This is a genomic window from Rhizobium sp. BK176 (genome assembly GCF_024808055.1).
Map to the genome: position 1 here is coordinate 113516 of NZ_JANUBV010000006.1, position 112998 is coordinate 226513.

Here is a 112998-nt window from a genome sequence, read left to right on the forward strand (position 1 = left end):
TTTCCCGGGTCAGTCTCGTCGCAAGTTCGGAAAGCCGTTCTGCATTGCGGGCGACCAGAATGAGATCATAGCCGCGCTTTGCGAGCCGGTGAGCATAGACAGCACCAATCCCCGACGATGCGCCGGTAACGAGTGCGGTTCCTTTGTGCTGTTCGGTCATTGTCGTTCTCCGTGTTTGGGCAACAGCGCCCGCTGTTGGCTTGCGCAGAGTCTTACGCCCGATTGCCAATGGCTTGAATGTCATATAAGCCACCTTTTAGGACAAACGGAGTTTCGAGCCATGCAACGCATTGCCGTCCTGCTCTTTCCCGGCTTTCAGATGATGAGCCTAGCCGCCATCTCGGCCTTCGAGTTCACCAACATCGAACTCGGCGAGCCGGCCTATGAGGTTTCCTATCTCTCCGAGACCGGGGGACCTGTGCCCAGCTCCTTCGGCGTGAATGTCGAGACCACGCGCTTCGGTGATCCCGCTTTCGATACGCTGCTGGTGTCCGGCGCCGTCGGCATCAAACTGCCGACGGCGGGGGAAGGCGAGTTCATCCGCAAGGCGCTTGCCGCCTCGCGTCGCGTCGCCTCGATCTGTACCGGCGCTTTTCTGCTTGCGGAGGCAGGCGTCCTGGATGGCCGTCGCGCCACGACCCACTGGCTCCTCGCCCGCGAGCTGCAATCGCGCTATCCGAAGGTCAGGCTCGAGGAAGATCGCATCTTCATCATCGATGGCTCCGTCTGGAGCTCGGCGGGCATGACGGCCGGGGTCGACCTGGCGCTTGCGATGATCGAGAAAGACCACGGCGCCGATGTCGCCCGTGCGGTCGCCCGCAAGCTCGTCGTCTATCATCGCCGCGCCGGCGGCCAGTCGCAGTTCTCCGCACTCTTGGAACTGGAACCCAAATCGGACCGTATCCAGAAGGCGCTTGCCCATGCCCGCGGCAATCTGAAGAACACGCTATCAGTCGAGGAGCTGGCGGAAGCGGCGGCGCTCAGCCCCCGACAATTCAGCCGGACGTTTCGCGCAGAGACGGGACAATCGCCAGCCAAGGCGGTGGAGAACCTGCGCCTTGAGGCAGCCCGCCTGATGATGGAACAGGGCCGGCATCCGATCGACGTCGTTGCAACGGAAACAGGTTTCGCGGATCGGGAGAGGATGCGCCGCGCCTTCCTGCGCGCCTTCGGGCAGCCGCCCCAGGCAATCCGCCGAAACGCGCAGCGCGAATATCAGGCATAGGCCCGCGCCGCCGACCTTGCGGTCGATGGGACGGCGTCCGCGACAGCCTCCCGCACCGCTTGCAGCATGATGGACGCGAGCCGCGCGGTTGCCGGCCCAGGGTCGGCTTCGGCACGATGCAGCACGAGACCGAGCGAGGGAAGCTCTGGCAGGCCAGCGGCGTCGGCGACAAGCGGCTTCACCTTTCGCGGCAGGCCGATCGGCGTACGGATGCTGATCCCGAGCCCGGCAGCCGTCGCGGCCCACAATCCGCCGAGGCTTGGACTGACGAAGGCAAGCCGCCAGGGAATGCCCGCCGTATCAAGCGCCTTGGTCGCCGCGGTGCGCAGCAGGCACGGAGCCTCCAGTGAAGCAAGCGGCATCGGCTCGCCGCTGTCGAGGGTCCAGTCGACCGCGCCTTCCGCCGGACCGATCCAGCGCATCGGCACCTCGGCGATCTTCTCGCAATGCGGTGTCAGCGTGCCATCGTTCCAGGCCAGTGCCAGATCGAGCTTACCCGTGGTGACGCGCTCGATCAGCTCGACATTGCGCACCACCCGCGCTTCGATGCGGACCTTCGGATGCGCGCGCGCAAAACGGCCGAGCACGTCGGGCAAAAGGGTCTCGCCGAAGTCCTCCTGCAAACCGAGCCTGACCCAACCCTCGAGTTCGATGCTCTGCATGGCTGCGGCCGCTTCGTCGTTGAGCTCCAGCAGGCGGCGCGCATAGGCCAGCATCGTTTCACCCGCATCGGTGAGCGCAAGCCCGCGTCCGGCCTTGCGGAAGATCGGCGTCCCGGCCTGCTCCTCCAGCTTCTTCAGCTGGGCGCTGACGGCCGAGGTCGAACGGCCGAGACGGTCGGCTGCTCTCGCGAAGTTGCCGAGCTCCATTCCGGTCGCGAAGGTCCGGAGTACATCGAGATCAAAGATCGTCCGCCGCATCGTATAATCCCATTTTTATGGATCATAAGTTCATTTAATTCTGATTTTCTGCATTATCGTGGCGTGCGATGCTCCTCCTGTCAAGAATTCACACAGAGGAGGCATTGATGCCTTTTGTTCGTATCTCTCTCCTGCGCGGCAAGTCGCCGGACTATCTTCGCGCCGTTTCCGACAGCATTCATCAGGCAATGGTCGAGACATTCAATGTACCGCCTGCCGACCGCTTTCAGGTCATCCACCAGCATGAACCGGGTGAACTGATCTTCGACCGGAACTATCTCGCCGGACCGCGTTCCGACGACTTCGTGCTGTTCGCCATCACCGCCGGCAAGCCTCGCTCGACCGAAACGCGACAGGCCTTCTTCAAGCGCGCCGCCGAACTTCTCGGGGTATCCCCGGGCATCCGGCCGGAAGACATCATGATCGTCGTCACCACCACATCCCCGGACGAATGGTCGTTCGGCGATGGCAAGGCGCAGATGATCGAACCTGGCTGGGAAACCCGCGCCTTCGGGAGCGCCGGATGATGGGCAACCCTGAACGCATGACGGTTCGGCGTCCGGGCAACGCCGTCCGCTCACCCGCCGATATTGCCACCGCGCCCTTCTGGGTCGAGATGCTGCTGGAAGGCACGGCAGATGGCGAAAACACCGCGATGCGAGCAAGCCTCGATCCCGGTACGATCACGCGCTGGCACACGCATCCGCGCGGGCAGCTGCTCTATGTTCTATCAGGCAATGGCCTGGCGCGACGCGAAGGCGGCCCAGTGGAGAAATTGCGTGCCGGAGATGCCGTCTGGTTCGCCGCTGGTGAGAAGCACTGGCATGGTGCGACGCCTGACAGCCCCTTCAGCTACATCAGCATCCAGGCAACCGAAACCGACCGCATCGTTGACTGGCTTGAGCCTGTGGAGGTCCTCTCATGATGGCGATGCAATACAGCTTCACCCTGCCCGCCGACTACGACATGTCGATCATCGACCGCCGCATCCGCGACAAGGGACCGATGCTGGACGGGTTCCCCGGCCTCGGTTTCAAGGCCTACCTCAGCGCCCGCAAGGGTGAGTTCGGATCCCGCGAAAACCTCTATGCGCCCTTCTATCTCTGGCAGCAGCCGGAGCGCGCCAGCGACTTCCTCACCGGCCCCGGCTTCGAAGCACTGACGCAATCCTTCGGCTGGCCCCGGGTGAAGACCTGGATTGTCTGGCACGCGGAAACCATGCCTGCGGTGACAGAGGCCAAGTTTGCCACCGAGGAGACGATCGCCATCGAGCCCTACTCCTCGCTTGCTGAAATCAGAGATGAGGAAATCGGACGCGCGCAAAGACAAGCGCGGCAGGCTGACGTCGTCGCCTCGGTCTCGGCCTTCGAGCCGACAAGCTGGACGGCCGTGCGCTTCAGCCTGCATCGCTCGTCCCCGTTGATCGCGGGCGCCGGCCAGATCTATCGCGTCGGGCACATATCTCTGCCCTAGGGCGTCAGGTCGTTGCCCGGCGGTACAGCGCAAGCGACCCCGCCAGCGCCAGCATCGCCCCGCCGCAGGCGCGCTCCAGCCAGATTGCGCCCGCCGTCTTCAGCAGCCGGACGGCCTGCGAACCAAAGACCGCGTAACCGAGCATGATCAGAAAATCCAGCGACGCAAAGACCACCGCCAGAACGGCGTACTGGGTCGCCTGGGGCAGCGCCGGATTGATGAATTGCGGCAGGAACGCCGAGAAGAAAAGGTAGCCCTTGGGGTTGGTGACAGCGACCATGAAACTCTTGAGGCCGATCGAAAAGGCGGTTCCGCCGGCCATCTCGTTCTCCGGCTTCAGCGCCGCGTTGAAGCCGCCCTTGGTGCGCAGCATCATGATCCCGAGAAAGGCGAGATAGGCAGCGCCAACATATTTCAGCATCGAGAACCAGAACTCCGACGCCGCGAGAAGCGCGCCCAGACCGATCGCCACGGCACCGAGAAGCACGAAGTCGGAAAGCACCGCGCCGATCATGCCCGGGATCGCCCGGCGAACGCCGTAGCGCGAGCCGTTGGTCATCGCCAGAAGCACCGTCGGCCCAGGCGTCGCAATCGCCACAAAGGAAACGGCCACGAATGCGAGAAGTGTAACAATGTGCATGATGCCCTCCCGAACATGGAGGCCGACCCTTGCATGTGAGCCCGCCAGCCGCAAGACACCCATGGTTCAGGACAGCGAAAAGCCCGCCGCCTGTTAAGGCAGCGGGCTCTGTGAATAGTGGCTAGTTCGCTTAGATGCCGCTCTGGCCGTCGGAGCCGATATAGGCGATGCGCAGCATGTTGGTGGCGCCGGGCGTTCCGAGCGGCACGCCGGCCGAGATGATGATGCGGTCGCCCGGCTTGCCGAAGCCTTCGTCGGCAACGATGCGGCAGGCGCGGTTGACCATGTCATCGAGGTCGGTTGCGTCGTGGGTGACAACGCAATGCAGGCCCCAGACGATCGCAAGGCGACGCGCGGTCTGGATGACCGGCGACAGCGCCAGGATCGGCACCTGCGGACGTTCACGCGAGGCGCGCAGACCTGTGGTGCCCGACGAGGTGTAACAGACGATAGCAGACAGGCGGAGCGTTTCGGCGATCTGGCGTGCGGCGAGCGAAATCGCATCGGCGCCGGTTGCTTCCGGCTGCGCGCGCTGCGCGTAGATGATGCCCGGATAGTGCGGCTCGCGTTCGATGGTGCTGGCGATCGAGGCCATCGTCGAGACGGCTTCAACCGGATAGTCGCCGGATGCGGATTCGGCCGACAGCATGACGGCGTCGGCGCCTTCGAAGACGGCGGTCGCGACGTCGGAGACTTCGGCACGCGTCGGAACCGGCGCGGTAATCATCGATTCCAGCATCTGCGTGGCGACGATCACCGGCTTGCCCGAACGGCGGCAAGCGCGGATCAGCTGCTTCTGGATACCCGGAACGGATTCGAGCGGCATTTCGACGCCGAGGTCACCACGGGCAACCATGAGCGCGTCGGAAAGCTCGATAATCTCCTCGATGCGCTCGATCGCCTGCGGCTTTTCGATCTTCGACATGATGCCGACGCGGCCGCGCGCGATCTTGCGCACCTCGGCCAGATCTTCCGGGCGCTGCACGAACGACAGCGCAACCCAGTCGACGTCGTCAGTCGCCAGAACGGCGTCGAGGTCGGTGCGGTCCTTGTCGGTCAGAACGCCGACGGTCAGCAGCGTGTCGGGAAGGCTGACACCCTTGCGGTCGGAAATTTTCGTTCCAGAGATAACGGTGGTGACGATGCTCTTGCCGTCGCACTTTTCAGCGCGCAGGGCGAGCTTGCCGTCGTCGATCAGCAGGCGGTGGCCGGGCTGTACCGATTCCAGGATTTCCGGATGCGGCAGGAATACGCGGGTCGCGTCGCCGGGAATATCCTTGTTGTCGAGCGTAAAAGTGTCGCCCGGCTTCAGATCGACCTTGCCTTCAGCAAACTTTCCGACGCGCAGCTTCGGGCCCTGCAGGTCGGCGAGAATGCCGATCGGGCGGCCGGAGCGGGCTTCGACGGCGCGGATACGCTTGATCAGCATGCGCATCACGTCATGGCTGGCGTGGCTCATGTTGATACGGAAGACATCGGCACCTGCCTGGTGCAGCTTCTCGATCATCGATTCCTCGGACGAGGCGGGTCCAAGGGTGGCGAGGATTTTAACTTTGCGGTTGCGCTTCATCAATTCGGGCTTTCTTGCGTGCCGGGGGTATCGGAAAGTTGAACCATCCAGCTGCCCTGGCGGCCCGTGTCATATTCCTTGAACCCCATCTTCTGATAGCCACGGGCGTAGCAATCATTGACACCCGTGATCTTGAACTCGTTTTCCGCCACGCACATCTGCACGTCACCCGTCCATCGGCCTCCCCGGGCAGCGTCTTCGGCGTAGAGATAATAGTATCGGGACTGCAGCTCTCCCTCGATCAGCGTCGCGCAGGTCGTTGCCGGCACTTGCCACCAGCCTTCCGTCATCCAGCCATCCTTGGCTCGATACCCAATCGCCACGCCCACCAGATTCTGCGTTCCGTTGCACACGCGGAAATCGGCACGAGCCACATCAGCAATAAAAAACGGCGAGAAAGCCGCAAGAACAAACAGTGCAAAACGGGCAAGCGGCCCGAAACGCATAAGGAAACTTGGCGCGGTCTGAATCAACACGACTTCCAATGGGCTCCCGACTATTTTGTTTTAGGTGTGCCTTCTTGCGCTGCCTCCCGGCGAATGTCAACGCAATGCTAATCGATTATATTCTGGATGGCCGACTGTACTTGGACCACGCCGTCGCCTTTGCTCACCAGCGCGCTTGAACGCGCCCGCGGCCCGTGCGATCAGAGGCTGCCCCGTAACCACGATCGGCCATTTCCCTCATGAGCTCTTTCAAATCATTTGAACTACTAGCCGGCGATCATGACAAAGGCTTGGTGCTGCTCGGCGATCATGCAATGAACCGGCTGCCGGAGCGCTACGGCAGGCTGGGCCTGCCGGACAGCGCGTTCGAGCGACACATCGCCTATGATATCGGCATCGAGGGGTTGGTCCGCAAACTCGCCGCGATGCTCGACGTACCGGCTGTCCTGGGCGGCTTTTCACGATTGCTGATCGACCCGAATCGGGGTGAGGACGACCCCACGCTGATCATGAAGATTTCGGACGGCGCGGTCGTTCCCGGCAATCATCCGATTACCGCCGAAGAGTGGAATTATCGGATCGAGACGTTCCACAGGCCCTATCACAACGCCGTCAGCGAAACGATCGACAAGGTCGCGAACGAGAGCGGCAAAGCGCCGCTCGTCCTATCCCTCCACTCCTACACGCCGTTCTGGAAAGCCTTCCCCCGCCCTTGGCATGCAGCGGTTTTGTGGGACAACGACCATCGTGCCGTCGCGCCTCTGCTTGACATGCTGCGCAGCGATCCCGATCTCGTGGTCGGAGACAATGAGCCGTATGATGGCGCGCTGAAGGGCGACACGATGTATCGGCATTGTATGCTGACCGGCATCCCGCACGTTTTGCTCGAGGTGCGCCAGGATCTGATCGGCGACGAAGCGGGTATTACGGCATGGGCCCGGCGTCTGGCGCCGATCTTTGAGACAATGAACGCCGATCCGGTATTGCACGAGTATAATGTGCATGTGTCGCGCACCGGACCGTACGAATGAAGGAGACCGAGATGGCCGCGCTGAGCAAACAAAAGCAGACCGAATTCGAGGCTGCGGCTTTTCGTCGCCTCGTCGAGCATTTGCGTGAACGTGGCGACGTCCAGAACATCGAGCTGATGAATCTCGCCGGCTTCTGCCGCAACTGCCTTTCGAACTGGTATCGCGAGGCGGCTGAGGCGGACGGGGTTCCGCTCTCGAAGGAGGAATCGCGCGAAATCGTCTACGGCATGCCGTACGAGGATTGGAAAAACCTCCACCAGAACGATGCCTCGGCGGAGCAAAAAACCGCATTCGAGCTGAACAAGCCGCACAAATAATTCCCTCGCGTCTCGAATCGACTTGACCCCGGGCACGCTTCGCGGCAGTCAACGCCATCCGAATTTCACACCCCCAATCAGGAGAACACGATGTCTGATGCTCATGGCGTCGCCCGCGATCAGCTTCGCGCCTTTGTGGAGCGCATTGAACGCCTGGAAGAAGAAAAGAAGACCATCGCCGACGACATCAAGGACGTCTACGGCGAAGCCAAGGGCATGGGCTTCGATACCAAGATCCTCAAAAAGGTCGTTGCGCTACGCAAGAAGGACGAGCAGGAGCGTATGGAAGAAGACGCGATCCTCGACACCTACCTGCATGCGCTCGGCATGATCGAGGCCCCGCCGGAAGGCTGATTTTTCAGAGCAGTGCCTTTAGAGCCGCCGACCCGATCGGCGGCTTTTTTGTGCGGACTCACGCTCGAACAGAGCTTATTTTCCGGCTTCCTCGGCGGCCTTCTCGATCACGTCGGCGACCTTCTTCGGCTGTGACGCGAAGACGGCATGACTGGCCTTGATCTCGGTCACCGCGCTTCCGGCGCGCTTTGCCATTGTCCGCTCGAGTTCGGGGTTGATGGCACGGTCCTCGGTCGCCACGACTGACCAGCTCTTCTTTGACCGCCAGGCTGGATCGTCGACTTTAGCGCCAAAGACCTCTTTGGCCGCAAAGACCTGCGACTTGGCGAGAAAGGCAGCGTCGGCCTTTGGCACATCGGCGGCGAAATCGGCGTGAAACGCGCTTGGGTCCAAATAGAGGTACTTGGCGTCCTTGGTTTCCCTGATGCTGTTTGAAGCCGGCGGCTTGGAGCCGGCAAGCGTGGCTACATTTTCGCCCTTGTCAGGCTGGAAGGCCGCTACGTAAACAAGTCCCTCGACGTGCGGATCATTCCCCGCTTCCGTGATGACCATGCCGCCGTAGCTGTGACCGACCAGCAGTGTAGGTCCGTCCTGCAGGTCCAGAACGCGTTTCGTTGCCGCAACATCGTCGGCGAGCGATGATAGAGGCTCTTGCACGACAGTCACATGAAAGCCGCGCCGCTCCAGGATTTCCGTTGCCTTGCGCCAACTGGACCCGTCGGCGAAAGCGCCGTGAACGATGACGATATTCTTGATCTCGGCGGATTGGGCGGCGAAAGCGATGACACTGGTGGCGAAGGCAAGTGCGAAAGTGGAAATGATACGGCGGTTCATGCGGTCGCTCCTTTTGGGTTTATGACGCACCCGGCCGGAAAACATTGGGAGGCATCGACCGAGGGCGTACGCAATCTGGTCGTGGGACGTATTGTCGATATTTCAGATTTCGGACCAAATGTATGACAAAGTAGCGAGAGGTATTTGCGGCTCGGCCCAATCCTCGTTCGGACGATACGGTGCGCCAGCGCTGGCGCACATCCGCTCGCTGATTACCAATCGGAGATCTGCAGGCTCTCCGGGTATCATTCAGGCCGCGATGCGCGGCTTCTGTTCCGGCAGCATATGGGCCATGGCGCTGAGCAAGTCCGTTTGCGAGATCAACCCGAGAACGTAACCGCCGGCATCCACGATGACGACGGCGTGGGTGCGCCCATCGGTCAAGTCAGGCAGCAAGCTGATAGCCGGTGCATCCGGGGAAGCGGTCGCGGCTGTCGCAATGTGATCGGAAAGCCGCTCGGCCTGCACCAGTTCCCGCAGCCCGACCGTGCCGATCAAACGCCCGCTTCCATCCTTCACGGGCAATGTGCGAACGTTGTGCTTCAGAAGCAGTGCGCGCGCTTTCTCCGCCGTGGCGTTCTCATCGACCGCGATCACATCGCGCGACATGATGTCGGCGCAGCTGACGGTGCCGTGCGAACGAACGGCCGCCTCAACCTCAACCTGCCGCAGCAGGCGGCTGAGGTCACCGCGGTCGATATCGAAGGTTTCCTCGAACTTCGCCAATGCCGCATCGACGTCCTCTTCGCGGAAACCGATCCGCACAGCGGACGGCGGATCGATCGTCTGATGCGTATTGACCGGCGCCGGGGTGGCGAGGTGCGGATAGTTTCGCCGCCCGAGCTTGTGAAAGAGAATGCCGAGCGCGACCAGGATGCAGGAATTCAGTGCCACCGGCACGAAGGGAAAAAGCAGGCCCCAGCTTGCCACCGCAGGACCACCGAGCACAGCAGTCAGCGCCGCGGCGCCGCCGGGTGGATGCAGACAGCGGGTAAACGACATGGCGGCGATGGCCAGCGATACGCCAACGCCGATCGCAATGATCGGCTCATGGATGAAGTGCGCGGCGAGGATGCCCATCATCGCGGAGATCGTGTTGCCGCCGATGATCGACCACGGCTGCGCGAGCGGACTCGCAGGTACGGCGAAAAGCAGCACTGCCGAAGCACCCATCGGCGCAACGATCATCGGCAAGTGCGCACCTTGCCCGAAAAAGTAGCCGCAAACCATACCCGTCAGTGCGATCGCGATCAGCGCGCCAAGGCTGGCAAGCATGCGCTCGCGCAATGTTGCGCCGGCCAGGATCGGCGAGAACAGACGGCGACTGAAGCGATGGGCTGGGTCGACCTTGGGATTGCTGGAATTTGACATGACGAACCGACAGTTTGTGAAACGAAGTGTCTTGGGGAGAAGCAGCGCGTCCGGGTCAGGCGCTTGAAAGTGAATGGCCGCCTTTGCCTCGCGAGGCAATCAGGACATCGTAAAAGGCTTCGAACGAGTCCGACCGGTCGCCTTTGCGGCGGACGAGAAAGGTCTCGACCGTGCCGATCTCGCGGGTGACGATATCACCGGGCCATCGCAGGAGATCGAACACGGAGCGCGGCATCACCCCAAAGGCATTGCCGGCGACAATGCTCGCCAGGATCGCATGATAGGAGCCGAGTTCGAGGGTGTGCAGCGAGGCAGCACCTTCAGCCCACTCCTCGGCCATCCGCCGATAGGTACAGCCTGGCTCCATGACGGCAAGTGTGTCGAGGCGAAGGTTCCTTGCATCCTTGACGTCAGGATGCTTCGGCGGCAGGACGAGGATCAGCTCCTCGACATAGATCCGTCGCGCATCGAACCCGCCGAGGTCGAGATCGGCATAGCGCGCCCCGTCGAGCGCAGCCTCGGGCGGTCTTGCGACCAATGCGCAATCCAGTTCTTGGGCTAGCACGCTCTGCATGAGCTCCCGTGTCGCCCCCATCGTCAATTGCAATGAGACGTCCGGCCACAGCGATCCGAAACGCCTGATGACATCAGGGAGCCTGCTCGCGGCCGTGCTTTCCATCGTTCCGATACGCAGCGCGCCCGAGGCAGCGAGCGGCCGCACGGCCTGCTTTGCTTCTTCGGCCAAGTCAGCAAGACGCGTCGCGTAGGAGAGAAAGATCGTGCCTTCACGCGTCAGCGACATCTTCTTGCCATCGCGCGAGAACAGCGCCACCCCGAGATCCTCTTCGAGCTGCTGGATGCGCGTCGTGACATTCGACGGTACCCGGCCTATCGCCGCCGCGGCCTTCGTGACGCTGCAGGTCGATGCGACCGCCTGAAAGATTTCGATTGAGGACAGATCCATATTTTCACTTACAGCGAATATCGGAGGGGCTTTATTCTCGATCTGGAAATGAAAATCAACCCGAGCTCTTGTTTGAACCGCGCCTCGCCGCGCGACTTTCCGTCACATCCAAGAAACGAAAGAGCCGCCGGATCGCTCCGGCGGCTCTTTCGAAATTCCTTGTGGAACCATCAGTTCGATACGAACTTCCGCACTTCCATGAAGTTGACTGCACTACCGCTGAAGCGGCCAGGATCAATGGACGCCGTCTTGGTAAAGCCTTCAGCATAGACTGCAGTCGGCTGGGCGCGAAGTGTCTGGCTGACGAAACGCGGCGCCTTCACCGGCTTGGTGACCATCTCCATCCGGGAGTTGGTGAGCGCCCACTGCGAGATGATCTTCTGCGTCAGCTTCGGTTCGGTCCGAACGGTAGCCCGGCTGGCGTCGGCCTCCGCGGCCTCATGCTTTGTCGGGCGGCCACCCTTGGTCGGCAGACCCTGAGCTACACCGCTAGCATCGGATGACTTCGGCGCATCGAAGCCATCGCCAAAGCTTGCTGATTTCGTAGCCGGCGCGAGTGCAGCGAGCTGCAACGGAGCCTTTTCGCTTGGAACCTTTTGCGGTATCGCCGCGTTAATAGCCTGCTCGACGCTCGTGACCGGCGGCTGGTTGGACGCGACCTGACGGTCGCCATCACCATTCTGCTGGTCAAGGGCATCGGCAACGGCCGGAGAAAGCGTATCTTCCTGGTCTGCCACATCGTCGTCGGCTTCAGCATCGGCATCCGCCGCAGCCAGAAGTTTTTCGGCAAGCGCCGGTCGTTCACCCGGCGTTGGAACCGCTGCGAGATTCCCCGTCATCGCAGACGGATCGGCCGAAGCGACTTCCGCATCGCCTGGAGAGCGGCGCGGTCCGAGCAGAGATGGAACCGGTACGCTGTAGGCGCTCAGATCCGCAAACTGCTGCTGACCTTGCTCGGTCACAGCAGAAAGCGCTTGTTGCGCTGCATTTCCGGACTGTGGAGCAACGAGGGCGCTGGCGACTTCGCTGCCGCCCGGCTGATTGGCGAACGCCGGACGCACCTGCGGAACCGGCGCATTGACACTTGCGACCTCAGTAGCCTGCGCGGGCGCCTGCTCGCCGGGATTGGCGGCGTTCGGCATATTGGCCGCCGGCGGCGACGCCTTCGCAACCGCCACCGCTGCGCTGCTATCATCATCGGAACTGTCTTCGGCTTCGTCCGCGCCGCCGCCAAACAGGGCGGCAAACAGTGTCTTATGCTTCGGCTGATCGCCCGACGACGAGCCCGCATAGGCGCCGGAGCTGGCCATCTGCACCTGCGTCGAGCTCACGCGACGCTTGTAGTCAGCCACCGCCTGCTCGTAACCCGGCAGCGGACGGCCATCCGCGGGGATGTGCATCGTGTTGCCATTCGGGAAGAGCCGGACCAGTTCCTCGCGGCTCATGCGTGGCCAGGCGCGAACGCCGCCGACATCCATGTGCACGAAGGGAGAACCGGATTTCGGATAGAATCCAACGCCGCCGACCTGCATTTTCATGCCGATTCCGCGCAAAGTCGCCAGTTTGACGTCAGGAATGAAGAAATCCATCGCCTTGCCGAGCATGTGCTGGCTCTTCTCGGCGACGCCGGAATTGCGGGAGCGACCCTTCAGCATGGCATTGGTGGCAGGCGAGCGGAAGCCGCAGACGACGTTGATGTAGTCGCGCGAGCCGCTCTGCCGGTAGACTTCCCAGATGAGATCGAAAAGGCGCGGGTCCATCCTCGTCGGCTGGTTCTTGCGCCAATCGCGAAGGAAGCGGTTCAGCTGCTCGAGACCCTTCGGGTCGTACCGGCCGTTGCGCTTGTAAGTGATGACGGCCTTTTCGCCGGTGTGAATGAAATAGAGTTTGAGGCTACGCGTTTCGCCGGCCGCTTCGGAAGGCGAGCTGACCAGAACCGGCGACGAAACAGCGAGTGCGAGAAGGGCGGCCATAGCCGTCCTAAACACCTTTCCGCAAAGGTCCGTGTACCTATTGCGCCAGCTCAAGCGCGAAGGTCTCGTATTCCCATTCAGATCCGGCAAACTCAATCCCCGTCAGACAGCCGATAGTCCCTCTTTGACACCGTTGGCTGTTAAATGCGGTCACACGATGGCAAAAATGCCACACGTGATCAACCTTTTCCTTACATAATGAACAGGCCACTAACAAGTGGTTTATGATTGGTAACAAAAGATGATTGCCGGAGAGTTAATTTAGGCGATTATGCGGCGTCCTTCTGCGGATTGTCCGGATCTATGCCGTAATCCTTGAGTTTTCGGTACAATGTGGATCGTCCGATGCCCAATTTTCGAGCCACTTGACTCATCTGCCCTCGGTAGAATTTAAGGGCGAATCGGATCAATTCCTCTTCCACATCCGCAAGCTTTCGCACTTCCCCGGCTGGGTTTGTGCTGGCAATCGCGTTATCGGGCGCCTCCGTGATTCGTGCGACGGCCTCTTCGACGCTGGCCTGATGGGCCGGATAGGTGGCGGCCGAGGCGTCACTTTGGCGGTCGAGGCGCGTGTTATCGGCGACGAGCGCCAGATGATCGACGACATCGTATTCCGGTAGCTGGGCGGCAATCTGCGGGAAGTCCGCTTCGCTCAGTTCGCCGCCCTCGGCAAGGACGACCGCGCGGAAAATCGCATTCTCGAGCTGACGAATGTTACCCGGCCAGTCATAGGCAGTGAGCAGGGCCAGCGCGCCGGCGCTCACCGACATGCGGTGACCGCCCTTCTGCTCGCTCGAGAAGCGCTCGGTGAAGACCCGCACGAGATGCGGAATATCTTCCTTGCGCTTGCGAAGTGCTGGAATGGTGATCGGGAAAACGTTAAGTCGATAGTAGAGATCTTCACGGAAATGCCCGTTCTTGACCTCTTCGATCAGATCCTTGTTGGTCGCCGAGATCAGCCGGACATTGACCTTGTGCGCCGTGCGCGCACCAACGGTCTCGATCTCTCCCTGCTGCACGGCGCGTAGCAGCTTGACCTGCACATCGAGCGGCAGGTCGCCGATTTCGTCGAGGAAGATGGTGCCGCCATCGGCTTCCATGAACTTGCCGATGTGCTTTTCGGTGGCACCGGTGAAGGCACCCTTCTCGTGGCCGAAGAGAATGCTTTCGACCAGATTGTGCGGAATGGCGCCGCAATTGACCGTGACGAACGGCTTGCCGGAGCGGTCGCTGCCGGACTGGATCGCACGAGCAACCAGCTCCTTGCCTACACCGGACTCGCCTTCAAGCACGACCGGAATGTTCGATTGCGCTGCGCGCTGCGCCAGATCGATGACGCGGAGCATCGCCGGGCTTGCCGAAACGATGTCGTCGAAGCCGACCGCGCCGGACCGGGAGCGCCGGCCGGCCCGTGCCTTGACCTCGCGCTGATCGAGCTTCAGGGCGTTGGAGATCGAATTGGCAATCCGCTCCGGAGAGACCGGCTTGACGACGAAATCGAAGGCGCCGGCACGCATCGCCTGCACCACGGTCTCGATGCCGCCCTGCCCTGTCTGGACAATGACAGGAACATGCGTGCCGAATTCGTGCAGTGCTTCCAGGAATTCGAGGCCCGTCATCTCGGGCATCATCAGGTCGAGAACGATGACGTTGTAGAGGCCACTGCCTCTCTTCACCATCTCCAGCCCGATCCGGCCGTTTTCCGCCTGATGGACGACGTGGCCGTGACGCTCTATCGCGTTCTTGAGCAGTCGACGCTGGATCGGGTCGTCCTCGACGACGAGTATCTGCGCTGCACCCTTGAGCTCATGGTAACCGGTCATTGCTGCCTCACTTCATGCGAAACCTGGAGGCACTCTCGCAGAAAGGCTTGAACATCCAGTTTTGAGAAACAATTGCATTTTAACGTTTGTGACGAGGCCGAATCCGACCCGAAACGGAGCTTGTGGGCAGCCGAAAGCCCCTTGATGCCAAGCCTTTAGCGGCATAGACAGTCAAGCCTGTCGCAAACGAGGAAGAGGACCCCGATGATGAAAAACATGCTCTCCGGCACCACCATTAAGTTTTCGGCAAGTTCTGCTGCCTCTGCGACCGATGCCGCTCTCGGCGAGCTGCCGACCTGGAAACTGCAGGATCTCTACCCCTCTGCCACGTCCACCGCCTTCACTGGCGACATGGAAAAAGCCGGAAAGCAGGCAATCGCTTTCGAAGAGAAGTGGAAGGGCAAGCTCGCCGACGCCGCGAGCAAGAAGGGCGCGGAGGGAATCGGCCAGGCACTGAAGGAATATGAGGCGCTGGACGACATCATCGGACGCCTCGGCTCCTTCGCCGGGCTTACCTATTTCTCCGACACGTCGAACCCGGTGAACGGCAAGCTCTATGGCGACGCCCAGGCGAAGATCACCGAATTCTCCAGCCACCTCCTGTTTTTCGCGCTCGAGCTCAACCGCATCGACGACGCCGTGATCGATGCCTGCATGGCAAACGACCCCGATGCAGGCCACTATCGCCCCTGGCTCGTCGATCTGCGCAAGGACAAGCCCTACCAGCTGGAAGACAAGCTGGAACAGCTGTTCCTGGAAAAGTCGATGACCTCGGCCGCAGCCTTCAACCGCCTGTTCGACGAGACAATGGCCGAACTGCGTTTCGACGTCGACGGCGAGAAGCTGCCGCTCGAAGTCACGCTTAACATGCTGCAGGAAAAGGATCCGGAGATCCGCCGCAAGGGCGCGATGGCGCTGGCGCAGACCTTCAAGGAAAACCTGCGCACCTTCACGCTGATCACCAACACGCTCGCCAAGGATAAAGACATCTCCGACCGCTGGCGCGGCTTCGAGGACATTGCCGATTCCAGGCACCTTGCCAACCGCGTCGAGCGCGACGTCGTCGATGCGCTGGCGGCTGCCGTCAAGGAAGCCTATCCCCGCCTCTCGCACCGTTACTACAAGATGAAGGCGAAATGGCTCGGCATGGACCAGATGAATTTCTGGGACCGCAACGCGCCGCTGCCGGAAACCTCCAGTGCCGTCATCCCCTGGAACGAGGCGAAGGACACGGTTCTATCCGCCTATGGCGACTTCGCGCCCGAGATGGCTGCGATCGCCAAGCGCTTCTTCGACGAGCAGTGGATCGACGCTCCTGTTCGTCCCGGCAAGGCACCGGGTGCGTTCGCCCATCCGACCGTTCCGTCAGCGCATCCCTATGTACTCGTCAACTATCTCGGCAAGCCGCGCGACGTGATGACGCTCGCCCATGAACTTGGCCACGGCGTCCATCAGGTTCTCGCCGGCGCGCAGGGCGCGCTGATGTGCCAGACGCCGTTGACGCTCGCCGAAACCGCATCCGTCTTCGGCGAAATGCTGACCTTCCGCGCCCTCCTCGACAAAACAAAGGACAAGCGTGAGCGCAAGGCGATGCTTGCCCAGAAGGTCGAGGACATGATCAACACGGTCGTGCGCCAGATCGCCTTCTATGAATTCGAGCGCAAGGTCCACACCGCCCGCAAGGCCGGCGAGCTGACGTCGGAGGATATCGGCGAACTCTGGCTCTCCGTGCAGTCGGAAAGCCTCGGGCCGGCGATCAAGATCTCGGAGGGCTATGAGACCTACTGGGCCTATATCCCGCACTTCATCCACTCGCCCTTTTACGTCTACGCCTACGCCTTCGGCGATTGCCTGGTGAACTCGCTCTACGCCGTCTACCAGAAGGCCGACAAGGGCTTCCAGGAGAAGTATTTCGAGCTTCTGAAGGCCGGCGGCACCAAGCATCATTCCGAACTTTTGAAGCCGTTCGGCCTCGATGCCACGGATCCGTCGTTCTGGAGCAAGGGGTTGTCGATGATCGAAGGGCTGATCGACGAATTGGAAGCGCTTGATAAGAGCGCATAGCTCTCGATCCAAAGGCAGGCATGACCAAGGCTGAACGCTACGTTCTGTTCCGGGATGACACGACCGGGCAAGTGATGCTCTTTTCCGATCCGTCGGAGATCATCATCGCCCGGACGCGCGCCGAGTTCCTTGCCGGCCTTGCCCGAATGGAAGAAGCAAAAGCTGCCGGCAAATGGCTGGCTGGCTACATGGCGTATGAAGGGGGCTACCTCTTCGAGGCGAAGCTGGCGGCATTTCTTCCGGAAGGCCGGGAAACGCCACTGCTCGCCTTCGGCATCTTCGATGCACCCGAAGCCGATACCCATCCGCTCGCCGAGCCGACACGGCGCACCGAGAACGGTGAGTTCCTGAGCGACCCCAGGGCCGGCTGGGATTTTGCTACATATAAAGAGCGCTTCGACCGCCTGCATTGGCACCTGCGCCAGGGCGATTGCTACCAGGCAAACCTCACCATGCCGATCACCGCTCGCTGGGACGGCGATCCGCGCGCCGCCTTCTGGTCGCTGATTTCAAGGCAGCCGGTGAAATACGGCGCGCTCGTCGATCTTGGCGGCCCTATCCTGCTTTCGCGCTCCCCCGAACTCTTCTTCCGTACCGACGAGGACGGCTGGATCGAAACGCACCCGATGAAGGGAACGGCCAAACGTGGCGCCGATGACGCCGAGGACGCGGCGATCATCGCCGCGATGCGCGAGGACATCAAAACGCAGGCCGAAAACCGCATGATCGTCGACCTGCTGCGCAACGACATCTCGCGCATCACGGAGGTCGGCACCCTTGATGTACCGAAACTCTTCGACATCGAGACTTACCCGACCGTGCACCAGATGGTCAGCCACGTGCAGGCGAAACTCCTCTCGGATCTGACCATTCGCGATATCTTCTCCGCCCTCTTTCCCTGCGGATCGATCACCGGTGCGCCAAAACTCAGCGCCATGCAGATCCTGCACGCGCTGGAAGACACGCCGCGCGACGCCTATTGCGGCGCGATCGGCATGATTGCTCCATCAGGCGCCATGCGCTTTTCCGTCGCGATCCGCACCGTCAGCCTGTTTTCCGGCGGCAAGGCGATCTTCAACGTCGGCGGCGGCATCGTCTTCGATTCCACCGCCGAAGCCGAGTACGAGGAATGCCTGCTGAAGGCGCGGTTTGCGATCGGTGATCAGGAGATCGCGCGGTGAACGACTTCTCGCTGATCGAAACACTGCGCTGGGAGCCGGAAATTGGTTTCGTCAGGCTGCGTCTGCATCTTGCCCGCCTCTCCCGCTCCGCCCGCCGCATCGGCTTTCCCGACCCAACAGACGCAGCCGCGAAACTGGAAGCGGCGGTTGCCGGGGCCACGACACCCCTGCGAATGCGGTTGACGCTTGATCGACTGGGGCAAATCGAGGTCACCGCTGCGCCTTTCGCACCGATACCCGAGGGCATCATATGGAAGGTCCGGATTGCCAAAACCCGTCTCGATTCCGCCGATAAACTGCTGCGGATGAAGACGACACGGCGCGGCGTTTACGAGACTGCGCGCGCAGAATGTCCGGTGTCCGAAGCCGACGAAGTGCTGCTTCTGAACGAGCGCGGCGAGGTCTGCGAAGGTACGATCACCTCGGTCTTCCTCGACGACGGCTCGGGCACGCTGCGCACGCCGCCGATCTCCTGCGGCCTGCTATCAGGCGTCTTGCGCACGGAACTGATTTGCCAACGCAAGGCCCGCGTTGGACGGATCTCCGTAGACGATCTGACGGCCGGAAAGCTCTACATGGGCAATTCGCTGCGCGGGCTGATCCCGGCCCGGATCGTCGGCTAGGCCACGATCTTCAGCCGGTCCCTGCCGCTTTGCTTGGCGATATACAAGGCTTCGTCCGCACGGGCATAGACCTCACGTGCCGTCTCGCCGGATCGCAACTCGGCCAATCCCGCCGAGCAGGTATAAGAGAAGGACGGTGCGGCCGGGATCGGACGGGCTAAGCGTACCATTGCGATGATGCGCTCGATGATCAACTCGGCCTGCGCCAGGGTCGTATCCGGCAGGATCAGCATGAACTCCTCGCCACCGATCCGCCCGAAACTGTCGCGCCGGCGGATGACCGGCTGCACGCGGCGCGAGAAATCGATCAGCACATCATCACCGACCTGATGGCCGTAGACGTCATTGATGCGCTTGAAGAAGTCGAGATCGATGATGCAGATGCAGCCGGCAATACCGGGATTGGCGGAGTCTTGCTGCGCGCTCAGGCTTTCCAGCGCCGCCATCATGAAGCGGCGGTTGGAGATGCTGGTGAGTTCATCCGTCTGCGAGGCCCGCAGCGCAAAGTCACGATCCTGTCGCACATCGCGCTCGCTCTGCTTCAGATGCGTGATGTCGCTGGCGATGCAAAGCATCCAGCCATCTTTCTGCACTGTCTCCGTCATCCAGAACCAGCGCCCATCGACGACATCGGTTTCGAAAGCCCTGAACGGCAACTTGCCCCGGCGCGATTGCGCGGAAACGAGCCACACCTCGAAATCAGCGGTGCGAATGATTGTCCCCTTGCCGGCGCGCGTATTGCGCCGCATCAGCTCTGACCACAAGGGTGTTTCGTCGGGTTCGATGGCGAAGGTCGAACGAAAGGCCGGATTTGCATAGCGCAGCCGGTCTTCCTGATCGTAAAGCGCGATCAGGACGGCGCTGTCTTCCTGCAACTCGGCAAGCCGCTCCGATATCTGGTTCATCCGATTGTTCCGGGCGTGCTGACTTCAACGGTTCGCACCTTGGAGCAGAATTCTAAAAAGAATATGGATGGCTCCTCAGCAATTGAATATTCACATACGTCGGAACGCAACGCCCTGAAAGGAAATTCTGCGATGTTCATCCTCGCCCTGACTTACGTGAAGCCGAACGAGGAAGCCGACAAGCAGATGGAGCCGCATATGGCCTGGGTCAGGGAAGGCTATGCACGGGGCTGGTTTCTCGCCTCCGGCCGCAAGGTGCCGCGCACCGGCGGCGTGGTCCTTGCCGTCGGCCAGCGCGCCGAAGTCGAGGCCTATGTCGCCGAGGACCCGTTCACGGTGCATGGCATCGCCGAATACGAAATCACTGAGGTAGCCATCACGACCACGGCTGAAGGGCTGGATCTCCTGAAGAGCTGAACGATCACGACAGGAACGACATGAGCGACCTCACCGAACATCTTCAATCTCTGGAACAGCGGCTATTCGAGCCGGAGATCCGCGCCTCCGTGACAGCGCTTGAGTCTCTTCTCTCGCCTGAGTTCAGGGAAATCGGTGCATCCGGTCGCCTCTATGGATACGGGGACATCGTCGCCGGCCTGCTAGCGGAGCCCCCCGATGGGACGACACGCACATTGACGGATTTCGAGCTGCTATTGCTCGCTTCCGACCTGGCGCTCGTCACCTACCGGGCGATGCGGACCGTCCCGGCTGGCCCGCCGGTCAGCTCGCTGCGCAGCTCCATCTGGCGGCATGACGCCGATCGCCAGTGGCGCATGGTCTTCCATCAGGGGACGTTGACCGGATAGAGTGCGGTCATGACGCTTCCGATCTACACGCCCTATGACGGTTCCGCCCGCCCGTTCACCATCGGCTTGATGCCGCTCGATCTCGCTCGCTGGATCGAACCGGACGGCGATTGGGGGCGCTATGTCGGCGAAAAGCGAAGACTGCTCGAAGCGCATCGCGATGAGGTCTTCGTGGCCGAGGACGGAACCGAAGCGGCACAACAAGAGGCATACGATCTCCTCCAGGCTCACCTTGCCGCGCGCCATCCCGGGCTTTCGGACGACGCGGCCGACTGCAACACCCCACCCCTGCTGCGCGCCGGGCTGCTGGTGCAAGACGATCTCGTCATCATGCGCCGCAAGGAAAATGGCTGGCATCTCGTCACCGGCTTCGTCGCCTTTCCCTCCTCCTGGTCGCTGCAGGAGAAGTTCGGTCGCCCGATGCAGGCGATCCACGCCGACGTACCCGGTTTTGGCGAAGGCACCCGCAATGCGGCGCTCATCACCCGCATCTTCGATAACCTGCAGGTCTCGCAGCCGGTAGAAAGGCTGAACTGGTCGGTCAATATCACGGACGATCTCTTTCTGCCGGTTTCGAAGCACCGCCGCCCGCCCTCTGCCGACGGCTTTACCCTCGCCGAGCGTTTTGCCCGAGTTGAGCGCCAGACGCTGCGCAAGCTGCCGAAGTCCGGCGACATCCTCTTCACCATCCGTGTCTACGTCGATCCGATCGCCGCAATCGCCCATCACCCCAACGCCGGCAGGCTCGCTGCAAGCTTCGCCGAGCAACTGGAAGCGCTCGATGAGCAGCAAGCCGCCTACAAGGGCCTCACCCTGCAAAAAGCGGAACTCGCGGCCAAGCTTCGGGCGCTAGCCGATGCCCTCTCGCCCGTCTGATATTTGCGTTCCGGGACCAACACTCTTTATTGTGACGCGGTTTTATGGTTAGAGCCGATAATCTCGCATTATCTGCGCATTTTCAGATAAATTCTTAGAGGCTATCGCCTTCGTCGCCTTCCACAGGAGAAAAGAAAGAATGACGGAACACAACCACCCGGTATATGCCGAAATTACCGGCCCGATCGTCATGATCGGCTTTGGCTCCATCGGCCGTGGCACCCTGCCGCTGATCGAGCGCCACTTCAAATTCGACAAGAGCCGGATGGTTGTCATCGACCCGCGCGACGACGCAGATCACACCGAAATCATGGCAAAGCACGGCGTGAAGCACATCAAGGCGCATGTCACGAAGGACAACTACAAGGAGTTGCTGAAGCCGCTTCTGACTGAAGGTGGCGGCCAGGGCTTCTGTGTCAATCTTTCCGTCGACACCGGGTCGGTCGACCTGATGAAGCTCTGCCGCAAGCTCGGCGCCCTCTACATCGACACCGTCATCGAGCCGTGGCTGGGCTTCTATTTCGACAAGAGCATGAAGAATGCCGACCGCACCAACTATGCTCTGCGCGAAACCCTTCGCAAGGAAAAAGCCAAAAATCCGGGCGGCCCGACGGCCGTCTCCACCTGCGGTGCAAACCCGGGCATGGTCTCGTGGTTCGTCAAGCAGGCGCTCGTCAACCTCGCCAACGACATCGGCCTGAATTTCGAAGAGCCGGATCAGCATGACCGCGAAGGCTGGGCGAAGCTGATGAAGAAGGTCGGCGTCAAGGGCATCCACATCGCCGAGCGCGACACCCAGCGCACCAAACATCCGAAGCCGCTCAACGTCTTCTGGAACACCTGGTCCGTCGAAGGCTTCATCTCCGAAGGTCTGCAGCCGGCCGAACTCGGCTGGGGCACCCACGAAAACTGGATGCCGAAGAATGGCAAGAAGCACAAGAAGGGCTGCAAGGCTGCGATATACCTCGAGCAGCCCGGCGCCAACACCCGCGTCCGCACCTGGTGCCCGACGCCAGGCCCGCAGTACGGCTTCCTCGTCACCCACAACGAGGCGATCTCGATCGCCGACTTCTTCACCGTTCGCGACAAGGACGGCGAAGTCACCTTCCGCCCGACCTGCCACTACGCCTATCATCCGGCGAACGACGCGGTTCTCTCGATGCATGAGATGTTCGGCAACGGCGGCAACCCGCAGCCGGTTCACCACGTTCTCGACGAAGACGAACTGGAGGACGGCGTCGACGAACTCGGCGTCCTGCTCTATGGCCACGAAAAGAACGCCTACTGGTACGGTTCGCGCCTGTCGCTGGAAGAAACCCGCCGCATCGCGCCTTACCAGAACGCGACGGGCATGCAGGTGACCTCCGCCGTTCTCGCCGGGATGGTCTGGGCACTCGAAAACCCCGGTGCCGGCATCGTCGAAGCCGACGAAGTCGATTACAAGCGCTGCCTCGAGGTGCAGAGCCAGTACCTCGGCCCGGTCGAAGGTCACTACACCGACTGGACTCCGCTCGATGGTCGTCCGGGTCTCTTCCCGGAAGATATCGACACCAAGGATCCGTGGCAGTTCAAGAACATCCTCGTTCGCTGATCTCAGTCGAACCGCATTCGAAGATGCCCGTCGCAAGGCGGGCATTTTTGTAACGCCTGCTGTATAAATGCCGTCTGGAGAGCGTGGAGCCTTGCCTTCCCCGGCGGCCCGCGCCATGTGTCTCACAACCACACGGATAGTTCTCGTTCCGAATCCCCGGGAGAAGCTCATGAAAATCAGACCCCTCCTTGTCCTTCTCGGCGCCGCCGCAGCCCTGACTGCTTGCAATACGTCGTCGCCACGCCCGGTGCCGGTCGCAGCAACCCCGGCTCAAACAGGCGTTGAGGGTTCATGGTCGGATCCGAACGGCATCATCTCCACATTCCAGGCCGGAACCTTCACCACTCGCACGACCGACAGCAACCAGCTTCTCGCGTCGGGCACTTATGTGAACACCTCGCCGTCGCTGGTCGAGATCAACATGACCTCGCTGGTGCGCAAGACACAATCCAAGGTCAATTGTGCGCTGGTGAGCCAGAACCAGCTCAACTGCACGTCGGATGCCGGCTCCCAATTCACGCTCGCGCGCCGCATGTAGAGCTGTAAAGTTCGATTTGCGTTGGACTAAATGGTTCTGGTCTGCCAAAAGGCCCGAGGACGCGACCGCCGTTATTTATAGAACGGGGTCGGGCGACCGATTGACGTCACGTTGCTGCCGCGAGATCACGCTGGCCGTCCTCAAATTCTCAACAAGCCGGTTTCAGAGGATGACTGCTTTCGCAGCCTGAGCAGATTTTCGTCGTTCCAAAAAGGAAAGCAGCTCTAGGGTTTGTTGAAAGCAGCCTCTCGCGAGGTTTTTCGTTTACCGCCCTTGGAATGCGCTGCTTCTGTTACAGCTTTTTCTCTTGCCGCCGCTAAGGGCTTGATGGAAACATCGATCGTGCAGGGACGGCGGAGCGCAGGGGTCAAAGGCTTCGCCCCAAAAATCAGGAGAGCAGGATGACGAAATCATTTCAATTCGGTCTGCTGACCGCGTCGATGCTGGCGCTGTCGAGCGGTGCCGCCTTTGCCGATTATGAACTCAATATTCTTCACATCAACGATTTCCATTCGCGCATCGAGTCGATCAACAAGTTCGATTCCACCTGCTCTGCCGAGGAGGAAGGCAAGAAGGAATGCTTCGGTGGCGCCGCCCGCCTGAAGACCGCGATCGACCAGCGCCGCAACGCCCTTGATGGCAAGAACGTGCTGCTGCTCAATGCTGGCGACAATTTCCAGGGCTCGCTTTTCTACACGACCTACAAGGGCGCCGCCGAAGCCGAAGTGCTGAACGACATGAAGTTCGACGTCATGACCGTCGGCAACCATGAGTTCGACGACAGCGAGGATGGTTTGGCAACCTTCCTCGACAAGGTGAAATTCCCTGTCATTTCAGCCAACGTGCTGGCCGGTGACGGCTCCAAGCTCGGCGACCGCATCAAGCCCTCGCTGGTGCTCGATGTCGGCGGCCAGAAGATCGGCATCGTCGGCGCAGTGACCAACGACACCGAAGAACTCTCCTCGCCCGGCCCGAAGGTGATGATCGCCGACGACGTGCAGACCATCACGGCAGCCGTCGAAGACCTGAAGAAGCAGGGTGTCAACAAGATCATCGCGTTGACCCATGTCGGCTATCCGCGCGACCTCGCGGCCATCGCCAAGATTCCCGATGTCGATGTTGTCGTCGGTGGCCATTCGCACAGCCTGCTGTCCAATACCGATCCGAAGGCGGAAGGCCCCTACCCGACGATGGTCGACAATCCCGGCGGTTACAAGGTGCCGGTGGTCCAGGCTGCGTCCTACAGCAAGTATCTCGGCGATCTCGTGGTCACCTTCGATGACAATGGCGTGGTCAAGGACGCCAAGGGCGATCCGATCCTGATCGATTCCTCGTTCACCCCTGATCCGACGCTCACCGCCCGGATCGCGGAACTCGCCAAGCCGATCGAGGAGCTGCGCAAGAAGGTCATCGGCTCCGCCGAAGCCCCGATCCAGGGCGACCGCACTGTCTGCCGTGTCGAGGAATGCTCGATGGGTAACCTCGTGGCCGATGCCATGCTCGACCGCGGCAAGAGCCAGGGCATGACCATCGCCATCCAGAATGGCGGCGGCCTGCGCGCATCGATCGATGCGGGCGACGTCACTCAGGGCGAAGTCATCACCGTTCTGCCGTTCCAGAATACGTTGGCGACCTTCCAGCTGACGGGCGCCGATATTCGCAAGGCATTGGAAAACGGCCTCGGCAAGATCGAAGAGGGCGCCGGCCGCTTCCCGCAGGTATCGGGCCTGAAATACACCTTCGACAAAACGAAGCCCGCCGGCAGCCGCCTCGTTTCGGTTGAGGTCAAGGACGGCGACGCCTTCGTACCGCTCGACGATCAGAAGACCTACGGCGTTGTCACCAACAACTTCATGCGCGCTGGTGGCGACGGCTACTCGATCTTCGAGACGGCAGGCAAGAACGCCTACGACTTCGGACCCGACCTTGCCGACGTGACGGCCGAATACCTGGCAGCGCACTCGCCCTACAAGCCCTACACCGACGGGCGTGTAACCGAAGTCGCAGCCTCCGGCACGCAAGCGCCGTCCGCAACGGAACCCGCGCCCGCCTCTCCGGCAGCCCCGGCAGCGCCCACCGCCGAAGCTCCAGCTGCACTTGCTCCCAACACGCCGACCAATCACGTGATCGCGGCCGGCGACACGCTCTGGGAACTCGCCAAGCAGTTCTACGGCGAGGGCGCGCTCTGGCAGAAGATCTCAGAAGCCAACGGCAAGCCGGCGCCGCGGCATCTGACGATCGGCAAGGAACTGCAGATTCCGTCGAAGTAAGACGATTTGTCTCGATCCGACGAGCCGGTCCGGGGGTTTCCCGAGCCGGCTTTTGTTCTATAGGGTGAACCATCGTGACCCGGCTGCGTATGAGCCGGGCAGACAAGATACCGGGGCTCACATGACGACTGTTGATACTGCACGCCGCCCGGCGGATCACCCGCCCGTGAAATCAGGCAAGGTGGGCGTCCTGCTCGTCAATCTCGGCACGCCCGATGGCACCGACTACACCTCGATGCGCCGTTACCTCCGGGAGTTCCTGACCGACAAGCGCGTCATCGAATGGTCGCCCTGGAAATGGTACCCGATCCTGTTCGGCATCGTCCTCAACACGCGCCCGCAGAAGGTGGGCAAGGCCTATGAGACGATCTGGAACAAGGACAGGAACGAAAGCTACCTGCGCACCTACACGCGCAACCAGTCCGACCTCATGGTCGAGCGCCTGCAGGACCTGCCTGACGTCAAGGTCGATTGGGCGATGCGCTACGGCACGCCCTCGATTCCCTCACGCATCCAGGCGCTGAAGGATGAAGGCTGCGACCGCATCGTGCTCTTCCCGCTCTATCCGCAATACGCCGCCGCAACGACGGCGACCGTCAACGACAAGGCCTTCCAGCATCTGCTCAAGATGCGCTGGCAGCCGGCGCTGCGCACCGTCCCCGACTATCATGACGACGAGACCTACATCGACGCGCTTGCCAATTCGGTGACGAACCACCTGGCGACGCTCGACTGGCAGCCGGACATGGTGGTCGCTTCCTTTCACGGCATTCCGATGTCCTACTTCAAGCTTGGCGATCCCTACTATTGCCAGTGCCAGAAGACCGGTCGCCTGTTGCGCGAACGGCTGGGACTTCCCGAAGACAAGTTCATGGTGACTTTCCAGTCCCGCTTCGGGCCGGAAGAGTGGCTGCAGCCCTACACCGACAAGACCGTCGAGAAGCTCGCACAGGACGGCGTCAAGAAGATCGCCGTCCTCAACCCCGGCTTCGTTTCCGACTGTCTGGAAACCTTGGAAGAAATCGCCGAGCAGGCCGCCCATTCCTTCCACGAGAACGGCGGCGAGAAGTTCGCGCACATCCCCTGCCTCAACGACAGCGAGGACGGCATGCGGGTGCTGGAAAAGGTCGTCCGCCGCGAACTGCTCGGCTGGGTCTGATCAGACGCCGCGCTTGTTGCCCCACAGCAGCACATGCAGCTGGGGCAGCACGCGGGCCTCGAACCACCGGTCCTCGGCCACCTTGTCGACCAGCCACAGCATCCTGTCCATGATGCCGTCGATATCGACGCGCGCGTCGTCGTCATCCGGCGGCGGTGGCGTATGGTTCCCTGGCTGCAAATAGACGGAGAGATCTGGATAACGCGCCGCCGCTTCTCGCGCATAGGCATAGTCGCGATCGTCGAAAACGACGATCTTCAGCGCGATCGCCGGCCCATTGCCAGCCAAGCGAAGACAGTCGTCGAACGCATCCCAATCCGTCGCCATACCGCTCGACGGCGGCTTCGGGCTCAGCACCAGCACATCGAGGTCGGCAAACCATTCCTTGGCGACGCTGCCCTGCGTCTCCAGCGCGAACTTGTAGCCTTGCGCGTGCCCATGCGCGATAAGACCGCCAAGCGGCTGGATCGCCGGGTTGCCACCCGAAAGCGAGACCATCAGCGGCTTGCCGCCGGAGAGCCGTGTCACATCAGCCCATATGCCATCAACAGTCATCGGCAGCCATTGATCGCGATACTCGCTATCGACAGCATGCAGGCTGTCGCACCACGAACAGCGGTAATCGCAGCCACCGGTTCGAACGAAGATGGTCGGCAGGCCGATCAGCACGCCCTCTCCCTGGATCGTCGGCCCGAAGATCTCGCTGACGCGGATCGGCGCCTCGCGAGCCCCACTCATGGCCGGTATTCCGCCCAGGTCTTCGGCGTCTCGCTGACACGCACGGCCGAGGTCTCCGGCAGCCGCTCCTTGCACCAGTTGTAGAAGTGCTTGGCAAGATATTCCGAGGTTACGCGATCATGGCCAAACACCTCGTTCAGGTGCCGATGGTCGAACCGTTCGTCGATGTAGCGCTTCAGCGGCGAAAGCTCATGATAGTCGCGCACGAAGCCGTTTTCATCGAGCTCGGCGGACGCAAGCTCGACCACGACGATGTAATTGTGCCCATGCAGCCGCGCACACTGGTGATCGGCAGGCAGATGCGTCAGCTGGTGAGAAGCGGAGAAGTGAAATTCCTTGGTGATGCGAAACATCACTTCACCTCCCTGGCCGAATAGCCAGACGTTGCGGCTTCCCAAAAATCCGGATCCTCGTATTCCGTCGGATCGGCGATGCCGGCCAGATGGAAAGCCTCGCGCCGCTCGACGCAGGTGCCGCAGCGTCCGCAATGGCGCGTGCCGCCCTTGTAGCAGGACCACGTCTCGGCAAACGGCGTCCCATGTTTCGCACCGTCGGTGACGATATCGGCCTTCGATATGTTAACGTAGGGAGCGAACAGCGAAACGCTGGCATAGCCGTCGAGCGCCTGGTTCTGCATCTCCTGGAAGGCATCGATGAAGCCTGGGCGACAATCGGGATAGATGAAATGGTCGCCGCCATGCACCGCGACAGCAACGGCATCCACCTTCTGGGCCGCCGCGAGGCCGAAAGCGATCGCCAGCATGATGGCGTTGCGGTTCGGCACCACGGTCGTCTTCATCGTCTCCTCGGCATAGTGCCCGTCTGGCACGTCAACGTCGTCGGTCAACGCCGATCCCGTCAGGTGCCGACCGATGGTCCGGATATCGATGATCTGATGGGGCACGCCGAGCCGCTTGGCACAGCCCGTGGCGAAGTCCAGTTCCTTGCGGTGGCGCTGTCCGTAGTCGAACGAAAGCAGGCTGATAAGCTGATGCTCCGCTGCGACCCTATGGGCAAGCGAAATGGAGTCCAATCCGCCGGAGCAGATGACGATAGTCTTCATGATGAGGATCCCTTGTTTTGACCGGGTGGGCTGCGACCGGTATTTCCTGCGGGTCTTCTAGGCCAAAGCGGCCCCGTTGTGAATAGCCAGCAGACTCCCCATATCGAATCCGTCAGTAAATGCCGTTGCCGGCCCAAGGATACTGGCGTTTGAGGTCGGCTCGTTTAAGGTTGCGTCAGTCGATTCTATCGCGGGGGAGTTTTATGGTTCTGGGCGGCTTCGATATCGTCGTCATTGCACTGGTAGTCTTTGTCATTCTCGTGCTGTTTGCCGGGATCAAGACAGTACCGCAGGGCTACCGCTACACGATCGAGCGCTTCGGTCGTTACACCCGAACCCTCGAGCCGGGCCTCAATCTGATCACCCCATTCATCGAGCGCGTGGGCGCCCGCATGAACGTCATGGAGCAGGTTCTCAATGTGCCGACGCAGGAGGTCATCACCAAGGACAACGCCTCCATCTCAACCGACGCTGTCGCCTTCTTCCAGGTTCTCAACGCTGCCGAGGCGGCCTATCAGGTCGCGCACCTCGAGAATGCCATTCTGAACCTGACGATGACCAACATCCGCACGGTCATGGGTTCCATGGATCTCGACGAGTTGCTGTCGAACCGTGACGCAATCAACGACCGGCTGTTGCGCGTCGTCGACGATGCGGTGCAGCCGTGGGGCATCAAGGTGACGCGCGTCGAGATCAAGGACATCCAGCCGCCGCGCGACCTCGTCGACGCCATGGCGCGGCAGATGAAGGCCGAACGCGAGAAACGTGCTCAGGTGCTCGAAGCGGAAGGTTCCCGCAACTCCCAGATCCTGCGGGCCGAGGGCGCCAAGCAGTCCGCCATTTTGCAGGCCGAGGGCCAGCGCGAAGCAGCCTTCCGCAACGCCGAGGCGCGAGAGCGTCTGGCCGAGGCTGAAGCCAAGGCAACGAAGATGGTGTCCGAAGCGATTGCCTCGGGCAACGTTCAGGCAATCAACTACTTCGTAGCTCAGAAATACACCGAAGCGCTGGCGTCGATCGGCACCGCCGGCAATTCCAAGGTGGTGCTGATGCCGATGGAGGCGTCTTCCCTCATCGGATCGCTTGGCGGTATCGGCGCGATTGCCAAGGAGGTCTTCGGCGATAACCCGACCCCGTCTGCGCCGCGCCCGCAGTCAACGCCGCGTACTGCTCCGGCCGTCAACCCTTTCAACCCGCCAACGGAGCGTTGAGCCATGATCGCCGCCCTTGTCGCGGAACTCGGACCCTGGAGTTGGTGGATCGCCGGCCTGATCCTGTTGGCCGCAGAATTGGTCGCGCCGGGCTTCTTCCTCATCTGGATCGGCCTTGCCGCCTTAATCGTCGGCATTCTGTCGCTGCTGTTCTGGGATAACAGCTTCTGGTTCTGGCAGGTGCAGGCCATCCTGTTTGCGCTGCTTGCCGTCGCGACAACCTTCATCGGCCGAAAGCTGACCCTGCAGCATGGCGAGACCGACCAGCCTTTCCTCAATCAGCGGGCAGAAAGCCTCGTCGGGCGCACGGCGACCTTGGCAGAGCCAATTCGCGAGGGGCGCGGACGCATTCGCCTTGACGATACGGTCTGGCGCGTCAGCGGCCCCGATCTGCCAGTGGGCACCAGGGTAAAGGTCGTGGCAAGCAGCGGCCGCGATCTGACCGTGGAGCCGGCCTGATCAGGCCACGCCGATCCGCAGCAGATCGTGGAAGTGCACGAGCCCGATCGGGCGATTGTCATCATCGACGACGATCAGCGCACCGATGCTGTGCTGGTTCAGCATTGCAAGAGCAGCCGTCGCCAGCACGGTCGCCTTCACTGTCTTCGGCGTCCGCGTCATGATGTCGTCGACCACCAGTTCGGAGAGGTTGCGCGTTAGATTACGCGCCAGATCGCCTTCCGTGATGATCCCGCAAAGGCGCTCGTTTTCGTCGAGAATGCCGACGCAGCCGAAATGCTTGCGAGACAACGTCGAGATCGCCACCGGCACCGGCGTTCCCCTCGCCACCAGCGGGACACGATCGCCCGTATGCATGATATCAGCGACATGGCTGAGGCTCGCGCCGAGCTTTCCGCCCGGATGGAACACATGGAAATCGCGCGCCGTGAAGCCCCGTGCCTCGAGCAATGCAATGGCAAGCGCATCACCCATGGCAAGCTGCATCAGCGTCGACGTCGTCGGCGCAAGTCCATGCGGGCAGGCTTCCTCTTCGTTCGGCATCAAAAGAATGATGTCCGAGGCGGCGGCGAGCGACGATTTCTCAGAGCAAGTGACGGCAATCAGCGGAATCGAAAACCGGCGCGTATAGGCGATGATGCTGCGAAGCTCAGCGCTCTCTCCGCCCTTGGAGAGGGCAAGCACGACATCAGTCGTGCCGATCATGCCGAGATCGCCGTGATTGGCCTCTGCAGCGTGGACGAAGAACGCGGGCGTGCCTGTTGACGCCAGCGTCGCAGCGATCTTCACACCGATATGGCCGCTTTTGCCGACGCCGGTAACGATGACGCGACCGGAGATCCCGGTGATCGTCTCGACTGCGCGCATGAAGGAGACCGCAAGGGCATCGTCAAATGCGCGCTCCAATGCTTCAAGCGCCCGCCTCTCGGTATCGATCGTCCGTCTGGCGGACTCCAGGACACCGTTTTCGATGACATTTATCGCTCTTTTGGTCATGGCACTGCGTTAGCGGTTTTCACCGGCTGAGTCCATTGGCTGATCCGCAGGGCATACCGGCGCAACGAATGGTTAACCACAAGCCTTTACGTTCGGGTAACGCTTCGAAGCATGCCAGGATAGACATGGGCCATTGGAAGGATACGAGCAGTCTCACGCCGCTCCGCGCGGCGGGCTTTGCCGTATCCATAGCTCTGACTGTTGGCGCCGTCTTCGCGTCTCAACCCGCAGTTGCTCAGTCGATGCCGGTCTCCAACAGCGCGATACGCTCGTCCAATGCACCGGTTACCGCGGCGGCGGAAGATGAAAGCGATATCCCTGAAGGACCGACCGCCATCCCGACGATAACCGAAAGTCCGACGTCAGGAGCAAACGCCGCCCCCATTGCAGCTGGCGATCAGAAGCCGAGCGATGAAACCACCGGCGCAATTCTCGACGAGGACATGATACGCCTGAACACGCGCGAGGCGCCGCTCGACGAGCGGCTGCCAAGCCGCAAACCGGAACCCAACCCGGCAACCGAGGAAACGCCCGGCATCCACATCGGCACCTTCGTGCTGCGTCCGACCGTTACCCAGAGCATCAACACCGAGACCCAGAAAGACGCCGGCACCAAGCAGACGCGTGCGTTTCTCGAAACAGACATGCACGCGACGCTGACTTCGGACTGGGCGTTGCATCAGCTTTTGGTGACCACCGACGGCGCTTGGCAAAAGAACGTCAGCGGCGAAGGCGAGGAGCAGCCGGATTTCAGGATCAACGGTGATCTGCGCCTCGACCTTCCGCAGGACACGACAGCCCACATAATCGGTGGCTACCATTTCTACCGCGAAGACACAGATGATCCGAATGCCCTGCAGAACGCCGACAAGCAATCCGATGTCCAGGAATTCAGCACCGGCGCCTCGATCGAGCGCGACTTCGGCATCCTGCGTGGCAGCACCGGCATCGATCTGGTCCGCACGATTTACTCCGACGCCACCTTGGCGGACGGCACCACGGTTTCCCTGAGCGATCGCAACGAGACCAACGGCACGATCCGCGGCCGTATCGGCTATGAGCTGTCCCCGGCCTTGATCCCGTTTGTCGAGGCCAATGTCGGCAAGACGGTCTATGACCAGAGTGTTGACTCCGCCGGCTTCCGCCGTTCGGGGGACAGCTATGGCGCCAAGGTCGGTGTCGAACTCGACATGGGCGAAAAACTTCGCGGCGAGGTTGGAATCGGCTATGAGACTGCGACCTTCGACGACGACCGCCTCTCGGACATCGATACAGCCGTCGTGGACGCACAACTGCTGTGGTCGCCGCTGAGGGGTACCGACATTAACATCGGCCTGCTGACCAGCATCAACCCGTCGACGACCGCCGGAGAATCCGGCTACGTATCCCATGCCTTGACGACGGGCGTCACGCATCAGTTGCGAGACAATCTGACGGGCACCGTGCTTGGCGGCATTACCTATCGCGACTATCCTTCGGACAGCCCGACAAGTGATGAAACGGTCTACACCACGAGTGCCGGTCTGACCTGGAACATCAACCGATATCTCGATCTGACCAGCACCATCGGCTACGAGCTGACGTCACGCAAGACGAGCAGCGACTCCGAGCAGTGGCGGGCCGGCGTCGGCCTCAAACTCAAGCGCTGAAACGAGATCCGCCTCCAAGTGGGAGGCTTGGAGGCGGATCCAGTTCGTTCAGTCGGCGGCCTGCTTCAGAGGCCCTTCAGCAGTTCCTTGAAGCCGCTTTCGACCGTCGGGCGAATATCCGCGCGTTCCAGCGCGAAGGCCACGTTGGCGAGGATGAAGCCGTCCTTGGCGCCGCAGTCGTAAGTCGTGCCGCGGAAGTGATAGCCCGCGAAGGTCTGATCCTTGAGCAACTTCAGCATGCCGTCGGTCAGCTGGATTTCGTTGCCGGCGCCGCGTTCCTGGGTTTCCAGGATCTTGAACACCTCAGGCTGCAGGATGTAGCGACCGTTGATGAAGTAGTTCGACGGAGCGGTGCCCTTGGCCGGCTTCTCGACCATGCTGGTGATGCGGAAGCCCTCGCCGACCGCGTCGCCGACACCGACGATACCGTACTTGTGAGCCTGATCGGGGGCGCACTCCTCGACGGCGATGATGTTGCCGCCGCTCTGGGCATAAAGATCGATCATGCCCTTCATGCAGCCCTTGCCTTCGCTCTTCATGATCATGTCGGGCAATAGCAGCGCGAACGGCTCGTTGCCGACGATCTCGCGGGCGCACCAGACGGCGTGGCCGAGACCAAGCGGCTCCTGCTGGCGGGTGAAGCTGACCGTACCAGCCTTGGGAAGCTGGCCGGCAAGCAGCGTCATTTCCGCCTGCTTGCTGCGCTCGCGCAGGGTCTGCTCGAGCTCGAAGTGGATATCGAAGTAATCTTCGATGATGTGCTTGTTACGGCCGGTGACGAAAACGAAATGCTCGATGCCCGCTTCCAGTGCTTCGTCGACCACATACTGAATGATCGGTTTGTCGACGACAGTCAGCATTTCCTTCGGCACGGCTTTCGTGGCCGGGAGAAAGCGAGTCCCGAGACCCGCAACCGGAAATACAGCTTTGCGAACTTTTTTATGCTCTGCCACACAATCCTCCTGCGATGATTTCATCGCTTGAAATAAAAGGCAATTTTGATTGGACTAGATGAGATTTGCTACGGTTTTGCAAATGGTGACTGCGTTCCTAGGTCATGGTAAAGAATTTGTTGACTTCGTTCAGGTAGTCTCAGGCCTGAGCGGAACCTCGCGCTCTGCTGTGCCTGAAACGAAAGGACGGATGACCGCCGATGACTCAAAATCACAGAAACTCCCTTCGTGGTCTTGCTCTAGCACTCATCGTGACCGCGTCCGCCGGTCTGGCTCCGCTCAACGCGAAAGCCGATCAGCGGTTCCAGAAGTGGATCGCGGACTTCTATCAAACAGCCGCTCAAAATGGCATCAGCAAGGCAACCTATCGCAAAGCCTTCGCAGGCGTCAGCGATCCGGACCCGACGGTCCTTGAAAAGGCGGCCTATCAGCCTGAATTCACGACGAAAATCTGGGACTATGTTGATTCCCGTGTAAATCCGTACACGGTTCAGATCGGTCGTCAGATGGCGGTCAAATACGCCTCGACACTGAATTCAGTTCAGCGCCAGTTCGGCGTCGACAAGACGATTCTCCTCGCAATTTGGTCGATGGAGTCCAACTATGGTGCGGTTCTCGACAAGGATGACCGCCTGCACTACGTGCCGCGGGCGCTCGCGACGCTCGCCTACGCCGACGAACGGCGGGCGAAATTCGCCAAGAAGCAGCTGATTGCAGCGCTGAAGATTCTGCAGAATGGCGATATCTCGCCGGATGGCATGACCGGTTCCTGGGCGGGCGCGATGGGCCACACCCAGTTCATTCCGACGAGCTACCTGCTATACGCGGTCGATGCCGACGGTAACGGTCACCGCGATATCTGGAACTCCGTGCCGGATGCCCTGGCGACATCTGCCAACCTGCTGAGGAAGAACGGCTGGGACGCGGGCAAGACCTGGGGATATGAGGTCGTAGTACCCCCCGCTGCACGCAAGCAGGCTGGGAAGACCCATACGCTGGCACAGTGGGCCTCCCTTGGCCTGACCCGCCCGAACGGCAAGAGCTTCCGTGACGGCGGCAGCAACGCCGTGCTAAAAATGCCTGCCGGACCAAACGGCCCAGGCTTCCTGATGACAGCCAACTTCTTCACCATCAAGAACTATAACGCCTCGGACAGCTACGCCATCGCGGTTGGACTGCTGGCTGATGAGATAGCCGGCTACGGTGGCATGAAACAGCCCTGGCCGCGACCGGACGGTACGCTTGATATGAAGCAAAAGTTCGAATTGCAGACGCGCCTGAAGACGCTCGGCTATTACGACGGCGAGGTCGACGGGAACTTCGGCAGCGGATCCAAGGCCGCAATCGCGGCGGTCCAGGCACGCATGGGAATGCAGCAGGATGGCGAGCCATCGCTGCCGCTGCTCAACGCGCTTCGCAAGTAGACGGAATAATCAGCAACATGCATTTTGGGGTGTGGACGCGAGTTCCCGCTCCATGCCAGAATACCGGCAGATGCGAGGCTGCTGATTATGCGTAAACGAGTAAACCGGGTAACGCTCCGCTGGGGTGCGATCGGCACCGCGACGCTGGTGGTTTTCTTCAGCGCTCTCCCGGTGCAGGTCGCCGACGCCCAGGAGCGCTATTACTATCGCCGCTCGATTCTCGATTTCTTCCTCGGTCGCCGCTACATCCAGGAGTATCCGCCGCAGCAGGCGCCGTCTCAGAACGCGCCACAGCGACAGCCTGCGCCGAGGAAGAAGGCCGCAGCGCCGAAAGCGGCTGCATCTCCCCGTCCTACCGCTCCCGCCGTCGTTGAGGAAAAGGTCGTCGAGAAGCTTGCCAATGCCCAGAAGATTCTCGTCGTCGGCGATTTTCTCGCTGGCGGTCTCGGCGTCGGCATGGACGCCGCGTTCAGGGATTCTCCCGGCGTCGTCGTCGAGACGCACAGCAACGTCGCCTCCGGTCTGGTCCGAGACGACTACTATGACTGGCCACAGCAACTGACAAAGCTCATGGACGAGACAAAGCCCGCCATGGTCATCGTCATGCTCGGCGCGAATGACCGTCAGCAGATGGTGACGGATATCGGCAAGGAGAAGTTCAGGACCGATGGTTGGTATGCCGAATATCAGCGGCGCGTCGTAGCCTTCGGCCAGCAGGTCACCAGCCGCAAGATCCCGTTGCTCTGGGTCGGCCTGCCGGCCTTCGATTCGCCGGCGATGACCGCCGATGCCGTGCAGCTGAACCAACTGTTCCGCAAGCAGATGGAGGGGGTCGGCGGCGAGTTTGTCGATATCTGGGACGGTTTCGTCAGCGAAGGCGGCGAGTTTATCGTCACCGGGTCCGACATCAATGGCCAGCAGGTGCGACTGCGCACTTCGGACGGTATCAACCTCACCGAGGCCGGCCGGCGCAAGCTTGCCTTCTATGTCGAGAAGCCTGTGCGCCGCATTCTCGGGGTGCAGGCAAGCCCGGACCTCGTTCGCCTCGACACAGGCAACGCACCGGCGATCGACGCCGTGGCAATGCCCGGCCGCACCGAACCGATCAGCCTCTCCGACCCCAACCTGGACGGCGGCGCGGAACTTCTTGGCGGCAGAGCCTTCCCGGTCAGCGCCACCAAGTCACCACGCGATCTACTGGTTCAGGACGGCGAGATGGCGGCTCCCCCCGCGGGTCGCGTTGATGACTACCGCATGGCACCAATGAAGCCCACGGCTCAGGTCACCATTAAATAGTCCGGCCGCTTGATGCAGCTCAAGTGCAGCGGAAGCGCCGGCTGAATCCGGTCCGGATGCGACGAAAAAGGGCCGCTCAAAGCGGCCCTAAATCCAACCATCAACTATGTAGCTTACCGCGGCAGAACCGTCGAACCCATCAGCGCTTCGTCGATGGAGCGCGCGGCCTGGCGGCCCTCGCGGATCGCCCAGACCACCAGCGACTGGCCGCGGCGCACGTCGCCCGCCGTCCAGAACTTGTCAACCGAGGTCTTGTAGTCCTTATCGTTGGCAACGACGTTGGTCGAGCCGCGGCGGTCGGTGTTGAGCGTGAGCTTGCCGTCGAGCTCCTTCAGCACGCTGTCCTTGAATGGGCCGCTGAAACCGATCGCGATGAAGGCGAGATCGGCCTTGATGATGAACTCCGTGCCGGCAATCGGCTTGCGGCGCTCATCAACTTCGCAGCACTTGACGCCGGTCAGGACGCCGTCTTCGCCGACGAATTCGAGCGTCGCGACCTGGAACTCCCGGATCGCGCCTTCGGCCTGCGAGGACGAGGTGCGCATCTTGGTCGCCCAGAACGGCCAGACAGCGAGCTTGTCTTCCTTCTCCGGCGGCTGCGGGCGGATGTCGAGCTGCGTGACCTTCACTGCGCCCTGACGGAACGCCGTGCCGACGCAGTCCGACGCGGTATCGCCGCCGCCGACGACGACGACATGCTTGGCGCCTGCCAGGATCGGATCGGACGCCCAGCCGACGCTGTCGATGTTTTCGCGGCCGACGCGCTTGTTCTGCTGTACGAGGTACGGCATCGCATCGTGGACACCGGAAAACTCGATGCCGGGAATGCCCGCTTCGCGCGGCGTTTCCGAACCACCGCAATAGAGCACCGCGTCGTAGTCGGCGAGCAGCTGCTCGACCTTCACGTCGACGCCGACATTGACGCCACAGTGGAAGGTGACGCCCTCGCCCTTCATCTGCTCGACACGGCGATCGATGAAGTTCTTCTCCATCTTGAAGTCGGGGATACCGTAGCGCAGCAGGCCGCCGGGCTTCGATTCGCGCTCGTAGAGGTGAACCTCGTGACCTGCACGACCGAGCTGCTGGGCAGCCGCCATGCCGGCCGGGCCGGAACCAATGATCGCAACCTTCTTGCCGGTGTGAATCGTGGCCGGCTGCGGCCGGATGAAGCCGAGCTCGTAGGCCTTGTCAGCGATCGCCTGTTCGACGGTCTTGATCGCAACCGGCGTGTCTTCGAGGTTCAGCGTGCAGGCTTCCTCACAAGGCGCCGGGCAGACGCGGCCGGTGAACTCCGGGAAGTTGTTCGTGGAATGCAGGTTCTGGATCGCCGCTTCCCAGTTGTTGTTGTAGACGAGGTCGTTCCAATCAGGAATCTGGTTATGAACAGGACAACCGGTCGGACCGTGGCAATACGGGATGCCACAGTCCATGCAGCGGGCGGCCTGTTTCTGTACTTCCTGGTCTGACATCGGGATCGTGAATTCGCGGAAATGCCGAATGCGATCCGATGCAGGCTGATACTTCGCCACCTGCCGGTCGATTTCCAGAAACCCTGTGACCTTACCCATATTTTCGTCCCTCATCATCTCAAAGCCCAAGACCCAGAGGTCCCCAGTACCAGTAGGCGAGTCCCATGACCGCACCCAGGGCTATAAATTCCGTTTTCAGGTCACCGCTGAGATATGAAGTCCCGGCGAAAACTGCGACGGCGAGGCACAGAGATATAAAGAGGTGGAATAGTGACCATCGATTTTTCATCAGCGTCCTTTCCGGTATCTCTGTGCCCCTCGTCTGAGCAGCTGTAGACCTAGCGATTCAAGAGCATTACTCCGCCGCAATTCCCATACGGGCGCGTTCCATCTCTTCCAGGGCACGGCGGTATTCGACCGGCATGACCTTGCGGAACTTCGGACGGTAGTCGGCCCAGTTGTCCAGGATCTGCATGGCGCGGGTGGAGCCCGTGTAGTGCAGATGGTTGGAGATCAGCTGGTAGAGACGCTCCTCGTCGTGGCGCGTCATGTCACCGGAGACGTCGACGCGTCCCTTGTGCATGAGGTCGCCGCCGTGATGATGCAGCTTCTCGAGCATGTCGTCTTCCTCCGGCACCGGCTCGAGCTCGACCATCGCCATGTTGCAGCGCTTGGCGAAATCGCCGGCCTCATCGAGCACGTAGGCAACGCCACCGGACATGCCGGCCGCGAAATTACGACCCGTTTGGCCGAGAACGACAACGACACCGCCCGTCATGTATTCGCAGCCGTGGTCGCCCACGCCTTCGACGATGGCGATCGCACCCGAGTTGCGGACCGCGAAGCGCTCGCCCGCGACACCGCGGAAGTAGCACTCACCCTCGGTCGCACCGTAGAGAACGGTGTTGCCGACGATGATCGACTCTTCCGCGACGATCTTCGAATTCTCCGGCGGCCGGACGATGATCTTGCCGCCCGAAAGGCCCTTGCCGACATAGTCGTTGCCATCACCGATCAGGTTGAAGGTGATGCCGCGTGCCAGGAAGGCGCCGAACGACTGGCCGGCCGTGCCTTTGAGCGTCACGTTGATCGTATCGTCCTTGAGGCCACGGTGGTTATAGCGCTTGGCAACTTCACCCGACAGCATCGCGCCCGCCGAACGGTCGACGTTCTTGATATCGGCCTCGAAGGATACAGGCGTCTTCGAAGCAAGTGCCGGCTCGGCTTCCGCGATCAGCTTGCGATCGAGAATGTCGTCGATCGGGTGCTTCTGGCGCGTCGTCCAGTAGGTGGCTTCCTTCGGCGCTTCGACCTTGTGGAAGATGCGGCTGAAGTCAAGACCCTTGGACTTCCAGTGCGCCAGCATCTCGTCCTTCTCGAGCAGCTCCGAAGCACCGATGATGTCATCGAGCCTGGTGAAGCCGAGCGAGGCGAGGATCTCGCGCACTTCGTTGGCGACGAAGAAGAAGTAGTTGACGACGTGCTCCGGCGTGCCCTTGAAGCGCTTGCGCAGAACCGGATCCTGCGTGGCAACGCCGACAGGACAGGTGTTCAGGTGGCACTTGCGCATCATGATGCAGCCGGCGGCGATCAGTGGCGCGGTCGCGAAGCCGAACTCGTCGGCACCGAGAAGCGCACCGATGATGACGTCGCGGCCGGTCTTCAGGCCACCATCGACCTGTAGCGCGATGCGCGAACGCAGGCCATTAAGCACCAGCGTCTGCTGCGTCTCGGCAAGGCCGATTTCCCACGGAGAACCCGCGTGCTTCAGCGAGGTCAGCGGCGATGCGCCGGTGCCGCCGTCGAAGCCGGAGACCGTGATGTGGTCGGCGCGCGCCTTGGCAACGCCGGCGGCAACCGTACCGACGCCGACTTCCGAGACGAGCTTGACCGACACGTCGGACGTCGGGTTGACGTTCTTCAGGTCGTAGATCAGCTGCGCCAGATCTTCGATCGAGTAGATGTCGTGGTGCGGCGGCGGCGAGATCAGGCCGACACCCGGCGTCGAGTGACGGGTCTTGGCAACGGTCGCGTCGACCTTGTGGCCGGGCAGCTGGCCGCCTTCGCCGGGCTTGGCGCCCTGCGCGACCTTGATCTGCAGCATGTCGGCGTTGACGAGATACTCGGTCGTGACACCGAAGCGTCCCGATGCGATCTGCTTGATCGCCGAGCGTTCCGGGTTGGACGAACCGTCCGGCAGCGGCATGTAGCGGTCGGACTCTTCGCCGCCCTCGCCGGTGTTGGACTTGCCGCCGATCTTGTTCATCGCGATCGCCAGCGTCGTATGCGCCTCGCGGCTGATCGAGCCGAAGGACATGGCGCCGGTCGAGAAGCGCTTGACGATCTCGGCGGCAGGCTCCACGTCGTCGACCGAAACCGGCTTGCGGCCCAGCTGATCGGCGCTCTTGATGTTGAAGAGGCCACGGATCGTGTTCATGCGCAGCGCCGAGGTGTTCACCATCTCGGCGAACTCGCGGTAGCGGTCCTCAGCATTGCCGCGAACGGCGTGCTGCAGCGTGGCCACCGCATCCGGCGTCCAGGCATGGCTTTCGCCGCGCATGCGGTAGGCATACTCACCACCGATATCGAGCGTGGTCGCCAGCAGCGGGTCCTTGCCGAAGGCGGAGTTGTGACGGGCAACGGTCTCTTCGGCGATATCAGTGAGATCGACGCCTTCGATCATCGTCGCAGTGCCGAAGAAATACTTGTCGACCAGTTCCTGCTGCAGGCCGATCGCATCGAAGATCTGACCGCCGCAATAGGATTGATAGGTCGAGATGCCCATCTTCGACATGACCTTGAGGATGCCCTTACCGACCGCCTTGATGTAGCGGTAGACGACTTCAGACGCGTCCACTTCCTTCGGGAACTCGCCCTTGGCATGCATGTCGAGCAGCGTGTCGAAGGCAAGGTAAGGGTTGATCGCTTCGGCGCCATAGCCCGCGAGCAGGCAGAAGTGATGCACTTCGCGCGGCTCGCCGGTCTCGACGACGAGGCCGACCGAGGTGCGCAGGCCCTTGCGGATCAGGTGATGGTGGACGGCTGCGGTCGCGAGCAGCGCCGGGATCGCGATACGGTCCGGTCCGATCTGGCGGTCTGACAGCACGATGATGTTGTAGCCGCCCTTGACCGCCGCTTCCGCGCGCTCACAAAGACGGTCGAGCATCTCCGGCATGCCTTCGGCGCCACGCTCGACGTCGTAGGTGAAGTCGAGCGTCTTGGTGTCGAAGCGGTCTTCCGTGTGACCGATCGAGCGGATCTTCTCGAGATCGCCGTTGGTCAGGATCGGCTGACGCACTTCCAGGCGCTTGGCGTTCGCCATGCCGGTGTGGTCGAGAATGTTCGGACGCGGCCCGATGAACGAAACGAGGCTCATCACGAGCTCTTCGCGGATCGGGTCGATCGGCGGGTTGGTGACCTGCGCGAAGTTCTGCTTGAAGTAGGTGTAGAGCAGCTTCGACTTTTCAGACATCGCCGAGATCGGCGTGTCTGTACCCATCGAGCCGACAGCTTCCTGACCCGTCGTCGCCATCGGCGACATCAGGATCTTGGTGTCTTCGGTGGTGTAGCCGAAAGCCTGCTGGCGGTTAAGCAGCGACACGTCGCGGCGCAGCGCGCGTGGCTCCACCGGCTTCAGCTCTTCCAGAATTAACTGCGTGCGATCGAGCCACTGTCCATACGGATGCTTGGTCGCAAGCTCGGTCTTCAACTCCTCGTCGGAGATGATCTTGCCCTTTTCCATGTCGATCAGCAGCATCTTGCCCGGCTGCAGGCGCCACTTCTTGACGATGTCCTCTTCGGCCACCGGCAGCGTGCCGGCTTCCGACGCGAGGATGACGCGATCATCAGATGTGACGAGATAGCGGGCCGGACGCAGGCCGTTGCGGTCGAGCGTCGCGCCGATCTGCTTGCCGTCGGTGAATGCGACAGCCGCCGGGCCGTCCCACGGCTCCATCAGGGCAGCGTGATATTCGTAGAACGCCTTGCGCTCCTTCGACATCGACTGGTTGCCGGCCCAGGCCTCCGGGATCAGCATCATCACGGCATGGGCCATGGAATAGCCGCCGCGCACAAGGAACTCGAGCGCGTTGTCGAAGCAGGCCGTGTCCGACTGGCCTTCATAGGAGATCGGCCAAAGCTTGGAGATGTCGTCGCCGAAGAGCGGCGAGGAAACCGATGCCTGGCGCGCCGCCATCCAGTTGACGTTGGAGCGCAGCGTGTTGATTTCGCCGTTGTGGGCGACCATGCGATAAGGATGCGCCAACTTCCAAGACGGGAAGGTGTTGGTCGAGAAGCGCTGATGCACGAGGGCGACAGCGCTTTCGAACCGCGGGTCCGACAGATCCTTATAATAAGCGCCCACCTGGTAGGCCAGGAACATGCCCTTGTAGACGATCGTCGCCGACGAGAGCGACACGGGGTAGAAGTGGCTCTCCTCACCGTCGAATTCGTCGTAGATGCGGTTGGAAATCACCTTGCGCAGCGTAAACAGGCGGCGTTCGAATTCATCGGTGGTCGCGGCATCGTCGCCGGCGCCGATGAATATCTGACAGTGATGCGGTTCGGTAGCGGCGATATCGGGCGCCTTCGACAGCGACGTGTTGTCGACGGGCACGTCGCGGAAGCCGATGAGAACCTGGCCCTCTTCGGAGATGACGTCCTGCATCACCTTCTTGAAATGCGCGATCTGCTTTTCGTCGCGCGGCATGAAGATATGACCGACGCCATACTCACCCGCCTTTGGAAGGGTAATGCCCTGCTTGGCCATTTCCTCGCGGAAGAAGCGGTCTGGGATCTGGACGAGAATACCGGCGCCATCGCCCATCAGCGGATCGGCGCCGACGGCACCACGGTGCGTCAGGTTCTCGAGAATGAAGAGACCGTCCTTGACGATCTGGTGCGACTTCTGACCCTTCATGTGGGCGACAAAGCCGACGCCGCAGGCATCATGCTCGTTGCGCGGATCGTAGAGGCCCTGTTTTCGCGGCAAACCGGAGGCGAATTTACGCGCATTGGCCGTCGCGCGCGTCGTTGCTGCTGCGAACTGGTCAAAACCCGTGGATGGCGTCTTCGTCATCTTTCCCTCCTGTCAGAGCCCGCGGGGACTGCGGCGGCTCTTTGCCCCGCACCGTCCCTGATCCTAGGTTCGGCGCGTGACAGCGCTGTTGCATTAATCGAAGATCCGGTCGCCGGCGGCAGGCTCTCCAGGGAAAGCAGCCGTTGCGCTCCTGCGCCTGCCATTCCGCCTCCGCACACGGGCATTCGCCCGTATTTTGGAGAACTATAGCGTGAAACCCTACAAGTGTAAGGTTTTTTGGCATCTCCTCGGCCATCGCGGCCAAATAGGACAGCAACCCTGTCCTAATTCACTCGATCTATGCCAGAAACATATGGTCCATGCAAGACGGTAAAATCAAAAAATCGGCGCCTCGCGACCGAATATTGCCAATAGAATCGTTTCTGGCGACAGAAAATTACGCAGCTTCGCATCATTTTGTTTATTGATTGCTGAAGTCAATTTTTGTGATGGATTCCGCGCCGGCCCTTTGACCAGCCGAAATGTTGGCGTAATGTCGCCCCCCGAACCTGATCTCCCACCACATCCCAAGCGGTCCCCATCCATGTATTTTGCATCCGACAACTGGGCAGGCGCCCATCGATCCATCGCCGAACGTCTGCTCAGGGAGTCCGACGGCTTTGCCGCAGCCTATGGCGCAAGTGATCTCGACCGCCGTGTCGAGCGCCGCTTTGCGGAAGTCTTCGAACGCGACGTTGCAGTGCTTTTCGTTGGCACCGGCACGGCAGCGAACTCGCTTTCGCTCGCGAGCGTTCAACGGCCAGGCGGCATCACCTTCTGTCATTCCGAGGCGCATGTGATTGCCGACGAATGCGGCGCCCCCGACTTCTTCAGCGGCGCCCGTCTGCTTGGCGTTCCAGGCGCCGAGGGAAAGATCGACCCGGAAAAGCTCAAGGAGAAGATCGCAGCCTTCCCGCAGACCGCCGTGCAGCACGGCCGGGCAACGGCGGTCACGATCACACAGGCAACCGAGGCCGGTACCGTCTATTCCCTCGCCGAAATCGATGAGATCGCCGAGATCGCCCAGAAAGACAAACTGCCTCTCCATATGGACGGCGCACGCTTTGCCAATGCCCTCGTCTCCCTCGGCGTCAGCGCGGCCGAGATGACCTGGAAGCGCGGCATCGACATGCTGTCCTTCGGCGCCACGAAGAATGGATGCTGGTGCGCGGAAGCGATCGTGTTCTTCAATCCGGAGAAAGCGAGGGAAATGCCGTTCATCCGCAAGCGCGCCGCCCAGCTGTTCTCGAAGTCCCGCTTCATCGCGGCCCAGTTCGACGCCTATTTCGAGAACGATCTCTGGCTCGATCTCGCTCGCCATGCAAACGGCATGTCCGATCGCCTGCGCGCCGGCATCACGGCAAGCAACGGGTCACGGCTTGCCTGGCCGACCTCCGCCAACGAAGTCTTCGCCATCATTCCGAAAAGCGCTGCGAAACAGGCAGAGGAAAAAGGCGCCAAGTTCTATGCATGGCCGGTCCCGCCGGCGACACCCCAGCTAGTCGGCCCGGATCAAACCCTGATCCGGCTCGTCACCAGCTTCGCGACTGAAGAGGCGGACGTCGACGGCTTCCTTGCCTGCCTTGCAGGCTGAATTCCCGGACTCAATTCTGATGGCCCGTCACGGCGGATTGCGGCTTGCCGCTATCCGTCGTTTTCGCGTCGTGTCCCGCCACGACAATCAGCATCACACAGGCAACCAGCCCGGATACGAAGAGTACGCCATACGTCATCGGTCCGTTCTCCTTGCCCCGAAGATCGACCATGGGAGATGGGAGACTAGGCGCCGAACCTGACCAGATGACTAAGCTACAGGGTTGAGAGCGCCTTAAAATGGTAAGCAGCCCATTAACTTTTACGCGGGAGTACGATCGAAACTTGCGCCCTTCAGATCGCCCTGACGTGTGCGGTACTGAATATCGGCCCACTGGCTGCCACGCCAAAACCGCGCTATCTCGGACTGCGCCCTGATACCGAAAAGCGAGAAATACTGATGAAGATCCGTCCTGAACAGCCTAGCGACATTGTGGCGATCCGCCAGCTGACCAAAGCGGCCTTCGCGCAGATGGAGTACAGCAGTCAAACCGAAGCCGAGATCGTTGACGCACTCCGCAAAGCGAACGCTTTGACAATCTCGCTCGTCGCTGTCGAAGACGCTGCCGTCATCGGACATGTCGCCTTCTCGCCCGTTACGATCGACGATGAAGACATGGACTGGTATGGACTTGGGCCGGTTTCGGTGATGCCCGACCGCCAGGGCGAGGGCATTGGCGGAAAGCTCATTCGCGACGGCCTGGCGCGGCTCACAGATATCGGCGCCAAGGGTTGCGTCGTTCTCGGCGATCCCGGCTACTACACCCGCTTCGGCTTTCAGAATGACGCCAACCTGATCTTTGAGGCGGCTCCGCCCGAATATTTCATGCGCTTAGTGTTCGACGGCCCCACGCCCGCAGGTAAAGTCAGCTACCACGACGGTTTCAACGCCACGTGACGGGGACGCTGATCTCGCTAGACAGGTCGTGAAACCGGCTTCCAACGTTTGTTCGGCAGCCAACCGGCTTCTTTCTGTCATGCGTTGGTGCGAAGACTACGCACCTTGCCGAGAATATCGTCCGATAGCGCTGACACCAGTGCCTGGTCCGCTCCCTTGCGCGGCACCAGCACGAACTCTACATCCTCAAGCACGGGCAGCCTGCCTTTGCCGATTTCCTTCAACCCGGACGGCGCCATGCTTCGCGGCTGTACCAGCACCCCCATGCCCGCCCGCGCCGCCGCAGTCAGGCCGCTCAGGCTGCCGCAGGTGCAGACGATGCGCCAGGCGGTTCGGGTGCGGCCCAGCGCCTCGAGCGCAATGCTGCGCGTCACGCTCGGCGGAGGGAAGGCGATCAATGGCAGCGGCCCGGCGCCCAACACGTGCTCCGGATCACGCGCCAGCCAGACGAGCGGCTCGCGGTAGACCAGACGCCCGCGGGCGTCCCCCAGCCGGCGCTTCGCCAACACCAGGTCGATCTCGCCATTGTCCTGCATCTCGTAGAGCGTACCGGAGAGCGCCACCGTCAACTCCAGATCGACTGAGGGGTGCGAACGCACGAAATCCTCGAGTACGGCCGGAAGCTGGCTGGTCACGAAATCTTCCGACACACCGAGCCGAAGATTCCCGCGCAGCTTCTGCCCTCTGAATTGTGAGTGGACCTGTGCCTCGATCGCCAGCATCGCCCGGGCATGGCTAAGCAGCGCCTCGCCGTCGGTGGTCAACAGCACCTTATGGGTGTCACGCGCCAGCAGACGCCGGCCCACTGCGCTTTCGAGCCGCTGGATATGCTGGCTGACCGTCGACTGTCCGAGGCCAAGCCGCTCCGCGGCAAGCGTGAAGCTTCCCATCTGTTCGACGGCAACAAAACTGCGCAGTTGCGTAAGATCCAGCATGTTAATCCAGAAACACAATAACTGTTATTCGTTGCATCCTGTATCATAATGGAAGAAAGACAGATGATCCACTGCTCACGAAGAGTATTCGTCATGCGCCGTTTTCTGCCCGATAGCTTCACAACCCTATTGGTTTGCACGGTCGTCCTTGCCTCGCTGTTACCGGCGAGAGGGGCCTTCGCCGGCTACTTCGGGATCGCGACGAACCTAGCCATCGCCCTGCTCTTCTTCCTGCATGGTGCCCGCCTCTCCCGCGATGTGGTGATCGCCGGTCTTCTGCACTGGCGGCTCCACCTCGTTATCCTGCTGACGACGTTCGGCCTCTTCCCGATCCTTGGCCTCGGTCTCGGTTTCGTGCCTGATTGGATCTTGCCGAAGCCGCTCTACCTCGGGCTCCTGTACCTCAGCGTCCTGCCATCGACGGTGCAATCCTCGATCGCCTTCACCTCTATGGCTGGCGGCAATGTCCCGGCCGCTATTTGCTCGGCCTCGGCATCGAACATCTTTGGCATGTTCCTGACGCCGCTGCTGGTCGGCCTGCTGTTTTCCGTCGGCGGCCATGGCGGCTTCTCCTGGGATGCGCTGCAGCAGATCCTCTTGCAGCTGTTGCTGCCCTTCGTCGTCGGCCAGGTGCTGGAGCCTTGGATCGGCGGCTGGATCCGCGCAAAGAAGAAGCTGTTGATGCCTGTCGACCGGGGCTCGATCTTGATGGTCGTCTATCTCGCCTTCAGCACGGCCGTCGTCGAGGGATTGTGGCACACCTTCTCGATCGGCGATATCGCGGCGGTCATCGTCGCCGACACCGCTCTGCTCGCCTTCGTGCTCTGTTTCACCATGTACGGGAGCCGTTTGCTGGGCTTCAACAAGGCCGACGAGATCACCATCACCTTCTGCGGCTCGAAAAAGAGCCTCGCCAGCGGCGCGCCGATGGCGAGCGTGATCTTCGCCGGTCAATCGATCGGCGCGATCGTGCTGCCGCTGATGCTGTTCCACCAGATACAGCTGATGGTCTGCGCCGTGATCGCGCAGAAATATGCGGCAAAGGCCGCGCACCGGATCACCGAAGAAGAAGCCGAAGAAGCAGCAAGCCCCGCCTGACGTTGGCCAATAAGAAAGCGGCGCTCGGATGAGCGCCGCCTGCAGGATTGGTCTTGGGAGGACCGATTATTTGGCGACCTGTGCCTCGATGGCCTTCGGCGCGCTCACTGGCTCAGCCGCAATCGCGATCTTGCGCGGCTTCATGGCTTCCGGAATGCTGCGAAGCAGGTCGATGTGGAGCAGACCGTTCTTCAGCGAAGCGGCAGTGACCTCGACGTGGTCGGCAAGCTGGAAGCGGCGCTCGAAGGCGCGCTTGGCGATGCCACGATAAAGGAACTCGCTACCTTCAGCCTTTTCTTCGCTCTTCTCGCCCTTGACTGTCAGAGCGTGGGCCTGCGACTCGATGGAAATTTCGGTCTCGTCGAAACCGGCAACGGCCATGGTGATGCGGTAGGTGTTTTCGCCGGTACGCTCGATGTTGTAGGGCGGATAGGTCTGGCCCTGGTCAGGCTGACCGAGGCTGTCGAGCATGGTGAAGAGGCGGTCGAAACCGACGGTGGAACGATAAAGGGGAGAGAAGTCTACGTGACGCATGATGTCCTCCTGAGGAAGCGACGTGTTTGCGATAATTGCCCCTGAAACCCCTTGTTCGGCAGCTCCGGGACGGTTTAGCAGGCCCGTTTGGCGCCTGCAGAAATGATGTGGGGATGGTTTTTGTGGAGTTCAAGCCCCTCGCCTGAAGAGGGAACTTACCTTGCGTGAACGGCATATGAACATGCAGTTCGGAAGCCGTTCATGACAGGAGGCATAGCAATAGTGCCATCGGGTGACACTGGCCCGATGGCTGGAGTGTATCGTCCCTTCGTCTTCAGCCCGATCTCCGGCCGGCATCGCGGAACCCTCAAGTTTCGCATGCCGGTCTTTTTTATGGTGTAACTCGAAGACGAGGAAGCTTGCAGCCTGTCAGACCGACAGCTCTTTGGCTCGCGTATTGATCGCCTCGCAGGCGTCCCCGAACGGATCGTACATCGGCACTAGAGGCGAAGCGCCAAGCTGAAGAAGCGCCTTCAGGTGCTTCCAACCACCTTCCTCGCCCACCACCGGCGCGTAGGATGTCATCACGGTGCGCTCCTCGGCATAGAGGCGCTTGTACTCCGCAAAATTGGAGAAGTTCTCGTAATTGCTCTCCGACGGATGGAAGGTCTCGGCCGCAGCACCTTCGGCAAGAATGACCTCGTGGGTACTGAGCAGGACAGCATAATACTCGATCGAGGTATCATCGGCAGGAACGACCGGCGCGATTGTCGTGCCGTTGACGAGATCCCTCACGCGGATCAGCACTCCGTTCAGAAACAGCGCATGGCCTGGCGACAGGTAGAGATCGGAATGTGGTGTGCGGCTATCCAGCGCGTGGCGGGAAACGCGGATCGGCACGACACCTTCATGCCAGCGCGCACCGCTCTTCTTGAAAACCTGCCGGCCCACCCATTTGACTGGACGGGCGCTCCCGTCCGGAAGGGCAACGTTATCGCCGACGCGCAGATCCTCGACAGGCTTTTCGCCGCAATCGGTGAGGATCGCCGTCCCACGCAGGAAGCACTGTGCTCCGCCGCCACCGCCGCCTCCACCGGAGCCTCCCTGTCCGCCGGAGCCATTCCCGCCTCCACCAGAGTGACCACGCCCCCAGCGCCGCCCCATTGCACTCGCGGGAGACTTGGAAGCTGCCGTCGCCAAGGCCGCAACACCAGCGAGCCGCGCACCGGCGGCAGCGGCAACACCTAGAAAATGTCTGCGCGCGGTATTGCGTGGCAGCTTCGGATCTTCCGTGGATGACATGCTGGCGTCCTTTTGAAAAGAGTAATACCCGCCTATGTTACAATAAGTTGCATTGCATTGAACTTCGCAGAATAGAGCTAGGCCCTACCGAAAAGGGAGTAGGCAAGGCATAATGGCAGCGAAGGACGTTGCAAAAACTGAATCGTTCAGCCTGGAAAAGGCCCGAGGTATAGGTGCATTTTTCTTTGATTTGACAGGGCAATCGCCTATCCGCTTTACTCGACAGGCAAATCCGCGAAGGACACGATTGGTCGACCATGGAACAGGTCCTTTTTTCGACCCCCGAAAACCCGGCACCCGAAAACCGCACCGAAGGCTACTTCGAAACCCATGACGGCCTTCGGCTGCGCTATGCCGTTTTTCGCTCCAATGCAGCAGTGGCGAAAGGCACCGTCGTCCTTCTCCAGGGCCGAAACGAATTTATCGAGAAGTATTTCGAGACCATCCGCGACCTGACAGCCCAGGGCCTTTGGGTTGCAACCTTCGATCTGCGCGGTCAGGGCGGCTCCGACCGGGTGCTGAAGAAGGGTCCGTACGGCCATGTCCGCCGCTTCATCGACTACGAACACGACCTCGATACGTTCCTCGAGAAGATCGTCCTGCCGGATACTCGTCTGCCGTTCTTCATCCTGGCGCATTCGACCGGAGCGCTGATTGCGCTATCCGCCGCGCCCTACCTCTCGACGCGCATCGAACGGATGGTGCTGACTGCACCCTTCATCGGCCTCTCCGGCCAAGCAGCATCGGAAGGTACCATCCGCGCGCTTTCCGGGTTTGCCTGTTCGCTCGGGCTCGGCAACTTTCCGCTTGCACGCAAGCTCAGGGAACTGCCGTTCCGCGACAATCCCCTCACCTCGGATGAAGCTCGCTTCGAGCGCAACGTTGCCGTGGCTACAGCTCATCCGGAATTGATGCTGGGGCCGCCGACTGCGCGCTGGCTGCACGACTCCTTCCGGACGATTGACCGCGTCACGTCTCCGAGCCATCTGTTCTCGATCACCATTCCGACGGTGGTCATCGCGCCGACGCGCGATGCCATCGTTCCCTACATCGCGCAGGAGCGCATCTCACGCTATTTTCGCGCTGCGCAGTTCGTGCCGATCAACGGTGCGCGGCATGAGGTGCTGCAGGAGCGCGATGTCTACCGCCAGGCCGCTCTTGCGGCTTTCCACGCTTTCATTCCCGGCAGCGACGCGGAAGCCGTCGAGGAAGTCGAAGGGTTCGGTACGTAGCCCGGTCTCAATCCGCGAGACTGCCTACAAATGCCGATCGACCTACCGTCCGAGGATTGCCCTGGCCTCGTCGTAGACGGCGCGGCTGCCGGCGGCGATAATCGAGCCGCCATTTTCCGGACGCCCGCCATCCCAGGTAGTGATGATCCCGCCGGCGTTTTCGATGACCGGAATGATGCCGCCGACATCGTAAGGCTTCAGGCTGTTTTCAATCACCAGATCGACGTGACCCGCGGCAAGCAGCGCATAGGCATAGCAATCTGTACCATATCGGAAGAGCCTCACCTGGCTCTCGATCTCCCGATATTTCTCCATCTCTGCGCCTGCGAAGAGATGCGGCGAGGTGGTGAAAAGAATGGCGTTCCCCAAAGTGCCGCAATCACGAACCTGCAGTCGGCGCTCTCCCTCAGGACCGTTGTAGATAGAACCGTTCGCATCGGCGAAGTAGCGCTCGCCGGTAAACGGCTGCTCGATCATGCCCATGACCGCACGACCGTTTCTCTGCAATCCGATCAGCGTGCCCCAGACGGGCACGCCTGATATAAAGGCGCGCGTGCCATCGATCGGATCGATAACCCAGACATACTCACGGTCGAGACCGACATTGCCGTGCTCCTCGCCGAGAATGCCGTGATCGGGAAAGTGCTCCTCGATCAGCGCGCGAATGGCGACTTCCGCCGCCCTGTCGCCCTCGGTGACCGGATCGAAGCCGCTCGACAGCTTGTTGGTGACGTCGAGGCCAGAACGGAAACGCGGCAGCGTTTCTGCCTTGGCGGCTTCGGCCAGACGATTGAAGAACGAACGGTCAGGCAACATGGCGAAATCCATCTGTGGCGCGCGAATGGCGCTTTTCATAGCGGAATTGCAGCGAGTTGCAAACGAGAGCGGCAGCCTTTAGCCGGCTGCACAATAATTTTGCACTGCAAAATTTTGATTGACAATTGTGCAACGCAATAGTAGCGTTTGCTCACAGTCTTCTGACTGTAAATGCCCTCCTTGGGTGTTTCCTCCCTAGACTTGGACCGCCGCGAGGCGGTCTTTTTTTGGCAATCCGGGAGGCTTACTCGGCAGCGAGCGCGGAGTCGGTCGCGAACTGTGCCACGTAGACTGCCATCTGCCGCATGAAGGCGGTGATTGCGCCCGCAACCAGGGCAAAATCGGAACGCTTCTCCAGCGTGATTTCGTCGACATAGATCGACCGGTTCACTTCGATCTGCAGCGCATGCAGCCCACGCGACGGGCGACCGTAATGTTCGGTGATGAAGCCGCCGGCATAAGGCTTGTTGCGGATCGCGGTGAAGCCCATTTCTTCGAATATCGCGACAGCGGCACGCGACAGGTCCGCGGAAGCGCTGGTGCCGTAGCGATCGCCGATGATGAAATCCGGCCGCGCATTGCTGCCGGCAACACGGACATTGCCCGGCATCGAGTGGCAATCAATCAGCACGCCGAACCCGAACTGAACATGCGTACGGGCGATCAGTCGTCGCAGCGCCGCATGATAAGGCTTGTAAACGGCCTCGATGCGGTCTAGCCCCTCCTGCACAGACAGCCGGCGAGTATAGATTTCCATGTTCTCGGCAACGATACGCGGAATGGTGCCGAGCCCGCCCGCAACCCGCAGCGAATTGATGTTCGCATAGGGCGGCAACAGCCCGTCGAACATGCGCGGATCGAGCTCGTAGGGCTCGCGGTTCACGTCGAGATAGGCGCGCGGAAAATTGGCAAGCAGAAGCGGCGCACCGAGGGCGCTCGCATCCGCGAACAACTCGTCGACGTAATGATCCTCGGAGCGGCGTATGGAAACGCCCTCGAGCCGCGACTGAGCGATGAATTCCGGAGGATAGATGCGGCCGCTATGCGGCGAGTTGTAGACGAATGGAATGGTGTGCGACAAAGGCTCCCGGACCTCGAAAAGTGCGTATTCGGGGATTTCGTGCACCCTTTTTCCCTCTTTACCATGCCTGCCGATCGCTGCTCTGCTTATGTTGCCAGTTGCCGCACGGCAAGTCCATACTATCTCATGGGGATGACGGCCCGGACAGCCTCTTCACTGGTTGTTTACTGGCCGAATTCTAGTGTAATTGGCTGGAGCCCCACGCATAAATTACTGATTAGCGGTCTGGATAATGACTCAAAAGATACTTCTTGCAGAAGACGACAACGACATGCGCCGCTTCCTTGTGAAGGCGCTTGAAAAGGCAGGCTACAAGGTCCTCTCATACGACAACGGCGCCAGCGCCTATGACAGGCTTCGCGAAGAACCCTTCTCGCTGCTCCTGACCGATATCGTCATGCCTGAGATGGACGGAATCGAGCTGGCGCGCCGCGCGACCGAACTCGATCCCGACCTGAAGGTGATGTTCATCACTGGATTCGCGGCCGTGGCATTGAACCCTGATTCGAAGGCACCGAAGGATGCGAAGGTCCTTTCCAAGCCTTTCCACCTCCGCGACCTCGTCGAGGAAGTGAACAAAATGCTTGCCGCCTAAGGCTTCCGGCAGCGCGTGTCACAAAACCGAAAAAAGTCTATTGACGACAAAAACGGTTTGTGGTCTATGCGCCGCCATCGGATGGGCGTGTAGCTCAGCGGGAGAGCACTACGTTGACATCGTAGGGGTCACAGGTTCAATCCCTGTCACGCCCACCATTCGAATTCAAAGGCTTAGCGAGAAATCGCTAGGCCTTTTTAGTGAGCAGCTAGCAAGCAAAGCACGGGGAAGAGGCGCGAACTGATCAGCCCACCTTGGAGCGCGATCTAAGCATCCCATGCTTTATCCCAAGCATGTCTTCCCCACGATCTTGTTTGACAACTCCCCATTCCGCGAAGAATCCGTAGCAGTGCCGTCGACGACGTTTGCCTCGTCAAAGGACCCGGCTGCTACCAATCACAGTTTCGATGAGTTGGCTTGCGAGGTGAGAGTGTACGTCAAACGGCGGACCGGGGTCGTTATATCCCCGACCCGTCGAGTTCCTGGTCGTCGTCGCCTTCCCATGGAGTAGGCGTGGAGGCTCGGCTCACCGATGGCATCGGCATCCAGCACTTCAACTCCGGCTCGGCATATTCAACGACGCGACCGGGGGAGGAATCGGAGGCACGCCAGCCGTCAGCACCGAACTGATCGCCACGCGACCAGTAGACGAGGTCAACCTCCGCCGGCCCCTGTTCGGATGGGCGGACCGTGACGAGGATCCGACTGCCGTCTTTCGGCGCGCTTGCCATGTGGCGCCACCGGTCTGGCTCGTCCATCGTTTTTCCTCCCGCCTTGCCGTTGTCGAAGTGTCTCCTCGCCGTCGAAAGCGGTCAACCCAAACTTTGCACAACCCAACGACTTTCGATTGCTTGCCCGATCCAGCATTCCCAGTCGAAGGCATAGTCCACGTCGTCGCCATGTACCCTACTCTTGCTGCTCTCGCCGGGGCCAAGCTCGACCATACGCAACCACTCGACACCTATGGCCGACAACCAGCGAGGGCCGACCGATGGTGGGTGCAGTGCGTGACGGCGATTGGAAACTGGTGCGGAAGGCATCGCTGCCTCCAAGCGTCGAGTTGTTTGATCTTTCCAAGGATAAATCCGAAACCACCAATCTTGCCGATGGCAATGCTGACCTGCAGGGCCGGGTAACGGCGCTTGCTGCTGAATGAGACGCGCCCTTCTCGTCATGGAAGCGGTGCGCCTGACGTTCTTCGTGTCACCCGTCACACCGGATCCATCCGTTCTGTTCAATCTTGGGGACTGATGACCGACCATTCCATCCGATGGAATGCGGTAAACCGTTGGAGATGCTTGGCGGGCCTATTGGGTCAGAAAGGGCGGTGGCTTGTTGGCGTAGTATTTGGCCGCCTGCTCGATCTCTTCCGCGCTCATTGCGCGAGCGACGTTGCGCATCTGCTTGCTGATGTCGTTCTGCCTGGATCCGGACACGAACGCCTCAAGCTGCGTTTTGAGATACAGATCGGACTGCCCCTCCAGCCATGGGCTGCCAAGTTTGTTCTCGATATTGCCGTGGCATGATCCGCACGGAGCAATGCCACGCAGCGGAGCGCCGCTTTCGACAATTCTCGGCACCTCCATGCTTTCCGGTGGATGGAACCCCGGTAGTCTCGGCAGGTAGGCGTAGTAGGCGGCCAGATCCTGCATGTCCTGTTCCGACAATTTCAGGGCGAAAGGAGTCATTACGGCGTTGACGCGCACGCCATCCTTGAAATCGCGGAGCTGTTTATAGACCACACTTGCGTACTGCCCGGCGAGATTGGGCGAGTCGGCGCGGCTGACACCCGTCGGTCCATGACAAATGGCACATTGTTGCGCCAAGGTTGCGCCTCGACCGATCGCCTCCTCGTCGCGCTTGTGAGACACCGCAGTCGCAAGCTTTACCAATGATGTCTTATAGTCTGCGGTTACAACGTCGCCCGGATCCTGTTGCCGCGGCAGGCCTGCAGCCCGGCAAATCGAGTCCCAAATACCGGCGACCTGGGCCCCGGCCTCCCATCGGGGCAGCAACACAAAGCCAAGGACTGCGGACACTAGGAAGATTGCGGCCGTGATGGCAACACTGGTGGTTGTCCAGCGGTCCCGCGACGTCGTGACCTTGCGGCTATCTCCCATCAGCGTTCTCCAACGTAGACTGCCGGAACCGATGTGTCGTTGCGAACGGCCAGTTGGAGGATCGGATAGCCGTAATTCGTAACGGTCAGTCCGACCATTAATGCAATCCAGATCCCATGGCTGTTCAGGGCCGCTAGCACACGGACCGGCGGATGGACGGCTACGGCGAAGCGGTATTCCTCGATTTTGTCAGGTGCCCCCAGATGCGACCTCACCAGGACGACGATGAACAGGATACCCGACGCCACGAGGATGAAGCCACCGAGTGCCGACAGCACGACAGAAATGGCGTCGATAGCGAGCGCTGGATCGGAGTAATCGAAATACGACATTCTGCGGGGCATGCCGAGGATTCCGACCCAATGCCAAGGAAAGGTCGTGATGATCATTCCGATGAACCAAAGCCAAAGCTGCAGGCGGACAAGGTGCAGGCTCGCGAGAGGCCGGCCCGTGAGGTGGGGCCAGAAATCATAAGCGATCGCAAAATACATGATCACGATCGCGCCGCCGAAGATGAGGTGAAAATGCCCGGTGATCCACTGCGTGTTGTGTATCGAGGTGTTGAGCTGGTAGCTCATGTTGATGAGACCACCTGCTCCGCCGAACCCGAGCATGATGAACGAAAAGGCCATCGCGAGCATGATAGGATTTCGCCACGGCAGCGCCTTGATCCAGCCGAACGCCCCCTTCCCTCCTCGCAGCCTTGCGGCGATCTCGATCGATGCGCAAATCGTAAAGACCGTGAGAAGCGTCGGAAGCGCGACAAGCGCCGTGAACGCCGAATGGATGAACTTGAAGCCGGCGCCGACCTGCGGATCCTCGAACGCATGATGGATGCCGATCGGCATCGCCACGATAAGAAACAGAATGAAGGAGACCCTCGCCATCGTATCGCTGTAGATGCGTCCGCCAATGGAGCGCGGCACGATCGTGTAGTAGGCGATGTAGGTGGGCATCAGCCAGAAATAGACGATCGCATGCAGCGTCCAGGAGAAGAAGACACGTGCGAGCCCTGCGTCTATCGTGGATCTGAGGCCAAGCGCGACAGGAATGATCTGCAGCAGAAGTTCAAGCGCCGCGCCGACGGCGGTCCAGGCCCAGAGATACGATCCCGCGACGTTCGCAAACATGGCCAGCGGCACCGGCTTTGCCGGATTCGCCCGCTTCCATATCCTGAGGTTGACGGACATCAGGGCAACCCAGAACCAGGAACCCACCACGACCATCACCACGCCGATATAATAAAACGGGTTGCCGATTAGCGGAGGATAGAAGGTATAGAGGACCGAAGCCTGACCGAGTGCCACCGGGATCATCGCAACGACAGCACCGACGGCGATCAGCCAAAAACCTGCCCAAGCCCACCGCCCTCCGACGAGTTGCTGCTGGAGCGCGGCTTCACTGATCGCATATCCGAAGCCCATGGCAACGAGCGTCGGAAAGACATAACCCATGACGGTGCCATGCGCAGTCAACGACCGGTAGTACCATTCCGGATTGCTGATCCACGGGGAAAGTGGGCTGCGGATATACATCTGCCATGCGCCGAGCACCAGCGCGAGCGCGAATACCGCGAATGCCAGCCAGAAATGTGCGAGGATCAATTTCCGGTTATGGAGCACAGGAAAGCCTCCTCTTGTCCCCCATCTGTGAAAGGAACTGCTCTTTCGTGACAACCTGGACCTTGCCCCACATGCCCTCATGGCCAACGCTGCAGAATTCCTGGCAAGGCATCAGATGCTCGCCGGGCGCGTCAAACGTCGCCTTCTGAACGGACACGTAGCCCGGGACCAGCATCGTGTTGATGTTGGTGCCTTGGACGAGGAAGCCATGGACGACATCGGCGCTTGTCGCGCGGAAGGTAATCGGCGTTTCCGCGGGAACGAGAATGCAGGGCGGCGAGAAAGAATACTGCTGCCCGATCGCTCGCACCGTCACCGTGCCATCGCCCTCGACGGCGCTCCCGAGGTTGGATTCGATAAATTCTCCGGCCAAGTGAATGCTGGTCGGGTCGATCGTTTCAACGGTTGCCTGCGGCATCGTCGCCTGATGGATGCCCGCAAACGCGGCCATCCCGGCCAAAAAGACGATGATGAGGACCGAGACCGATGCCCATCTGCGCTCGACCCGTTCGGCGACGCCGGCGGAGGGATTGTGACCGTTGGCCATCAGCCGCTCCTCGGTATGAAAACAAGCAGATAGAAGAGCACCCAGATCAGCACCACGATAGCGGTCGCGATACCCGCAAGTGCAATGGCTCCGCTCGGTCCCTCTGACACGATGCGCTCGACCGTGGCATCATCTGGACCAGCGTTTGGTTCTTCCGAATTGATCATCGCGTCCTCACTGAAGTGGAGCCGATCGAAGCTTGTTTGCCTCTGCCGCATTGACGGGCGTGCCCCGGTTGCCCCAGGCGGTCCGGATGTAGGAAACGACCGCGGCGACTTCGTCGTCCGACAGACTGACCGCAAACGGCGGCATTCCATGCGGCATCGGATTCTTGTAGGTCGCGGGTGGGTACCCACCGTTCAACACCATCCGCACAGCGTTTACGGAGGATTCCATCTGGATCGACTGGTTCCCGGCGAGCGGCGGATAATGCGGCGGCCTGCCCTCGCCTTCCGCGCCGTGGCAGCTGGCGCACTGTTTGTCGTAGACGGTCTTCCCCAGGCTTCGAAGCAGACTAGCTTCCTGCGATCCGACGGAGGCGCGCGCCGGCTTCGGTTCGTCTTGCGCTATGCTCTTAAGATAGACGGCCATCGCGCGTGTATCTTCGTCGGTCATGTATTGAAGGCTGTTGTAGACCACCTCGGCCATAGGGCCGTAAACCGCACCGCGCGCGGAAATGCCCTTCTGCAGCAGGTCGGAGATTTCCTCGATGGACCAATCGCCCAAACCCGCCTCCTTGTTGGAGGTCAGAGAGGGGGCGTACCAGTCCTGCATGGGTATCAGTCCACCCTGAAAGGCTTTGGATTCCGAGCTACCGCCCAAGGCGTTGATCGGTGTGTGACACATTCCGCAGTGTCCTAGCCCTTCGACCAGATAGGCGCCACGGTTCCATTCATCCGACTGCTTCGGGTCGGGCTGGAACTCCCCTTCCGTGAAGAACAGCGTCCTCCAGCCAAGGATCAGCGATCGGTTGTTGTAAGGGAACTGCAACTCGTGGGGGTGGTCCGGCTGCCGCACGGCGGGGACGGTCTTCAAGTAGGCAAAGATGGCGTCGCTGTCTTCGCGCGTCACTTTCGTGTAGGACCCGAACGGCATCGCCGGGTAGAGCAGTCCTCCATCCGGGAAGCGACCGTCGTGCATGGTCTTGTAGAAGTCGTCTGCCGTCCATTTGCCGATTCCGGTTTCCGGATCCGGAGTAATGTTGGAGGTGTACAGCGTCCCGAACGGGGTTGGCATGCCACGGCCGCCGGCAAACAGTTTGCCCTCTGGTGCGGTATGACAGGCGATGCAATCCCCTGCACGCGCGAGATACTCACCTTTCTTGACGATGGCCTCAGGCGGTTGCTGTGCTTCCGAGTTCTGTGCGCCGGCGGGAACTAGCGTTCCGACAACAATCGCTGAAATCGTGGTGAGCAACAGTTGGCAACGTCGATTTTGCCTGCTCATGGCTTGTGTCCCCCATCTGGCTGGCTGCCACAAGCAAAGGGCAAGGCGAACGAACCGGCAGGTGCTGGCACCGGGTCCGTCGGAAGAGGCTGCCCGGCGAGATAGGCGGCAACAGCCCTGACATCGTCCTCGGTAAGCCTCCCGGCCACGAGTTGCATACAGTCGGGCGCGTTCGCCGTTCTGGTCCCATAACGCCAGCCACCCAATTGGGCGCTGATATAGCTCGCGCGCAGGCCGAGAAGACCGGGAATTCCCGGAGACTGACCTGTTAGTGGCCCACCGTGACAGCTGACGCAGGCTGGAATGGCCCTGTCCAGATCCCCTTGGGTGACTAGCGCTTGCCCATGTTCGAGGACGCTTTTGCTCGCGTCGGTGGCGGGGGGGCCGGGCAGCGCGGGGTGTTGATCGGCGAAGTAGTCGGCGAATTGTCGGAGATAGTCGTCAGTCAGAAAGGCCAACAGGTAGTTCATCGGCGGGTATTTCCGCCTGCCGCTCTTGAACGCTTCCAGCTGGTTGTAGAGGTATCCGGCGGGCTTCCCGGCCAGACGTGGAAAGTACGGGTCGTTCGTCCCCCTGCCTTCCTGCCCGTGGCACGGGGTGCAGGCCTGCACCCGATCCGCCATGTCGGCAGGATAGCTCTTGCCTTCCTGGGCAAGTCCTACGTCAAGACCCAGGAAGCTGAGACAGCACGTTAGAAGCAACGTCTTCACGAACACCGCATACCCTCCGTAGCAGTATCACATGAAATTTTCAGGCTTGAGCCGTAACAATATTCCCTTCCGGTAAAGCTGCAAGAGGCAATCGCCGGCACGAAGTAGCCCAAACGCCAAAGTGGTGGCACGCCTCGTCGGCGCGCTACGGGTTGTTGTAAAACGACCCGCTGTCGTAGGTGCAGGCGTAATCTAGGACGCACTGTTTACCGGTCGCATCCCGGAAGCTGGCGGTGGTGCGCGCATAGCCCAAGCCGCATTTCGCGGGCGGATAGCGGAAGCTGCTGCCGCCGAAACCGGACCGGACGAACACCTTCTTGTTCTGGCGGATGATCTGCGAGATCTGGCTACAGGTGTACGAGCGCGCATCGACGTTCAGCGCCGCGGCCGAAAAGGCTGTCGACGGCATCAATAACACAGTGGTTAGTATCGCGGCATTGATAGTGCGGGATGCGGCGCCCATTTCACCCTCCGAGAATGAGCATGGCGGGAAGACTATACTCGTTTTTGGCGAGCCGATAAATCGGCTGAAGGATCCCCGAAGTCGCGACAAGGCTCGAGGCTCGCCGGCGATGCCGGGCGATCGCAGAAAGCAGAACGCCCGCCAATGCGCGGGCGCTTCGTTCGATTTCATACGCAATGCGAGCCGCACTACATGCAGGCGGATGCGGTCTTCATGGCCGCCTCGGCAAGCGCCTTCGTCTTGTACGCACTTCCGACCGCCATCGCGTTCTTGCCGTCAGGACGTTTCGACACGACGCTACATTTGTTGCTGTTTGCAGCGTGCTCCACATAGTAGTGGCTACTTGCGGCCAGCGCCGGAGCGACGCCAAAGGCAAGGATGGCAACACTCAGAGCAATCTTCCTGATCATCGCATTCCTCCATCTTAGCTAGACCGGCGGTCTTGCTGCCGGTCCAACCGGTAGCTATCGCGCATGCTGGCTTTGACCAAGCGTCATTTCACCGCATGCCCAGGCTACCGAGATCTAGAGTCGTGCCTGTCGACCAATTTCGAACACAGAAGAGTGGCAAGTCGCTGCCGATACAACAGCACTGCTGAGACATGCATTACGAGGTAAACACATGAGACTGGCAACTTTGGCCGCTGCTTCGCTGCTCGCCGCAACACTGACCACGACGGCGGGCGCGGCGCCGCAGAATTTCCCTGGCGCCCCGGGGGCGCTGACGCTTGCCGGCAAGTGCGCCAAGCTCGTCGTCGGCAAGCTCGATGCGACGAAGGGCTGCGAAGGCGAACTCGCAAGTGTTACGCTGGTAAACGGCCAGGTCACCTTCATCTTCACTTCAGGCGGCAAGATGCTCGGCTTCCAGGGCGATGGTACTGCCATCAAGCCAGCCTCCAACGGCAACGCCCGCATGCCGCTCAACCTCGTGGTGACGGGCGTCGGCCAGAAGATGACAGGTCAGGTAAAGGTCGCCGGAACCTGCACGATGGGCAACCCGTACGGCGGCAAGCCGGTCGCGATCGAATGCACCGCCGAAAGCAAGGATACCGCCTTTACCGGCAGCTTCCGCACCAACGGTAAAGCGCCGAAGCAAAAATAGGCCAACGTTCGCAATTGCTGGCTGCGCTCAGGCGCACCAGCTGTTGCTCGCTCCGGGTTTGCGGGCCAATCCCTCGTTGATCATCTGCACGCCGATCGACCGACCCTCGCGCGACACGACATGCGGCGCGCCTGCTTTGCCGGGCTGCCCGGCGGGATTCATCGAGAAGGATCCGGAGTTCAGAATGTTGAGGAGCCGCAGTTTGGCGGCGAACCCCAACCGCTTCTCGTTGTCGCAACGGGCTGTCTCGATGGCGGGGCTGACGACGTCGGCGATCGCGACCTTCTCGCCCTTGTACCAGAACGTGCTTCCATCGGCGACGCAGTTGATGTGCTCGCCCTGCCCACAATAGCCGAAGGCCGCGCGGCCGGTCTGTGCCTGTGCCGGCGAGATGGAGACCGGGATTGCCTTTTCAGGCACGACGGGTGCCTTCGCGGGAATGGGGACCGCAGCAGGCGGCACCATTCGCGTCGCCGTGGTGATCGAAGCCGTCTGCCGTGGGCTGGGATCGCTCGCAGGCTCGCTTCGCGCGTTCGAGACCGGGCGGGAGACAATCGAGGCCGGCGCATGCGCAGCCAGCATCGGCTTCACGCTCTTCCAATTGTCATAGGTTGCAATGCCGCCCACGGCGATCGCCCCGATGACGACCCAGGGGAGCGCGCTGCCGCCGCCTCCCCTTCCCTTTGATCGTGCCGATGATTTGCGGCGGCGTGTCGCAGTCTTTGCCATCTGTCCGATTCCCGTGAACGCACGGGATTATCGCCGGGCAATCCTTTCCGAAAGGTTGGCAGCCGCTTCATTTCCAGCACTGATGTGACGATCCCGATGCTGCAGAGTGCTGCGACGACACGGCTGCACGGTCGCCACGGCTTTAAAGCCGCACCACCGCAGATGCCGTGTCCGCCTTCAAACGTATTGCCGGTTCCCAACGCGAACCCAGCGAATTAGTGATCTCGATTCTTTCCAGATCGATCTGAATATCTGCGGCTGCGCGAAGCGCCTGCATTCGATTTCATGCTTCATGTAAATGTCGTGCGGCACCAAAGTCGTTTTCATCTTTTCTCACCGGTTGTCGCGAATGGAAGCGTCGAAGTTGGGAACACCGAGACCTCAACGGGTCGGCTTAGCGATCGTGGAATCGCCATCCGTGACCGGCTTTGGGCCGCCCTTCGAAAGGTCGCCACCGGTGACGTGGGCGGGAACGTGGACGTCATCGAAAACGCCATGTGGCAGTGTCAGGTCGACGTGATGCGGCGGCAATACCTGCGCCTTCTGCATGCGGTTCGGGCGCGCCCGCTTCATTCGGTCGGACTTTTCCGTGCGCTTGTCGGGGGTATGGGTCGAGGGATGCATCATCGGCCTCCTTGTTATTGCGCGTGACACTGGGGAACCTAGGACTAACGACCGCGCCGTCGGATGGTTCCAAAGAAAAGAACAAAGCCCATGGCGTCGATCTTGACTGGCGTGGCAAGATCACTACCTTCGCCTTATCCCGCGGCCTCGGACATCGGCCGATGGGTCAACCTGGTGCCGGGCCCCTCTGGCGAGAGTTTTTACGGCGCTCTCGTGATGTCGGTACCGCCTGCAGCTTAAGCCGGCGGATTTTTCATCGATGAAAAAGCTCACCATGCCTTACGCGCATGCCCTTTGTGGTATGTCGCGTTTTTCACGTACACATTCTCTGTTCGACATCGTTCTTGGTTGCGAGGTGCGGCCATGACCAACGGTATCCCGCAAAAATCGGCGCTCAGCTATTTCACCTGGGCCTTCATTGTCACCGGCCTCGGCCTTGTCCTCGGAGCGGCCCTTGGCTGGCAGACGACAGGCACCATCGGCGGCATGGCGACCGTCTTCTTCATCTGCACGGTGCTCGCCGTGCTGGAGATTTCGCTCTCCTTCGACAATGCCATCGTCAATGCCAACAAGCTCAAGGAGATGACGCCGGTCTGGCAGCATCGCTTCCTCACCTGGGGCATCGTCATTGCCGTCTTCGGCATGCGTATCGTCTTCCCGTTGGCGATCGTCGCGATCGCAGCACAGATCGGTCCATGGGAAGCCCTGGTGCTCGCAGCCCGGGAGCCCGCGGAATACGCCCGCATCATGAACGATGCGCACCTGCCGATCGCAGCCTTCGGGGGCACCTTCCTGATGATGGTCGGCCTCAACTACTTCTTCAACCATGAGAAGGATGTCCACTGGATCGCTGGACTTGAAAAGCTGATGGCCCGCTCGGCCACGATCAAGGGTATCGAGATTGCCTTCGTTCTGGCGCTGGTCCTGGTGTTCTCGTCCTTCCTTGGCGAGGAAGAAGCCACGACCTTCGTGCATTGCGCCATCTATGGACTTCTGACCTTCCTGGCGGTCGAGGTGATCGGCGGTCTGCTCGATGCCTCGCAACAGACGATGAGCGCTGCCGCCAAGGGTGGTCTTGGTGCCTTCATCTATCTCGAAGTGCTGGATGCCAGCTTCTCCTTCGACGGCGTCATCGGCGCCTTCGCATTGACGCAAAACCTCTTCGTCATCGCGATCGGCCTCGGCATCGGCGCCATGTACGTGCGTTCGATGACGATCATGCTCGTCGAAAAGGGAACACTTGCCGAATATCGTTATCTCGAGCACGGCGCGTTCTATGCGATCCTGATCCTCTCGGTGATCATGTACGTGCAGACGATGTTCCATATCCCCGAGGTGATCACCGGCCTTGGTGGCGCGGCCCTGATCGGCATCTCGCTCTGGTCGTCGATCCGCTACAACAAGAAGGAGCAGGCGGAAGAACGCGCCGAGACGCACAAGGAACTGCACGCCTAATCCTTGCAAGCCGCATCGGCCGATGCGCCTTCATCACCAAAAAATAAAGCCCGCGACCATCCGGTTGCGGGCTGTTTCGTATCTGGCGATCCCAGATCGCCAAACCGCGCCGAGGCGCGCGGATAAGTTAGTGATTGATTCTGCCGAACATGCTCGGATCGATGCCGAGCTCGCGCAGATCGCGTGCTTTCGGACGGCGGCCAGATTCGACGGAGGCGCTTACAGCATTTGCAGCACCGATCATCGCAAAGGCGCGGCCAAGGAAACCATCGCGAATGGACTTACGGAAGGACATTTTCTTTCTCGCTTTTCTTTATGATTGACTGCTCACATATGGCGAGGCACCGGCTGGCCGACAAGCGGCGGGAATTCACCCCTGCCATGCAAGAATAGGCGATCAGAGTAGGCACGCGACAAGCGCGCTTAGCGGATACGAATCTAGCCAGATGGAATTTATTACTTTAGCATCCCTACAATAAGGGGAGTTAGTCTATGAAGTTGCACTTAGCGGCCGGAGACCCGGCGCCGCGCTTTATTCAGCGTACACTTTCCAACCCGCGTTATGTTTTCGACGTCGCTGCCGGGCGATACATGGTCCTTTACTTCTTTGGCTCCACGGCAAGTCCCAACGTCACCCAAGCGCTGGAAAAGATCCGGTCGAGACCGGCAGTCTTCAACGGAAGCAAGGTTGCCTTCTTCGGCGTAACAGTCGATCCGAAAGACGAAACCCATCAGGGCATTGCCGATCAGAAGCCCGGCATCAAGTTCTTTCTCGACTTCGATTTGAGCGTCAGCAAGCTCTACGGCGCAGTCAGCGCCGATGCGCAGCAAGGCGGCGTCGGCGTGACCTACCGTCAGGTATGCGTGGTTCTGGATCCGACGATGCGAGTGCGGGCGACCTTCGTGCCCGGCAAGGAAGGAAGCGGCATAGACGAATTGATCGCCTATCTAGAAACGCTACCACCGGTGGAGCGGTCCAGCGGCCTGGAAATGCATGCCCCGGTCATCGTGCTTCCCGATGTCTTTGAGACCGATCTCTGCCACGAACTGATCAACCTTTACGAACGACATGGCGGCCAGGAGTCCGGATTCATGCGCGAGATCAACGGAAAAACCGTGCTCGTCTCGGACCACAATCACAAGCGCCGCAGAGATCACACGATCGAGGACGATGCGCTGATGGCCGAATTGCGTGGGCGGTTCATCCGGCGCATCATTCCCGAAATCAAGAAGGTCCACCAATTCGAAGCCACGCGAATGGAGCGATACATCGTCTCCTGCTACGATGCCGATGAAGAGGCTCACTTCAAGCCGCATCGTGACAACACCACGAAAGGCACCGCGCATCGGCGCTTCGCGGTTTCGGTCAATCTCAACAATGATTTCGACGGCGGCGAGGTCAGTTTTCCTGAGTATGGCAACCGAACCTACAAGGCCCCTCCGGGCGGCGCGGTGGTATTTTCCTGCTCGCTCCTGCATGCCGTATCAAAGGTCACCCGTGGCCGCCGCTATGCGTTCCTGCCCTTCCTCTATGATGAGGCTGCCGCCAAAGTGAGAGAGGAAAACAGCGCAAACATCGAAGATGGCGCCAACGCTACGGCGTGACCCGCGGCGAAGTCCGCCGAACGACAACAAAGGGGAGTGCAAAGCCGTTCGTCTTGACGAGGCGGCAAGTCATTCGGTACCTGCGCTGGTGGATTTATCCAATGCCTGCCATAGCTTATGCGTCAGGAGGCGCCTGATGGCTGAGGTCTTGCTGTTTCATCACGCACAGGGATTGACCGCTGGCCTGCACGCCTTCGCTAAGCAGTTGCGGAACGCCGGGCATATTGTTCATGCGCCGGACTTGTTCGATGGGCAGACCTTCCGAAGCATCGACGAAGGGCTTTCCTACATCAACGAGATCGGGTTCGAGGAAATGCGCGAGCGCGGCGTCCGCCTGGCGGAGGAACTGCCCTCGCGGCTCGTCTACGCCGGCTTTTCCTTTGGCGTGCTGCCGGCACAGAAGCTCGCACAGACGCGATCCGGGGCGCGGGGAGCGTTGCTCTTCTATTCCTGCCTGCCGATCAGCGGCGAGTGGTCGTTCGGACCATGGCCGGAGGGCGTCCCTGTTCAGATCCATGGGATGGACGCCGATCCGATCTTCGTCGGCGAAGGCGATATCGATGCGGCCCGCGAAATCGTCGCAACAGTCAAGGATGCCTCGCTCTTTCTATACCACGGCGACCAGCACTATTTTGCCGACTGCTCGCTACCATCCTACGATGCCGAGGCCACCGCAGTGCTGACCCAGCGGGTGCTTTCGTTCCTGGAGCGCCTGTAACGCGCGTGGACGGCGCATCGGCATAGATCGCATCCATATTCCCCAACATAGAGCGCAAGGATCGATTGGACACCGATTGCTAACGCGAGGCATCAGCGTGCATGTCATCTGATCGTTCGTCTCGATGGACTTTCCTGATCAGCCATGCCACCGGTGCGTAATGGAGGCGAGGAGGCGCTATGTCCGAAGATCCGATAACATGCGAGGTTCGTTATCGCATCGATGCGAGCGCGCTCAGCGAATTCAAAGCCTATGCGCAAACCTGGATCAGGCTTATCGAACGTCACGGCGGGACACACCACGGATACTTCATTTCACGTGAGCCGCCGAACGGGGCCGGGGTGAGCTTCCGGGGCCTAGGAAAGGACGGTGGTAACGACATCGCTATCGCGCTGTTCACTTTTCCAGACGACGCAACCTATCTTCGGTATCGTGATGCAGTCGCCATCGACCCTGACGGTATCGAGGCAAACGCACGGTATGGGAAAAATCCGCCGTTCAGCAGCTATGAGCGTGTTTTCTTTCAACCACTTGAATAAGTGACATTTTTTGCAAATGCGCTCATTTGGCGAAGCCTCGCGAGACAAGAGTTTGGCCCTGTCGACGTAGCTGCCTTCCCCCTGGGGGTCGACCTTGGTCTCAGGTTTGCCGCGACCAAGGTGCCAGACCGCTCACTCCTTAGTCGCAAAGACCGCGGGACCTTGTTCTCTACAAGGATCGCGCGAGCGATGCTGAAATACGGGCAGCGTTTCAAAAAACCTCGTTGCTGAGCGGAGGGCCACCGCCTTCCGAGCGGTTTGCTGCGTCCAAATCCGGAGAGCAGAAATGGCTACGTTCAAGTTCAACGTTCAGGACACGATATTCAGCACAGCACGGACCGACGAAGGTCCGCCATCCCCTCAAGTGGCGAGCATAAGGGCCTATTTCACCCCGCTTCTCCTCGAGGCAACCCTCTGCATTCTCGCGATAGCGACGTTGATGGTGTGGTCAACACCCGCCGAAGCCCATGTCAAATGGTTCACATCATTTGACATCGCTACGCCCGCGAGACCTTTTTCGGAAACGCTGGCAAGCCCCTGGTTCTGGCTTGCCGTCGCCATCGCGGTCCCACTTTTCGCAATGACCGCCGTCGTTGAACGGACCGTCATCGGCACCAGAATTCTGATGCTGATGGACAGCGTGTCGGAACCGCTGTGGAATCGGGCCGACGACTTTGTTCGCGCCATAACGGCAGCCTTTTTTGTCGCCATCTTCGTCATTGGTGGCGTCTACCTCACCCCTGATCTTCCGACCCCTTCGGAGTGGGTTTCATGGAGCCAACTGGCAATTGCAGCCGGTCTCTTCTCCCGCCGAACAATGTGGCTTTCTGCCATCGGTGTACTCGGGCTTTGGATTGCCGCTCTTCATCAGTATCAGATTTTTCATCTTCTCGACTATGTTGTGCTTGGGGTCGGCGTTGCCGGCTATCTGGTGTTGTTTTCGGTCAGCGAGTCCCGGTGGCACAAACAGCGCTTCAACGTTCTACGCTGGGCGATCGCCGTCACGCTGATGCGCTCCAGCTTTGAAAAATTCGCCTATCCTGAATGGTTCCAGCCGCTGGCGCAGCAAAAGCCGTTCCTGACCTTCGGGATGCCGATCGATGTATTTCTGCCGATGGCCGGTGTCGTCGAATTCACCCTTGGCCTTGGATTGCTCTGGACACCACTTATCCGCCGATCTTCAGCCATTGCGTTGATTGTCATCTTCAGCGCGGCGGTGGTGCCGTTCGGAAGGCTGGACTTGGTGGGCCACAGCCTGATCATCATGATGTTGGTGATTGCGACCGTTGACCCGACACGCGATACACAGGTCGCACCCGCATTCAAAAGGGCGATTGTCGGTGTTCCCGCCGGTTTTGTCGCGGCTCTGGCGATCTTGGCGCCCACCTATTGGAGCCTGCACATGGCGCTCTATGGTCACTAAGGCCAAAAGCGGGTCGACACGCTCCGGCATCCCCCTTACCAGATGAAAAGGCCGGCGAAGGTTTCCCATCGCCGGCCACAGTAAGAGAGGTTCGGGCAGTCTTTTTCTTTTAATCCTCGTTTGCCGCAAGCTGCGACAGAACCTCGCCGCGTCCACGCAGGCGCAGGATCAGTGGGATGATGAAGGCGGCAGCTGCGACGATCAGCAGTCCGGCCGCGATCGGGGACATCACCAGCGTCGTCACATCTCCCTGGCTGATCGCGAGCGCGCGACGCAATTGCTGTTCAGCCAGCGGGCCAAGGATCAGGCCAACGACCGCGGGCGCGATTGGATAGCCGAAGAGCCGCATGATGTAGCCGAGGACGCCGAAGCCGAGCAGCATGCCGAGTTCGAACACCGACGGGTTGGCGCCAATCGTGCCGAGCGTTGCAAACAACAGGATGCCGGCATAGAGCCACGGCTTCGGGATCGTCAGCAGCCGCACCCAGAGACCGATCAGCGGCAGGTTGAGCACCAACAGCATCGCATTGGCGATCAGCAGGCTGGCGATCAGGCCCCAGACGATCTGCGGGTTGTTCGCAAACAGCAGCGGGCCGGGCTGCAGCCCGTATTGCTGGAAGCCGGCGAGCATGATCGCCGCCGTCGCCGTCGTCGGCAGGCCGAGCGTCAACAGCGGCACCAGCGTACCAGCGGCCGACGCATTGTTCGCAGCCTCCGGACCGGCAACGCCTTCGATCGCACCGTGGCCGAACTCCTCGGGGTTCTTCGCCAAACGCTTTTCCGTGGCATAGGACAGGAACGTTCCGATCTCGGCGCCGCCCGCCGGCATCGCGCCGATCGGGAAACCGATCAGCGTGCCGCGCAGCCATGCCTTCCACGAACGACCCCAGTCGGCCGCTGTCATCCACAGCGAGCCTTTGACCGCCTCGACCTTCTCCTCGCCACGATTGCCTTGAGCGGCGATATAGAGGGTTTCACCGATCGCAAACATCGCGACCGCAAGCGTCGTCACCTCGACGCCATCGAGCAGATCGGGAACGCCGAACGAAAGGCGCGCTTGCCCGGTCTGCTGGTCGATGCCGACCATCGCAAGGGCAAAGCCGATGAAGAGCGAGGTCAAACCGCGCAGGGCCGAATCCCCGAAGGCCGAGGAGACCGTCACGAAGGCGAGAACCATCAGCGCGAAGTATTCCCGTGGCCCGAAGACCAGTGCGAGCTTGACGATATAGGGGGCGATGAAAGCCAGGCCGAGTGTTGCGATCAGGCCGGCGACGAACGAACCGATCGCCGCTGTCGCGAGCGCCGGTCCGCCGCGGCCGGCCCGGGCCATCTTGTTGCCCTCCAAGGCCGTCACGATCGAGGCGCTTTCGCCGGGCGTATTGAGAAGGATCGACGTCGTCGAGCCGCCATACATGCCGCCGTAGTAAATGCCCGCGAACATGATCAGCGAGCCGGCAGGATCGAGCTTGTAGGTAACGGGAAGAAGAAGGGCGACGGTCAGCGCTGGGCCGATGCCCGGCAGCACGCCGACCGCGGTGCCGAGCGTCACGCCGACGAGCGCATAGAGCAGGTTCATCGGCTGCATGGCGACCAGGATGCCCTGGAAGAGGAATTCGAAGGTGCTCATCGCATCCAATCCTAGAAGAAGATGTGTTCGAACGGCCCGGCAGGCAGGGTCAGCTGCAGGAGCTTCGCGAAGATCACCCAGACCACGAAGCTGAAGGCGATGCCGGCGGGGATCGAAAGCCAGAGCTTGCGACGTCCGAAGCCAGCGGCGGTGAACGCAAACAGAATGCCGGTCGCGATCGAAAAACCTGCGGTTTTCAGGAGCAGCATCTGCGCGGCGAGACCGGCGACCACCCATACGACAGGGGCGACTTCCTGGTGCTCGCGCTCCGGAAACTCGCCGCGCCAGGCCTCGAAGATCGTCCAGATGCCGAGACCGATCAGCCCGAAGGCGACCACCTTAGGCGCCGTTGCCGGGCCGATCCGGGCATATTGCGCGATCGCCTTCATATGGAAGGCATCCCAGAGCATGACGGCAGCGACGGCGAAAAGACAGATGGCAATGACCAGCGCCGCCCAATCAGGGCGGCGCTTCGTTGCCAAGGGTTCATTGACCCTGCTCATTGAACAAGTCCGATCTCTTTGAGAATGCCTTCGGTTGCCGAAACATCCTTGTCGAGCTGCGCCTTGAAGGCGTCGCCGGCAAGGTAGGTGTCAGCCCAGCCCTTGGTCTTCAGGATTTCCTGCCAGCTGGCGGACTTCGAAAGCTTGTCGAAATCGGCCGTAATCGCCGCCGTCTGCTCAGCCGAAAGGCCGGGAGCAGCGGCAACCATGCGCCAGTTCTGCACCGACACGTCGAGGCCGGATTCCTTCAGGGTCGGAGCGTCGACGCCGTCGATACGCTGCTCGCCGGATACGGCCAGAAGCCGCAACTGTCCGGCCTTTACCTGCGATTCGAATTCGCCGTAGCCGGAAATGCCAGCCGTGACCTGACCGCCGAGAATCGCGGCGAGCGCTTCGCCGCCGCCGGAGAAGGCGACATAGTTGATCTTCGTCGGATCAACGCCGGCAGCCTTGGCGATCAGGCCGACCGCGATATGGTCGGTACCGCCCGCCGAACCGCCGCCCCAGGAAACCGAGCCCGGATCCTGCTTCAGCTTGGCAACGAGATCGGCCATGGTCTTGATGTCGGACGCGGCCGGAACGACGATCGCTTCATACTCACCCGTCAGACGGGCGATCGGCGTAACGTCCTTGAGCGTCACCGGCGACTGATTGGTCAGGATCGCTCCGACCATCACGTAGCCGCCGACGATCAGCGCGTTTGCATTGCCGTTATTCTGGCCGGTGAACTGCGCCAGACCAATGGTGCCGCCGGCGCCCGGAACGTTCTGAACCTGAACATTGCCAGAAATGCCTTCCTTCTGCATGACCGTTTGCAGCGAGCGGGCCGTCTGGTCCCAACCGCCGCCGGGAGCGGCGGGCGCCATGATGGTGTAGTCGGCCGCATAAGCCGGCAGCGCGACCGCGGCCGCGAAAATAGTTGCAAGAAGAGTATACTTCACGAGTGTGTCCTCCGTGGGCACGGCTGAGAAACCGCGCATTGTTCTCGATGGAATCGGGAAGGACACCGCAGACGGACTCCGAGGTCCGATACGCTGGCAGTTCCTCCCGAAACTTCATCTCTCCGCCTCCACGGAGCTGAAGTTCTGCAAAGCGGACCACAACAAGCTGTCATTTAGCTGACATAGCTTAGGTATCCACCCCGTACAGACACTTTTTTGCCGCAATCTTGGCCAGACGCAAAAAAGATAAAACTTCAGAGCCGATGGAACCCGAGTGCCATTCCAGCGTTAAGAGCGCTGAGGAGGATTGCGCCATGAGTTCTCACGTCGATACCAATCAAATCGAAAATGAGGGCTTGCGCCAGGTGTGGAGTGTGCGCGATTTCGCACGCCGACACCGGCTGGACAAGGAGGAGGAAAAACGTCTCCTCGCGCTCTTCGGATCCTTCGCGACGAAGCAGGAATTGCTGGCCAACGCTCAGCGGCCCTGCTCTTTCCGATAACTCAATCCGCAGTTCCTATTGGGTACGCAGCACTTCATTCCAGTGCGCGATCAGTCGCGCACGCTTGACCTGATCCAGATACACCATCAGCCCAGGGCTGACGGGCACAGGACGGAGTTGCGCACCAAGAAGTTCCTGCATGGTATTGGCCGTATTCTCGCCGGCGACTTCCGGGCTGACGGCCGGAATCTGCAGCTCGCGCGCCATGATCGTCTGGCCCTCTTTCGACATGAAGAAGGAGAGGTAGCGCCGTCCGAGTTCCGGCTCGCCCGCCGCCTGCGGCACGAGGCCGATGCGCGACATCACGACGGTATAGTCCTTCGGCAGCACGATCCCGACATCCGGGTGACGCTTGGCCCAATCGGCGGCGTAGGAACCAAGAATATTGTAGCCGAGAACGAAGCGGCCATCCGACACGCGCTCCAGAATGGCCGAACTCGTCGAATACAGCTTGACGCCCGCGGCTCCCATGGCGCCGATGACCGACCAGATATCTCCGAACTGCTCCTGGTCGCGGGCCATGAACAGAAAGCCGACACCGGAACGCTCGATGTCATAGGTGCCGATCCGCCCATGGATCGCATCGCCCTTCCGCTTGAGGTAATCAACGAACTCGGCGCGCGAACTCGGCGGCGGCTCGTTCACGAAGCTTGGCTTGTGATAGACGAACACGGCCGGCTCGAAGGTCAGCGCATAGGCGGTATTGCGCCAGTTTGCCCATTTCGGCCAGCGCGCGCTCATCGGCAGGTTGCTCACCTGCGCATAGCCGTCGTTGGAGAGCTTCACCTGCAGGTCCATCGCCGAGGAGAAGGCGAAATCGGCGGTGCGTTTGCCGGCATCCGTCTCGCGCACGATGCGGTCGTAGATTTCGCCGGTCAGCATGTCCTCATACTTGACCGCGACATCCGGATTGGCCTCTTGAAATCCGCGGATCATCGGCTGCGCAAGCGGCTCGTCAAGCGAGGAATAGACGACCAGTGTCGGAGCCGCAGCATTGCCTGACGGCGCGGGATAGAACACCTCATCGGCCAGGGCCAAACCCGGACAAAGCAACAGGCACGCAAGTAAGAACAGTCTCCTCATCCCCCTAAGATGCATGACCGCGAAGGGCGACACAAGGCACCCGCCAATTGCGTAGCCGATCGCTCCTCGTCCGGCGGCGCAAAACACGCTAGAGTTCTGTGGGTTCGACCGGAGAGCACCTTGGAACGACGTTTGACCGCCATTCTTGCCGCCGATGTGGTTGGCTACAGCAGGCTGATGGGCATCGACGAGACCGGGACGCTTGCCGCGGTCAACCGTCACCGAAAGGAACTGATCGAACCTGCTCTCGCCGGGCATGGAGGACGGCTGGTCAAATTGATCGGCGACGGTCTGCTGGCGGAATTCTCCAGCGTCGTCAACGCCGTGGCATGCGCCGTCGACATTCAGCGCGGAATGCAGCAGCGCAATATCGGGGTGGAGCAGGAGCAGCGGATCCAGCTTCGGATCGGCATCAATCTCGGCGACGTCATCGTCGAGGATGGCGACATTTTCGGCGACGGTGTCAATATAGCCGCACGGCTCGAAGGCATAGCCGCGCCGGGCGGAATCGCCGTGTCCGCCTCGGTGAACGACCAGATCGGCTCGAAGCTCGACCTGCGCTTCGAGGACATGGGCCATCAGACGCTGAAGAACATCCGCCAGTCGGTGCGCGTCTATACCGTACTGTTAGACCGGCCAGCGGAGCGACCGGCGCCGGCGACCAGCATCGGCCGATCGAACGAACAATCGATCCTTGTCTTGCCGTTCACCAACATGAGCGACGATCCCGACCAGGAGTATTTCTCGGACGGCCTGACCGAAGACATCATCACCGACCTCTCGAAAATCTCCGACCTCGCCGTCACGCCACGCAACACGACCTTCACCTACAAGGGCCAGCAGGTGAAGCTCGGGCAGATCGCACGGGAATTGTCGGTGCGCTATGTGCTGCAGGGCAGTGTCCGCAAGGCGGGTGCACGCGTCAGGATCAGCGCCCAGATGATTGATGCCGGAAACGAGAACCATCTATGGGCCGATCGCTATGATCGGGACCTCACCGACATTTTTGCGATCCAGGATGAGATCGCTCACGCAATCGTCCACCAGCTGAAAATCAAGCTCCGCCCTGAGGAAAGGCTGGCGATCGAAAGCGATCCGACGACGAGCGCCGAGGCCTATACCTACTATCTGCGAGGTCGCAAATTCGCGCGGACGATGACCATGCCATATCTCAACCTGGCAAGACGCATGTTCGCGAAAGCCGTGGAACTGGACCCTTCTTACGCGCGTGCCTATGCCGGCATTGCCGATTGCGATTCCGCCCTGCACATCTGGTATGCCGCGCAGCTACCGATCAACGACATCCTGGCGATGAGCGCCAAGGCGCTGGCCCTAGATCCCAACCTCGCAGAGGCGCATGCCGCCCGCGCGATGGCGCTCCATCATGACGGGAAGGACGCCGAAGCGCTCGTCTACTTCGAAAGCGCCCTCGCCCTCGATCCCGACCTCTTCGAAGCAAACTTCTACTTCGCCCACAGCCACTTCCGGCGGGGCGCCTTCGAGCAAGCCACCTTCTACTTCGTGCGTGCGGCCGCACTTTACGAAAACGACTACGTTTCCCCCATTCTGCTAACGGCATCCTACCGCTCTCTCGGCCAGCCGGACGCGGAGCGCCAATGGGCGCAAGAAACCATCCGGCGCTGCAACCGAGCGGCGGAGCAGAGCCCGGATAGCTCATCACCGGTGCACCGCGCTGGTCTCGCCTACGCCCATCTCGGCGATCGCCAGCAGGCCCTGTCATGGACGGAACGCGCGCTCGCACTCGATCCGAGCGACGCGATCACGCGCTACAATGCCGCCTGCGTCTACGCCATCCTCGGAGACACCGAACGCGCCATCAATCTCCTGGAGCAGCTGCGCCCGAACAGCTCCTTCTACCAGCTCGAATGGTTCGCCAACGACTCCGACCTCGACAACATCAGGTCCGACCCGCGGTTTCAGAAGCTGCTCGCGGACATCGCGGCACAGCGGTAGATCCTGCGCTCAGCCCGTCGTGACATCGGCCGCGCCACCCTGTATCCTTTTCAAAAATAAAGGGAACATCCGTGCGCATTCTACTGGTGGAGGACAATATCGCGCTGGCTGACGGGCTTTCGGCGATCTTGCGCGGCACCGGCCATGCCGTCGATGTCGTACATGACGGCGCTTCCGCCAATGCCGTGACGGCAGCCGAGAATTTCGATCTCGTCGTGCTCGACCTGAACCTGCCGGAAATGGATGGCCTCGAGGTGCTGCGCGCCATGCGGGCCCGGCAGAACCAGTCGGCGGTGCTGATCCTGACGGCGCGCGGCACGCCGGAGGAGCGCGTCAAGGGCCTCGATCTCGGCGCCGACGATTATCTCATCAAGCCCTTCGATATCGCCGAATTCGAGGCGCGCGTCCGCGTCCTCCTGCGCCGCCAGGCCGGGCTGCATTCGGCAACCGTCAGTTTCGGTGGCCTGTCGCTCGATCTTAACTCGCGCGCCTTTTCTGCCGGCTCGACGCCGCTAGATATCCCCGCCCGCGAACTCGGCCTGCTCGAAATCCTCTTCATGCGCGCCGGCAAGGTCGTCGCCAAGGAAGCGATCATCCAGTCGCTGACTGCCTTCGACGACGACATTTCGGCCAATGCCATCGAGCAGTACGTCAGTCGTCTCAGAAAACGCCTGTTGCCACACGGCCTGACGGTGAAGACCGCGCGCGGTATCGGCTACTATCTCGACAAGCTGCCCGAGGCCTCATGACGACGGCCTATTCGCTCCGACGAAGGCTGCTGTTCTGGCTGCTGATCTCGACCGCCATCATCGGCATGGTCGCGCTCGCGGACACTTATCGCGAGGCCGTGCAGACCTCCAACATCGTCTCGGACCGCGTGCTGGCAGGCTCGGCGCTCGCCATCGCCGAACGCGTCGTCGTTGCCGAAGACGGCACGCTCGAGGTCGATATCCCCTATGTAGCGCTGGAGATGCTGACCTCGGCGGCGCAGGACCGGGTCTTCTACCGCGTCGACGGGCCTCCCGGAAAATTCATCACCGGCTACCAAGCGCTACCCGTGCTTTCCGAGACCGTGGGCGACACCGCCGCGTTTGCCGATGACACCTTCCGCGGCGAGCCAATCCGGGTGGCGACACTGAAGCGGTCGGCCTCGACAGGCATCCGCTCCGTGCCCTTCGCCGTGACCGTCGCGGAGACGACGATTGCCCGCCGCCAGCTCGCCCGCGCCATCCTGTTCCGCTCGGCACTGCGCCTCTCCCTGATGATCGCAGGCGCCGCCGTCATCGTCTGGATTTCGGTCACCGTTGCGCTCCGCCCGCTCTACAAGCTGCGTGACGCGATCGGCGAGCGCAGCCCCGATGACCTGCATCCGATCGAACAGTCCGTCCCGAGCGAGGTGCAGCCGCTCGTCGATACGGTCAACGGCTTCATGGTGCGCCTGCAATCGGCGCTCGACGCGCTCCGCAATTTCACCGGCAATGCCAGCCACCAGCTGCGCACGCCGCTTGCGATCATCCGCACCCAGCTTGCCCTCTCGGCCCGATCAGGCACCTTGGCCGAAGCCCAGGGCTCGGCCTTGAAGGGCGACCAGGCCGTCGCTCGCGCCGAACGAATCCTCGCACAGCTGCTGCTGATGGCGAAGATCGATGCGGCCGTGGCAAAGGAAGCGCTGACCGCCTCTTCGATCGACCTGACGGCAATTGCCCAGGAGATAACCGGCGAATTGATCCCCACGGCCGCCGAGGCCGGCATCGATCTCGGCTTCGAAGGCGACCGCCCTGCCCTTATCCGCGCCGAGCCGCTGCTGATCGGCGAACTGCTGCGCAACCTTGCCGGAAACGCCATCGCCTATGCCGGCACGGGCGCCGAGGTGACCGTCCGGATATCCGAGACCGACGACGCCGTGCGCCTCGAAGTCGAGGACAACGGCCCCGGCATTCCCGCAGAGAAGCTCGCCGCCGTCCGGCAGCGTTTCTCGCGGGGCAGCAACTCCGGAGCACCGGGCGCAGGCCTCGGCCTGCCGATCGTCGAGGAGATCGCCGGCCTCTTCAATGCCGCCCTCGCGCTCGAGGCCGGCTGCAACGGCAGAGGCCTCAAGGCCTCCGTAACCTTTGCAAAGGCGACGTAAAGGCTTAGCCGGCTTGGCCTTTCCGCCTTGCATTCTTTCGCTGCATTGCACACACTGCTTTCGGGAACAGCAATGCCGCGCAACGTCGCGGCGCCGGATAAGGCGAAATATGTCGATCAAGGCCAGCATCTATCACCTGACGCATTACAAATACGACAAGCCGGTCCGCCTCGGACCCCAGATCATCCGCCTCAAGCCCGCGTCGCATTCCAAGACGCGGGTGATGAGCCATTCGCTGAAGGTCTCGCCAGCGAACCATTTCGTAAACCTGCAGCAGGATCCCTACGGCAATTATCTGGCCCGTTACGTCTTCCCCGACCCGGTCACCGAGTTCAAGATCGAAGTCGATCTCGTCGCCGACATGACGGTCTACAATCCCTTCGATTTCTTCGTCGAGGAGAGCGCCGAAATGTGGCCCTTCTCCTATCCCGAGGAGATCAGGGACGACCTGAAGATCTACATGCAGCCGCAGCCGCTGGAGCCGGCGCTGGCGGCCTACCTCGCCGGCATCGACCGCACGCCGATGCGCACCACCGATTTCATCGTCGGCCTCAATGCCAAGCTCAAGGGCGACATCGAATATGTCATCCGCATGGAGCCCGGCGTGCAGTCGCCGGAGGAGACGCTGAAGCTTGCGCTCGGCTCCTGTCGCGACACCAGCTGGCTGCTGGTCGAGATCCTGCGCAATCTCGGCTTCGCCGCCCGCTTCGTGTCCGGCTATCTCATCCAGCTGACGCCGGATCTGAAGGCGCTCGACGGCCCCTCCGGCACCGAGGTCGATTTCACCGACCTGCATGCCTGGGCGGAAGTCTATATTCCCGGCGCCGGCTGGATCGGCCTCGACCCGACCTCGGGCCTCTTGACCGGCGAAAGCCACATCCCGCTCGCCTCCACGCCCCACTATCGCAACGCCGCCCCGATCTCGGGCGCCCTCTACGGCCACGCCAACACCGAATTCGCCTTCGACATGAAGGTCTCGCGCGTCGCCGAGCATCCGCGCATCACCAAGCCCTTTTCCGACGACAGCTGGGACGAGCTTAACGCGCTGGGCCGCAAGGTCGACGACATCCTCAAGGCCGAAGACGTCCGCCTCACCATGGGCGGCGAGCCGACCTTCGTCTCGATCGACGATTTCGAATCCGAGGAATGGAACACCGCCGCCGTCGGCCCGACCAAGCGCGAGAAGGCCGATATCCTGATCCGCAAGCTGCGCGAGCGCTTCGCCCCTGGCGGCTTCCTGCATTACGGCCAAGGCAAGTGGTATCCCGGCGAAAGCCTGCCGCGCTGGACCTTCTCGCTCTACTGGCGCAAGGACGGCAAGCCGATCTGGCGCAATCCTGATCTCATCGCCGGCGAAGGCAAGGACACCGGCGTCGTCGCCGACGATGCCGGCAACCTTCTGAGCGCCATCGCCCGCGAACTGGCTATCGACACCGACATGGTGCTACCGGCCTACGAAGATCCGGCCGAATGGATCATCAAGGAAGGCAGCCTCCCTGATAATGTCGATCCCTCCAATTCCAAGCTCAAGGACCCGGAGGAGCGCAGCCGCATCGCTCGCGTCTTCGAGCGCGGCCTGACGACGCCGACAGGCTACATCCTCCCCGTCCAGGCCTGGAACGCCAAGGCGTCGGGCCAGCGCTGGATGAGCGAGCGCTGGAAGACCCGCCGCGGCAAGATCTTCCTCGTCCCCGGCGACAGCCCCGTCGGCTACCGCCTGCCGCTCGGCACCCTGCCCTACGTGCCGCCCGCCCGCTTCCCCTATATCCACCCGGCCGATCCCTCGATCCCGCGCAAGCCTTTGCCCGAGGTCTTCGTCCCCGCTGGCCGCGCCATGCCGGAGGCCTCGCGCCACAGCGACGACACATCGGCGCAGAGCCGCGTCGAGCAGACCATCAGTGACATCGGCGGCGCCGTGCGCACCGCGATCTCGGTTGAGCCGCGCGACGGCAGGCTCTGCGTCTTCATGCCCCCGGTCGAGCGCATCGAGGATTATCTCGAACTGATCGCGGCCGCCGAAAACGCCGCCGCCGAGCTCGGCCTGCCCGTCCATATCGAGGGCTATTCGCCGCCGCAGGACGAGCGCATCAACGTCATCCGCGTCGCCCCCGATCCCGGCGTCATCGAGGTCAACATCCACCCGGCGTCGAACTGGCAGGACTGCGTCGACATAACCACCGCCGTCTACGAGGAAGCCCGCCAGACGAGGCTCGGCACCGACAAGTTCATGATCGACGGCCGCCACACCGGCACCGGCGGCGGCAACCATGTGGTAGTCGGCGGCGCCAATCCCGGCGACAGCCCCTTCCTGCGCCGACCGGACCTGTTGAAGAGCCTGGTGCTGCACTGGCAGCGCCATCCCTCGCTCTCCTACATGTTTTCAGGTATGTTCATCGGCCCGACCAGCCAGGCGCCACGCATCGACGAGGCCCGCCACGACAGCCTCTACGAACTGGAAACCGCGCTCGCCCAGATCCCCGCGCCGGGCCGTGGACCGACACCCCTGCCCTGGATCACCGACCGCCTGTTCCGCAATCTCCTGATCGACGTGACCGGCAACACTCACCGCGCCGAGATCTGCATCGACAAGCTGTTTTCGCCCGATGGCCCGACGGGCCGCCTCGGCCTCGTCGAGTTCCGCGGCTTCGAGATGCCGCCGAACGCACGCATGTCGCTGGCCCAGCAGCTTCTGGTCCGCGCCCTCATCGCCCGCTTCTGGCAGAACCCCGCGGATGGCCGCTTCGTGCGCTGGGGCACCACGCTGCACGACCGCTTCATGCTGCCGCACTTCGTCTGGCAAGATTTCCAGGACGTGCTGGCCGACCTCAAGCAGAATGGCTTCGATCTCAGCCCGGAATGGTTCAAGGCGCAGCTCGAATTCCGCTTCCCCTTCTGCGGCGAGGTCGAATACGAGGGCGCAAAGCTGGAGCTGCGCCAGGCGCTGGAACCTTGGAACGTCATGGGCGAGGAAGGCGCGATCGGCGGCACCGTGCGCTATGTCGACAGCTCCGTCGAGCGCCTGCAGGTGCGGCTCGAGACCGGCAACGCCGCCCGCTACACCGTCACCTGCAACGGCCGCACCGTGCCGCTGACGCCGACGGGCACCTCAGGCGTCTCGGTCGCCGGCGTCCGCTTCAAGGCTTGGCAGCCGGCGTCGGGATTGCACCCGCTTCTGCCGGTCAACACGCCGCTCACCTTCGACATTTATGATACATGGTCGAAGCGTTCGATTGGCGGCTGCATCTATCATGTTGCCCATCCGGGCGGGCGTAACTATGACACCTTCCCGGTCAATGGTAACGAAGCTGAAGCAAGGCGTCTGGCGCGATTCGAGCCGTGGGGGCATACGGCGGGCGGCTATATTCCGCCGGTCGAGAACGCCTCGCCGGAATTCCCGCTGACGCTGGATCTGAGGCGGCCAGCGGGCATCTAGACTTTAGGGCGACATGGGCAAGAAACCGACGGCAGAACTGAGGGAAGAGCCAGCGATCCGTACCGGAAACGATGCGGTATCAGACTATGCCCCGCTGCCCGGCGTCGCCGACGAAATGGTCGATACCGACGGCGCCATCCGGCCCGTCTGGCAACGCTTCTTCGCGCATTTGAGCGGAATGCCCGAGAAGGATCTGACCGAGCGCTTCGCCCGCGCCGATCGCTATCTCCGCGATGCCGGCGTGTTCTACCGCGCCTACGGCAGCACCGGCAGCGCCGAGCGCTCCTGGCCGCTGTCGCATGTGCCTGTGCTGATCGACGCCCGCGAATGGGAAGCGGTGTCGGCCGGTCTCGTGCAGCGCGCCGATCTGCTCGAGGCGATCGTTGCCGACATCTATGGTGAGAACCGTCTGGTCGCGGATGGCGTCCTGCCGCCGGCGCTGATCGCCGCCAATCCCGAATACCAGCGTCCGCTCGTTGGCGTCACGCCGGCCGGCGGACACTACCTGCATTTCTGCGCTTTCGAGATCGGCCGCGGTCCTGACGGCAACTGGTGGGTGCTCGCCGATCGCACCCAGGCGCCATCGGGTGCCGGCTTTGCGCTCGAGAACCGCGTTGCAACGACCCGTGCCTTCTCCGACATCTATGCCGAGACGCCGGTCCATCGGCTGGCCTCCTTCTTCGGCGCCTTCCGCGATTCCCTACAGAGCATGAAGCACAGCGGCGATGACCGGATCGCCGTGCTGACCCCCGGCCCCGCCAACGAAACCTATTACGAACACGCCTATATCGCCCGTTATCTCGGCTTCATGCTGCTCGAAGGCGAGGATCTGACCGTTGTCAACGGCAAGGTGATGGTGCGCACCGTCTCCGGCCTGAAGCCGATTACCGTGCTGTGGCGCCGCCTGGATTCGGCCTATGCCGATCCGCTCGAACTGAACCAGAACTCGCATATCGGCACGCCCGGCCTCGTCGAGGCGCTTCGTGCCGAAAGCGTGACGATCGTCAACGCGCTCGGCAGCGGCATCATCGAGACGCGCGCGCTGCTTGCCTTCATGCCGACGATCTGTCGCCAGCTTTTCGGCGAGGAACTGAAGCTTCCGTCGATCGCGACCTGGTGGTGCGGCCAGAAGGGCGAGCGTGAGCATGTGGCCGAGAACATCGAGAAGATGGTCATAGGCCCGGCCTATTCGCGCGCGCCCTTCTTCGACGACAGCGGCGAATCCGTGCTTGGCTCGAGCCTGCGCGCCGCCGCCAAGGATTCGATCGGCGACTGGCTGAACTCCGACGGCGCAAAGCTCGTCGGCCAGGAGGTCGTGACGCTGTCGACGACGCCGGCCTGGATCGGCGGCAAGCTGACGCCGCGGCCGATGTCGCTGCGCGTCTTTGCCGCCCGCACCGCCAATGGCTGGCAGATCATGCCCGGCGGTTTTGCCCGCATTGGCGGCAGCGACGATGTATCAGCGATCGCCATGCAATCGGGTGGCGCGGCCGCCGACGTCTGGATCGTCAGCGACAAGCCGGTCGAGCGCCATACGCTGCTGCCGGCCGAAGGCAGCTTCACCCGCAACATGCCGGGCAGCCTGCCAAGCCGCGCCGCCGACAACCTCTTCTGGCTCGGCCGCTATATCGAACGCGCCGAAGGGGCGCTGCGCATCCTGCGCGCCTGGCACGCCCGCTTCGCCGAGGCTGCCGATCCGAACCAGCCACTCCTAGCCGACGTGTCAGCCTATCTGGCGGCCGTCGACATCGACACGGCAGATGCCGTCCCGGAAAATCTCCTGCGCAACATCGACAGCGCCGTCTATTCCGCCAGCAACATCCGCGACCGCTTCTCACCGGACGGCTGGCTGGCGCTGACCGATCTGGCCAAGACCGCGCGGCGCTTCCACGAGACCATCCTGCCCGGCGACGACGCCAGCCATGCCATGACCGTGCTCTTGCGTAAGCTCGCCGGTTTCGCGGGCCTTGTGCACGAAAACATGTATCGCTTCACCGGCTGGCGCTTTCTCTCGCTTGGTCGCCATATCGAACGTGGCCTGCACATGACGCGCCTGCTCGGCCACATGTCGGGCCCGGACGCCCCCGACGGCGCGCTCGACATGCTGCTCGAGATCGGTGACAGCGTCATGACCCATCGCCGCCGATACAACGTTAACACCGCGCGCCTGACGGTCACCGATCTCTTGGCGCTCGATCCGCTCAATCCGCGCTCAATCCTCTTCCAGATGAACGAGATCCACCGCGAGGTGGAGCAACTGCCGAACGCCTTCGTCAACGGCCAGATGTCACCCTTCTATCGCGAGGCAATGCGGCTGCACTCCGGCCTTGCCGTGATGACGCCGGAGACGATGAGCGTCGATGTCTATCGTCGCTTGGAGCGCGAGCTGGAACAGCTGTCCGACCTTCTTGCCCACACATATCTCGGGTGACCCTGGTGCTCTACGATCTCTCGCTGCACATGGGTTACATCTACGATACGCCGGCTTCTGGCGCGCGCCACATCATGCGGCTGATGCCGCTGTCGCTGCCAAACCGCCAGCGGCTGATCGCCGGCTCGATAAAGGTCTCGCCGACACCCGACGAGCAAGCGCATTTCACCGATTTTTTCGAGCATCCGGCAACCTCCTTCCTAGTGAGGGCACCACACGAAAAGCTCGACATTCGCATGCACGCCCGTGTGCAGGTGGAGAGCCACTCGATCACGGCTGATTTTTCTCCCCTGCTTGCGGAGCTTCCGGATGAGATCGCAGGGGTCTGGTCGTTGAAACCCGACGCCCCGCACCACTTCCTCGGCAACAGCCCGCGCCTGTTGGAAACCCGCGCCATCTCGGACTATGCGAAGGCCCGTGCCGAGTCGTCATTGACCGTGCTGCAGATCGCCACCGCGCTCTGCACGCAGATCTATCGCGACTTCACCTACGATGCCGAGGCGACGACGGTAGACAGCACTCCGCTCGAAGCCTTCCAGTTGAAAAGCGGCGTCTGCCAGGACTTCGTGCATGTCATGATCCTTGCGCTGCGCAGCCTCGGCATTCCGGCAGGCTATGTCTCCGGCTTCCTGCGCACCATCCCCCCGCCCGGCAAGGAACGGCTGGAGGGCGCCGACGCCATGCATGCCTGGGTCAGGGTCTGGTGCGGCGAAACGATCGGCTGGGTCGAACTCGACCCGACCAACAACATCCCGGCCGGCACCGACCACATCGTCGTTGCCTATGGCCGCGACTATTCAGACGTGGCCCCGGTCATTGGCGTGCTGAAGAGCTACGGTGGGCAGCGCGCTGTGCAGGCGGTGGATGTCGTTCCGCTGAGTTGACACACGCCATAAGCGCACACATTAACTCGAAAGATCGCTCAGAAAGCGCATTTCACCCAAGCGGCGCGCAAGAAAGCGACATTCCGTTAAAATCTTAACGACTTGATAAAGGTGAACTCAAGAATTGCCAGGCATGAATGAGGCATTATTGGGGCACTAACTCAGGTGAACATGATGAGCACCTTTCAAGGACTGAAGTCGAGCCTGTCTCGGCTACAGAAAGATCGCAGTGGCAACTTCGGAATGGTGACCGCCATCGTCGTCCCGGTTCTGATCGGGACCGCCGGCGTCGCAATCGACTTTTCCAACATGGTCCTGCAGCAGCGCCAGCTTCAGGAGGCTTCCGATGCGGCCGCGCTTGCAGCGGCCACGGCGCTTGCAAAAGGTACGGTCGCTGATGGCACCGCGGCCGAAGCTTTGGCGAAAGATTTCGTCGTCGGTCAGATGGCGAACTATATGAGTAGTACCGATGCGGCCTCCCTGAAAAACTCAACAACGGCTTCTGTCACGACGACCACCACGGCCACCAGCAAGAGCTATAAGGTCAAGGTCGACGCTGCTTATGCGATGAGTTTGACTCCGTTGATGAATGTGCTCGGCAAGAAAACGGTCAACATCGCGACCTCCAGCTCAACGAGCAGCGGCACGAGCGAAGTAAAGAGCGCTTTGTCTATGACCCTTGCTCTCGACGAGTCAGGTTCGATGCTGGCTGACACGACGACCAAGCTGAACAACAACAAGTGCGACCACTACAACACCAGCGGCACCAAGATCGGCAGTTCCAGTCCGTGCTACGTCAAGAAGATTGATGCCTTGAAGACGGCTGCGAATTTGCTTCTGGATCAGTTGGATAAAGCCGATCCAACCTCCAAGTATGCGCGCACGAACGCAATTGGCTGGAGCAGCAAAATTCAAGTATCAAGCAAGTTTGCCTGGGGCACCTCTCAAACGAGAAACAGCGTCATTAACGTCTTGTCGGCGGGTGGCGGCACGGAATCGGCTGCACCTATGAAAGCGGCGCTTGACGGGCTGACAACCACCGGCTCCACGTCAGAAACGCAGATTCAACAGCAAGCCGGAAACGAAAAGCTTACAAAATATATTGTATTAATGACTGACGGTGAAAACAACGCTTCGTCGTCCGATACAAAAACCCTGGAATACTGCACCGACGCGAAGCAAAAGGGCATCAAAATCTACTCGGTGGCTTTCATGGCGCCCACCGCCGGAAAGAACCTCCTCCTCAGTTGCGCGAGCGGTGCCGGCTACTACTTCCAGGCGGAAAGCATGACCGACCTGCTGGGAGCGTTTACGGCGATTGGCTCGGAAGCTGCCTCGGACAAGGTGCTGGTCACCCAATAGACGGCAAGCTATCACCCTCAAACGAAAAGCCGCTCCGGAACAAACCGGAGCGGCTTTTCGTTTGCCTGCGAAATCGCGCGTATGAAAATCGGAAAACCGATTGAAATCAAGTTCTTTCCGCTGCCAGGCGGCGCGCTTGGCCAATTTTTTCGTTTGGGTAATTCCTTTGTTGCAACTGCGTAGTAACGATGCATAAACTGCGTCTTTAGTGCGCGGTAAACCGATTGAAATTGGCATAACGTACTGAAACCGAACCGAAATTGGCGAGGACTAACGATGAATACCGTTTCGAAGCCGACGATCCCCTCCCCCGCGCCCCGCAGTTCCAAACCGGAAATTCTCGCCGAAGAAATCATTGAACGCCTGACCTACCGCATCGGCAAGGACGCGAAGGTCGCCAAGCCGCATGACTGGCTGACCGCCACCATTCTCGTCATCCGCGACCGCATCATCGACAAGTGGATGGAATCGACCCGCAAGGTCTATTCGACCGGCGACAAGCGCGTTTACTATCTATCCCTCGAATTCCTGATCGGCCGCTTGATGCGCGATGCGGTCTCGAACCTCGGCCTGATGGAGCAGGTTCGCGATGCACTGACCTCGCTCGGTGTCGATGTTTCCGTCATTGCCGGCCTCGAGCCCGACGCTGCGCTCGGCAACGGCGGCCTTGGCCGTCTCGCCGCCTGTTTCATGGAAAGCATGGCGACCGTCGATGTGCCGGCCTATGGCTACGGCATCCGTTACGTGCACGGCCTCTTCCGCCAGCAGCTTGCCGACGGCTGGCAGGTAGAGTTGCCGGAAAGCTGGTTGGCGCACGGCAACCCCTGGGAATTCGAGCGCCGGGAAAGCGCCTACGAAATCGGCTTCGGCGGGACGGTCGATGTCGTCAACAACCCCGAGGGCGAGCCGCGGTATGTCTGGAAACCGGCCGAGCGCGTCATCGCCGCCGCCTTTGACACCCCCGTCGTTGGCTGGCGCGGCAAGCGGGTCAACACGCTGCGCCTCTGGTCGGCCCAGCCGATCGACCCGATCTTGCTGGATGCCTTCAACGCCGGTGACCACATCGGCGCGCTGCGCGAAAGCAACAAGGCCGAAAGCCTGACGCGCGTTCTCTACCCGGCTGATGCGACACCCGCCGGCCAGGAGCTGCGTCTGCGCCAGGAGTTCTTCTTCTCCTCCGCATCGCTGCAGGACATTTTGCGCCGTCACCTGCAGCAGTACGATGATTTCACCTCGCTGCCGGACAAGGTGGCGATCCACCTGAACGATACGCATCCCGCCGTCTCGGTTGCCGAACTGATGCGCCTGCTGTGCGATGTTCACGGCCTCGACTTCGACCAGGCCTGGGATATCACTCGGGGCACGATTGGATACACCAACCACACGCTCCTACCAGAAGCCTTGGAAAGCTGGCCGATCCCGCTCTTCGAGCGCCTGCTGCCACGCCACATGCAGATCATCTACGCGATCAACGCGAAGGTCCTCGTCGAAGCGCGCAAGACCAAGACATTTTCGGAGACGGAAATCCGCTCGATTTCCCTAATCGAGGAAAGTGGCGAGCGCCGCGTCCGCATGGGCAATCTCGCCTTCGTCGGCGCCCATTCGATCAATGGCGTTTCGGCTCTCCACACCGATCTGATGAAGGTCACGGTGTTTGCCGATCTGCACAAGCTCTATCCCGACCGCATCAACAACAAGACGAACGGCATCACGCCGCGCCGCTGGCTGCAGCAGTGCAATCCCGGCCTGACCTCCCTGATTCGTGAAACGATCGGCGACGACTTCCTCGACGACGCCGAGAAGCTGAAGCCACTGGACAAGTTCGCGAAGGATGCAAGCTTCCAGGAGAAGTTTGCGGCCGTGAAGCGCGCCAACAAGGTGGCCTTGTCGAACCTCGTCGCCAGCCGCATGGGCATCAAGCTCGATCCGTCGGCGATGTTCGATATCCAGATCAAGCGCATCCACGAATACAAGCGCCAGCTCCTGAACATCATCGAGGCCGTCGCGCTTTACGACCAGATCCGCTCGCACCCCGAGCTGGACTGGGTTCCGCGCGTCAAGCTTTTCGCCGGCAAGGCGGCGCCGAGCTACCACAACGCCAAGCTGATCATCAAACTGATCAATGACGTGGCCCGCACGATCAACAATGACCCGGCCGTCCGCGGCCTGCTGAAAGTGGTCTTCGTCCCGAACTACAACGTCTCGCTCGCCGAGGTGATGGTGCCCGCCGCCGACCTTTCCGAGCAGATCTCGACCGCTGGCATGGAAGCCTCCGGTACCGGCAACATGAAGTTTGGCCTCAACGGCGCTCTGACGATCGGCACGCTCGATGGCGCCAACGTCGAAATGCGCGATCATGTCGGCGAGGACAACATCATCATCTTCGGCCTGCGTGCCGACGAGGTCGCCGCCGCCCGTGCCGATGGCCACAATCCCCGCGCCATCATCGAGGCGTCGCGCGAGCTATCGCAGGCGCTCCAAGCCATCAGCTCCGGCGTGTTCTCGCATGACGATCGAAACCGGTACTCCGCGTTGATCGAAGGCATCTATGCCCATGACTGGTTCATGGTGGCCGCCGATTTCGATGCATACGCCCAAGCCCAGCGCGAAGTCGACCAACTCTGGACCGATCCGTCCACGTGGAGTTCGAAGGCGATCTGCAACACGGCCCGTATGGGCTGGTTCTCGTCCGACCGCACGATCCGTCAATACGCCAAGGAAATCTGGAGAGCCGGATGAAAACGCCGAAAGCCACCCCTGAAGTCAGACTTCCCTGGGAGATTTCGGCAGACGAGATAGCGGCAATCCTCGCAGGGTCGCATTCCAATCCATTCGCGGTTCTGGGCGTCCACAAATCAGGCGACGCCTATGTGGCCCGCTGCTTCATTCCGGGTGCCGAAGAGGTGACGGCGATGACGCTCGACGGCAGCGTCATTGGCGAACTGAAGCTACAACATCCTGACGGCTTTTTTGCCGGTGCGGTCTCGGTGACGAAGCAGCGACCGGTGCGCTATCGGGCACGGCGCGGCGATGCCGAATGGGCGGTCACCGATCCATACAGCTTCGGGCCGGTCCTCGGACCGATGGATGACTATTATGCGCGCGAGGGCTCGGACCTGCGCCTCTTCGACAAGATGGGCGCGCACTGGATCAACCACGAAGGCGCACAGGGTATCCATTTCGCCGTCTGGGCGCCGAACGCCCAACGCGTCTCAGTGGTCGGAGATTTCAACGGCTGGGATGGCCGCCGTCACGTCATGCGGTTCCGTTCCGGCGCCGGCATCTGGGAAATCTTTGCGCCCGATGTCCCCACCGGTGTTGCCTACAAGTTCGAAATCCGCGGCCAGGACGGCGTCCTTCTGCCGCTAAAGGCCGATCCGTTCGCACGACGCAGCGAGTTGCGCCCGAAGACCGCCTCGGTCGCGGCCCCTGAACTGCTGCAGGAATGGGACGACGAGGCGCACCTGAAGCACTGGGGGACGACCGACAAGCGCCGTCAGCCGATCTCGATCTACGAGGTGCATGCGGGCTCCTGGCAGCGGCGCGACGACGGTTCGTTCCTCTCCTGGGACGAACTTGCCTCTCGCCTGATTCCCTACTGCGTCGACATGGGGTTCACCCACATCGAGTTCCTGCCAATCACCGAACATCCCTACGATCCATCCTGGGGATACCAGACGACGGGGCTCTATGCGCCGACCGCCCGCTTCGGCGAGCCCGAGGGTTTCGCCCGCTTCGTCAACGGCTGCCACAAGGTCGGTATCGGCATCATCCTCGATTGGGTACCGGCCCACTTCCCGACCGACGAACACGGCCTCGGCTGGTTCGACGGCACGGCGCTCTACGAACACGAGGACCCGCGCAAGGGCTTTCATCCCGACTGGAACACGGCGATCTACAATTTCGGCCGCACCGAGGTCGTCTCCTATCTCGTCAACAATGCGCTCTACTGGGCGGAGAAGTTCCATCTCGACGGGCTGCGCGTCGATGCCGTGGCCTCGATGCTCTACCTCGATTATTCCCGCAAGCATGGTGAATGGATACCGAACGAGTACGGCGGCAATGAAAATCTGGAGGCGGTGCGCTTCCTGCAGAACATGAATACCCGCATCTACGCTGAACATCCTGGTGTCATGACCATCGCCGAGGAATCGACCTCCTGGCCGAAGGTCTCGCAGCCGGTACACGAAGGCGGCCTCGGCTTCGGCTTCAAGTGGAACATGGGCTTCATGCACGACACGCTGAGCTACATGAGCCGCGAGCCGATCCATCGCAAGCATCACCACAACGAGCTGACCTTCGGCCTGCTTTATGCCTACTCCGAAAACTTCGTGCTGCCGCTCTCGCACGACGAGGTGGTGCACGGAAAAGGCTCGCTGATCGCCAAGATGCCCGGCGACGACTGGCAGAAGTTCGCCAATCTGCGGGCCTACTACGCCTTCATGTGGGGCTATCCGGGCAAGAAGCTGCTGTTCATGGGTCAGGAATTCGCGCAGTGGAGCGAATGGAACGAAGCGACGTCACTCGATTGGAACCTGCTGCAATACCGCATGCACGAAGGCATGCGGCGGCTGGTGCGCGACCTGAACTTCACCTACCGCAGCAAGCCGGCACTGCACGCCCGCGATTGCGAGGGTGACGGTTTCGAGTGGCTGATCGCCGATGACCACGAGAATTCGGTCTTCGCCTGGCTGCGCAAGGCACCGGGGGAGAAGCCGGTTGCCGTCATCTGCAACCTGACGCCGGTTTATCGCGAAAACTATACGGTGCGCCTGCCGATCGAGGGGCGGTGGCGCGAAATCCTGAATACCGATGCCGACATTTACGGCGGCAGCGGCAAGGGCAATGGCGGTCGCGTTCAGGCCGTCAACGCCGGCGGCAGCATTGCCGCGTCGATCACCTTGCCGCCCTTGGCGACGATCATGCTTGAACCTGAGAACTGACGACTGGTGGGAGGATAAAAATGGTAGAAAAACGCGTTCAGCCACTTGCCCGCGACGCAATGGCCTATGTTCTCGCTGGCGGCAGGGGGAGCCGCCTGAAGGAACTCACCGATCGCCGCGCCAAGCCGGCGGTCTATTTCGGCGGCAAGACCCGCATTATCGACTTCGCGCTGTCGAACGCCTTGAACTCGGGTATCCGACGAATCGGCGTCGCCACCCAGTACAAGGCGCACTCACTGATCCGACACATGCAGCGCGGCTGGAACTTCTTCCGCCCCGAGAGAAACGAAAGCTTCGACATTCTGCCGGCCTCCCAGCGCGTCTCCGAGACGCAATGGTATGAAGGTACAGCCGATGCCGTCTACCAGAACATCGACATCATCGAGGACTACGGCGTCGAATACATGGTCATTCTCGCCGGCGACCATGTCTACAAGATGGACTATGAATACATGCTGCAACAGCATGTGGATTCCGGTGCCGATGTGACTATCGGCTGCTTGGAGGTGCCGCGCATGGAAGCCGTCGGCTTCGGCGTCATGCATGTCGACACGACCGACCGGATCATCGACTTCGTCGAAAAGCCCGCGGATCCGCCCGGCATCCCCGGCAATCCGGATTTTGCCCTTGCCTCGATGGGCATCTACGTCTTTCACACCAAGTTCCTGATCGATGCACTGCGCCGCGACGCAGCCGACCCGAACTCCAGCAAGGACTTCGGCAAGGACATCATCCCCCACATCGTCAAGAACGGTAAGGCCGTCGCCCATCGCTTCGCGCAGTCCTGCGTGCGCTCCGATTTTGAGCACGAGCCCTACTGGCGCGACGTCGGCACGATCGACGCCTACTGGCAGGCCAACATCGACCTGACCGCAGTGGTTCCGGAACTGGATATTTACGACAAGTCTTGGCCGATCTGGACCTACGCCGAGATCTCACCGCCGGCCAAGTTTGTCCACGACGACGAAAGCCGCCGTGGCTCGGCGACGTCATCGGTCGTCGCCGGCGACTGCATTATCTCCGGCGCGACCCTTCACAGAAGTCTGCTTTTCACCGGTGTGCGCGCCAACTCCTATTCCAAGCTGGACGGCGCGGTCGTGCTGCCGAGCGTCAAAATCGGACGGCACGCGCAACTCAGCAACGTCGTGATCGATCACGGCGTCATCATACCGGAAGGTCTGATCGTCGGTGAGGATCCGGTCCTCGACGCCAAGCGCTTCCGCCGCAGCGAGGGTGGCATTTGCCTCATTACGCAGCCGATGATCGACAAGCTGGGTATGTGAGACATGAAAGTTCTTTCGGTTTCGTCCGAAGTCTTCCCGCTCATCAAGACAGGGGGCCTCGCCGACGTGGCGGGCGCCCTGCCGATCGCGCTCAAGCGTTTCGGCGTCGAAACCAAGACCCTCATGCCCGGCTATCCGGCTGTGATGAAGGCGATCCGCAATCCGGTTGTCCGGCTTCAGTTCGATGATCTGCTCGGCGAGCCCGCGACAGTCCTCGAAGCGGAGCATGAGGGGATCGATATCCTCGTGCTCAATGCGCCCGCTTATTACGACCGCACGGGAGGCCCCTATCTCGATGCGACCGGTCGGGACTATCCCGACAACTGGCGTCGTTTCGCAGCGTTGTCGCTGGCCGGTGCCGAGATTGCCGCGGGTTTGATGCCGGGCTGGCGACCCGATCTCGTGCACACGCACGATTGGCAGTCGGCGATGACCTCGGTTTACATGCGCTACAACCCGACGCCGGAGTTGCCGAGTGTTCTGACGATCCACAATATCGCGTTCCAGGGACAGTTCGGCGCGGATATCTTTCCGGGTCTACGCCTGCCGCCGCACGCCTTCGCAACCGAAAGCATCGAATATTACGGCAATCTCGGCTTCCTGAAGGGCGGCCTGCAAACCGCCCACGCCATCACGACCGTTAGTCCCTCCTACGCCGGCGAGATCCTGACCCCGGAGTTCGGCATGGGCCTCCAGGGCGTCATCGCAAGCCGAATTGATTCCTTGCATGGCATCGTCAACGGCATCGATACCGACGTCTGGAACCCGTCGACCGATCCCGTTGTCCACACCCACTACAATGGCACGACGCTGAAGAGCCGCGTCGAAAACCGTACCTCGATTGCCGAGTTCTTCGGGCTTCACAACGACAACGCACCGATTTTCTGCATCATCAGCCGCCTCACCTGGCAGAAGGGCATGGACGTCATCGCCGCTACCGCGGATGAGATTGTCGACATGGGCGGAAAGCTTGCGATACTTGGTTCCGGAGATGCAGCAATCGAAGGTTCGCTGCTTGCCGCCGCGGCCCGCCATCCGGGTCGAATCGGCGTCTCCATCGGTTACAACGAGCCGATGTCGCACCTCATGCAGGCCGGCTGCGACGCCATCATCATCCCTTCGCGTTTCGAACCCTGCGGCCTGACACAGCTTTACGGCCTGCGCTACGGCTGCGTGCCGATCGTCGCTCGCACCGGTGGCTTGAACGACACCGTCATCGACGCCAATCATGCTGCTCTTGCAGCGAAAGTGGCAACCGGGATACAATTCTCGCCTGTGACGGCATCGGGCCTGTTGCAGGCCATTCGCCGTGCGTTACATCTCTACGCCGATCAAAAAGTCTGGACCCAATTGCAAAAGCAGGGCATGAAATCGGATGTCTCGTGGGAAAAGAGCGCCGAGCGCTACGCTGCCCTCTATTCAAGCCTCGCCCCCAAAGGCAAGTGAGAGAAAATGATAAAATCCGTATCCACTACGCCCTACCAGGATCAAAAGCCGGGCACGTCCGGCCTCCGAAAGAAGGTTCCGGTATTCCAACAGCCGAACTATGCCGAGAACTTCATCCAGTCGATCTTCGATTCGCTGGAAGGGTTTCAGGGCAAGTGCCTCGTCATCGGTGGCGACGGACGCTACTACAATCGCGAAGTCATCCAGAAGGCGATCAAGATGGCCGCCGCCAATGGCTTCGGCAAGGTGATCGTCGGCAAGGGCGGTATCCTGTCCACCCCGGCAGCCTCGCACATCATCCGCAAATACAAGGCTTTTGGCGGCATCATCCTGTCGGCCAGCCATAACCCCGGCGGCCCGACCGAAGACTTTGGCATCAAATACAACATCAGCAATGGCGGCCCGGCACCGGAGAAGATCACCGACGCGATCTATGCGCGAACGAAGGTGATCGACACCTACAAGATCGCCGATTTCGCAGACGTCAATCTCGACCGCATCGGCAAGGACGAACTGCCGGGCGGCATGATTCTCTCCGTGCTCGATTCGGTGGAAGATTACACGGCACTCATGGAAGAGCTGTTTGACTTCCCCGCGATCCGCAACCTCATCAGCCTTGGTTTCCGCATCGCCTTCGACGCGATGAGCGCCGTCACCGGCCCCTACGCCAAGGAGATCTTCGAAAATCGCCTCGGCGCGCCGTCCGGCTCGGTCCGCAATTTCATGCCGCTGCCCGATTTCGGCGGCCACCATCCGGATCCGAATCCGGTTCATGCCAAGGAACTCTACGACGAGATGATGGGCGACGACGCGCCCGATTTCGGCGCGGCGTCCGATGGTGACGGAGACCGCAATCTCATCATCGGCCGCGGCATCTTCGTCACGCCCTCCGATAGCCTTGCGATTCTCGCCGCCAACGCCAATCTCGCGCCCGGTTATTCGGGCGGCCTCGCCGGCATCGCCCGCTCCATGCCGACATCAGGCGCTGCCGACCGCGTGGCCGAGCGCCGCGGCATCGGCATGTACGAGACCCCGACCGGCTGGAAGTTCTTCGGCAACCTGCTCGACGCCGGCATGGCGACGATCTGCGGCGAGGAAAGCGCCGGCACCGGCTCCAACCACGTGCGCGAGAAGGACGGCCTTTGGGCGGTTCTGCTGTGGCTGAATATTCTCGCGGTGCGTGGTGAAAGCGTGCAAGAGATCGTCACGCAGCACTGGCAGACCTACGGCCGAAACTACTATTCGCGTCACGATTACGAGGGCGTGGACACCGAGGCAGCAAATGGCCTGGTGGCAAATCTGCGCAGCCAGCTCGCTTCGCTGCCCGGCCAGAGCTTCGGTCCGCTGAAGGTCGAGAAGGCGGACGACTTTGCCTATCACGACCCGGTCGACAAGTCGGTCAGCGAGCATCAGGGCATTCGCATCCTGTTCGAGGGCGGCTCGCGTGTCGTCTTCCGCCTTTCCGGAACCGGAACATCTGGCGCCACTCTGCGCGTTTATCTCGAGCGATACGAGGCGGATTCCACCCGTCACAACATCGAGACGCAGCATGCGCTAGCCGACATTATCGCTGCCGCGGAGACCATCGCGGATATCCGCAGCCGCACTGGCCGCGACGCTCCCTCCGTGATTACCTGACCGGAACATGGCGGCGAACAAGACCCGGCAAGGCGGAGCAACCCTCTTCGAGACCGGCGTCGATTTCGCCGTGTGGTCGCATAATTCAGGACAGATCGAACTGTGCCTGTTCGGCGACGACGACAAGGAACTGGCCCGCTTGCCGATGGAGCGAGGCGATGACCACGTGCATCGCCTCTTCGTCGACGGATTGAAGGAAGGCGCGCGCTACGGCTATCGTGCCGACGGTGTCTACGCCCCCGATAGCGGCCTCTGGTTCGATCCATCGAAGCTTCTCGTCGATCCCTATGCCAAGGAACTCGATCGCCCGTTTAGCCACGATCCGCTGCTCGGTAGCTTCGGCGCCGACACGCAGCATCTGGTGCCGAAGGCTATTGTCACCCGCGATGTGCCGGTGAAGCAAACAAAGCCGCTCTTCGAGCCGGGTGGCTTCGTCTACGAGGTCGCTGTTCGCTCCTTTACCAAGCTGCATCCGGATGTACCCGAAGCCCAGCGCGGCACGGTCGCCGCCTTGGCGCATCCCTCGGTGATCGCCCACCTGAAGCGGATCGGCGTCGATGCCGTCGAGCTCATGCCGATCACCGCCTGGATCGATGAGCGCCATTTACCGCCGCTCGGCCTGAGAAACAGCTGGGGCTACAACCCCGTCGCCTTCATGGCGCTCGATCCGCGGCTCGTGCCGGGCGGCATGGCGGAACTTCGCGACACCGTTGCGAAACTCCACGGAGAAGGCATTGCCGTCATTCTTGACCTCGTCTTCAATCATACCGGCGAGAGCGATCGCTTCGGCACGACGCTGTCGCTGCGTGGCCTCGACAATCTCTCCTTCTATCGCCATTTGCCACAGCGCCCCGGCGATCTGGTCAACGATACCGGCACCGGCAACACCGTCGCCTGCGATCACCCCTATATCAGGCAGTTGATCATCGACAGCCTGCGGAATTTCGTGCTCGGCGCCGGGATAGATGGTTTCCGCTTCGACCTTGCCCCCGTCCTAGGCCGCACCGCAAGCGGCTTTGAGGGCACTGGGGAAACGCTGACGGCGATGCTCGCCGACGAGGTTCTAAAAGATCGCGTGATGATCGCCGAGCCTTGGGACATCGGCCCCGGTGGCTATCAGCTCGGCAATTTCCCGGTGCCATTCCTCGAGTGGAACGACCGTGTCCGCGACGATATCAGGTGTTACTGGCGCGGCGACGACTGGAAGACCGGCCCATTGGCGACTGCGCTTGCAGGATCCTCTGACATCTTCGGCCGCAACGGCGGACAGGCGACGCGCAGTGTCAATTTCCTCGCGGCCCATGACGGCTTCACGCTCAACGATCTCGTCTCCTACAGCGGCAAGCACAACGAGGCGAACGGCGAGGAAAACCGCGACGGCCATAATGAAAACCACTCCTGGAATAACGGCATCGAGGGCGAAACTCGCTATCCCGATATCATCCGCCGGCGACGCGACGACCTGAAGGCGCTGCTGTCGACGCTCTTTACCAGCCGCGGCAGCATCATGCTGACGGCGGGCGACGAAGCCGGCCGCACTCAGCGCGGCAACAACAATGCCTACTGCCAGGACAATGAAATCACCTGGATGGATTGGGCAGCGCTCGACGACGAACTCGTTGCCCACACCGCCTTCATCTCCGGCCTGCGCAAGCGCTTCTCCGCCTTCTCTCAAGCAGCCTTCCTCAACGGCAACGGCGATGTCGAATGGATATCGCCTTCAGGCCAGCCGATGACCGTCCAAGAGTGGGAAACCCCGAATTTTTCGACGCTCGGCATGCTACTTGCAACCCGAGACGAGCAAGGCGGCAAGGCCACGCGCTTGGCGGTGCTCTTCAATCGCTCGGGCGGCGAGGAAGTCTTTACGCTCTCTGGCTCCGGCTCTTGGCGGCATCTGGCCCCCGATGCCGCCAAGAAGTCGGTGGCATCGGCCATCGTGCCGCGCCGTTCGGTGGCTTTCTATCTCGAAAGTTGATCAGCCGAGTTCAACCCTGCAATTCCTTGTCGCAATCGTCACAATCCCATTGTAAGGCTTGCGCAGCCGCTTTCTCATGAGGAATCAATGGTCAAGGAAATTTCGCTCGCGGACGTCCGTGGGCTGGTGGGCACTGAAACCGGCCTCTCGGACTGGATCGTCGTCGATCAGACGATGATCGATGCGTTCGCGCATGCGACCAACGACCATCAGTATATCCACGTCGATCCGGAGCGCGCCGCCGCGAGCCCGTTCGGCGGCACAATCGCCCATGGCTTCCTCACGCTCTCCCTGCTCTCGGCCATGAACTACAACGGGTTGCCCAAGGTCCGCGAACAGACGATGGGCATCAACTACGGCTTCGAGAACGTCCGCTTCCTGTCGCCCGTGAAATCAGGCGCGCGCATCCGCGGCCACTTCGTCCTTGCCGAAGCCCGCTTCCGCGGCGCCGGCATGTTGATGACGACCTACGAGGTCTCGATCGAGATCGAGAACGAGAAGAAGCCGGCGTTGACCGCACGCTGGATCACCATCATCCAGTTCGACCCAAAGGACCGGCCTGAGGACGCCTAGCGTCGACCTTAACGAGCGACCATGCGCGGTTCGCGGCTATGGCGCACCGTTGATCTCAACGATGTTGCAATCGGGATCGAGCAGATAGGCTTGCGGAAAACCTGCCGGCCCGTCACGTCTCAGACGCAGCCGCCAGGGATCGCCCTCGGGCGCATCCTCGCGAAAACCCTTGGCGATCAGTCCGCGGATGCAGCCGTCGAAATCATCGGTGCGGAACGCGAAATGTCCGTCGGCCGTGTCTATCGTGGCTGCGCGCCGGAAGGTGCCAGTCGGATGGACGATGAGGTGAACCTGCAGCGCGCCGCAGGCGAACCACGCTCCAACGGTACTGAACGCTGGCCGCTCAATTTGTTCGAGGCCGAACACATCGCGATAGAAGGCGACCGAACGGTCGATGTCCGTGACGACAATGGAAACGTGATGCAGCATCATCGAAGACACCCCGCATTCGTTGCGATGGCGCTCCGATCGGGACCGCGCCCAGCGGATGATGGCACAAATGTCGGCAATCCTGCAACGTGAAGCTGATCGGGGGGCGGCACAAGGGCATTCCCCCGATCAGCAATTGCATCCTGGTTGCACTTCAGTGCCCGGCGTCTTCAGCGCCCTCAGCCAGCAGGCCAAAAACGAAATCCGCGAACGAACGCCAGCACTCGACGCGGAAAGTATCGTCCTCGGTGCGGAAAAGCACGATCTCGGCCTTTCCGAACAGCGTGCGCGAGCAGGCGCCCACGGGGAAGGCCTCGAGCGACAGATCCTGCGGGCAGCCCGCCGAAATTGTCGCTTCCGCCCCGGGACCGGAGACGATGATCGCGACGTTGCGGTGCGAAACGTCGGTTGCCGAATGCAGCACGGCCGACTTGGCGAGCGGCGCCATCAGGTCTGCACCGGCCTCGTCGATGACAAGCCATTCGTCCGGCCCGAGCCAGAGGGCCGCACGGCCACCCTTGCGGCCTGACGTTTTCGGGGACGGCGGGACCGTGACACCGAGCGCGGAGGAAAGAGCCTTGAGCGACTCCGCTGGTGCGCGAAGCGCCACGCGGGTTGCCGCTGGCGCTGCCGTCAACCGTACCGTGGCCGAACCACCGTGACGGCCGGAAAGCACCGACTTGCGAACTGCCGTATCAGCCATTGATGCGGCCTCCTTCCTTGTCAAAGAACACCATATCCGTCACCTCGACGGCAATCGTCTTGTCGGGCATCGGCACGTAGAGCGTCTCGCCCATCCGCTTGCGACCACCGGCGACCAGCGCAAACGCGATCGACTTTCCGAGGTTTTCCGACCAGTAGGACGATGTGACGTGCCCCAGCATCGTCATCGGCTTCGGCTCGTTCGGGTTGGCAACGATCTGCGCGCCCTCCTCGAGCACGATCTTCGGATCCTTGGTGATGAGGCCGACCAGCTGCTTGCGGCCTTCCTTGACCAGATCCGGGCGCTTCAGGCCACGAATGCCGACGAAGTCGGTCTTCTTCTTCGATACCGCCCAGTTGAGGCCGGCATCATCAGGCGTCACGGTACCATCCGTGTCCTGGCCGACGATGATATAGCCCTTCTCGGCGCGCAGCACGTGCATGGTCTCGGTGCCGTAGACGCAGGCGCCGAGCGGCTCGGCATTGGCCCAGACGGCTTCGAGCACCGACTGGCCGTAATCGGCTGGAACGTTGATTTCGAAGCCGGTTTCGCCGGTAAACGACACGCGGAAGAGACGTGCCGGAACGCCCATGACCGTGCACTCGGCAACGCTCATATGCGGGAAGGCCTCGTTGGAGATATCGACGCCCTCGACCAGCGGCGCGATGATCTCGCGCGCCTTCGGACCCTGCACGGCGATAACGGCCCACTGCTCGGTCACCGAGGTCAGCCACACCTTCAGATGCGGGAATTCGGTCTGCAGATAGTCTTCCATGTGATTGAGCACACGCGGCGCGCCGCCCGTCGTCGTCGTCACGTGGAAGCGATCGTCCGCCAGACGCCCGACGACGCCGTCGTCGTAAACGAAGCCATCATCGCGAGTCATGATGCCGTAGCGGCACTTGCCGGGCTTCAGCGTGTCCCAGGCGTTGGTGTACATCAGGTTCATGAACTCGGCGGCGTCAGGCCCGACGACCTCGATCTTGCCGAGCGTTGAGGCATCGAACACGCCAGCCACATCGCGCGCCGTCTTGCATTCGCGCGCGACCGCCTGGTGCATGGTTTCGCCGGCACGCGGATAAAACCACGCGCGCTTCCAGTTGCCGACATCCTCGAACACGGCGCCCTGGGCTTCTTCCCACTGGTGCAGCGGCGTCTTGCGCGTCGGGTCGAACAGATCGCCCCGCGAATGCGCGATCAGCGTACCGTAGGTCACAGGCGTATACGGCGCGCGGAAGGTGGTAAGACCGACCTGCGGGATCTCCTTGCCCAGCATCTCGGCTGCGATCGCCAGGCCGTGCATGTTGGAGAGCTTGCCCTGGTCGGACGCCATGCCGTTCGTGGTGAAGCGCTTGATGTGCTCGATCGAGTGCATGCCTTCGCGCACGGCAAGGCGGATATCCTTGGCGCAGACGTCGTGCTGGAAATCGATGAAGGCCTTGGCGCTGGTCTCGGGACCTGCCCCTTCCGCCGCACCGATCATGCCACCCGTCCACTGATGCGCCTGCTCGGACGAGATGCTGATCTTGCCGCCCGCCTTCTTGCCCGCCGCCTGTGCCATCAGTTCGCCCGCGGCCAGCGATTCCTCGATCGTCTGCTGCAGGTCGTCGGTGCCGTTGCAGGCGCCGACGGAGAGGCAATCCTGCGCATAGGTGCCGGGCAGGAAGCGCTGCGTTTCCGGCTCGAAAGCGACCTTGCCGCGCGACTGCGAGAACAGGTGGACGGAAGGCGTCCAGCCGGCGGAAACCAGCAAGGCATCGACCGCGATCTTGCGTGGCGAGCCGCCGCCGTTGCGGGCAACGGTCATCGACGAGATGCGCAGCTTGCCTGAGGTGTTGACGACCGACTGGCCAGCGAGAACATCGATGCCGAGCGAACGTGCCTCCGCCAGGACCGCCGCGCCCGGCGTCTGCCTGCAATCGACGATCGCCGCGATCTCGACACCTGATCGCTTCAGGTCGAAGGCCGCCTCGTAGGCCGAGTCGTGCGCCGTATAGACGCCGACCTTCTGGCCGACGGCAACGCCGTACTGGTTGAGGTACATGCGCGCGGCCGATGCCAGCATGATGCCCGGACGGTCGTTGTTCGGGAAAACCATGTGGCGCTCGATGGCGCCATTGGCGAGGATGACGCGCTTGGCGCGCAGCTGCCACAGGCGCTCGCGCGGCAGATGGCGGCTCGGGTTTGCGACATGGTCGGTCACGCGCTCGGCGAGACCGATGAAGTTATGATTGTAATAGCCGAAAGCGGTGGTGCGGGTCAAAACCTGCACGTTGCTCATCGCCTTCAGGCTGGCAACCGTCTTCTGTGCCCATTCATAACCATCGAGGCCGTCGATCTTGACGCCGCTGTCAAAACGCAGCGCGCCGCCGACATCGGCCTGCTCGTCGCAGAGGATGACCCTGGCCCCCGATTGCGCTGCCGCGAGCGCTGCCGAAAGACCGGCAACGCCGGCACCGACGACAAGCACGTCACAATGCGCATAGCGGCTGGCATAGTGGTCCGGATCGGCTTCCTTGGGCGCGACGCCGAGACCGGCCGCACGGCGGATCATCGGCTCGTAGACATGCTTCCATGCCGCCTTCGGCCACATGAAGGTCTTGTAGTAGAAGCCGGCCGCGAAGAAGGGGGACATCAGGTTGTTGATGCCGCCGATATCGAAGGAAAGCGACGGGAAACGGTTTTGCGATTCGACGATCATGCCGTCGAACACTTCCTGCACCGTGGCGCGCACGTTCGGCTGCTTGCGGGCGCTGTCGCGCGCCACGTCGATCAGCGCGTTCGGCTCTTCCGCACCGGCCGAGAGAATGCCGCGCGGGCGGTGATACTTGAACGAGCGGCCGACGAGATGGATGTTGTTGGCGATCAGCGCCGAGGCGACGGTATCGCCCTCGAGCGCCGTGTAGCTCTTGCCGTCGAAGGTGAAGCGCGCGGTTCTGGCCGGCGTCAGGCGACCCTTGCCTGCGATACGGTTCGTGCCGCTCATTGTGCCTCTCCTTCGAGTTGTTCGTAGGTCTCGACGGGAGCATGCGGAACGGCGGCCTCGCCGATCGTGGGCTTCGGCTCGCCTGCCTTGTAGGTCATGATGAACTTGTCGCTGATCGTGTCGCGCGCCGCGTTGAAGAAGCGGCCGCAACCGTTGAGGTGGCGCCAGCGTTCGAAGATCAGCCCCTTCGGGTTGTCGCGCAGGAAGAAATATTCCTCGAACGCCTCGTCGGAGATGTCCGCGATATTGGTGGGGCGGGCGATATGCGCATCGCCGGCGCCGCGGAATTCGAGCTCGGAGCGCTCTTCCTGACAGTATGGGCAATAGATAAGAAGCATGGTGTCCTCGTGTCAGTGCGCGACGGCGGCGGCGGCGGCTTCGTCGATCAGACGGCCGGTGCGGAAGCGGTCCAGCGTCAGGCCGGCATTGAACTTGTGCGCCTCGTCGCGGGCAATGAGGTGCGCGAAGAGATTGGCCGAGCCCGGCGTCGCCTTGAAGCCGCCGGTGCCCCAGCCGCAGTTGACGTAGAGCCCCGGAACCGGCGTCTTCGACTGGATGGCCGAACGATCCGGCGTGTTGTCGACGATACCGCCCCACTGGCGCATCATCTTGACGCGGCGGAACATCGGGAAGAGCTCGCAGATGGCATCGAGCGTATGCGTGATGATCTGCAGGCCGCCGGTCTGGCTGTAGGAATTGTACTGGTCGGTGCCGGCGCCGATGACGAGCTCGCCCTTGTCGGACTGCGAGATATAGGCATGCACCGTGTTGGACATGACCACGCAGGGGAAGATCGGCTTCAGCGGTTCGGAGACCAGCGCCTGCAGCGGGCTCGATTGCAGCGGCACGCGCACATCGGCCATCTTCATGACCGTCGTCGTGTGGCCGGCGGCCGAGACACCAACCTTCTTGGCGCCGATGAAGCCGCGATTGGTCTCGACACCGGTAACCCGCCCATCGGGGCCGCGGCGGATACCGGTCACTTCGCAGTTCTGGATGATGTGGACGCCGCGATCGGACGCAGCACGCGCATAGCCCCAGGCCACCGCGTCGTGACGCGCCGTGCCGCCGCGACGCTGGAGTGCTGCACCGTTGATCGGATAGCGGGCGCTGGCGGAGATATCGAGCGGCGGACAATAGGCCTTGGCCTGTTCCGGCGTCAGCCATTCATTGTCGATGCCGTAGAGGCGGTTGGCATGGATATGGCGCTTGAAGGACTGCTGGTCGTGCACATTGTGCGACAGCATCATCACGCCGCGCGGCGAGTACATGACATTGTAGTTGAGATCCTGCGAGAGGTTCTCCCAGAGCTTCATCGAATGCTCGTAGATGTGCATGCTCTCTTCATAGAGATAGTTCGAGCGGATAATGGTCGTGTTGCGGCCGGTATTGCCGCCGCCGAGCCAGCCCTTTTCGAGCACCGCGACATTGGTGATGCCGTGCTCCTTGGCGAGATAGTAGGCCGCACCCAGACCATGCCCGCCGCCACCGATGATGATGACGTCGTATTCAGCGCGCGGCTCCGGCGAGGTCCACTGCTTCTCCCAGCCCTTGTGGCCTCTGAGGGCCTCCCTTGCCACGGCAAAAACCGAGTATCTGCGCATCCGCCTTCATCTCCTTCGGGAAAATGGTCCCTTCTCGTCGGCATACAAATCGCAAATCCAAAAGCGGCACAACGTTTCTTTTGCGACGCGGACCGGCTTTTGTTTTGACACGACGCGAAGAATGAATGAGGTCGCGCGATCTCAGCGCGTCGAAGCAAGCCGAACAGGAATGCTGCAAGTGCCGGCAGTGGCCTCTCGCCCGCCACTCCTGTTATTTTAGACTGTTTGCACTTACAATTTTTGGGCGCATAGTTCACCCGCTGCCAAGCGCTCCTTTTGCGCGTTGAGGGTTTCGAGTCGGCAGCAATGACAACATTCATAGGCCAGACGCCGGCGTCGTATGGGTTGCTGTCCAATCTGGCATAAATGTAACCGGCCGACACGGCACGATGCCCGCTGTCTGGTCTCAGGGAGGATTAGCCATGCAATCGCATTTCATCACCCTTACCGTTAGCCTGCTTTTATCAGGGGCTTGCCTGAGCGGCCCTGTCGTCGCCGCCGAGGACGCCCTGACGAAGGAGGAAGCGGCGTCGATCGGCGTCGACGCCTATCTCTACCTCTACCCGCTGGTCACCATGGATATCACCCGCGCGCAGGCAACCAACGTCGAGGCCGGCAAGACAATGGGCCGAGGCCCGGCCAACATGTTCACCAACGTCCCGCAATTTCCGACTGCCGACTTCAGGGACGTCGTTCGACCCAATTTCGATACTCTCTACTCGATTGCCTGGCTCGATATGACAAAGGAGCCGATGATCGTCTCGGCTCCTGATACGAACGGCCGCTTCTATCTGCTGCCCATGCTGGATATGTGGTCTGATGTATTTGCCTCGCCGGGTTGGCGCACAACAGGAACGGCGAAGGCCGATTTCGCCGTTGTCCCGCCTGGCTGGACAGGCAAAGAGCTGCCCGCCGGAACACAACGGATCGATGCGCCGACGCCGTATGTCTGGGTCATCGGACGCACGAAAACGGATGGGCCACCCGATTACGACGCCGTTCACAAGATCCAGGCTGGCTACACAGTCACGCCGCTGTCGCAGTGGGGCAAGACGGTTGAGCCGGTGAAGGTCACGATCAATCCTGACATCGACATGAAAACCCCGCCAAAGAAGACAGTGGACGGGATGACGGCAGTGGATTTCTTCGCCTATGCAGCGGAGGTGCTGAAGGTCAATCCGCCGCACATCACCGATCAGCCGATCATCAGCCAGATGAAGCGAATCGGGATCGAACCGGGAAAGAGCTTCGATAAAACCAAGATCGCACCCGACATCGCCGCCGCTTTGAAGGATGTACCGGCCGCAGCACAAAAGCTGATGGAATGGAAAGTCCCGTCGCTTGCGCGCGTGGCCAACAACTGGTCGATGAACACCGACACGATGGGCGTCTACGGCAATTATTATCTGAAGCGGGCGATTGTCGCGCAGCTTGGTCTCGGCGCCAACCTGCCGGAGGACGCGATCTATCCCCTCAACCTCGGCGACGAGAAGGGAAACCCGCTAAACGGAACGAACAGCTACAAGCTTCACTTCGACAAGTCGAACCTGCCGCCGGTCAAGGCGTTCTGGTCCGTCACACTTTATGATCCGGAGGGTTTTCAGGTCGCCAACGATCTGAACCGGTTTGCCGTCAGCAGCTGGATGCCGTTCGTCTACAACGCCGACGGGTCGCTTGATCTCTATTTCCAGAACAAGAGCCCAGGCGAGGACAAGGAAGCGAACTGGCTACCAGCACCCGCCGGGTCATTCAACCTGACCATGCGCCTTTACGGACCGGCAAGCGAAGCGCTCACCGGGAAATGGAATCCGCCCCCGATAGAAATGGTGCCTGCGCTCCAACAGGTTACCGCACAGTAGTGCATCCGCACCTACGGCATCTCGCGCTCCGAGCCCAGCTCGGCTCGACCAATGAGAGCCCTCGCGCCCAAAGGCGCGAGGCTGTCTGGGGATTAAGCCGACTTTGACACAGTTCGACGCTTCTTGGCCGGGGCGGCCGCCGGCGGCGCTTCGGCCTCCTGCTGCAGGCGCAAGGCCTTCAGTCGCTCCGTTTTCTTTTCGCGCGCCGCAGCTTCGGCCGTGATGATCGCTTTCGCGGTCGTATCGGTGGCAGCTGCCTTGTCGCGCGGAGAGAGCTTGGCCGGATTGAAGAGTTCGTCTTTTGAAGTCATCTGCTTCCTCTGTCTAGACCTGCCAGACGGCAGGTCAGCGGGCCGGGCGCACTGCCTTCTTCGGAGCCGGAAGAAGACCTTCACGCTGAAGCTTCTTGCGCGCCAGCTTGCGCTGACGGCGAACGGCTTCGGCCTTCTCACGAACACGCTTCTCGGAGGGCTTTTCGTAAGCGCTGCGCGCCTTGAACTCGCGGAAGAGACCTTCGCGCTGCATTTTCTTCTTCAGGACACGGAGCGCCTGGTCGACATTGTTGTCTCGAACGAGAACCTGCAAATTCTTTCCTTTCGTGCGGCAAACTCATTTGCCGATTGGTCAGAGTGGAGACTACTTCCTCACCCTGAGGCTTGACGTTTTCAGCCAGGATCCGCCCTGGATATCCGCAATGGCGTCGTCTCTCGGCGTAGGGGATGCCGACTGACTCATGTCGATATCGCTCTCAAGGATCCGCCGATCAAAGTTTTCGCCTTCAAAGCGAACACGATATTGTGCGCGACTGCCGTCAGACGGAAGAATCGCCGCGATCCTGCAGGTCCTGCTCGCCTGTTCGGTACGGACGAAACCGCCCTTTAGAACGATGCTGTCGCCGATAGCATATCTTGGCATAGGTGCCATTTGGTTTTCACCGAACTGTCTTGATCATCAAAAGCATAAAAGGCCGGGTTTGATCCCGACCTTCGCCATCAGGCTCTCGGCTGCCAGTACATCCGTGGTCAGCCAGGCCGAATGAGAATTAAGCTGAGCGCAGGTTGTCGGCAGAATTCTTGCCGGACTTCTTGTCGCGAACGAGATCATAGGTGATCTTTTGGCCGTCGGACAGGTTTCCTAGACCAGCACGTTCAACCGCGGAGATATGAACGAAAACGTCCGTGCTCCCATCGTCCGGCTGAATGAAGCCGAAACCCTTGGTGCTGTTGAACCACTTAACGGTACCTGAATTCATAACGATCTCCTTTCAATAGTCGTTACTGCCCATGCGTTTATTCACAAGGCTAAGATCGATTTTGAGAGGAAATCTGACGGAGCTTCGCGCTCTTTGACAAAGGTCACAACCAACAGTCGATGGCTTACATATAAGGCAAACTACGGAATAAACAAGGCAAGGAACCGGGCTTTTGATCCCGACACGTGCACAAGGCCGCGGTGCAGCCCCCATTGGCGACGCCCCAGCCATGCTGATGTCGCCGTCTTCCACACTCAAAAAAAACTGGTTTTGCGGCGCCGCGGGCGGTTTTTTGCGGCAAGACTTGTGAGACCATATGGACTTCCCCCCGCCATTCTGCTATCCGCATCCTCAATCGCAAGGCTCCGGCCGCGCGAACCGTATATTTTTTTGCCTCTGGCGTCTTGCCGTCGCCGGCATCAACCAAACCAAAGGAACGTGATTCTCGTGCAGGTACTTGTCCGCGATAACAATGTCGACCAGGCTCTCCGCGCTCTCAAGAAAAAGATGCAGCGCGAAGGTATTTTCCGCGAAATGAAGATGCGCGACTACTACGAAAAGCCGTCGCAGAAGCGCGCTCGCGAAAAGGCCGAAGCCGTTCGTCGTGTTCGCAAGCTGGCTCGCAAGCGGGCACAGCGCGAAGGTCTCGTCGCACGCTAAGCGTAGCTGTCGTTATTTCGACGTTTTCAGATGCATGTTGGCGGGGGCGATCTGTTCGCCACCGCTTTTTTATTTGCTGCTGAAGCTTGCCCGTCCCTTGAAACGGACCGGCTGCACTGGGGGAAAACGAGCCCGCATGGCTGACATCACCAAGACCCGCTCTCTGCGTTCGCCGAAAATCGCTGTTCTGCCGGTTTTCGCAATCGTCACCGCGCTAGGCCTTGCTGGCTGCACGACAAGCAACACCACCGATGCCGTGATCCGCATCGACAAGGCACAGGGTTCGCAGGAAAACATCGCCTCGCTGACCTCTGTCATCAACGCCAATCCTAAAGATCCGGAAGGCTACAACGTCCGCGGTTCGGCCTACGGCCGTGGCGGCGATTTCCGCGCCGCACTGAACGACTTCAATACGGCGCTGCAGCTGAACCCGCGCTTCTACCAGGCCTACGCCAACCGCGCCTTGGTCTACCGCAACATGGGCCAGCAGCAGCAGGCGATCCAGGATTACAATTCCGCGCTGCAGATCAACCCGAACTACGACGTCGCCCTAATCGGCCGCGGCAATGTCTACCGCTCCGCCGGTCAGGACGATGCCGCCTTCAACGATTTCAACAAGGCGATTCAGAACGGCACGACCGACGGCCGCGCCTATCACAATCGTGGCCTGATCTATCAGAAGCGCAATCAGCAGGACAAGGCGATCGACGACTTCTCGAAGGCGATCTCGCTCTCGCCGAACGCGCCGGAGCCCTATAACGGTCGCGGCATTTCCTACATCGCCCTGAACGACGACGACAACGCGTTTGCCGACTTCAACCATGCGATCGAACTCAACGGCAACATTGCCGAATCCTGGGCCAACCAGGCGCTGGTCTACGAGCGCCGCGGCGAGAAGGACAAGGCGGCTCGCTCCTACCGCCACGCGATCGGCCTCGATCCGAAGTACCAGCCGGCCAAGGACGGTCTTGCCCGCGTGGGCGCTGCGACGACCGGTTAAGACATAAAAAGCACGGAGACGACGATGGCAGCGAAACAGCATGTGGTCGTCGTCGGATCCGGCATTGTCGGGGCCTCCATTGCCTGGCACCTGACGCGTAGCGGCGCGGCCGTTACCATGGTGGCGGAAGACATTGGCGGTGTCGCCACACCCAATTCCTTTGCCTGGATCAATGCAAGCTGGGGAAACCCGGAGTTCTATTTTCATTTTCGCCGCCGCGCGATGGCCGAGTGGAAGCGCTTGGCCCGTGACCTGCCTGGACTGCCGTTATCCTGGTGCGGCGGCATCAGCTGGGATCTGCCGGGCGATCAACTCGAGGCCTTTGCCGTCGAACACTCATCGTGGGGTTACGGCATCGAGCGGTTGGACGGCGCGGCAGTTGCAGCACGCGAGCCCTACCTGACACAGGTTCCCGATCTCGCGCTTTCGGTCGCGGAAGAAGGCGCGGTCGAGCCCGTTGCGGCCGCTCGGTTGCTCATCGCCGATGCGGAGGCCAGGGGCGCCAGGTTTGTCAGCGCCGCGGTCGACGGTCTTGTGCGCAGCGGTGAGCGGATTGTGGGCGTGGTCTCCTCAGCAGGCATGATCGACGCCGACCACGTCGTGCTGGCGGCGGGTGCCGGCAGCGTACCGCTTGCCGCCTCCGTCGGCGTTACACTGCCCTTGGAAGCGCCACCCGGGCTGATCGTTCACTCACGTCCATTCGAAACACGGTTGATCGGCTTGGTCATGGCGCCCGACCTGCACATGCGTCAGACTGCCGACGGCCGTATCATCGCCGGCTCCGATTTTGGCGGCACCGATCCCGGCGCCGACCAGTACGCGACTGCCGCTACGGTCTTTGCGAGGCTCAAGGAACGCCTGAAAGGGAGCGAACGGCTGAGCATGGACTTCTTCACCGTCGGCTACCGTCCAACACCCAAGGACGGCTTCCCCATTATCGGCAATTGCGGGCCGGACGGCCTCTATCTTGCCGTAATGCACTCGGGCGTGACACTGGCGCCGCTCGTCGGCGTACTCGCGTCTAACGAGATTCTTTCTGGCCAAGCGGATCCATCCCTCGGGTCGTTCCGTCTCAAAAGATTTGGCTGAGAGGCAGTCGAACAAAGATTTGCGAATTGCCGGACGACATGTTTTAGTATGTTGCAAGCAGCAGCACCTGTCCCTAACATGCAGCGACTTCGATAGCAGGCTATCAGGAAGACCCGGGGGCGCGTTGAAGGCAATTGCGGTGGTCCAGTTTTTTGCTTTCATGCCTGTAAGCGGTGCGCACACCGATGTTTCCGGCCGCGTGCTTCAGCGAAGCGTAGGCTCATGAAGGGCCGCTTCCGCTTCTTTCCCAAAGCATCGATCGGGACCTACCTGATCGCGATGGCCGTTGCGACGGCGTTGCCAATTTTCGCCCTCGTTGCTCTTCTGCTGGCACAGTTGGAAGACAACCAACGGTCGATTTTGAAGCGTGAGACAGCCCAGGATGCCACCGCGCTTGCCCGCTCCATTGATCGCCAGCTTCAGGACATGGCTACAACTTTAAGATTGCTTTCCAACTCTCCGGAATTGGAGAGCAATGACTTTGCGTCGTTCCATGCGCGAACCGAAACGTCTCTGCGGGCTGATAACCTCTACGTCCTCGCCGTCGACGAGAACGGGCAGCAGCTCTTGAACACGCGCAGAGACTATGGCGAGGCGCTCGGCAAGGCTGGCAATCTCCCCTCCATCGAAGCAGCTATCAAATCGGGGCGAATCGAAGCGTCCGACGTGTTCATGGGGCGAACGAGCGGCGAATTCGTCTACAACGTCACGATGCCGATGCAGGCTGGCAGGGTCCGGGCGTTGATCATCACGCAGAATGCCAGGGACCTGGCAAAACTTGTGACCACCGAGGGCCTACCGAACGATTGGTCTGCCGCTGTGATCGACCAGAGCGGCCACGTTGTTGCCTCCGCCGGCGCCACCAGTATCGGCTTCGGCCAACCCTTCAATCCAAGCATCCTTCCGTCACTGATCAATTCCAGCGGCGTCTACGAGAACAAGCAGGTCCTGCCGAGGGCAATGCTCGGCTACGCGCAGATCCCGGGCTGGTCCTGGAAGGCGGTGATATGGGGACCAGTCGCCACGGCGCAGGCGTCGATACTGACAACGTGGCGCTTTCTGGTTATCGGCGGCCTGGCGCTGATGTTGGTCGCCATTCTGGCCGCCTATGTGGTGGCGCGCCAGGTCCGCACGACGATACGATCGATCGCCGACATGGCCAATCGCATGGGCGAAGGCCACATCGTGGCGCCGATCGAAACCAGCGTCATCGAGGCCAACCAGGTCGCGATCGCGCTCTCCAATGCCTCTTTTGACCGGAGTCAGACCGAGGATCGGCTGCACTTCGTGATGAACGAACTCGTGCACCGCACCAAGAACCTCCTGACCCTGGTTCAGGCGATGATGCGGCAGGTCGCCAAGCGCGCCGACAGCGTCGAGGCATACCAGGCGGCTGTTGCTGATCGCCTCGAAGGCCTGTCCCGCTCGATCGATCTTCTGACCAGCGAGCAATGGGCGGGCGCATCGCTGCGCCGGGTGATCGACATTCACTTCAAGAGCTTTCCGCAGGCGAGCGAGCAGGCCGAGATTTCGGGCAAGGACTTCACCCTGAAGCCGGACGTCGTGCAGAACCTCGGCCTCGTGTTGCATGAACTGGCGACCAATTCGGTAAAGTACGGGGCTCTCTCTGTCCCCCATGGCCGTGTTCGGCTGAGCTGGCGGGATGCCCAGGATGAAACGCGCAAGGAGCCCCTCATTATCTTTACGTGGGAAGAACGAGACGGCCCGCACACCCGCACGCCTGAGGGCTCGGGTTTCGGTACGACGATCATCAAGAACCACGCCGCTGCAGCCTTTTCCGGTACCGTCGAGATCGAGTTCCGGCCCGAGGGCTTCTACTGGACGTTGACGGCACCGCGCCGCTCCTTCGAGCGCGCCTAGCGCGGAACAAACCTCGCAAACGCTCGTTTCCGACAGGCTACTCGAAAGGAGAAGACCATGTTCAGGGAAACGATGATTGCCGCGGCGGCGGCCGCAGTAGCCGCCATCGCCAACCCGGCAAGTGCTGCTAACTATATGACGCTTGGCCAGCTCGTCTGCGGATCGCAGGGTGGCCAGGGAATGATCGTCACGTCTCAGAAAAACCTCCTCTGCACCTACACACCGGCAGAGGGCGGACCGAAGGTCGTCTATGCCGGTACGATCCAGAAATTCGGGCTGGATGTCGGCCAGACGGGCAAAACCGTCATGATCTGGCAGGTGCTCGCCAAGACCGGAACCAATATTCCCGATTTCGCGCTGGCCGGTGAGTATTACGGCGTAGGCGCCGATGCGAGTTTCGGCGCCGGTGCTGGTGCCAAGGTCATTGCCGGCGGCACCAACCAATCCTTCATGCTGCAGCCGTTGAACGTGCAGGCCCAGGAGGGTCTGAACCTCGCGCTCGGCGTGGAGAAACTGACGCTGGCGCCGGCTGCCACCTGATTTCAGGTGGCGCCGAAAGGAGAGAGGTCGACCGACCTCTCTCTTTGCGTGTCAGGCGGAGCGGTGCGTCAGCGCCAGAGCGCCGCCGAACAGCATCATCATGGAACCGCTGATCCGATTGACCAAGCGAACGGCCCAGGCATTGCGCATGACACCGCGCAGTCGCGAACCGACAAATGCGTAGATGGCGATCGCCACGACCTCCAGAACCAGGAAGATTGCCCCAAGCATGAAGAAACTCTGCCAGTAGGCACTGGGTTCGACGAACTGCGGCAGAAACGCCGTAAAAATCAGGATCGCTTTGGGATTGCTCGACGCGACGAGAAATTCCTGCCGCAGATAGGCCCTGAACGTTGAAGGGTGTTGGGCAGCCGCCAGTTCCGACACATCCACCTTCGCGCGGAACAGCTTGAAACCAATCCAGAGCAGATAAGCGACACCCAGCCACTTCACGATCGAGAAGGCCACTCCTGATGCCATCAAGAGGGCGCCGAGACCGAAGGCTGTGATCGCAATCATGATGGCGAAGGCGACGATGCGGCCGGCGGAGGCCGCAATCGCCATGCCCATTCCCGCCCGTGCGCCGATCGTCACCGAGAGGAGGTTGTTTGGACCAAACGCCATATTCAGCGCAAAACAGGCGGGAACGTAGAGAAGCAGCGTTTCGAGGGACATGGCATCACCGTGCAAAACAAAGGGCGCAGGCCAAGCCTGCGCCCTTATATTTTAACCGAGATCAAGCCGGCTGGCGACGGCTCAGTGGCCGATCGCCTTGTTGACTTCCTCGGTCACCTTCTTGGCATCGCCGAGCAGCATCATCGTGCCATCTTTGTAAAACAGCGTGTTGTCGATACCGGCGTAACCGGAGCCGAGCGAGCGCTTGACGAATAGGCAGGTCTTGGCCTTGTCGACATCGAGGATCGGCATGCCGTAGATCGGCGAGGTCTTGTCGTCGCGCGCCGCCGGATTGGTCACGTCATTGGCGCCGATGACATAGGCGACGTCCGCCTGCGCGAATTCCGAGTTGATGTCTTCCAGCTCGAAGACCTCGTCATAAGGCACGTTGGCTTCGGCCAGCAGCACGTTCATGTGGCCGGGCATGCGGCCGGCGACCGGGTGGATCGCGTACTTCACCTCGACGCCGTTCTTCTTCAGATTGTCGGCCATTTCACGAAGCGCATGCTGCGCCTGCGCCACCGCCATGCCGTAGCCCGGCACGATGATGACCTTGGAGGCGTTCGCCATCAGATAGGCGGCGTCCTCCGCCGAACCGAGCTTGACGGTCTTGTCGGAATTATCCGTGCCACCCGAGACGGTTTCGCCGCCGAAGCCGCCGAGAATGACCGAAATGAACGAGCGGTTCATGCCCTTGCACATGATGTAGGACAGGATCGCACCCGACGAGCCGACCAGCGCGCCGGTTATGATCAGTGCCAGGTTGCCGAGCGTGAAACCGATGCCGGCTGCTGCCCAACCGGAATAGGAGTTCAGCATCGACACGACGACCGGCATGTCGGCGCCGCCGATCGGTACGATCAGCAGAACGCCGAGCGCCAGCGACAGAACGACGACCGCCCAGAAATCGAAATGGCTTTCCGTTGCGGCGAGACCGACGATGAAGAGCACGATCAGTGCCAACAGCGCGATGTTGATGACGTGCCGGAAGGGCAGCATGATCGGCTTGCCGGACATGCGCCCATCGAGCTTCAGGAAGGCGATGATCGAGCCGGTGAACGTCAGCGCACCGATAGCGACGCCAAGCGCCATCTCGATCCGCGCCTCGGTGTGGATTTCGCCGATGTTGCCGATGCCGAAGGATGATGGCGTATAGAGCGCCGAGGCCGCGACAAGCACGG

At 61.2% G+C, this 112998-nt stretch carries 105 protein-coding genes and 1 tRNA gene (2 of these 106 only partly in view); 56 read left to right on the forward strand and 50 right to left on the reverse strand.

Going from position 1 to position 112998, the window contains the following annotated elements; genetic code table 11:
* Positions 1 to 160: the beginning of an SDR family oxidoreductase gene (locus FHT76_RS19625; protein WP_183862178.1), read on the reverse strand. 638 nt of this gene lie to the left of the window's left edge; the window shows 160 of its 798 coding nt (coding positions 1-160); the start codon lies at positions 158 to 160; its stop codon lies beyond the left edge, outside the window.
* A gap of 120 nt (positions 161 to 280) precedes the next feature.
* On the opposite strand from FHT76_RS19625, the gene FHT76_RS19630 reads away from it, so the two are divergent.
* The gene (locus tag FHT76_RS19630) at positions 281 to 1225 is read left to right on the forward strand and encodes a GlxA family transcriptional regulator (protein WP_183862181.1); all 945 of its coding nucleotides are present in this window, start codon (positions 281 to 283) and stop codon (positions 1223 to 1225) included.
* Here the strand turns inward: FHT76_RS19630 and FHT76_RS19635 are convergent.
* The gene (locus FHT76_RS19635; RefSeq protein ID WP_183862183.1) at positions 1216 to 2145 is read right to left on the reverse strand and encodes a LysR substrate-binding domain-containing protein; all 930 of its coding nucleotides are present in this window, start codon (positions 2143 to 2145) and stop codon (positions 1216 to 1218) included. The genes FHT76_RS19630 and FHT76_RS19635 overlap by 10 nt on opposite strands.
* Positions 2146 to 2252: 107 nt before the next feature.
* On the opposite strand from FHT76_RS19635, the gene FHT76_RS19640 reads away from it, so the two are divergent.
* The 3 genes from FHT76_RS19640 to FHT76_RS19650 are packed head-to-tail and all read left to right on the forward strand — an operon-like array spanning position 2253 to position 3618.
* Complete coding sequence (locus FHT76_RS19640; RefSeq protein WP_183862185.1) at positions 2253 to 2672, forward strand: tautomerase family protein; 420 nt, start codon at positions 2253 to 2255, stop codon at positions 2670 to 2672.
* Positions 2669 to 3070, forward strand: a complete 402-nt coding sequence (locus FHT76_RS19645) for a cupin domain-containing protein (protein WP_183862187.1) — start codon at positions 2669 to 2671, stop codon at positions 3068 to 3070. Before FHT76_RS19640 ends, FHT76_RS19645 begins: the two co-directional genes overlap by 4 nt.
* The gene (locus FHT76_RS19650) at positions 3067 to 3618 is read left to right on the forward strand and encodes a DUF4865 family protein (protein WP_183862189.1); all 552 of its coding nucleotides are present in this window, start codon (positions 3067 to 3069) and stop codon (positions 3616 to 3618) included. The genes FHT76_RS19645 and FHT76_RS19650 overlap by 4 nt, the downstream gene beginning before the upstream one ends.
* Before the next feature lie 4 nt (positions 3619 to 3622).
* On the opposite strand, the gene FHT76_RS19655 is transcribed toward FHT76_RS19650, so the two are convergent.
* The 3 genes from FHT76_RS19655 to FHT76_RS19665 form a co-directional block, all read right to left on the reverse strand.
* Entirely contained in the window at positions 3623 to 4258 is a 636-nt protein-coding gene (locus FHT76_RS19655) for a LysE family translocator (RefSeq protein ID WP_183862191.1), read from the reverse strand.
* A 130-nt stretch (positions 4259 to 4388) separates the two neighbouring features.
* Entirely contained in the window at positions 4389 to 5828 is a 1440-nt protein-coding gene (pyk, locus tag FHT76_RS19660; protein WP_183862192.1) for a pyruvate kinase, read from the reverse strand.
* On the reverse strand, positions 5828 to 6313 hold the full coding sequence (locus FHT76_RS19665; protein ID WP_183862194.1) for a DUF1036 domain-containing protein: 486 nt from the start codon (positions 6311 to 6313) through the stop codon (positions 5828 to 5830). Before FHT76_RS19665 ends, pyk begins: the two co-directional genes overlap by 1 nt.
* Positions 6314 to 6513: 200 nt before the next feature.
* On the opposite strand from FHT76_RS19665, the gene FHT76_RS19670 reads away from it, so the two are divergent.
* The 3 genes from FHT76_RS19670 to FHT76_RS19680 all read left to right on the forward strand — a co-directional run bounded on the left by FHT76_RS19670 (position 6514) and on the right by FHT76_RS19680 (position 7976).
* Positions 6514 to 7305 (forward strand): N-formylglutamate amidohydrolase, encoded by a 792-nt coding sequence (locus FHT76_RS19670; RefSeq protein WP_183862196.1) that lies wholly within the window; start codon positions 6514 to 6516, stop codon positions 7303 to 7305.
* 11 nt (positions 7306 to 7316) lie between these two features.
* Positions 7317 to 7622, forward strand: a complete 306-nt coding sequence (locus FHT76_RS19675; protein WP_183862198.1) for a DUF1244 domain-containing protein — start codon at positions 7317 to 7319, stop codon at positions 7620 to 7622.
* Positions 7623 to 7712: 90 nt separating this feature from the next.
* Entirely contained in the window at positions 7713 to 7976 is a 264-nt protein-coding gene (locus tag FHT76_RS19680) for a DUF2312 domain-containing protein (protein WP_007527482.1), read from the forward strand.
* A gap of 75 nt (positions 7977 to 8051) precedes the next feature.
* Here FHT76_RS19680 and FHT76_RS19685 read toward each other — a convergent pair whose 3' ends face one another.
* The 5 genes from FHT76_RS19685 to FHT76_RS19705 all read right to left on the reverse strand — a co-directional run bounded on the left by FHT76_RS19685 (position 8052) and on the right by FHT76_RS19705 (position 14941).
* Positions 8052 to 8810, reverse strand: a complete 759-nt coding sequence (locus FHT76_RS19685) for an alpha/beta fold hydrolase (protein ID WP_183862200.1) — start codon at positions 8808 to 8810, stop codon at positions 8052 to 8054.
* 249 nt (positions 8811 to 9059) lie between these two features.
* Complete coding sequence (locus tag FHT76_RS19690) at positions 9060 to 10181, reverse strand: HPP family protein (protein ID WP_183755767.1); 1122 nt, start codon at positions 10179 to 10181, stop codon at positions 9060 to 9062.
* Between the two features lie 55 nt (positions 10182 to 10236).
* Complete coding sequence (locus FHT76_RS19695; RefSeq protein ID WP_183755768.1) at positions 10237 to 11145, reverse strand: LysR family transcriptional regulator; 909 nt, start codon at positions 11143 to 11145, stop codon at positions 10237 to 10239.
* 170 nt (positions 11146 to 11315) lie between these two features.
* Entirely contained in the window at positions 11316 to 13208 is a 1893-nt protein-coding gene (locus tag FHT76_RS19700) for a DUF882 domain-containing protein (RefSeq protein ID WP_183862202.1), read from the reverse strand.
* Positions 13209 to 13387: 179 nt separating this feature from the next.
* Positions 13388 to 14941, reverse strand: a complete 1554-nt coding sequence (locus FHT76_RS19705; RefSeq protein ID WP_183862204.1) for a sigma-54 dependent transcriptional regulator — start codon at positions 14939 to 14941, stop codon at positions 13388 to 13390.
* 207 nt (positions 14942 to 15148) lie between these two features.
* Here FHT76_RS19705 and FHT76_RS19710 point away from each other — a divergent pair, with 207 nt between their 5' ends.
* From FHT76_RS19710 to FHT76_RS19720, 3 genes are read left to right on the forward strand one after another with little or no spacing between them, the layout of a single operon-like run.
* Complete coding sequence (locus FHT76_RS19710) at positions 15149 to 17005, forward strand: M3 family oligoendopeptidase (RefSeq protein ID WP_259129110.1); 1857 nt, start codon at positions 15149 to 15151, stop codon at positions 17003 to 17005.
* A 20-nt stretch (positions 17006 to 17025) separates the two neighbouring features.
* Positions 17026 to 18186, forward strand: coding sequence for an aminodeoxychorismate synthase component I (locus FHT76_RS19715; RefSeq protein WP_183862206.1), 1161 nt, complete (start codon positions 17026 to 17028; stop codon positions 18184 to 18186).
* Positions 18183 to 18809: an aminotransferase class IV family protein gene (locus FHT76_RS19720; RefSeq protein WP_183862208.1), complete on the forward strand. Its 627-nt coding sequence runs from the start codon at positions 18183 to 18185 to the stop codon at positions 18807 to 18809. The genes FHT76_RS19715 and FHT76_RS19720 overlap by 4 nt, the downstream gene beginning before the upstream one ends.
* On the opposite strand, the gene FHT76_RS19725 is transcribed toward FHT76_RS19720, so the two are convergent.
* Positions 18806 to 19714: a sensor domain-containing diguanylate cyclase gene (locus tag FHT76_RS19725; protein WP_259128897.1), complete on the reverse strand. Its 909-nt coding sequence runs from the start codon at positions 19712 to 19714 to the stop codon at positions 18806 to 18808. The two genes, FHT76_RS19720 and FHT76_RS19725, sit on opposite strands and share 4 nt — an antisense overlap.
* 132 nt (positions 19715 to 19846) lie before the next feature.
* On the opposite strand from FHT76_RS19725, the gene FHT76_RS19730 reads away from it, so the two are divergent.
* The 7 genes from FHT76_RS19730 to hemH all read left to right on the forward strand — a co-directional run bounded on the left by FHT76_RS19730 (position 19847) and on the right by hemH (position 26954).
* Positions 19847 to 20131, forward strand: a complete 285-nt coding sequence (locus FHT76_RS19730) for a YciI family protein (protein WP_183862212.1) — start codon at positions 19847 to 19849, stop codon at positions 20129 to 20131.
* A gap of 20 nt (positions 20132 to 20151) precedes the next feature.
* On the forward strand, positions 20152 to 20520 hold the full coding sequence (locus FHT76_RS19735; RefSeq protein ID WP_183862214.1) for a DUF4440 domain-containing protein: 369 nt from the start codon (positions 20152 to 20154) through the stop codon (positions 20518 to 20520).
* Between the two features lie 9 nt (positions 20521 to 20529).
* Complete coding sequence (locus tag FHT76_RS19740; RefSeq protein ID WP_183862216.1) at positions 20530 to 21396, forward strand: DUF3445 domain-containing protein; 867 nt, start codon at positions 20530 to 20532, stop codon at positions 21394 to 21396.
* A gap of 139 nt (positions 21397 to 21535) precedes the next feature.
* The gene (locus FHT76_RS19745) at positions 21536 to 22987 is read left to right on the forward strand and encodes a homospermidine synthase (protein ID WP_183862218.1); all 1452 of its coding nucleotides are present in this window, start codon (positions 21536 to 21538) and stop codon (positions 22985 to 22987) included.
* A gap of 169 nt (positions 22988 to 23156) precedes the next feature.
* Positions 23157 to 23525: an outer membrane lipoprotein Omp10 gene (gene omp10 / locus FHT76_RS19750; RefSeq protein WP_183862220.1), complete on the forward strand. Its 369-nt coding sequence runs from the start codon at positions 23157 to 23159 to the stop codon at positions 23523 to 23525.
* A gap of 401 nt (positions 23526 to 23926) precedes the next feature.
* Positions 23927 to 25795, forward strand: a complete 1869-nt coding sequence (locus FHT76_RS19755) for a 5'-nucleotidase C-terminal domain-containing protein (protein ID WP_183862222.1) — start codon at positions 23927 to 23929, stop codon at positions 25793 to 25795.
* Positions 25796 to 25916: 121 nt separating this feature from the next.
* On the forward strand, positions 25917 to 26954 hold the full coding sequence (gene hemH, locus FHT76_RS19760) for a ferrochelatase (protein ID WP_183862224.1): 1038 nt from the start codon (positions 25917 to 25919) through the stop codon (positions 26952 to 26954).
* Here the strand turns inward: hemH and queE are convergent, their stop codons facing one another.
* The 3 genes from queE to queC are packed head-to-tail and all read right to left on the reverse strand — an operon-like array spanning position 26955 to position 28755.
* Positions 26955 to 27692 carry a 7-carboxy-7-deazaguanine synthase QueE gene (gene queE, locus FHT76_RS19765; RefSeq protein WP_183862226.1) on the reverse strand — a complete coding sequence of 246 codons (738 nt, stop codon included), beginning with the start codon at positions 27690 to 27692 and terminating at the stop codon, positions 26955 to 26957.
* Positions 27689 to 28045, reverse strand: a complete 357-nt coding sequence (gene queD, locus FHT76_RS19770) for a 6-carboxytetrahydropterin synthase QueD (protein ID WP_183862228.1) — start codon at positions 28043 to 28045, stop codon at positions 27689 to 27691. Before queD ends, queE begins: the two co-directional genes overlap by 4 nt.
* Positions 28045 to 28755, reverse strand: a complete 711-nt coding sequence (gene queC, locus FHT76_RS19775) for a 7-cyano-7-deazaguanine synthase QueC (protein ID WP_183862230.1) — start codon at positions 28753 to 28755, stop codon at positions 28045 to 28047. The genes queD and queC overlap by 1 nt, the downstream gene beginning before the upstream one ends.
* A 203-nt stretch (positions 28756 to 28958) precedes the next feature.
* On the opposite strand from queC, the gene FHT76_RS19780 reads away from it, so the two are divergent.
* On the forward strand, positions 28959 to 29963 hold the full coding sequence (locus FHT76_RS19780; RefSeq protein ID WP_183862231.1) for an SPFH domain-containing protein: 1005 nt from the start codon (positions 28959 to 28961) through the stop codon (positions 29961 to 29963).
* A gap of 3 nt (positions 29964 to 29966) precedes the next feature.
* Positions 29967 to 30422, forward strand: coding sequence for an NfeD family protein (locus tag FHT76_RS19785; RefSeq protein ID WP_183755784.1), 456 nt, complete (start codon positions 29967 to 29969; stop codon positions 30420 to 30422).
* On the opposite strand, the gene FHT76_RS19790 is transcribed toward FHT76_RS19785, so the two are convergent.
* A complete protein-coding gene (locus FHT76_RS19790) occupies positions 30423 to 31418 on the reverse strand; it encodes an SIS domain-containing protein (protein ID WP_183862233.1) in 996 nt (331 codons plus the stop codon).
* A 125-nt stretch (positions 31419 to 31543) separates the two neighbouring features.
* On the opposite strand from FHT76_RS19790, the gene FHT76_RS19795 reads away from it, so the two are divergent.
* Positions 31544 to 33067 (forward strand): outer membrane beta-barrel protein, encoded by a 1524-nt coding sequence (locus FHT76_RS19795; RefSeq protein ID WP_259185772.1) that lies wholly within the window; start codon positions 31544 to 31546, stop codon positions 33065 to 33067.
* 65 nt (positions 33068 to 33132) lie between these two features.
* Here the strand turns inward: FHT76_RS19795 and galU are convergent, their stop codons facing one another.
* Complete coding sequence (galU, locus tag FHT76_RS19800; protein ID WP_016557108.1) at positions 33133 to 34020, reverse strand: UTP--glucose-1-phosphate uridylyltransferase GalU; 888 nt, start codon at positions 34018 to 34020, stop codon at positions 33133 to 33135.
* Positions 34021 to 34220: 200 nt separating this feature from the next.
* Between galU and FHT76_RS19805 the strand changes: the two genes are divergently transcribed.
* Positions 34221 to 35444, forward strand: coding sequence for a lytic murein transglycosylase (locus tag FHT76_RS19805; protein WP_183755787.1), 1224 nt, complete (start codon positions 34221 to 34223; stop codon positions 35442 to 35444).
* Positions 35445 to 35531: 87 nt separating this feature from the next.
* On the forward strand, positions 35532 to 36740 hold the full coding sequence (locus tag FHT76_RS19810; protein ID WP_183862237.1) for a DUF459 domain-containing protein: 1209 nt from the start codon (positions 35532 to 35534) through the stop codon (positions 36738 to 36740).
* Between the two features lie 113 nt (positions 36741 to 36853).
* On the opposite strand, the gene FHT76_RS19815 is transcribed toward FHT76_RS19810, so the two are convergent.
* Both FHT76_RS19815 and gltB read right to left on the reverse strand, forming a co-directional pair.
* Entirely contained in the window at positions 36854 to 38308 is a 1455-nt protein-coding gene (locus tag FHT76_RS19815) for a glutamate synthase subunit beta (protein ID WP_183755789.1), read from the reverse strand.
* Positions 38309 to 38564: 256 nt separating this feature from the next.
* Positions 38565 to 43286, reverse strand: a complete 4722-nt coding sequence (gene gltB / locus FHT76_RS19820; RefSeq protein ID WP_183862239.1) for a glutamate synthase large subunit — start codon at positions 43284 to 43286, stop codon at positions 38565 to 38567.
* A 544-nt stretch (positions 43287 to 43830) separates the two neighbouring features.
* Here gltB and FHT76_RS19825 point away from each other — a divergent pair.
* Positions 43831 to 44880: a low specificity L-threonine aldolase gene (locus FHT76_RS19825; RefSeq protein WP_183862241.1), complete on the forward strand. Its 1050-nt coding sequence runs from the start codon at positions 43831 to 43833 to the stop codon at positions 44878 to 44880.
* Positions 44881 to 44890: 10 nt separating this feature from the next.
* On the opposite strand, the gene FHT76_RS19830 is transcribed toward FHT76_RS19825, so the two are convergent.
* Positions 44891 to 45019 (reverse strand): hypothetical protein, encoded by a 129-nt coding sequence (locus FHT76_RS19830; protein WP_259128832.1) that lies wholly within the window; start codon positions 45017 to 45019, stop codon positions 44891 to 44893.
* Positions 45020 to 45279: 260 nt separating this feature from the next.
* On the opposite strand from FHT76_RS19830, the gene FHT76_RS19835 reads away from it, so the two are divergent.
* Complete coding sequence (locus FHT76_RS19835; protein WP_183862243.1) at positions 45280 to 45777, forward strand: GNAT family N-acetyltransferase; 498 nt, start codon at positions 45280 to 45282, stop codon at positions 45775 to 45777.
* Between the two features lie 77 nt (positions 45778 to 45854).
* Here FHT76_RS19835 and FHT76_RS19840 read toward each other — a convergent pair whose 3' ends face one another.
* Entirely contained in the window at positions 45855 to 46712 is an 858-nt protein-coding gene (locus FHT76_RS19840; protein WP_183862245.1) for a LysR substrate-binding domain-containing protein, read from the reverse strand.
* Positions 46713 to 46805: 93 nt separating this feature from the next.
* On the opposite strand from FHT76_RS19840, the gene FHT76_RS19845 reads away from it, so the two are divergent.
* Positions 46806 to 47810, forward strand: coding sequence for a bile acid:sodium symporter family protein (locus tag FHT76_RS19845; RefSeq protein WP_016557099.1), 1005 nt, complete (start codon positions 46806 to 46808; stop codon positions 47808 to 47810).
* A 66-nt stretch (positions 47811 to 47876) separates the two neighbouring features.
* Here the strand turns inward: FHT76_RS19845 and FHT76_RS19850 are convergent, their stop codons facing one another.
* Both FHT76_RS19850 and FHT76_RS19855 read right to left on the reverse strand, forming a co-directional pair.
* Positions 47877 to 48344, reverse strand: a complete 468-nt coding sequence (locus FHT76_RS19850; protein WP_183755794.1) for an Hsp20 family protein — start codon at positions 48342 to 48344, stop codon at positions 47877 to 47879.
* 369 nt (positions 48345 to 48713) lie between these two features.
* Positions 48714 to 49586: a Hint domain-containing protein gene (locus FHT76_RS19855; RefSeq protein ID WP_259185773.1), complete on the reverse strand. Its 873-nt coding sequence runs from the start codon at positions 49584 to 49586 to the stop codon at positions 48714 to 48716.
* A gap of 257 nt (positions 49587 to 49843) precedes the next feature.
* On the opposite strand from FHT76_RS19855, the gene FHT76_RS19860 reads away from it, so the two are divergent.
* Positions 49844 to 50818 (forward strand): alpha/beta fold hydrolase, encoded by a 975-nt coding sequence (locus FHT76_RS19860; protein WP_183862249.1) that lies wholly within the window; start codon positions 49844 to 49846, stop codon positions 50816 to 50818.
* 42 nt (positions 50819 to 50860) lie between these two features.
* Here the strand turns inward: FHT76_RS19860 and hisN are convergent, their stop codons facing one another.
* Complete coding sequence (gene hisN, locus FHT76_RS19865) at positions 50861 to 51634, reverse strand: histidinol-phosphatase (protein WP_183862251.1); 774 nt, start codon at positions 51632 to 51634, stop codon at positions 50861 to 50863.
* 244 nt (positions 51635 to 51878) lie between these two features.
* Positions 51879 to 52760: an N-formylglutamate amidohydrolase gene (locus FHT76_RS19870; RefSeq protein WP_183862252.1), complete on the reverse strand. Its 882-nt coding sequence runs from the start codon at positions 52758 to 52760 to the stop codon at positions 51879 to 51881.
* Positions 52761 to 52947: 187 nt separating this feature from the next.
* Between FHT76_RS19870 and cpdR1 the strand changes: the two genes are divergently transcribed.
* Both cpdR1 and FHT76_RS19880 read left to right on the forward strand, forming a co-directional pair.
* On the forward strand, positions 52948 to 53310 hold the full coding sequence (gene cpdR1 / locus FHT76_RS19875) for a response regulator CpdR1 (protein ID WP_007527565.1): 363 nt from the start codon (positions 52948 to 52950) through the stop codon (positions 53308 to 53310).
* A gap of 83 nt (positions 53311 to 53393) precedes the next feature.
* A tRNA-Val gene (locus FHT76_RS19880) sits at positions 53394 to 53468 on the forward strand.
* A gap of 300 nt (positions 53469 to 53768) precedes the next feature.
* On the opposite strand, the gene FHT76_RS19885 is transcribed toward FHT76_RS19880, so the two are convergent.
* Positions 53769 to 54068: a hypothetical protein gene (locus FHT76_RS19885; protein ID WP_259128811.1), complete on the reverse strand. Its 300-nt coding sequence runs from the start codon at positions 54066 to 54068 to the stop codon at positions 53769 to 53771.
* A gap of 233 nt (positions 54069 to 54301) precedes the next feature.
* Between FHT76_RS19885 and FHT76_RS19890 the strand changes: the two genes are divergently transcribed.
* Complete coding sequence (locus FHT76_RS19890; protein WP_259185774.1) at positions 54302 to 54466, forward strand: hypothetical protein; 165 nt, start codon at positions 54302 to 54304, stop codon at positions 54464 to 54466.
* 151 nt (positions 54467 to 54617) lie between these two features.
* Here the strand turns inward: FHT76_RS19890 and FHT76_RS19895 are convergent, their stop codons facing one another.
* The 8 genes from FHT76_RS19895 to FHT76_RS19930 all read right to left on the reverse strand — a co-directional run bounded on the left by FHT76_RS19895 (position 54618) and on the right by FHT76_RS19930 (position 60628).
* Positions 54618 to 55430, reverse strand: a complete 813-nt coding sequence (locus tag FHT76_RS19895; protein WP_183862258.1) for a cytochrome c — start codon at positions 55428 to 55430, stop codon at positions 54618 to 54620.
* Positions 55430 to 57052: a b(o/a)3-type cytochrome-c oxidase subunit 1 gene (locus FHT76_RS19900; protein WP_183862260.1), complete on the reverse strand. Its 1623-nt coding sequence runs from the start codon at positions 57050 to 57052 to the stop codon at positions 55430 to 55432. The genes FHT76_RS19895 and FHT76_RS19900 overlap by 1 nt, the downstream gene beginning before the upstream one ends.
* Positions 57042 to 57599 (reverse strand): cytochrome C oxidase subunit II, encoded by a 558-nt coding sequence (locus FHT76_RS19905; RefSeq protein ID WP_183755802.1) that lies wholly within the window; start codon positions 57597 to 57599, stop codon positions 57042 to 57044. The genes FHT76_RS19900 and FHT76_RS19905 overlap by 11 nt, the downstream gene beginning before the upstream one ends.
* Entirely contained in the window at positions 57599 to 57766 is a 168-nt protein-coding gene (locus FHT76_RS19910) for a hypothetical protein (protein WP_016557089.1), read from the reverse strand. The genes FHT76_RS19905 and FHT76_RS19910 overlap by 1 nt, the downstream gene beginning before the upstream one ends.
* A gap of 7 nt (positions 57767 to 57773) precedes the next feature.
* Positions 57774 to 59045 (reverse strand): cytochrome c, encoded by a 1272-nt coding sequence (locus tag FHT76_RS19915; RefSeq protein WP_183862262.1) that lies wholly within the window; start codon positions 59043 to 59045, stop codon positions 57774 to 57776.
* Positions 59042 to 59719 carry a c-type cytochrome gene (locus tag FHT76_RS19920; protein ID WP_244919843.1) on the reverse strand — a complete coding sequence of 226 codons (678 nt, stop codon included), beginning with the start codon at positions 59717 to 59719 and terminating at the stop codon, positions 59042 to 59044. The genes FHT76_RS19915 and FHT76_RS19920 overlap by 4 nt, the downstream gene beginning before the upstream one ends.
* A 181-nt stretch (positions 59720 to 59900) precedes the next feature.
* The gene (locus FHT76_RS19925; protein ID WP_183862266.1) at positions 59901 to 60218 is read right to left on the reverse strand and encodes a hypothetical protein; all 318 of its coding nucleotides are present in this window, start codon (positions 60216 to 60218) and stop codon (positions 59901 to 59903) included.
* A 188-nt stretch (positions 60219 to 60406) separates the two neighbouring features.
* Positions 60407 to 60628 (reverse strand): hypothetical protein, encoded by a 222-nt coding sequence (locus FHT76_RS19930; protein WP_114714454.1) that lies wholly within the window; start codon positions 60626 to 60628, stop codon positions 60407 to 60409.
* Between the two features lie 211 nt (positions 60629 to 60839).
* On the opposite strand from FHT76_RS19930, the gene FHT76_RS19935 reads away from it, so the two are divergent.
* Positions 60840 to 61319, forward strand: coding sequence for a hypothetical protein (locus tag FHT76_RS19935; RefSeq protein WP_183755807.1), 480 nt, complete (start codon positions 60840 to 60842; stop codon positions 61317 to 61319).
* 27 nt (positions 61320 to 61346) lie between these two features.
* On the opposite strand, the gene FHT76_RS19940 is transcribed toward FHT76_RS19935, so the two are convergent.
* Together FHT76_RS19940 and FHT76_RS19945 are read right to left on the reverse strand one after the other, a co-directional pair.
* Positions 61347 to 62048, reverse strand: coding sequence for a hypothetical protein (locus FHT76_RS19940; protein WP_183862268.1), 702 nt, complete (start codon positions 62046 to 62048; stop codon positions 61347 to 61349).
* 381 nt (positions 62049 to 62429) lie between these two features.
* On the reverse strand, positions 62430 to 62675 hold the full coding sequence (locus tag FHT76_RS19945; protein ID WP_183755810.1) for a hypothetical protein: 246 nt from the start codon (positions 62673 to 62675) through the stop codon (positions 62430 to 62432).
* A 360-nt stretch (positions 62676 to 63035) separates the two neighbouring features.
* Here FHT76_RS19945 and FHT76_RS19950 point away from each other — a divergent pair, with 360 nt between their 5' ends.
* Positions 63036 to 64127 (forward strand): DUF475 domain-containing protein, encoded by a 1092-nt coding sequence (locus tag FHT76_RS19950; protein ID WP_183862272.1) that lies wholly within the window; start codon positions 63036 to 63038, stop codon positions 64125 to 64127.
* Between the two features lie 127 nt (positions 64128 to 64254).
* Here FHT76_RS19950 and FHT76_RS19955 read toward each other — a convergent pair whose 3' ends face one another.
* Positions 64255 to 64422, reverse strand: a complete 168-nt coding sequence (locus tag FHT76_RS19955) for a hypothetical protein (RefSeq protein WP_183755812.1) — start codon at positions 64420 to 64422, stop codon at positions 64255 to 64257.
* Between the two features lie 197 nt (positions 64423 to 64619).
* Here FHT76_RS19955 and FHT76_RS19960 point away from each other — a divergent pair, with 197 nt between their 5' ends.
* The 4 genes from FHT76_RS19960 (at position 64620) to FHT76_RS19975 (ending at position 68412) form a co-directional block, all read left to right on the forward strand.
* Positions 64620 to 65732 (forward strand): 2OG-Fe(II) oxygenase, encoded by a 1113-nt coding sequence (locus FHT76_RS19960; protein WP_183862274.1) that lies wholly within the window; start codon positions 64620 to 64622, stop codon positions 65730 to 65732.
* A gap of 136 nt (positions 65733 to 65868) precedes the next feature.
* A complete protein-coding gene (locus FHT76_RS19965) occupies positions 65869 to 66450 on the forward strand; it encodes a dienelactone hydrolase family protein (RefSeq protein WP_183862276.1) in 582 nt (193 codons plus the stop codon).
* A gap of 179 nt (positions 66451 to 66629) precedes the next feature.
* On the forward strand, positions 66630 to 66989 hold the full coding sequence (locus tag FHT76_RS19970; protein WP_183862278.1) for an NIPSNAP family protein: 360 nt from the start codon (positions 66630 to 66632) through the stop codon (positions 66987 to 66989).
* Positions 66990 to 67275: 286 nt separating this feature from the next.
* The gene (locus tag FHT76_RS19975) at positions 67276 to 68412 is read left to right on the forward strand and encodes a DoxX family membrane protein (protein WP_183862280.1); all 1137 of its coding nucleotides are present in this window, start codon (positions 67276 to 67278) and stop codon (positions 68410 to 68412) included.
* Positions 68413 to 68521: 109 nt separating this feature from the next.
* Here the strand turns inward: FHT76_RS19975 and FHT76_RS19980 are convergent, their stop codons facing one another.
* From FHT76_RS19980 to FHT76_RS19990, 3 genes are read right to left on the reverse strand one after another with little or no spacing between them, the layout of a single operon-like run.
* Positions 68522 to 70039 (reverse strand): tripartite tricarboxylate transporter permease, encoded by a 1518-nt coding sequence (locus tag FHT76_RS19980; protein ID WP_183755818.1) that lies wholly within the window; start codon positions 70037 to 70039, stop codon positions 68522 to 68524.
* Positions 70040 to 70050: 11 nt separating this feature from the next.
* A complete protein-coding gene (locus FHT76_RS19985) occupies positions 70051 to 70542 on the reverse strand; it encodes a tripartite tricarboxylate transporter TctB family protein (RefSeq protein WP_183862282.1) in 492 nt (163 codons plus the stop codon).
* Entirely contained in the window at positions 70539 to 71483 is a 945-nt protein-coding gene (locus FHT76_RS19990; protein WP_183862284.1) for a tripartite tricarboxylate transporter substrate binding protein, read from the reverse strand. Before FHT76_RS19990 ends, FHT76_RS19985 begins: the two co-directional genes overlap by 4 nt.
* A gap of 314 nt (positions 71484 to 71797) precedes the next feature.
* Here FHT76_RS19990 and FHT76_RS19995 point away from each other — a divergent pair, with 314 nt between their 5' ends.
* On the forward strand, positions 71798 to 71986 hold the full coding sequence (locus FHT76_RS19995) for a hypothetical protein (RefSeq protein WP_246712607.1): 189 nt from the start codon (positions 71798 to 71800) through the stop codon (positions 71984 to 71986).
* A 15-nt stretch (positions 71987 to 72001) separates the two neighbouring features.
* Here the strand turns inward: FHT76_RS19995 and FHT76_RS20000 are convergent, their stop codons facing one another.
* Positions 72002 to 73069, reverse strand: a complete 1068-nt coding sequence (locus FHT76_RS20000; RefSeq protein ID WP_183862286.1) for an ABC transporter substrate-binding protein — start codon at positions 73067 to 73069, stop codon at positions 72002 to 72004.
* 120 nt (positions 73070 to 73189) lie between these two features.
* Between FHT76_RS20000 and FHT76_RS20005 the strand changes: the two genes are divergently transcribed.
* The 14 genes from FHT76_RS20005 (at position 73190) to FHT76_RS20070 (ending at position 97139) form a co-directional block, all read left to right on the forward strand.
* Entirely contained in the window at positions 73190 to 75043 is a 1854-nt protein-coding gene (locus FHT76_RS20005; protein WP_183862288.1) for a TPR end-of-group domain-containing protein, read from the forward strand.
* A gap of 71 nt (positions 75044 to 75114) precedes the next feature.
* Positions 75115 to 75792 (forward strand): response regulator transcription factor, encoded by a 678-nt coding sequence (locus FHT76_RS20010; protein ID WP_183862290.1) that lies wholly within the window; start codon positions 75115 to 75117, stop codon positions 75790 to 75792.
* On the forward strand, positions 75789 to 77171 hold the full coding sequence (locus FHT76_RS20015) for a sensor histidine kinase (protein ID WP_183862293.1): 1383 nt from the start codon (positions 75789 to 75791) through the stop codon (positions 77169 to 77171). Before FHT76_RS20010 ends, FHT76_RS20015 begins: the two co-directional genes overlap by 4 nt.
* 109 nt (positions 77172 to 77280) lie before the next feature.
* On the forward strand, positions 77281 to 80604 hold the full coding sequence (locus FHT76_RS20020; protein ID WP_183862295.1) for a DUF2126 domain-containing protein: 3324 nt from the start codon (positions 77281 to 77283) through the stop codon (positions 80602 to 80604).
* A gap of 13 nt (positions 80605 to 80617) precedes the next feature.
* Positions 80618 to 83035 carry a circularly permuted type 2 ATP-grasp protein gene (locus tag FHT76_RS20025; RefSeq protein WP_183862297.1) on the forward strand — a complete coding sequence of 806 codons (2418 nt, stop codon included), beginning with the start codon at positions 80618 to 80620 and terminating at the stop codon, positions 83033 to 83035.
* Positions 83032 to 83919: a transglutaminase family protein gene (locus FHT76_RS20030; RefSeq protein WP_183862298.1), complete on the forward strand. Its 888-nt coding sequence runs from the start codon at positions 83032 to 83034 to the stop codon at positions 83917 to 83919. The genes FHT76_RS20025 and FHT76_RS20030 overlap by 4 nt, the downstream gene beginning before the upstream one ends.
* Before the next feature lie 171 nt (positions 83920 to 84090).
* The gene (locus FHT76_RS20035; protein WP_183862300.1) at positions 84091 to 85281 is read left to right on the forward strand and encodes a TadE/TadG family type IV pilus assembly protein; all 1191 of its coding nucleotides are present in this window, start codon (positions 84091 to 84093) and stop codon (positions 85279 to 85281) included.
* Positions 85282 to 85557: 276 nt separating this feature from the next.
* Positions 85558 to 88020 (forward strand): glycogen/starch/alpha-glucan phosphorylase, encoded by a 2463-nt coding sequence (locus FHT76_RS20040; RefSeq protein ID WP_183862302.1) that lies wholly within the window; start codon positions 85558 to 85560, stop codon positions 88018 to 88020.
* Complete coding sequence (gene glgB, locus FHT76_RS20045) at positions 88017 to 90224, forward strand: 1,4-alpha-glucan branching protein GlgB (RefSeq protein WP_183862304.1); 2208 nt, start codon at positions 88017 to 88019, stop codon at positions 90222 to 90224. Before FHT76_RS20040 ends, glgB begins: the two co-directional genes overlap by 4 nt.
* Positions 90225 to 90244: 20 nt before the next feature.
* Positions 90245 to 91507 (forward strand): glucose-1-phosphate adenylyltransferase, encoded by a 1263-nt coding sequence (gene glgC, locus FHT76_RS20050; protein WP_016557061.1) that lies wholly within the window; start codon positions 90245 to 90247, stop codon positions 91505 to 91507.
* Between the two features lie 3 nt (positions 91508 to 91510).
* The gene (gene glgA, locus FHT76_RS20055) at positions 91511 to 92953 is read left to right on the forward strand and encodes a glycogen synthase GlgA (protein ID WP_183862306.1); all 1443 of its coding nucleotides are present in this window, start codon (positions 91511 to 91513) and stop codon (positions 92951 to 92953) included.
* Positions 92954 to 92959: 6 nt separating this feature from the next.
* Positions 92960 to 94591, forward strand: coding sequence for an alpha-D-glucose phosphate-specific phosphoglucomutase (locus FHT76_RS20060; RefSeq protein ID WP_183862308.1), 1632 nt, complete (start codon positions 92960 to 92962; stop codon positions 94589 to 94591).
* A 7-nt stretch (positions 94592 to 94598) separates the two neighbouring features.
* Entirely contained in the window at positions 94599 to 96566 is a 1968-nt protein-coding gene (gene glgX, locus FHT76_RS20065) for a glycogen debranching protein GlgX (protein WP_183862310.1), read from the forward strand.
* Positions 96567 to 96653: 87 nt separating this feature from the next.
* Positions 96654 to 97139, forward strand: a complete 486-nt coding sequence (locus tag FHT76_RS20070) for a MaoC family dehydratase (protein ID WP_016557057.1) — start codon at positions 96654 to 96656, stop codon at positions 97137 to 97139.
* 36 nt (positions 97140 to 97175) lie between these two features.
* Here FHT76_RS20070 and FHT76_RS20075 read toward each other — a convergent pair whose 3' ends face one another.
* The 5 genes from FHT76_RS20075 to FHT76_RS20095 form a co-directional block, all read right to left on the reverse strand.
* Positions 97176 to 97571 (reverse strand): VOC family protein, encoded by a 396-nt coding sequence (locus FHT76_RS20075; RefSeq protein ID WP_183862312.1) that lies wholly within the window; start codon positions 97569 to 97571, stop codon positions 97176 to 97178.
* 151 nt (positions 97572 to 97722) lie between these two features.
* Entirely contained in the window at positions 97723 to 98271 is a 549-nt protein-coding gene (locus FHT76_RS20080) for a sarcosine oxidase subunit gamma (protein WP_183862314.1), read from the reverse strand.
* Positions 98264 to 101257 carry a sarcosine oxidase subunit alpha gene (locus FHT76_RS20085; RefSeq protein WP_183862315.1) on the reverse strand — a complete coding sequence of 998 codons (2994 nt, stop codon included), beginning with the start codon at positions 101255 to 101257 and terminating at the stop codon, positions 98264 to 98266. The genes FHT76_RS20080 and FHT76_RS20085 overlap by 8 nt, the downstream gene beginning before the upstream one ends.
* Positions 101254 to 101595 (reverse strand): sarcosine oxidase subunit delta, encoded by a 342-nt coding sequence (locus FHT76_RS20090; protein ID WP_183862317.1) that lies wholly within the window; start codon positions 101593 to 101595, stop codon positions 101254 to 101256. Before FHT76_RS20090 ends, FHT76_RS20085 begins: the two co-directional genes overlap by 4 nt.
* A 12-nt stretch (positions 101596 to 101607) precedes the next feature.
* Positions 101608 to 102861: a sarcosine oxidase subunit beta family protein gene (locus FHT76_RS20095; protein WP_183862319.1), complete on the reverse strand. Its 1254-nt coding sequence runs from the start codon at positions 102859 to 102861 to the stop codon at positions 101608 to 101610.
* Between the two features lie 422 nt (positions 102862 to 103283).
* Between FHT76_RS20095 and FHT76_RS20100 the strand changes: the two genes are divergently transcribed.
* On the forward strand, positions 103284 to 104720 hold the full coding sequence (locus tag FHT76_RS20100; protein ID WP_183862321.1) for a DUF1254 domain-containing protein: 1437 nt from the start codon (positions 103284 to 103286) through the stop codon (positions 104718 to 104720).
* Between the two features lie 92 nt (positions 104721 to 104812).
* Here FHT76_RS20100 and FHT76_RS20105 read toward each other — a convergent pair whose 3' ends face one another.
* From FHT76_RS20105 to FHT76_RS20115, 3 genes are all read right to left on the reverse strand, one after another.
* Positions 104813 to 105031: a hypothetical protein gene (locus FHT76_RS20105; protein WP_183862323.1), complete on the reverse strand. Its 219-nt coding sequence runs from the start codon at positions 105029 to 105031 to the stop codon at positions 104813 to 104815.
* 34 nt (positions 105032 to 105065) lie between these two features.
* A complete protein-coding gene (rpsU, locus tag FHT76_RS20110; protein ID WP_007527643.1) occupies positions 105066 to 105305 on the reverse strand; it encodes a 30S ribosomal protein S21 in 240 nt (79 codons plus the stop codon).
* 457 nt (positions 105306 to 105762) lie between these two features.
* The gene (locus tag FHT76_RS20115) at positions 105763 to 105972 is read right to left on the reverse strand and encodes a cold-shock protein (protein WP_016557048.1); all 210 of its coding nucleotides are present in this window, start codon (positions 105970 to 105972) and stop codon (positions 105763 to 105765) included.
* Positions 105973 to 106419: 447 nt separating this feature from the next.
* Between FHT76_RS20115 and rpsU (FHT76_RS20120) the strand changes: the two genes are divergently transcribed.
* The 5 genes from rpsU (FHT76_RS20120) (at position 106420) to FHT76_RS20140 (ending at position 111142) form a co-directional block, all read left to right on the forward strand.
* The gene (gene rpsU, locus FHT76_RS20120; RefSeq protein ID WP_003585885.1) at positions 106420 to 106632 is read left to right on the forward strand and encodes a 30S ribosomal protein S21; all 213 of its coding nucleotides are present in this window, start codon (positions 106420 to 106422) and stop codon (positions 106630 to 106632) included.
* A 136-nt stretch (positions 106633 to 106768) separates the two neighbouring features.
* Positions 106769 to 107632 (forward strand): tetratricopeptide repeat protein, encoded by an 864-nt coding sequence (locus FHT76_RS20125; protein WP_016557047.1) that lies wholly within the window; start codon positions 106769 to 106771, stop codon positions 107630 to 107632.
* A gap of 24 nt (positions 107633 to 107656) precedes the next feature.
* Entirely contained in the window at positions 107657 to 108721 is a 1065-nt protein-coding gene (locus FHT76_RS20130; RefSeq protein WP_259128738.1) for an FAD-binding oxidoreductase, read from the forward strand.
* A gap of 222 nt (positions 108722 to 108943) precedes the next feature.
* Positions 108944 to 110602, forward strand: coding sequence for a sensor histidine kinase (locus FHT76_RS20135; protein ID WP_259128730.1), 1659 nt, complete (start codon positions 108944 to 108946; stop codon positions 110600 to 110602).
* A 57-nt stretch (positions 110603 to 110659) separates the two neighbouring features.
* Positions 110660 to 111142 (forward strand): DUF992 domain-containing protein, encoded by a 483-nt coding sequence (locus FHT76_RS20140; RefSeq protein ID WP_183755842.1) that lies wholly within the window; start codon positions 110660 to 110662, stop codon positions 111140 to 111142.
* Between the two features lie 51 nt (positions 111143 to 111193).
* On the opposite strand, the gene FHT76_RS20145 is transcribed toward FHT76_RS20140, so the two are convergent.
* Together FHT76_RS20145 and FHT76_RS20150 are read right to left on the reverse strand one after the other, a co-directional pair.
* A complete protein-coding gene (locus FHT76_RS20145) occupies positions 111194 to 111817 on the reverse strand; it encodes a LysE family translocator (protein ID WP_183862329.1) in 624 nt (207 codons plus the stop codon).
* An 81-nt stretch (positions 111818 to 111898) separates the two neighbouring features.
* Positions 111899 to 112998: the 3' portion of an NAD(P)(+) transhydrogenase (Re/Si-specific) subunit beta gene (locus FHT76_RS20150; protein WP_259128727.1), read on the reverse strand. It continues 295 nt past the right edge of the window; 1100 of the gene's 1395 nt are visible here — the last part of the coding sequence; the start codon falls outside the window, past its right edge — the gene reads right to left on this strand; its stop codon occupies positions 111899 to 111901.

What these genes read in the sequence shown, in the direction of transcription:
- FHT76_RS20090 (WP_183862317.1), bottom strand. Translation starts at nt 101,595, where the DNA reads ATGCTTCTTATCTATTGCCCATACTGTCAGGAAGAGCGCTCCGAGCTC.
- FHT76_RS19860 (WP_183862249.1), top strand. Translation starts at nt 49,844, where the DNA reads ATGGAACAGGTCCTTTTTTCGACCCCCGAAAACCCGGCACCCGAAAAC.
- FHT76_RS20130 (WP_259128738.1), top strand. Translation starts at nt 107,657, where the DNA reads ATGGCAGCGAAACAGCATGTGGTCGTCGTCGGATCCGGCATTGTCGGG.
- FHT76_RS20015 (WP_183862293.1), top strand. Translation starts at nt 75,789, where the DNA reads ATGACGACGGCCTATTCGCTCCGACGAAGGCTGCTGTTCTGGCTGCTG.
- FHT76_RS20085 (WP_183862315.1), bottom strand. Translation starts at nt 101,257, where the DNA reads ATGAGCGGCACGAACCGTATCGCAGGCAAGGGTCGCCTGACGCCGGCC.
- FHT76_RS19830 (WP_259128832.1), bottom strand. Translation starts at nt 45,019, where the DNA reads ATGACGTATGGCGTACTCTTCGTATCCGGGCTGGTTGCCTGTGTGATG.
- FHT76_RS19975 (WP_183862280.1), top strand. Translation starts at nt 67,276, where the DNA reads ATGGCTACGTTCAAGTTCAACGTTCAGGACACGATATTCAGCACAGCA.
- FHT76_RS19825 (WP_183862241.1), top strand. Translation starts at nt 43,831, where the DNA reads ATGTATTTTGCATCCGACAACTGGGCAGGCGCCCATCGATCCATCGCC.
- gltB (WP_183862239.1), bottom strand. Translation starts at nt 43,286, where the DNA reads ATGACGAAGACGCCATCCACGGGTTTTGACCAGTTCGCAGCAGCAACG.
- FHT76_RS19630 (WP_183862181.1), top strand. Translation starts at nt 281, where the DNA reads ATGCAACGCATTGCCGTCCTGCTCTTTCCCGGCTTTCAGATGATGAGC.
- glgX (WP_183862310.1), top strand. Translation starts at nt 94,599, where the DNA reads ATGGCGGCGAACAAGACCCGGCAAGGCGGAGCAACCCTCTTCGAGACC.
- FHT76_RS20140 (WP_183755842.1), top strand. Translation starts at nt 110,660, where the DNA reads ATGTTCAGGGAAACGATGATTGCCGCGGCGGCGGCCGCAGTAGCCGCC.
- hemH (WP_183862224.1), top strand. Translation starts at nt 25,917, where the DNA reads ATGACGACTGTTGATACTGCACGCCGCCCGGCGGATCACCCGCCCGTG.
- FHT76_RS19680 (WP_007527482.1), top strand. Translation starts at nt 7,713, where the DNA reads ATGTCTGATGCTCATGGCGTCGCCCGCGATCAGCTTCGCGCCTTTGTG.
- FHT76_RS19640 (WP_183862185.1), top strand. Translation starts at nt 2,253, where the DNA reads ATGCCTTTTGTTCGTATCTCTCTCCTGCGCGGCAAGTCGCCGGACTAT.
- FHT76_RS20095 (WP_183862319.1), bottom strand. Translation starts at nt 102,861, where the DNA reads ATGCGCAGATACTCGGTTTTTGCCGTGGCAAGGGAGGCCCTCAGAGGC.
- FHT76_RS20135 (WP_259128730.1), top strand. Translation starts at nt 108,944, where the DNA reads ATGAAGGGCCGCTTCCGCTTCTTTCCCAAAGCATCGATCGGGACCTAC.
- FHT76_RS19655 (WP_183862191.1), bottom strand. Translation starts at nt 4,258, where the DNA reads ATGCACATTGTTACACTTCTCGCATTCGTGGCCGTTTCCTTTGTGGCG.
- FHT76_RS20070 (WP_016557057.1), top strand. Translation starts at nt 96,654, where the DNA reads ATGGTCAAGGAAATTTCGCTCGCGGACGTCCGTGGGCTGGTGGGCACT.
- FHT76_RS19980 (WP_183755818.1), bottom strand. Translation starts at nt 70,039, where the DNA reads ATGAGCACCTTCGAATTCCTCTTCCAGGGCATCCTGGTCGCCATGCAG.
- pyk (WP_183862192.1), bottom strand. Translation starts at nt 5,828, where the DNA reads ATGAAGCGCAACCGCAAAGTTAAAATCCTCGCCACCCTTGGACCCGCC.
- FHT76_RS19890 (WP_259185774.1), top strand. Translation starts at nt 54,302, where the DNA reads ATGGTGGGTGCAGTGCGTGACGGCGATTGGAAACTGGTGCGGAAGGCA.
- FHT76_RS20100 (WP_183862321.1), top strand. Translation starts at nt 103,284, where the DNA reads ATGCAATCGCATTTCATCACCCTTACCGTTAGCCTGCTTTTATCAGGG.
- FHT76_RS19940 (WP_183862268.1), bottom strand. Translation starts at nt 62,048, where the DNA reads ATGGCAAAGACTGCGACACGCCGCCGCAAATCATCGGCACGATCAAAG.
- FHT76_RS20105 (WP_183862323.1), bottom strand. Translation starts at nt 105,031, where the DNA reads ATGACTTCAAAAGACGAACTCTTCAATCCGGCCAAGCTCTCTCCGCGC.
- FHT76_RS20075 (WP_183862312.1), bottom strand. Translation starts at nt 97,571, where the DNA reads ATGATGCTGCATCACGTTTCCATTGTCGTCACGGACATCGACCGTTCG.
- FHT76_RS19745 (WP_183862218.1), top strand. Translation starts at nt 21,536, where the DNA reads ATGACGGAACACAACCACCCGGTATATGCCGAAATTACCGGCCCGATC.
- FHT76_RS19670 (WP_183862196.1), top strand. Translation starts at nt 6,514, where the DNA reads ATGAGCTCTTTCAAATCATTTGAACTACTAGCCGGCGATCATGACAAA.
- FHT76_RS19780 (WP_183862231.1), top strand. Translation starts at nt 28,959, where the DNA reads ATGGTTCTGGGCGGCTTCGATATCGTCGTCATTGCACTGGTAGTCTTT.
- glgB (WP_183862304.1), top strand. Translation starts at nt 88,017, where the DNA reads ATGAAAACGCCGAAAGCCACCCCTGAAGTCAGACTTCCCTGGGAGATT.
- FHT76_RS19650 (WP_183862189.1), top strand. Translation starts at nt 3,067, where the DNA reads ATGATGGCGATGCAATACAGCTTCACCCTGCCCGCCGACTACGACATG.
- FHT76_RS20145 (WP_183862329.1), bottom strand. Translation starts at nt 111,817, where the DNA reads ATGTCCCTCGAAACGCTGCTTCTCTACGTTCCCGCCTGTTTTGCGCTG.
- FHT76_RS19730 (WP_183862212.1), top strand. Translation starts at nt 19,847, where the DNA reads ATGTTCATCCTCGCCCTGACTTACGTGAAGCCGAACGAGGAAGCCGAC.
- FHT76_RS19915 (WP_183862262.1), bottom strand. Translation starts at nt 59,045, where the DNA reads ATGAGCAGGCAAAATCGACGTTGCCAACTGTTGCTCACCACGATTTCA.
- FHT76_RS19790 (WP_183862233.1), bottom strand. Translation starts at nt 31,418, where the DNA reads ATGACCAAAAGAGCGATAAATGTCATCGAAAACGGTGTCCTGGAGTCC.
- hisN (WP_183862251.1), bottom strand. Translation starts at nt 51,634, where the DNA reads ATGTTGCCTGACCGTTCGTTCTTCAATCGTCTGGCCGAAGCCGCCAAG.
- FHT76_RS19930 (WP_114714454.1), bottom strand. Translation starts at nt 60,628, where the DNA reads ATGATCAGGAAGATTGCTCTGAGTGTTGCCATCCTTGCCTTTGGCGTC.
- FHT76_RS19950 (WP_183862272.1), top strand. Translation starts at nt 63,036, where the DNA reads ATGACCAACGGTATCCCGCAAAAATCGGCGCTCAGCTATTTCACCTGG.
- FHT76_RS20020 (WP_183862295.1), top strand. Translation starts at nt 77,281, where the DNA reads ATGTCGATCAAGGCCAGCATCTATCACCTGACGCATTACAAATACGAC.
- glgA (WP_183862306.1), top strand. Translation starts at nt 91,511, where the DNA reads ATGAAAGTTCTTTCGGTTTCGTCCGAAGTCTTCCCGCTCATCAAGACA.
- FHT76_RS19815 (WP_183755789.1), bottom strand. Translation starts at nt 38,308, where the DNA reads ATGGGTAAGGTCACAGGGTTTCTGGAAATCGACCGGCAGGTGGCGAAG.
- FHT76_RS19690 (WP_183755767.1), bottom strand. Translation starts at nt 10,181, where the DNA reads ATGTCAAATTCCAGCAATCCCAAGGTCGACCCAGCCCATCGCTTCAGT.
- FHT76_RS19795 (WP_259185772.1), top strand. Translation starts at nt 31,544, where the DNA reads ATGGGCCATTGGAAGGATACGAGCAGTCTCACGCCGCTCCGCGCGGCG.
- FHT76_RS19725 (WP_259128897.1), bottom strand. Translation starts at nt 19,714, where the DNA reads ATGAACCAGATATCGGAGCGGCTTGCCGAGTTGCAGGAAGACAGCGCC.
- FHT76_RS19735 (WP_183862214.1), top strand. Translation starts at nt 20,152, where the DNA reads ATGAGCGACCTCACCGAACATCTTCAATCTCTGGAACAGCGGCTATTC.
- FHT76_RS19985 (WP_183862282.1), bottom strand. Translation starts at nt 70,542, where the DNA reads ATGAGCAGGGTCAATGAACCCTTGGCAACGAAGCGCCGCCCTGATTGG.
- FHT76_RS19685 (WP_183862200.1), bottom strand. Translation starts at nt 8,810, where the DNA reads ATGAACCGCCGTATCATTTCCACTTTCGCACTTGCCTTCGCCACCAGT.
- FHT76_RS19675 (WP_183862198.1), top strand. Translation starts at nt 7,317, where the DNA reads ATGGCCGCGCTGAGCAAACAAAAGCAGACCGAATTCGAGGCTGCGGCT.
- FHT76_RS20025 (WP_183862297.1), top strand. Translation starts at nt 80,618, where the DNA reads ATGGGCAAGAAACCGACGGCAGAACTGAGGGAAGAGCCAGCGATCCGT.
- FHT76_RS19955 (WP_183755812.1), bottom strand. Translation starts at nt 64,422, where the DNA reads ATGTCCTTCCGTAAGTCCATTCGCGATGGTTTCCTTGGCCGCGCCTTT.
- FHT76_RS20035 (WP_183862300.1), top strand. Translation starts at nt 84,091, where the DNA reads ATGATGAGCACCTTTCAAGGACTGAAGTCGAGCCTGTCTCGGCTACAG.
- FHT76_RS19705 (WP_183862204.1), bottom strand. Translation starts at nt 14,941, where the DNA reads ATGACCGGTTACCATGAGCTCAAGGGTGCAGCGCAGATACTCGTCGTC.
- queC (WP_183862230.1), bottom strand. Translation starts at nt 28,755, where the DNA reads ATGAAGACTATCGTCATCTGCTCCGGCGGATTGGACTCCATTTCGCTT.
- FHT76_RS20060 (WP_183862308.1), top strand. Translation starts at nt 92,960, where the DNA reads ATGATAAAATCCGTATCCACTACGCCCTACCAGGATCAAAAGCCGGGC.
- FHT76_RS19935 (WP_183755807.1), top strand. Translation starts at nt 60,840, where the DNA reads ATGAGACTGGCAACTTTGGCCGCTGCTTCGCTGCTCGCCGCAACACTG.
- FHT76_RS19755 (WP_183862222.1), top strand. Translation starts at nt 23,927, where the DNA reads ATGACGAAATCATTTCAATTCGGTCTGCTGACCGCGTCGATGCTGGCG.
- FHT76_RS19995 (WP_246712607.1), top strand. Translation starts at nt 71,798, where the DNA reads ATGAGTTCTCACGTCGATACCAATCAAATCGAAAATGAGGGCTTGCGC.
- FHT76_RS19905 (WP_183755802.1), bottom strand. Translation starts at nt 57,599, where the DNA reads ATGGCCAACGGTCACAATCCCTCCGCCGGCGTCGCCGAACGGGTCGAG.
- omp10 (WP_183862220.1), top strand. Translation starts at nt 23,157, where the DNA reads ATGAAAATCAGACCCCTCCTTGTCCTTCTCGGCGCCGCCGCAGCCCTG.
- FHT76_RS19965 (WP_183862276.1), top strand. Translation starts at nt 65,869, where the DNA reads ATGGCTGAGGTCTTGCTGTTTCATCACGCACAGGGATTGACCGCTGGC.
- FHT76_RS19855 (WP_259185773.1), bottom strand. Translation starts at nt 49,586, where the DNA reads ATGTCATCCACGGAAGATCCGAAGCTGCCACGCAATACCGCGCGCAGA.
- queE (WP_183862226.1), bottom strand. Translation starts at nt 27,692, where the DNA reads ATGAGTGGGGCTCGCGAGGCGCCGATCCGCGTCAGCGAGATCTTCGGG.
- FHT76_RS19715 (WP_183862206.1), top strand. Translation starts at nt 17,026, where the DNA reads ATGACCAAGGCTGAACGCTACGTTCTGTTCCGGGATGACACGACCGGG.
- cpdR1 (WP_007527565.1), top strand. Translation starts at nt 52,948, where the DNA reads ATGACTCAAAAGATACTTCTTGCAGAAGACGACAACGACATGCGCCGC.
- FHT76_RS19645 (WP_183862187.1), top strand. Translation starts at nt 2,669, where the DNA reads ATGATGGGCAACCCTGAACGCATGACGGTTCGGCGTCCGGGCAACGCC.
- FHT76_RS19925 (WP_183862266.1), bottom strand. Translation starts at nt 60,218, where the DNA reads ATGGGCGCCGCATCCCGCACTATCAATGCCGCGATACTAACCACTGTG.
- FHT76_RS19895 (WP_183862258.1), bottom strand. Translation starts at nt 55,430, where the DNA reads ATGGGAGATAGCCGCAAGGTCACGACGTCGCGGGACCGCTGGACAACC.
- glgC (WP_016557061.1), top strand. Translation starts at nt 90,245, where the DNA reads ATGGTAGAAAAACGCGTTCAGCCACTTGCCCGCGACGCAATGGCCTAT.
- FHT76_RS19885 (WP_259128811.1), bottom strand. Translation starts at nt 54,068, where the DNA reads ATGGACGAGCCAGACCGGTGGCGCCACATGGCAAGCGCGCCGAAAGAC.
- FHT76_RS19835 (WP_183862243.1), top strand. Translation starts at nt 45,280, where the DNA reads ATGAAGATCCGTCCTGAACAGCCTAGCGACATTGTGGCGATCCGCCAG.
- FHT76_RS19740 (WP_183862216.1), top strand. Translation starts at nt 20,530, where the DNA reads ATGACGCTTCCGATCTACACGCCCTATGACGGTTCCGCCCGCCCGTTC.
- queD (WP_183862228.1), bottom strand. Translation starts at nt 28,045, where the DNA reads ATGTTTCGCATCACCAAGGAATTTCACTTCTCCGCTTCTCACCAGCTG.
- FHT76_RS19910 (WP_016557089.1), bottom strand. Translation starts at nt 57,766, where the DNA reads ATGATCAATTCGGAAGAACCAAACGCTGGTCCAGATGATGCCACGGTC.
- FHT76_RS20000 (WP_183862286.1), bottom strand. Translation starts at nt 73,069, where the DNA reads ATGAGGAGACTGTTCTTACTTGCGTGCCTGTTGCTTTGTCCGGGTTTG.
- FHT76_RS19845 (WP_016557099.1), top strand. Translation starts at nt 46,806, where the DNA reads ATGCGCCGTTTTCTGCCCGATAGCTTCACAACCCTATTGGTTTGCACG.
- FHT76_RS19810 (WP_183862237.1), top strand. Translation starts at nt 35,532, where the DNA reads ATGCGTAAACGAGTAAACCGGGTAACGCTCCGCTGGGGTGCGATCGGC.
- FHT76_RS20080 (WP_183862314.1), bottom strand. Translation starts at nt 98,271, where the DNA reads ATGGCTGATACGGCAGTTCGCAAGTCGGTGCTTTCCGGCCGTCACGGT.
- FHT76_RS19710 (WP_259129110.1), top strand. Translation starts at nt 15,149, where the DNA reads ATGAAAAACATGCTCTCCGGCACCACCATTAAGTTTTCGGCAAGTTCT.
- FHT76_RS19695 (WP_183755768.1), bottom strand. Translation starts at nt 11,145, where the DNA reads ATGGATCTGTCCTCAATCGAAATCTTTCAGGCGGTCGCATCGACCTGC.
- FHT76_RS19850 (WP_183755794.1), bottom strand. Translation starts at nt 48,344, where the DNA reads ATGCGTCACGTAGACTTCTCTCCCCTTTATCGTTCCACCGTCGGTTTC.
- FHT76_RS19635 (WP_183862183.1), bottom strand. Translation starts at nt 2,145, where the DNA reads ATGCGGCGGACGATCTTTGATCTCGATGTACTCCGGACCTTCGCGACC.
- FHT76_RS20125 (WP_016557047.1), top strand. Translation starts at nt 106,769, where the DNA reads ATGGCTGACATCACCAAGACCCGCTCTCTGCGTTCGCCGAAAATCGCT.
- FHT76_RS20040 (WP_183862302.1), top strand. Translation starts at nt 85,558, where the DNA reads ATGAATACCGTTTCGAAGCCGACGATCCCCTCCCCCGCGCCCCGCAGT.
- FHT76_RS19960 (WP_183862274.1), top strand. Translation starts at nt 64,620, where the DNA reads ATGAAGTTGCACTTAGCGGCCGGAGACCCGGCGCCGCGCTTTATTCAG.
- FHT76_RS19970 (WP_183862278.1), top strand. Translation starts at nt 66,630, where the DNA reads ATGTCCGAAGATCCGATAACATGCGAGGTTCGTTATCGCATCGATGCG.
- FHT76_RS19785 (WP_183755784.1), top strand. Translation starts at nt 29,967, where the DNA reads ATGATCGCCGCCCTTGTCGCGGAACTCGGACCCTGGAGTTGGTGGATC.
- FHT76_RS19945 (WP_183755810.1), bottom strand. Translation starts at nt 62,675, where the DNA reads ATGATGCATCCCTCGACCCATACCCCCGACAAGCGCACGGAAAAGTCC.
- FHT76_RS19805 (WP_183755787.1), top strand. Translation starts at nt 34,221, where the DNA reads ATGACTCAAAATCACAGAAACTCCCTTCGTGGTCTTGCTCTAGCACTC.
- FHT76_RS19840 (WP_183862245.1), bottom strand. Translation starts at nt 46,712, where the DNA reads ATGCTGGATCTTACGCAACTGCGCAGTTTTGTTGCCGTCGAACAGATG.
- FHT76_RS20115 (WP_016557048.1), bottom strand. Translation starts at nt 105,972, where the DNA reads ATGAATTCAGGTACCGTTAAGTGGTTCAACAGCACCAAGGGTTTCGGC.